Origin of the sequence: Rhizobium sophorae, from assembly GCF_013087515.1 — a bacterium.
Taxonomy (GTDB): domain Bacteria; phylum Pseudomonadota; class Alphaproteobacteria; order Rhizobiales; family Rhizobiaceae; genus Rhizobium; species Rhizobium sophorae.
The window spans coordinates 53,941-166,084 of record NZ_JABFCN010000045.1; the positions used below are offsets into that span (position 1 = coordinate 53,941).

112 protein-coding genes and 1 pseudogene (2 of these 113 running past the window's edge) are annotated in these 112,144 nt (G+C 61.7%); 67 read left to right on the forward strand and 46 right to left on the reverse strand.

Translation table 11 applies throughout. The features are described from left to right. The 3 genes in view from mutY to G9X64_RS23090 are tightly spaced (at most 5 nt apart) and all read left to right on the forward strand, a layout consistent with a single transcriptional unit that may run on beyond the window. Positions 1-951 carry the 3' portion of an A/G-specific adenine glycosylase gene (gene mutY / locus G9X64_RS23080; protein WP_168310954.1) on the forward strand. It extends 153 nt beyond the left edge of the window, so 951 of the gene's 1,104 nt are visible here — the last part of the coding sequence; its start codon lies off the left edge, out of view; it ends in the stop codon at positions 949-951. 2 nt (positions 952-953) lie between these two features. Further along, a complete protein-coding gene (locus tag G9X64_RS23085) occupies positions 954-1,568 on the forward strand; it encodes an HAD family hydrolase (protein ID WP_168270430.1) in 615 nt (204 codons plus the stop codon). A 5-nt stretch (positions 1,569-1,573) separates the two neighbouring features. Then, a complete protein-coding gene (locus tag G9X64_RS23090) occupies positions 1,574-1,939 on the forward strand; it encodes a nuclear transport factor 2 family protein (RefSeq protein ID WP_171377442.1) in 366 nt (121 codons plus the stop codon). 168 nt (positions 1,940-2,107) lie between these two features. Here the strand turns inward: G9X64_RS23090 and G9X64_RS23095 are convergent, their stop codons facing one another. From G9X64_RS23095 to G9X64_RS23105, 3 genes are all read right to left on the reverse strand, one after another. Continuing rightward, the gene (locus tag G9X64_RS23095) at positions 2,108-3,274 is read right to left on the reverse strand and encodes a site-specific DNA-methyltransferase (RefSeq protein WP_168310956.1); all 1,167 of its coding nucleotides are present in this window, start codon (positions 3,272-3,274) and stop codon (positions 2,108-2,110) included. Between the two features lie 142 nt (positions 3,275-3,416). Continuing rightward, positions 3,417-3,767, reverse strand: coding sequence for an antibiotic biosynthesis monooxygenase family protein (locus G9X64_RS23100; RefSeq protein ID WP_163875602.1), 351 nt, complete (start codon positions 3,765-3,767; stop codon positions 3,417-3,419). Then, positions 3,764-4,093, reverse strand: a complete 330-nt coding sequence (locus G9X64_RS23105; RefSeq protein ID WP_168310957.1) for an NIPSNAP family protein — start codon at positions 4,091-4,093, stop codon at positions 3,764-3,766. Before G9X64_RS23105 ends, G9X64_RS23100 begins: the two co-directional genes overlap by 4 nt. A gap of 71 nt (positions 4,094-4,164) precedes the next feature. On the opposite strand from G9X64_RS23105, the gene G9X64_RS23110 reads away from it, so the two are divergent. Further along, complete coding sequence (locus G9X64_RS23110) at positions 4,165-4,851, forward strand: ArsR/SmtB family transcription factor (protein ID WP_168310958.1); 687 nt, start codon at positions 4,165-4,167, stop codon at positions 4,849-4,851. A 45-nt stretch (positions 4,852-4,896) separates the two neighbouring features. On the opposite strand, the gene G9X64_RS23115 is transcribed toward G9X64_RS23110, so the two are convergent. Further along, entirely contained in the window at positions 4,897-5,328 is a 432-nt protein-coding gene (locus G9X64_RS23115; protein ID WP_246271011.1) for a hypothetical protein, read from the reverse strand. A gap of 425 nt (positions 5,329-5,753) precedes the next feature. Between G9X64_RS23115 and G9X64_RS23120 the strand changes: the two genes are divergently transcribed. The 7 genes from G9X64_RS23120 to G9X64_RS23150 all read left to right on the forward strand — a co-directional run bounded on the left by G9X64_RS23120 (position 5,754) and on the right by G9X64_RS23150 (position 11,925). Next, positions 5,754-6,323, forward strand: a complete 570-nt coding sequence (locus tag G9X64_RS23120) for a hypothetical protein (protein ID WP_151343363.1) — start codon at positions 5,754-5,756, stop codon at positions 6,321-6,323. A 52-nt stretch (positions 6,324-6,375) separates the two neighbouring features. Continuing rightward, positions 6,376-6,726, forward strand: a complete 351-nt coding sequence (locus G9X64_RS23125) for a hypothetical protein (protein ID WP_168310961.1) — start codon at positions 6,376-6,378, stop codon at positions 6,724-6,726. Between the two features lie 9 nt (positions 6,727-6,735). Next, positions 6,736-7,179: a hypothetical protein gene (locus tag G9X64_RS23130; RefSeq protein WP_168310962.1), complete on the forward strand. Its 444-nt coding sequence runs from the start codon at positions 6,736-6,738 to the stop codon at positions 7,177-7,179. 233 nt (positions 7,180-7,412) lie between these two features. Next, entirely contained in the window at positions 7,413-9,245 is a 1,833-nt protein-coding gene (locus G9X64_RS23135; RefSeq protein WP_171377443.1) for a methyl-accepting chemotaxis protein, read from the forward strand. Between the two features lie 200 nt (positions 9,246-9,445). After that, positions 9,446-10,135 carry an HAD family hydrolase gene (locus tag G9X64_RS23140; protein WP_168310964.1) on the forward strand — a complete coding sequence of 230 codons (690 nt, stop codon included), beginning with the start codon at positions 9,446-9,448 and terminating at the stop codon, positions 10,133-10,135. Positions 10,136-10,387: 252 nt separating this feature from the next. Continuing rightward, positions 10,388-10,687: a helix-turn-helix domain-containing protein gene (locus tag G9X64_RS23145; RefSeq protein ID WP_246271012.1), complete on the forward strand. Its 300-nt coding sequence runs from the start codon at positions 10,388-10,390 to the stop codon at positions 10,685-10,687. Continuing rightward, on the forward strand, positions 10,684-11,925 hold the full coding sequence (locus G9X64_RS23150) for a type II toxin-antitoxin system HipA family toxin (protein WP_171377444.1): 1,242 nt from the start codon (positions 10,684-10,686) through the stop codon (positions 11,923-11,925). The genes G9X64_RS23145 and G9X64_RS23150 overlap by 4 nt, the downstream gene beginning before the upstream one ends. Before the next feature lie 33 nt (positions 11,926-11,958). On the opposite strand, the gene G9X64_RS23155 is transcribed toward G9X64_RS23150, so the two are convergent. Further along, the gene (locus G9X64_RS23155; protein ID WP_171377445.1) at positions 11,959-12,606 is read right to left on the reverse strand and encodes a hypothetical protein; all 648 of its coding nucleotides are present in this window, start codon (positions 12,604-12,606) and stop codon (positions 11,959-11,961) included. A 288-nt stretch (positions 12,607-12,894) separates the two neighbouring features. Here G9X64_RS23155 and thrC point away from each other — a divergent pair, with 288 nt between their 5' ends. The 4 genes from thrC to G9X64_RS23175 are packed head-to-tail and all read left to right on the forward strand — an operon-like array spanning position 12,895 to position 19,173. Beyond that, entirely contained in the window at positions 12,895-14,319 is a 1,425-nt protein-coding gene (gene thrC, locus G9X64_RS23160) for a threonine synthase (protein ID WP_168310966.1), read from the forward strand. A gap of 3 nt (positions 14,320-14,322) precedes the next feature. After that, positions 14,323-15,621, forward strand: a complete 1,299-nt coding sequence (locus G9X64_RS23165; RefSeq protein ID WP_027666710.1) for a M16 family metallopeptidase — start codon at positions 14,323-14,325, stop codon at positions 15,619-15,621. Between the two features lie 28 nt (positions 15,622-15,649). After that, entirely contained in the window at positions 15,650-16,264 is a 615-nt protein-coding gene (locus G9X64_RS23170; RefSeq protein ID WP_027666709.1) for a GNAT family N-acetyltransferase, read from the forward strand. After that, positions 16,261-19,173: a sensor domain-containing phosphodiesterase gene (locus G9X64_RS23175; RefSeq protein ID WP_168310968.1), complete on the forward strand. Its 2,913-nt coding sequence runs from the start codon at positions 16,261-16,263 to the stop codon at positions 19,171-19,173. The genes G9X64_RS23170 and G9X64_RS23175 overlap by 4 nt, the downstream gene beginning before the upstream one ends. Before the next feature lie 108 nt (positions 19,174-19,281). Here G9X64_RS23175 and G9X64_RS23180 read toward each other — a convergent pair whose 3' ends face one another. Next, on the reverse strand, positions 19,282-19,908 hold the full coding sequence (locus G9X64_RS23180) for a class I SAM-dependent methyltransferase (protein ID WP_168310969.1): 627 nt from the start codon (positions 19,906-19,908) through the stop codon (positions 19,282-19,284). A 523-nt stretch (positions 19,909-20,431) separates the two neighbouring features. Here G9X64_RS23180 and G9X64_RS23185 point away from each other — a divergent pair. From G9X64_RS23185 to G9X64_RS23210, 6 genes and pseudogenes are all read left to right on the forward strand, one after another. Beyond that, positions 20,432-21,562, forward strand: a complete 1,131-nt coding sequence (locus G9X64_RS23185; RefSeq protein ID WP_168310970.1) for a TRAP transporter substrate-binding protein — start codon at positions 20,432-20,434, stop codon at positions 21,560-21,562. Between the two features lie 58 nt (positions 21,563-21,620). Continuing rightward, positions 21,621-22,268 carry a TRAP transporter small permease subunit gene (locus tag G9X64_RS23190; RefSeq protein ID WP_011649261.1) on the forward strand — a complete coding sequence of 216 codons (648 nt, stop codon included), beginning with the start codon at positions 21,621-21,623 and terminating at the stop codon, positions 22,266-22,268. Continuing rightward, positions 22,265-23,692 (forward strand): TRAP transporter large permease, encoded by a 1,428-nt coding sequence (locus G9X64_RS23195; RefSeq protein ID WP_168310971.1) that lies wholly within the window; start codon positions 22,265-22,267, stop codon positions 23,690-23,692. Before G9X64_RS23190 ends, G9X64_RS23195 begins: the two co-directional genes overlap by 4 nt. Positions 23,693-23,922: 230 nt before the next feature. Beyond that, positions 23,923-24,054, forward strand: a pseudogene (locus G9X64_RS23200) (RidA family protein); the annotation flags it as partial. 135 nt (positions 24,055-24,189) lie between these two features. Then, positions 24,190-24,615 (forward strand): hypothetical protein, encoded by a 426-nt coding sequence (locus G9X64_RS23205; protein WP_168310972.1) that lies wholly within the window; start codon positions 24,190-24,192, stop codon positions 24,613-24,615. A 137-nt stretch (positions 24,616-24,752) separates the two neighbouring features. Continuing rightward, positions 24,753-25,061 carry a Dabb family protein gene (locus G9X64_RS23210; protein WP_168310973.1) on the forward strand — a complete coding sequence of 103 codons (309 nt, stop codon included), beginning with the start codon at positions 24,753-24,755 and terminating at the stop codon, positions 25,059-25,061. A 36-nt stretch (positions 25,062-25,097) separates the two neighbouring features. On the opposite strand, the gene G9X64_RS23215 is transcribed toward G9X64_RS23210, so the two are convergent. The 6 genes from G9X64_RS23215 to G9X64_RS23235 form a co-directional block, all read right to left on the reverse strand. Then, on the reverse strand, positions 25,098-25,997 hold the full coding sequence (locus tag G9X64_RS23215) for a metal ABC transporter solute-binding protein, Zn/Mn family (RefSeq protein ID WP_168310974.1): 900 nt from the start codon (positions 25,995-25,997) through the stop codon (positions 25,098-25,100). A gap of 16 nt (positions 25,998-26,013) precedes the next feature. Next, a complete protein-coding gene (locus tag G9X64_RS23220; RefSeq protein WP_168310975.1) occupies positions 26,014-26,886 on the reverse strand; it encodes a metal ABC transporter permease in 873 nt (290 codons plus the stop codon). Beyond that, complete coding sequence (locus G9X64_RS23225) at positions 26,883-27,632, reverse strand: metal ABC transporter ATP-binding protein (protein ID WP_168310976.1); 750 nt, start codon at positions 27,630-27,632, stop codon at positions 26,883-26,885. Before G9X64_RS23225 ends, G9X64_RS23220 begins: the two co-directional genes overlap by 4 nt. Then, a complete protein-coding gene (locus G9X64_RS37030) occupies positions 27,629-27,757 on the reverse strand; it encodes a hypothetical protein (RefSeq protein ID WP_281360262.1) in 129 nt (42 codons plus the stop codon). Before G9X64_RS37030 ends, G9X64_RS23225 begins: the two co-directional genes overlap by 4 nt. A 208-nt stretch (positions 27,758-27,965) precedes the next feature. After that, a complete protein-coding gene (locus G9X64_RS23230; protein WP_168310977.1) occupies positions 27,966-28,451 on the reverse strand; it encodes a peroxiredoxin in 486 nt (161 codons plus the stop codon). Between the two features lie 96 nt (positions 28,452-28,547). Then, on the reverse strand, positions 28,548-29,387 hold the full coding sequence (locus G9X64_RS23235; protein ID WP_168310978.1) for a protein-disulfide reductase DsbD domain-containing protein: 840 nt from the start codon (positions 29,385-29,387) through the stop codon (positions 28,548-28,550). A 141-nt stretch (positions 29,388-29,528) separates the two neighbouring features. Between G9X64_RS23235 and G9X64_RS23240 the strand changes: the two genes are divergently transcribed. The 3 genes from G9X64_RS23240 (at position 29,529) to G9X64_RS23250 (ending at position 31,607) form a co-directional block, all read left to right on the forward strand. Beyond that, a complete protein-coding gene (locus G9X64_RS23240; RefSeq protein WP_017959273.1) occupies positions 29,529-30,134 on the forward strand; it encodes a YqgE/AlgH family protein in 606 nt (201 codons plus the stop codon). Positions 30,135-30,249: 115 nt separating this feature from the next. Beyond that, on the forward strand, positions 30,250-30,441 hold the full coding sequence (locus tag G9X64_RS23245; RefSeq protein ID WP_138328803.1) for a CsbD family protein: 192 nt from the start codon (positions 30,250-30,252) through the stop codon (positions 30,439-30,441). A 95-nt stretch (positions 30,442-30,536) separates the two neighbouring features. Then, positions 30,537-31,607 (forward strand): zinc-binding metallopeptidase family protein, encoded by a 1,071-nt coding sequence (locus tag G9X64_RS23250; RefSeq protein ID WP_168310979.1) that lies wholly within the window; start codon positions 30,537-30,539, stop codon positions 31,605-31,607. A 35-nt stretch (positions 31,608-31,642) separates the two neighbouring features. On the opposite strand, the gene rnhA is transcribed toward G9X64_RS23250, so the two are convergent. From rnhA to G9X64_RS23275, 5 genes are all read right to left on the reverse strand, one after another. Next, on the reverse strand, positions 31,643-32,098 hold the full coding sequence (gene rnhA, locus G9X64_RS23255; protein ID WP_168310980.1) for a ribonuclease HI: 456 nt from the start codon (positions 32,096-32,098) through the stop codon (positions 31,643-31,645). Then, the gene (locus G9X64_RS23260) at positions 32,095-33,060 is read right to left on the reverse strand and encodes a homoserine kinase (protein WP_168310981.1); all 966 of its coding nucleotides are present in this window, start codon (positions 33,058-33,060) and stop codon (positions 32,095-32,097) included. The genes rnhA and G9X64_RS23260 overlap by 4 nt, the downstream gene beginning before the upstream one ends. 57 nt (positions 33,061-33,117) lie before the next feature. Beyond that, positions 33,118-34,119: a 4-hydroxy-3-methylbut-2-enyl diphosphate reductase gene (gene ispH, locus G9X64_RS23265; RefSeq protein WP_011650764.1), complete on the reverse strand. Its 1,002-nt coding sequence runs from the start codon at positions 34,117-34,119 to the stop codon at positions 33,118-33,120. Between the two features lie 63 nt (positions 34,120-34,182). Then, entirely contained in the window at positions 34,183-34,938 is a 756-nt protein-coding gene (locus G9X64_RS23270) for an SURF1 family protein (RefSeq protein WP_168310983.1), read from the reverse strand. Further along, positions 34,931-35,311, reverse strand: a complete 381-nt coding sequence (locus G9X64_RS23275; protein WP_168310984.1) for a DUF983 domain-containing protein — start codon at positions 35,309-35,311, stop codon at positions 34,931-34,933. The genes G9X64_RS23270 and G9X64_RS23275 overlap by 8 nt, the downstream gene beginning before the upstream one ends. 236 nt (positions 35,312-35,547) lie before the next feature. Here G9X64_RS23275 and G9X64_RS23280 point away from each other — a divergent pair, with 236 nt between their 5' ends. Then, positions 35,548-36,189 (forward strand): chloramphenicol phosphotransferase CPT family protein, encoded by a 642-nt coding sequence (locus tag G9X64_RS23280; protein ID WP_168310985.1) that lies wholly within the window; start codon positions 35,548-35,550, stop codon positions 36,187-36,189. Between the two features lie 213 nt (positions 36,190-36,402). Here G9X64_RS23280 and G9X64_RS23285 read toward each other — a convergent pair whose 3' ends face one another. The 6 genes from G9X64_RS23285 to coxB all read right to left on the reverse strand — a co-directional run bounded on the left by G9X64_RS23285 (position 36,403) and on the right by coxB (position 41,702). Further along, a complete protein-coding gene (locus G9X64_RS23285) occupies positions 36,403-37,278 on the reverse strand; it encodes a cytochrome c oxidase subunit 3 (protein ID WP_163875439.1) in 876 nt (291 codons plus the stop codon). Positions 37,279-37,339: 61 nt separating this feature from the next. Continuing rightward, on the reverse strand, positions 37,340-37,948 hold the full coding sequence (locus tag G9X64_RS23290; protein WP_168310986.1) for a cytochrome c oxidase assembly protein: 609 nt from the start codon (positions 37,946-37,948) through the stop codon (positions 37,340-37,342). After that, positions 37,945-38,085, reverse strand: a complete 141-nt coding sequence (locus tag G9X64_RS23295; RefSeq protein WP_020048779.1) for a cytochrome c oxidase system small membrane protein — start codon at positions 38,083-38,085, stop codon at positions 37,945-37,947. The genes G9X64_RS23290 and G9X64_RS23295 overlap by 4 nt, the downstream gene beginning before the upstream one ends. Then, positions 38,085-39,035 carry a heme o synthase gene (locus G9X64_RS23300; RefSeq protein ID WP_168311055.1) on the reverse strand — a complete coding sequence of 317 codons (951 nt, stop codon included), beginning with the start codon at positions 39,033-39,035 and terminating at the stop codon, positions 38,085-38,087. The genes G9X64_RS23295 and G9X64_RS23300 overlap by 1 nt, the downstream gene beginning before the upstream one ends. A 67-nt stretch (positions 39,036-39,102) precedes the next feature. Next, positions 39,103-40,800, reverse strand: a complete 1,698-nt coding sequence (gene ctaD, locus G9X64_RS23305) for a cytochrome c oxidase subunit I (protein WP_168310987.1) — start codon at positions 40,798-40,800, stop codon at positions 39,103-39,105. 17 nt (positions 40,801-40,817) lie between these two features. Beyond that, complete coding sequence (coxB, locus tag G9X64_RS23310; RefSeq protein WP_168311056.1) at positions 40,818-41,702, reverse strand: cytochrome c oxidase subunit II; 885 nt, start codon at positions 41,700-41,702, stop codon at positions 40,818-40,820. Between the two features lie 316 nt (positions 41,703-42,018). On the opposite strand from coxB, the gene G9X64_RS23315 reads away from it, so the two are divergent. The 4 genes from G9X64_RS23315 (at position 42,019) to maiA (ending at position 45,596) form a co-directional block, all read left to right on the forward strand. Then, positions 42,019-42,687 carry an invasion associated locus B family protein gene (locus G9X64_RS23315; protein ID WP_171377447.1) on the forward strand — a complete coding sequence of 223 codons (669 nt, stop codon included), beginning with the start codon at positions 42,019-42,021 and terminating at the stop codon, positions 42,685-42,687. Positions 42,688-42,986: 299 nt separating this feature from the next. Next, the gene (gene tldD / locus G9X64_RS23320; RefSeq protein WP_168310989.1) at positions 42,987-44,402 is read left to right on the forward strand and encodes a metalloprotease TldD; all 1,416 of its coding nucleotides are present in this window, start codon (positions 42,987-42,989) and stop codon (positions 44,400-44,402) included. 18 nt (positions 44,403-44,420) lie between these two features. Then, positions 44,421-44,912, forward strand: a complete 492-nt coding sequence (locus tag G9X64_RS23325; RefSeq protein WP_168310990.1) for a GNAT family N-acetyltransferase — start codon at positions 44,421-44,423, stop codon at positions 44,910-44,912. An 18-nt stretch (positions 44,913-44,930) separates the two neighbouring features. Further along, complete coding sequence (gene maiA / locus G9X64_RS23330; RefSeq protein ID WP_246271013.1) at positions 44,931-45,596, forward strand: maleylacetoacetate isomerase; 666 nt, start codon at positions 44,931-44,933, stop codon at positions 45,594-45,596. A gap of 44 nt (positions 45,597-45,640) precedes the next feature. On the opposite strand, the gene G9X64_RS23335 is transcribed toward maiA, so the two are convergent. After that, positions 45,641-45,958 carry a nucleoside triphosphate pyrophosphohydrolase family protein gene (locus tag G9X64_RS23335; RefSeq protein ID WP_168310991.1) on the reverse strand — a complete coding sequence of 106 codons (318 nt, stop codon included), beginning with the start codon at positions 45,956-45,958 and terminating at the stop codon, positions 45,641-45,643. Positions 45,959-46,040: 82 nt separating this feature from the next. Then, on the reverse strand, positions 46,041-47,324 hold the full coding sequence (locus G9X64_RS23340) for a D-alanyl-D-alanine carboxypeptidase family protein (protein WP_168310992.1): 1,284 nt from the start codon (positions 47,322-47,324) through the stop codon (positions 46,041-46,043). A gap of 262 nt (positions 47,325-47,586) precedes the next feature. Here G9X64_RS23340 and G9X64_RS23345 point away from each other — a divergent pair, with 262 nt between their 5' ends. Next, complete coding sequence (locus G9X64_RS23345) at positions 47,587-48,624, forward strand: polysaccharide deacetylase family protein (protein ID WP_168310993.1); 1,038 nt, start codon at positions 47,587-47,589, stop codon at positions 48,622-48,624. Between the two features lie 4 nt (positions 48,625-48,628). Here the strand turns inward: G9X64_RS23345 and pdxH are convergent, their stop codons facing one another. After that, positions 48,629-49,249, reverse strand: coding sequence for a pyridoxamine 5'-phosphate oxidase (gene pdxH / locus G9X64_RS23350; protein ID WP_028742776.1), 621 nt, complete (start codon positions 49,247-49,249; stop codon positions 48,629-48,631). 65 nt (positions 49,250-49,314) lie between these two features. Here pdxH and G9X64_RS23355 point away from each other — a divergent pair, with 65 nt between their 5' ends. The 4 genes from G9X64_RS23355 to G9X64_RS23370 all read left to right on the forward strand — a co-directional run bounded on the left by G9X64_RS23355 (position 49,315) and on the right by G9X64_RS23370 (position 52,840). Further along, entirely contained in the window at positions 49,315-49,773 is a 459-nt protein-coding gene (locus tag G9X64_RS23355) for an RT0821/Lpp0805 family surface protein (protein ID WP_062943894.1), read from the forward strand. A 295-nt stretch (positions 49,774-50,068) separates the two neighbouring features. Further along, the gene (locus G9X64_RS23360; RefSeq protein WP_171377448.1) at positions 50,069-51,286 is read left to right on the forward strand and encodes a J domain-containing protein; all 1,218 of its coding nucleotides are present in this window, start codon (positions 50,069-50,071) and stop codon (positions 51,284-51,286) included. Positions 51,287-51,407: 121 nt separating this feature from the next. After that, positions 51,408-52,226, forward strand: coding sequence for an enoyl-ACP reductase FabI (gene fabI, locus G9X64_RS23365; protein WP_168310995.1), 819 nt, complete (start codon positions 51,408-51,410; stop codon positions 52,224-52,226). Positions 52,227-52,249: 23 nt separating this feature from the next. After that, positions 52,250-52,840: a histidine phosphatase family protein gene (locus G9X64_RS23370; RefSeq protein WP_168310996.1), complete on the forward strand. Its 591-nt coding sequence runs from the start codon at positions 52,250-52,252 to the stop codon at positions 52,838-52,840. Between the two features lie 30 nt (positions 52,841-52,870). Here G9X64_RS23370 and G9X64_RS23375 read toward each other — a convergent pair whose 3' ends face one another. Next, complete coding sequence (locus tag G9X64_RS23375; protein WP_003569889.1) at positions 52,871-53,131, reverse strand: DUF1344 domain-containing protein; 261 nt, start codon at positions 53,129-53,131, stop codon at positions 52,871-52,873. Positions 53,132-53,375: 244 nt separating this feature from the next. Between G9X64_RS23375 and G9X64_RS23380 the strand changes: the two genes are divergently transcribed. The 3 genes from G9X64_RS23380 to ribB all read left to right on the forward strand — a co-directional run bounded on the left by G9X64_RS23380 (position 53,376) and on the right by ribB (position 59,002). Continuing rightward, positions 53,376-56,555, forward strand: coding sequence for a bifunctional diguanylate cyclase/phosphodiesterase (locus tag G9X64_RS23380; RefSeq protein WP_168310997.1), 3,180 nt, complete (start codon positions 53,376-53,378; stop codon positions 56,553-56,555). A 233-nt stretch (positions 56,556-56,788) separates the two neighbouring features. Next, positions 56,789-57,886 (forward strand): chorismate synthase, encoded by a 1,098-nt coding sequence (gene aroC, locus G9X64_RS23385; RefSeq protein ID WP_168310998.1) that lies wholly within the window; start codon positions 56,789-56,791, stop codon positions 57,884-57,886. Between the two features lie 12 nt (positions 57,887-57,898). Then, positions 57,899-59,002, forward strand: coding sequence for a 3,4-dihydroxy-2-butanone-4-phosphate synthase (gene ribB, locus G9X64_RS23390; protein WP_171377449.1), 1,104 nt, complete (start codon positions 57,899-57,901; stop codon positions 59,000-59,002). Between the two features lie 239 nt (positions 59,003-59,241). Here ribB and G9X64_RS23395 read toward each other — a convergent pair whose 3' ends face one another. After that, positions 59,242-60,432: a winged helix-turn-helix domain-containing protein gene (locus tag G9X64_RS23395; RefSeq protein ID WP_168311000.1), complete on the reverse strand. Its 1,191-nt coding sequence runs from the start codon at positions 60,430-60,432 to the stop codon at positions 59,242-59,244. A 129-nt stretch (positions 60,433-60,561) separates the two neighbouring features. Between G9X64_RS23395 and G9X64_RS23400 the strand changes: the two genes are divergently transcribed. From G9X64_RS23400 to G9X64_RS23425, 6 genes are all read left to right on the forward strand, one after another. Continuing rightward, positions 60,562-61,236: an energy-coupling factor ABC transporter ATP-binding protein gene (locus G9X64_RS23400; protein ID WP_168311001.1), complete on the forward strand. Its 675-nt coding sequence runs from the start codon at positions 60,562-60,564 to the stop codon at positions 61,234-61,236. Then, positions 61,236-61,844, forward strand: coding sequence for an energy-coupling factor transporter transmembrane component T family protein (locus G9X64_RS23405; protein WP_168311002.1), 609 nt, complete (start codon positions 61,236-61,238; stop codon positions 61,842-61,844). Before G9X64_RS23400 ends, G9X64_RS23405 begins: the two co-directional genes overlap by 1 nt. 27 nt (positions 61,845-61,871) lie before the next feature. Beyond that, entirely contained in the window at positions 61,872-62,435 is a 564-nt protein-coding gene (locus tag G9X64_RS23410) for a biotin transporter BioY (RefSeq protein ID WP_168311058.1), read from the forward strand. Between the two features lie 139 nt (positions 62,436-62,574). Next, positions 62,575-63,111, forward strand: coding sequence for a GXWXG domain-containing protein (locus tag G9X64_RS23415; RefSeq protein WP_168311003.1), 537 nt, complete (start codon positions 62,575-62,577; stop codon positions 63,109-63,111). Between the two features lie 132 nt (positions 63,112-63,243). Beyond that, a complete protein-coding gene (locus tag G9X64_RS23420; protein WP_168311004.1) occupies positions 63,244-64,032 on the forward strand; it encodes an alpha/beta fold hydrolase in 789 nt (262 codons plus the stop codon). Beyond that, positions 64,032-65,171, forward strand: coding sequence for a PAS domain-containing sensor histidine kinase (locus G9X64_RS23425; protein WP_168311005.1), 1,140 nt, complete (start codon positions 64,032-64,034; stop codon positions 65,169-65,171). The genes G9X64_RS23420 and G9X64_RS23425 overlap by 1 nt, the downstream gene beginning before the upstream one ends. Before the next feature lie 130 nt (positions 65,172-65,301). On the opposite strand, the gene G9X64_RS23430 is transcribed toward G9X64_RS23425, so the two are convergent. The 4 genes from G9X64_RS23430 to G9X64_RS23445 form a co-directional block, all read right to left on the reverse strand. Next, positions 65,302-65,517, reverse strand: a complete 216-nt coding sequence (locus G9X64_RS23430; RefSeq protein ID WP_168310947.1) for a hypothetical protein — start codon at positions 65,515-65,517, stop codon at positions 65,302-65,304. Positions 65,518-65,742: 225 nt separating this feature from the next. After that, entirely contained in the window at positions 65,743-66,957 is a 1,215-nt protein-coding gene (locus G9X64_RS23435) for an MFS transporter (protein ID WP_168311006.1), read from the reverse strand. 87 nt (positions 66,958-67,044) lie between these two features. After that, positions 67,045-67,536, reverse strand: coding sequence for a cupin domain-containing protein (locus G9X64_RS23440; protein WP_171377450.1), 492 nt, complete (start codon positions 67,534-67,536; stop codon positions 67,045-67,047). Positions 67,537-67,729: 193 nt separating this feature from the next. Beyond that, positions 67,730-68,626: a LysR family transcriptional regulator gene (locus G9X64_RS23445; protein WP_168311008.1), complete on the reverse strand. Its 897-nt coding sequence runs from the start codon at positions 68,624-68,626 to the stop codon at positions 67,730-67,732. A 177-nt stretch (positions 68,627-68,803) separates the two neighbouring features. Here G9X64_RS23445 and G9X64_RS23450 point away from each other — a divergent pair, with 177 nt between their 5' ends. The 9 genes from G9X64_RS23450 (at position 68,804) to G9X64_RS23490 (ending at position 77,151) form a co-directional block, all read left to right on the forward strand. Then, on the forward strand, positions 68,804-69,634 hold the full coding sequence (locus tag G9X64_RS23450; protein ID WP_168311009.1) for a 3-hydroxybutyrate dehydrogenase: 831 nt from the start codon (positions 68,804-68,806) through the stop codon (positions 69,632-69,634). A 35-nt stretch (positions 69,635-69,669) separates the two neighbouring features. Continuing rightward, positions 69,670-70,749 (forward strand): patatin-like phospholipase family protein, encoded by a 1,080-nt coding sequence (locus tag G9X64_RS23455; RefSeq protein WP_168311010.1) that lies wholly within the window; start codon positions 69,670-69,672, stop codon positions 70,747-70,749. A 242-nt stretch (positions 70,750-70,991) separates the two neighbouring features. Next, positions 70,992-71,261: a BufA1 family periplasmic bufferin-type metallophore gene (locus G9X64_RS23460; RefSeq protein WP_003545955.1), complete on the forward strand. Its 270-nt coding sequence runs from the start codon at positions 70,992-70,994 to the stop codon at positions 71,259-71,261. Positions 71,262-71,302: 41 nt separating this feature from the next. Then, a complete protein-coding gene (gene bufB, locus G9X64_RS23465; RefSeq protein ID WP_168311011.1) occupies positions 71,303-72,328 on the forward strand; it encodes an MNIO family bufferin maturase in 1,026 nt (341 codons plus the stop codon). Further along, positions 72,318-73,103: an HvfC/BufC family peptide modification chaperone gene (locus G9X64_RS23470; protein WP_168311012.1), complete on the forward strand. Its 786-nt coding sequence runs from the start codon at positions 72,318-72,320 to the stop codon at positions 73,101-73,103. The genes bufB and G9X64_RS23470 overlap by 11 nt, the downstream gene beginning before the upstream one ends. A gap of 14 nt (positions 73,104-73,117) precedes the next feature. Beyond that, the gene (locus G9X64_RS23475; RefSeq protein WP_168311013.1) at positions 73,118-73,591 is read left to right on the forward strand and encodes a DoxX family protein; all 474 of its coding nucleotides are present in this window, start codon (positions 73,118-73,120) and stop codon (positions 73,589-73,591) included. A 3-nt stretch (positions 73,592-73,594) separates the two neighbouring features. Beyond that, the gene (locus G9X64_RS23480; protein ID WP_168311014.1) at positions 73,595-74,911 is read left to right on the forward strand and encodes an NAD(P)/FAD-dependent oxidoreductase; all 1,317 of its coding nucleotides are present in this window, start codon (positions 73,595-73,597) and stop codon (positions 74,909-74,911) included. Continuing rightward, positions 74,901-76,763, forward strand: coding sequence for an adenylate/guanylate cyclase domain-containing protein (locus tag G9X64_RS23485; RefSeq protein WP_168311015.1), 1,863 nt, complete (start codon positions 74,901-74,903; stop codon positions 76,761-76,763). The genes G9X64_RS23480 and G9X64_RS23485 overlap by 11 nt, the downstream gene beginning before the upstream one ends. 13 nt (positions 76,764-76,776) lie before the next feature. Beyond that, positions 76,777-77,151, forward strand: a complete 375-nt coding sequence (locus G9X64_RS23490; protein WP_168311016.1) for a DUF3307 domain-containing protein — start codon at positions 76,777-76,779, stop codon at positions 77,149-77,151. A gap of 142 nt (positions 77,152-77,293) precedes the next feature. Here G9X64_RS23490 and G9X64_RS23495 read toward each other — a convergent pair whose 3' ends face one another. From G9X64_RS23495 to G9X64_RS23510, 4 genes are all read right to left on the reverse strand, one after another. After that, complete coding sequence (locus tag G9X64_RS23495) at positions 77,294-78,838, reverse strand: methionine--tRNA ligase (protein WP_168311017.1); 1,545 nt, start codon at positions 78,836-78,838, stop codon at positions 77,294-77,296. Positions 78,839-79,052: 214 nt separating this feature from the next. After that, positions 79,053-80,399, reverse strand: coding sequence for an SLC13 family permease (locus G9X64_RS23500; protein WP_171377451.1), 1,347 nt, complete (start codon positions 80,397-80,399; stop codon positions 79,053-79,055). 96 nt (positions 80,400-80,495) lie between these two features. Continuing rightward, positions 80,496-82,010 carry a malonate--CoA ligase gene (locus tag G9X64_RS23505; protein WP_168311019.1) on the reverse strand — a complete coding sequence of 505 codons (1,515 nt, stop codon included), beginning with the start codon at positions 82,008-82,010 and terminating at the stop codon, positions 80,496-80,498. Beyond that, positions 82,007-83,431: a malonyl-CoA decarboxylase gene (locus tag G9X64_RS23510; RefSeq protein WP_168311020.1), complete on the reverse strand. Its 1,425-nt coding sequence runs from the start codon at positions 83,429-83,431 to the stop codon at positions 82,007-82,009. The genes G9X64_RS23505 and G9X64_RS23510 overlap by 4 nt, the downstream gene beginning before the upstream one ends. A gap of 164 nt (positions 83,432-83,595) precedes the next feature. Here G9X64_RS23510 and G9X64_RS23515 point away from each other — a divergent pair, with 164 nt between their 5' ends. Continuing rightward, positions 83,596-84,246 carry a GntR family transcriptional regulator gene (locus G9X64_RS23515; RefSeq protein WP_168311021.1) on the forward strand — a complete coding sequence of 217 codons (651 nt, stop codon included), beginning with the start codon at positions 83,596-83,598 and terminating at the stop codon, positions 84,244-84,246. Between the two features lie 146 nt (positions 84,247-84,392). On the opposite strand, the gene G9X64_RS23520 is transcribed toward G9X64_RS23515, so the two are convergent. Both G9X64_RS23520 and G9X64_RS23525 read right to left on the reverse strand, forming a co-directional pair. After that, positions 84,393-84,815 (reverse strand): hypothetical protein, encoded by a 423-nt coding sequence (locus G9X64_RS23520; protein WP_168311022.1) that lies wholly within the window; start codon positions 84,813-84,815, stop codon positions 84,393-84,395. A 22-nt stretch (positions 84,816-84,837) separates the two neighbouring features. Further along, positions 84,838-85,239, reverse strand: a complete 402-nt coding sequence (locus G9X64_RS23525; RefSeq protein WP_168311023.1) for an acyl-CoA thioesterase — start codon at positions 85,237-85,239, stop codon at positions 84,838-84,840. A gap of 288 nt (positions 85,240-85,527) precedes the next feature. On the opposite strand from G9X64_RS23525, the gene G9X64_RS23530 reads away from it, so the two are divergent. The 5 genes from G9X64_RS23530 to dxs all read left to right on the forward strand — a co-directional run bounded on the left by G9X64_RS23530 (position 85,528) and on the right by dxs (position 90,745). Then, positions 85,528-86,463: a histone deacetylase family protein gene (locus G9X64_RS23530; protein ID WP_168311024.1), complete on the forward strand. Its 936-nt coding sequence runs from the start codon at positions 85,528-85,530 to the stop codon at positions 86,461-86,463. 2 nt (positions 86,464-86,465) lie between these two features. Then, positions 86,466-86,717 (forward strand): exodeoxyribonuclease VII small subunit, encoded by a 252-nt coding sequence (locus G9X64_RS23535; protein WP_003545921.1) that lies wholly within the window; start codon positions 86,466-86,468, stop codon positions 86,715-86,717. A gap of 86 nt (positions 86,718-86,803) precedes the next feature. Next, positions 86,804-87,571, forward strand: a complete 768-nt coding sequence (locus G9X64_RS23540) for an SDR family NAD(P)-dependent oxidoreductase (RefSeq protein WP_168311026.1) — start codon at positions 86,804-86,806, stop codon at positions 87,569-87,571. A 167-nt stretch (positions 87,572-87,738) separates the two neighbouring features. Further along, positions 87,739-88,662: a pirin family protein gene (locus tag G9X64_RS23545; protein WP_017959229.1), complete on the forward strand. Its 924-nt coding sequence runs from the start codon at positions 87,739-87,741 to the stop codon at positions 88,660-88,662. Between the two features lie 166 nt (positions 88,663-88,828). Then, positions 88,829-90,745, forward strand: coding sequence for a 1-deoxy-D-xylulose-5-phosphate synthase (gene dxs / locus G9X64_RS23550; protein ID WP_168311027.1), 1,917 nt, complete (start codon positions 88,829-88,831; stop codon positions 90,743-90,745). Between the two features lie 428 nt (positions 90,746-91,173). Here dxs and G9X64_RS23555 read toward each other — a convergent pair whose 3' ends face one another. Both G9X64_RS23555 and G9X64_RS23560 read right to left on the reverse strand, forming a co-directional pair. Continuing rightward, complete coding sequence (locus tag G9X64_RS23555) at positions 91,174-93,111, reverse strand: methyl-accepting chemotaxis protein (protein WP_168311028.1); 1,938 nt, start codon at positions 93,109-93,111, stop codon at positions 91,174-91,176. Positions 93,112-93,330: 219 nt separating this feature from the next. Next, positions 93,331-94,341: a DUF4424 domain-containing protein gene (locus tag G9X64_RS23560; protein WP_168311029.1), complete on the reverse strand. Its 1,011-nt coding sequence runs from the start codon at positions 94,339-94,341 to the stop codon at positions 93,331-93,333. 93 nt (positions 94,342-94,434) lie between these two features. Between G9X64_RS23560 and G9X64_RS23565 the strand changes: the two genes are divergently transcribed. The 3 genes from G9X64_RS23565 to G9X64_RS23575 are packed head-to-tail and all read left to right on the forward strand — an operon-like array spanning position 94,435 to position 97,480. Next, positions 94,435-95,220, forward strand: a complete 786-nt coding sequence (locus G9X64_RS23565; RefSeq protein WP_171377452.1) for a TlyA family RNA methyltransferase — start codon at positions 94,435-94,437, stop codon at positions 95,218-95,220. Continuing rightward, a complete protein-coding gene (locus tag G9X64_RS23570; protein ID WP_168311031.1) occupies positions 95,217-96,467 on the forward strand; it encodes a class I SAM-dependent RNA methyltransferase in 1,251 nt (416 codons plus the stop codon). The genes G9X64_RS23565 and G9X64_RS23570 overlap by 4 nt, the downstream gene beginning before the upstream one ends. A gap of 2 nt (positions 96,468-96,469) precedes the next feature. Next, positions 96,470-97,480, forward strand: coding sequence for an MBL fold metallo-hydrolase (locus G9X64_RS23575; protein ID WP_168311032.1), 1,011 nt, complete (start codon positions 96,470-96,472; stop codon positions 97,478-97,480). A gap of 60 nt (positions 97,481-97,540) precedes the next feature. Here G9X64_RS23575 and G9X64_RS23580 read toward each other — a convergent pair whose 3' ends face one another. Beyond that, positions 97,541-98,296: a crotonase/enoyl-CoA hydratase family protein gene (locus G9X64_RS23580; protein WP_168311033.1), complete on the reverse strand. Its 756-nt coding sequence runs from the start codon at positions 98,294-98,296 to the stop codon at positions 97,541-97,543. A gap of 9 nt (positions 98,297-98,305) precedes the next feature. After that, positions 98,306-100,084, reverse strand: coding sequence for an acyl-CoA dehydrogenase family protein (locus tag G9X64_RS23585; RefSeq protein WP_168311034.1), 1,779 nt, complete (start codon positions 100,082-100,084; stop codon positions 98,306-98,308). A 209-nt stretch (positions 100,085-100,293) separates the two neighbouring features. Between G9X64_RS23585 and G9X64_RS23590 the strand changes: the two genes are divergently transcribed. After that, positions 100,294-101,289, forward strand: coding sequence for a transporter (locus G9X64_RS23590; RefSeq protein ID WP_168311035.1), 996 nt, complete (start codon positions 100,294-100,296; stop codon positions 101,287-101,289). Between the two features lie 294 nt (positions 101,290-101,583). On the opposite strand, the gene G9X64_RS23595 is transcribed toward G9X64_RS23590, so the two are convergent. Continuing rightward, positions 101,584-102,051, reverse strand: coding sequence for a BA14K family protein (locus G9X64_RS23595; protein WP_168315490.1), 468 nt, complete (start codon positions 102,049-102,051; stop codon positions 101,584-101,586). Positions 102,052-102,200: 149 nt separating this feature from the next. Beyond that, on the reverse strand, positions 102,201-103,445 hold the full coding sequence (locus G9X64_RS23600; RefSeq protein WP_168311037.1) for an aromatic ring-hydroxylating oxygenase subunit alpha: 1,245 nt from the start codon (positions 103,443-103,445) through the stop codon (positions 102,201-102,203). A gap of 419 nt (positions 103,446-103,864) precedes the next feature. On the opposite strand from G9X64_RS23600, the gene G9X64_RS23605 reads away from it, so the two are divergent. The 3 genes from G9X64_RS23605 (at position 103,865) to G9X64_RS23615 (ending at position 107,100) form a co-directional block, all read left to right on the forward strand. Beyond that, positions 103,865-104,473: a DUF6656 family protein gene (locus G9X64_RS23605; protein ID WP_168311038.1), complete on the forward strand. Its 609-nt coding sequence runs from the start codon at positions 103,865-103,867 to the stop codon at positions 104,471-104,473. Positions 104,474-104,662: 189 nt separating this feature from the next. Then, positions 104,663-105,637, forward strand: a complete 975-nt coding sequence (locus G9X64_RS23610; protein WP_168311039.1) for an L-threonylcarbamoyladenylate synthase — start codon at positions 104,663-104,665, stop codon at positions 105,635-105,637. A gap of 32 nt (positions 105,638-105,669) precedes the next feature. Continuing rightward, entirely contained in the window at positions 105,670-107,100 is a 1,431-nt protein-coding gene (locus G9X64_RS23615; RefSeq protein ID WP_168311040.1) for an FAD-binding oxidoreductase, read from the forward strand. An 18-nt stretch (positions 107,101-107,118) separates the two neighbouring features. Here the strand turns inward: G9X64_RS23615 and G9X64_RS23620 are convergent, their stop codons facing one another. After that, positions 107,119-110,448 carry a DUF1217 domain-containing protein gene (locus G9X64_RS23620; RefSeq protein ID WP_168311041.1) on the reverse strand — a complete coding sequence of 1,110 codons (3,330 nt, stop codon included), beginning with the start codon at positions 110,446-110,448 and terminating at the stop codon, positions 107,119-107,121. Positions 110,449-110,748: 300 nt separating this feature from the next. On the opposite strand from G9X64_RS23620, the gene G9X64_RS23625 reads away from it, so the two are divergent. Continuing rightward, positions 110,749-111,315 carry a DUF6101 family protein gene (locus G9X64_RS23625; protein WP_003556960.1) on the forward strand — a complete coding sequence of 189 codons (567 nt, stop codon included), beginning with the start codon at positions 110,749-110,751 and terminating at the stop codon, positions 111,313-111,315. 136 nt (positions 111,316-111,451) lie between these two features. Here the strand turns inward: G9X64_RS23625 and G9X64_RS23630 are convergent, their stop codons facing one another. Next, a complete protein-coding gene (locus G9X64_RS23630; protein ID WP_168311059.1) occupies positions 111,452-111,931 on the reverse strand; it encodes an Lrp/AsnC family transcriptional regulator in 480 nt (159 codons plus the stop codon). 85 nt (positions 111,932-112,016) lie between these two features. On the opposite strand from G9X64_RS23630, the gene G9X64_RS23635 reads away from it, so the two are divergent. Further along, on the forward strand, positions 112,017-112,144 hold the 5' portion of the coding sequence (locus G9X64_RS23635; RefSeq protein ID WP_168311042.1) for a DMT family transporter. Its footprint extends 820 nt past the window's final position; only the first 128 of its 948 coding nucleotides appear in the window; the start codon lies at positions 112,017-112,019; the stop codon falls past the right edge of the window.

Here is a 112,144-nt window from a genome sequence, read left to right on the forward strand (position 1 = left end):
CTGCAGCAGACGACGGTGCAGGCGGTCAAACCCTATTTCGAAAAGTTTCTGCAGCGTTGGCCCGAGGTGACCGACCTTGCCGCGGCGGAGACCGATGCGGTGATGGCCGCCTGGGCTGGGCTTGGTTATTATGCGCGGGCCCGCAACCTGAAAAAATGCGCCGAAGCGGTGGCGACAGAGCATGGCGGCATCTTTCCCGATACTGAAGAGGGCCTCAAATCCCTGCCCGGCATCGGCGACTATACCGCAGCCGCCGTCGCGGCCATCGCCTTCAACCGGCAGGCGGCTGTCATGGACGGCAATGTTGAGCGGGTGATCTCCAGGCTCTATGCCATCGAAACACCGCTTCCGGCCGCAAAGCCGGCGATGAGGGAGAAGGTGGCGCTACTGACGCCGGCGACACGGCCCGGCGATTTCGCCCAGGCGATGATGGATCTCGGGGCGACGATCTGCACGCCGAAGCGGCCGGCCTGTTCGCTCTGTCCGTTCCGAGGTGCCTGCGAGGCGCTGAAACTCTCCGATCCGGAGCTCTTTCCGGTCAAGGCGGCGAAGAAGGAGAAGCCGGTCCGATACGGCGCGGCCTTCATCGCGGTCACGGGTGATGGCGAGATCCTGCTCAGGCGGCGCATCGACAGCGGCCTGCTCGGCGGCATGACCGAGGTGCCGACGACAGCGTGGACGGCGCGCATCGATGGCGAGACCTCGGCTGCCGCCGCGCCCTTCGAAGCGGCATGGCAGGCCTCCGGCACCGTCACCCATGTCTTCACCCATTTCGAGCTCAGGCTTTCGATCTGGCGTGCGGCCATCGCAACCAAAGTCACCATGGATGACGGGCCGAATGACGGATGGTGGGAGCCGGTTACAAATCTTGAAGCCCAGGCCTTACCAACAATCATGAAAAAAGCGATCGCAGCGGCTATTCCTCTCGCGTTTAAAACATCCAAGGTATGACCATGACCACCGACATAAGACATATCGTTTTCGACATCGGCAAAGTCCTTATTCATTATGATCCGCATCTTCCTTTCAGCCGCCTCATTCCCGATGAGACCGAGCGCAACTGGTTCTTCGCCAATATCTGCACCCATGACTGGAACATCGAGCAGGACCGCGGCCGCACCTGGGCGGAGGCCGAAGCGCTGCTGATAAAACAGCACCCAGCCCGCGAGGAGCATATCCGCGCCTTCCGCAAATATTGGCATGAGATGGTGCCGCACGCCTATGACGACAGCGTCGCGATCATGGAAGGGCTGATCGCCGAGGGGCGCGACGTGACGATGCTCACCAACTTCGCCTCCGATACCTTCCGCGAGGCGCAGGCGCGCTTCCCCTTCCTGACCAAACCGCGCGGCGTCACCGTTTCCGGCGATGTCGGCCTGATCAAGCCTGATATCGCGATCTACGAGACGCACACGAAAAGTTTCGGCCTCGATCCCGCTGCGACGATCTTCATCGACGACGCGCCGGTCAATGTCGAAGGCGCCAAGGCGTTCGGCTGGAATGCGGTGCTGTTTTCGGGCGCCGACAAATTGCGCAGCGATCTCGCCGGCTATGGGGTGAAGGTCTGAGACCCATGGCTTTCGACCCGGCAAAGCAAATCGAACTCTTCCACGCCGCCATCAACGCCCTCGATTTTCCGGCGATCGAAGCCTATTTCGCCGAGGATGCGACCTATGTCTCGAACGGCGTCGGCGATCTCACCGGCCGGACTGAGATCATGGCCGCCTTCCGGCGTTATTTCGACGACTATCCCGACCAGACGGCAGAAAATTCGCTGGTGGAAACATTGACGCCGCTCTCAGGCCGATCGGTCTGGTCGGTGCGCGCCACCCACAGCAAGACGGGCAAGCCGCTGGTCCGCGAGGGCGAGGAGACAATCACCTTCAACGCGGAAGGCCGCGTCACACGGGTCGATGTCACCGATTACCAGGAGTTCTGATCAGGAGTTCTGACTGGAGCAATTCCAGCAAAAGTGTAGAGCGTTTTGCGTCCGGATTGCGCAAAAACAAAAAGAGGACGCCCGGGGGGTAGACCCCGGGCGCCTTGGTCTTCTTCCGCAACTGGAGGGAAATCGGAAGAAGGTCGTTTCGATCCGTAGAGGCGCTGCTCACTCCGCCTTTGCCAGATCACTGCGGATGACGGACCTGAGATCGTCGATCGGGCGCAGGGACTGCCCGTCTTCGAAATGCCAGAAGGTCCATCCGTTGCATGCATCGAGACCCTGCACCTTGGCGCCGAGACGATGAATGGAGCCGGCCTCGCCGCCTGAAGCCACGGTGCCGTCGGCGCGGACAATCGCGCTATAGCGGCGCTTGGCGTCGGTCAGCACTTGGCCGGGCTTGATCAGGCGGCTTTCGACCAGCACGTTGAAGGCGACGCGGACTTCGGCCTTCTTGCCGGTCATAACAGTCAGTTCCGCCTTGCCGAGCGGCTCGACGGCGGCGATGCGGGCCGAGGCCGCATCGATATAATCCTGTTCGCGCTCGATGCCGACGAAGTGGCGGCCGAGGCGCTTGGCGACCGCACCCGTCGTTCCCGACCCGAAGAAGGGATCGAGGACGATATCGCCGGGCTTGGTCGAGGCCATGATGACACGGGCGAGCAGCGCTTCCGGCTTCTGCGTCGGATGCGCCTTCTTGCCGTCCTCGCCCTTCAGCCGCTCGGCTCCGTTGCAGATCGGGAACAGCCAGTCGGAGCGCATCTGCACGTCGTCATTGGCGGCCTTCAGCGCATCGTAATTGAAGGTATAGCCCTTGGCCTTGGCGCTGGGGCTTGCCCAGATCATCGTCTCATGGGCGTTCTGAAAACGGCGGCCCTTGAAATTCGGCATCGGGTTGGTCTTGCGCCAGATGATGTCGTTGAGGATCCAGAAATTCAGATCCTGCAGCGTGGCGCCGACACGGAAGATATTGTGGTAGGAGCCGATCACCCAGATCGAACCAGTTGGCTTCAGCACCCGCCTGCAGGCGAGCAGCCAGGCGCGGGTGAAGGCGTCATAGGCCTCGAAGGAGGCGAACTGGTCCCATTCGTCGTCGACCGCATCGACCAGCGATTGGTCAGGACGATGCAGCGTTCCGCCGAGCTGGAGATTATACGGCGGGTCGGCAAAGATGATGTCGACGGAGTGGCTGGGCAAAGCTTCAAGGGCGCTGACGCAATCGCCCTTGATGATCGTGTCGACCCAAGAAGCCGGCGAAGAATCCGACCGGGATCCGGGCCGGGAATCCGGCTTGACGGAAGCCTTGAGGTCGGCAAGCGGAAAAACTGATGCCATTTAAATACTCACTCATACGCTCTACGCTTAACTGTCCGTTATGGTTACGCAACTTAGTTACCAAAGCCTGAAGCGGTGGCCGATTTCGGGAATTTATTCGGCCGACCGATGAGTGAGCGGCAGACTTTGCCGACGCCGGCGATCAGGCGGCGTCGTGAACCCTGCGGCTGTCGGCCGGCGCCTCGTCGCGTTCGAACATGCCGTAATCGCGGACGACACTGGCGATCCGCAGGCGGTAATCGGCGAAGATGCCGCCGCGGCCGGCTTGCTGGGCGGCCCGGTGCGCTTCGAGATTGCGCCATTCCTTCACCGCCGCCTCGTCGCGGAAGAAGGAGAGCGACAGCAGCTTGCCGCGGTTCGTCAGGCTCTCGAAACGCTCGATCGAAATGAAGCCGTCGATCGTTTCGAGCTCAGTGCGCAGCTCGCCGGCGAGATCCAGATATTTGTGGCGTTCGCCCATATAGGGCACGACTTCGAAGATGACGGCGATCATGGCAATACCAGCTTGGCGTGAGGGGCGGAGACATTTTTGAGGAAGATGCGATCTTCCTTCAGGATGAAGCCTTCGCGTCTGGCAAATTCATAATTCTCACGGCCGAGCGGGTCGGCGGCCAGCCTGGCGCGATAGGCTTCGTAGGCGGCGAGGCTTTCGATATTGTAGACGCCGTAGGCCGTCGTTGCCGATCCCTCATGCGGACCGAAATAGCCGATCAGATCGGCGCCATTCTTCGGAATCGCCCGACCCCAGTTGCGGGCATATTCGGCAAACGCCTCCTTCTTGAAGGGGTCGATCTCGTAACGGATGAAGCAGGTGATCATGGGTTTCTCCTTTAACTCTTCACCCGTTTTCGCACATTGCCTGACGGCGATGCTTCGGTTACGATCGAACTATGAAAGAAGGTCCTGACATTGCGCAGATCGGCGCGCTCATCGGCGATCCCGCCCGCGCCAACATGCTGGCGGCGCTGACCGGCGGCCGGGCGCTGACGGCGACCGAGCTTGCCGGCGTCGGCGGCATCACCGTGCAGACGGCGAGCACGCATCTCGCCAAGCTCGAAGCCGGCGGGCTGCTTGCCCAGCGCAAGCAAGGGCGCCACCGCTATTTCACGCTGGCTGACGAGGCCGTCGCCCGGTTGATCGAAAGCATGATGGGCTTTGCCGCCGGGCGCGGCCATCTGCGCCACCAGCCGGGACCGAAGGAGCCGGCGCTGCGCAAGGCGCGCATCTGCTACGATCATCTTGCCGGCGATTACGGCGTGCGCATGCTCGACAGCCTGATTGCCTCCGGCTCGATCGATGCGGTCGGAGACGGCCTGGCGCTGACGGAAAAGGGCGAAAGCGACCTCAAACGCATCGGCATTAATGTCGGCGACCTCAGATCCTCGCGCCGCCCGCTCTGCCGCTCCTGCCTCGACTGGAGCGAAAGACGCGCCCACCTCGCCGGCAGCCTCGGCAAGGCCCTGCTTTCAAGCTTCCTCGACAAGGGCTGGGCGCGGCGCACGGCCGAAAGCCGCTCGATCAACTTCTCTCCGGAAGGCGACCGGCAGTTTCTGAAGCTTTTTCCGGTCGATCCGTAGGTTATTGCCGATCCGCAAGAGGTTCCAAGACAGTATCCGGGTGCTTCATGCCCCTGCCCTCTTTTCATCTTCCTGCCGCACATGCGCCCGCAGCGCCGCAAGCGTAAGGGCCAGCGCCGCGTGATTGCTCTCGGCCTCGCCAAGCACGCTTTCGCTCTCCCTGACCTCGCGCAACTGCGCACCGTAAAGCGAGTCATCCGCTGTCTGGCGACCGCGGGCAAGGTGCCAAACCGCATCCGGCCGGACTTCCCGGCACAGATCGATGGCGTGATTGACGTCGTGTGTGAAGGGCCGCGCCATCAGGAAGCCGTGCTCTGACTTGATACTGCTCGGCAGGTAATCGTGAGGACCGTCGAAATCGTTGGGCTCGGCCGGCCGGAGTTGCTTCAACAGAAAGGCACAGGTGATGAAGGCGTCGATCCGGCTGTCGGGCATGTCAGTCTTTTCCAGGGTTTCGATAATGTCCTCGATCGTCATGCAGTCTTCCTCTTCATTCATTCTTTGGCATGCCGCTTCTCTTCCCAATAGCGGCGGTGGCGTTCTCCTCCCGATCGCCATCTAGTGCATGAGATTGCCAAAGGTAGGCCTGCGGCTGCGGTTCTCCCCACATGACGCGGAATTGATGGGCGTCGCTCCACCGGCCAGCGATGACGTCGCCTGCCGCCAGGCCTTCTTCGGCGCCTTCGGAGCCGCCGAGATTGAGGTTTTCCGACCCGTCGGCCGGCTCATGAAACCCTCCCAGAACGCTCGAACGTCAACCATGACGGAGGTCGGACCAAGGTCCGAGGGATATCCGACTGAGTACCTAAGGCAGGAACAGTGGGTCGAAACCGAAGTTTGTCAGGCAGCTATCCATCCATTCCGGATGCGACGGCATGTAGAAACAAACGGAGGAATACACCATGATGAAGGCAACACATCTGGCCTTGGCGGCCGCCCTTTTGGCAGGCACGGCTGTTTCCGGCTTCGCGCAATCGTCTAGCACCGTGGGCACAGGCGGTTCGTCGGCCGGCGGCGGAACTGCGAGCAGCACGATCGGTACTGGTGGCAGCTCTGCCGGGGGCGACTGCCCGGCTGGTTCGACCAACTGCAAATCCGGCACGTCCTCGACGGTCGGCACGGGCGGCTCATCGGCCGGTGGCGGCACTTCGAGCAGCACGGTCGGCACCGGCGGCTCTGCTGCGGGCTCGGGCTCCGGCTCGGGGTCTGCTTCGACGCTTGGCACCGGCGGTTCGTCGGCCGGCGGCGGCACGTCCAGCAGCTCGGTCGGTACCGGCGGCTCCGCTGCAGGTTCGGGCGACGCGAACTCGGCCTCCAGCGTCGGGACTGGTGCTTCGTCTGCGGACGGAGACAAGACCGGCAGCACTGTCGGCACCGGCGGCAGCGCCGCAGGAAGCTCTGACAACAAGGGCAAGAAGGGCTGTGCACCCGGACAGGTCAAGAAGGACGCCGCCGGCACAGAAGGCTGCTGACGATGTCGGCCGGCGCCTTGATGGCGTCGGCCAAGCCCCCGGAGATAAACCAATGGCAAACTTTTCCACAATCGCACTGGGCGCTTCACTCGCCCTGATCGCCGGACAGGCAATGTCCGAGGAGATCAAGCTCGACGACGGAACGACATGCACCGTTGTCGAGTCGCGGTCGTCGCAGGGGGACATGTCCACCACGGTGACGGCCGGCAACGGCCAGGTTTCGTCAACGACCACGACCGGCGGCGGGTCGGCCGGCACCTCTTCGTCGTCCGCCTCTGCCGGATCATCGGCCGGATCGGGAAGCGTCGACAGTTTTTCGACGGCAAGCATCACCCGACCTGACGGGACCGTGATCACCAAACGGTCCGACGGAACCTGCTCGATAACGAAACCCAAGAAGTAGGAGATGGCAATGAAACCTATCAACCTTATCGCGGCCGCCTCGATCGCACTGCTCGCCTCGAGCTCTGCCGTTCTTGCAGAGGAGTGCAATGCGGCCGGAACGGTTGGAACAGGCGGAAGCGCTTCGGCAGGAGGCACATCCGCAAGCTCGCTCGGAACGGCGGGCACCTGCCGGACCGATGACGGCACGACCTCTTCGATCGGATCGGGGGGAAGTGCAGCCACCACCGATGGAAAGGCGCAAAGCAAGACCCACGTCAACGACAGTGGCGACAAGCTGAAGGCGCAGACGAAGGCTCAGGCTGTTGACAAGGGGACGTTCAGCAAATCTCGCACAAAGACCAGCACCGACGGCAGCACGCTGGATAGCACGACCCGCACGATGTCTCATGTCCCTGGCGAGAAGCCGGTCAAGAATACCACAAATCAGAAGATCATCCTGCCGGAGCAATAGTTGGATGGGGCTCGCCCTTGGCACAAGGGAGAGCCCCACCGTTGTTGCATTTTCCGGCGCTCGATGTGCCGCACCGGTCATCCGCTCTACGCTCGAAGTGGCTCAACCTTTCATCGAAATTGAAATATACGCTGCAACCTATTGTTTTTGCGGCGCTAACCGACATGGCGCTAAGAAAATAATTAAGCATATTCGGCTACTCTCACCTTCTGAATTAACGAGAGAGCCCTGTCATGGCGTCGATCCAGCATAAGATCATCATTGCGAGCATCGCGATTTTTGCACTGGCGGGTGGCGCCACGGGTGTCGGCATCTGGTCCGCGTCGATCCTTTCGGAAAACAACGCCGAGGTTGCCCGGTCGGCCCAAATTCTGCGCAACCACATGCAGGCCGACATGATGCATGACGCGCTGCGCTCGGATGCGCTCGCATCATTGCTGGCGTCCAATCCGGCAGCAGCCATAGACGCTGCCGCGGTGAAGGCCGATCTGGCGGAGCATGAGGCGTCGTTCCGCGAGATGCTTGACGCCAACAAGGCTCTTGCCGCCGACGACAAAACGAAAACGATCCTTGCCAGCGTCGAACGTCCCCTGCTTGCCTATATCGCAAGCGCAACTGAGATCGTCGAACTTGCTGGGAAGGACCCCACGGCAGCTTTGAAGGCATTGCCGGAGTTCATGGCGCAGTTCTCGACGCTGGAAGCGGCGATGGAACAGGCCGGCGATCAGATCACCGCTGCATCCGAGGAAATTTCCAATCGCAGCTCTGATATAAAGGCGTCGGTCGATATTGTTCTGGAAGCCCTTTTGGCTTCGGCCGCGCTCTTCGCCTTTGGTCTCTATTTCCTCACCCGCAAGACCGTCACCAAGCCGATCCTTTCGCTTTCCGGCGATATGCAAAGGCTCGCCGGCGGTGACACGGCGATTGCCTGCACCGGGATTGGCCGCACCGATGAAATCGGGACGATGGCATCGGCCGTCGAAGTCTTCCGCCAGGCGGCGATTGCCAACAAGCAACTCGAAAAAGATGCCGAGGCCGCCCGATTGCAGGGTGAAACCGAGCGGGTCACGGCCCGAAAGCAGGCTGACGAAGATGCAGCCGAACGGCTGCGGGTGGCGACATCAGGCCTCGCCGCAGGCCTGAAGAGGCTTGCGTCCGGCGATCTCGCCTTCCAGATCGACGAACCCTTCGCCCCCGACTTTGAGAGCCTCCGGCATGATTTCAACATGTCGATCCGGCAGCTCGATCAGACGCTCAGCGCCATCGCGGCCGCCATTGCCGCGATCGACGAAGGCACCAGGGAAATCGCATCCGGGGCCGGCGATCTGTCGAAACGAACCGAACAGCAGGCGGCCTCTCTCGAAGAAACGGCCGCAGCGCTCGATCAGATCACCGCCAATGTCTCGAATTCGAGCAAGCGGACCGACGAGGCGCGCACTGAAGCAACCGATGCAAACCGCAATGCCGCCAAGTCCTCCGAGGTCGTCTCGCATGCCGAAGAGGCCATGCGCCGCATCGAGGCCTCGTCGCAGCAGATCTCCAGCATTATCGGCGTGATCGACGAGATCGCCTTCCAGACCAATCTGCTGGCGCTGAACGCCGGCGTCGAAGCGGCGCGCGCCGGCGACGCGGGCAAGGGTTTCGCCGTCGTCGCTCAGGAAGTCCGCGAGCTTGCCCAGCGGTCGGCTCAGGCGGCCAAGGAAATCAAGGGCCACATCCAGAAATCCTCGGTGGAAGTGGAAAGCGGCGTCAAGCTGGTTCTCGACACCAGCCAGGTTCTGAAGGCGATCAGCGAACAGATTGCCCGCATCAACCAGCACATGGATGCAATCGCCGTATCGGCAAAAGAGCAGTCGACCGGCCTTGCCGAAGTCAATACTGCAGTCAATTCCATGGATCAGGTGACCCAGCAGAACGCGGCAATGGTGGAGCAATCGACAGCGGCATCCGGTCATCTCGCCGAGGAAGCTGCCAAGCTGCGTGAACTCGTTTCCCGGTTCAGGCTTCGTGCGACCGCTTCGACGCCATCTGCAGCTGGACGCCGGGGTGGGCAGCTGGCGGCCTGACGGCTGCTATCTCATCGCCATGCTTCATTCCCAAGCCAAGCCGACACGACCGGTCCGGCAGCGACGCCGGAGCCGGTCGCTTGCCGCATCGCAGCCATGCTTGAGATCAGGTTGAGCTTTGGCCGGGCATCGTGTAAAGCCGCAGCATTCCCGGACAAGACCCAGACTTCCAGCCCAGACTTTCAGCAAGGCGTGAACATATGGACGGCTTCGAGCTCATCATCTTCGACTGCGACGGCGTTCTCGTCGATTCGGAAATCATCGCGGCTGAGGTCGAATCCGGACTTCTGACCGAAGCCGGATATCCGATCAGCGCCGAGGAAATGGGCGAACGCTTCGCCGGCATGACGTGGCGCAACATCCTGCTGCAGATCGAGCGCGAGGCAAGCATCCCGTTTTCGGCCTCCCTGCTCGACAAGTCGGAGCATCTGCTCGACCTCAGATTGGCGCAGGACGTCCAAGCCATTCCGGGCGTCGAATTCGCCGTCTCCAGGCTGGCAATGAAGCGCTGCATCTGCTCGAATTCGAGCACCAAGCGGCTCGACATGATGCTGAGCAAGGTGGGGCTGAAGCCGCAGTTTGCGCCGAACATCTTTTCCGCCAAAGATCTTGGCCCCGACCGCGTCAAGCCGAAGCCCGACATCTTCCTGCATGGCGCAAGCCAGATGGGCGTTTCGCCTGACAAGGTCGTCGTGGTCGAGGATTCCGTCCACGGCGTCCATGCGGCCCGCGCCGCCGGCATGCGCGTCATCGGTTTTACCGGCGCCTCGCACAGCTATCCCGCCCATGCCGACAAATTGACGGATGCCGGCGCCGAAACGGCAATCTCCCGCATGAACGACCTGCCAGGCGTGGTCGCCGCATTGGCGGCATGGGACAACGTTCTCTGAGGCGCACTATTCCCGTGGATTATGCATAAGCATTTCCCTCTTTCTCCCGAGTGACGGGGCCAAACCGCTGGGCAGTTTTGCGTTGCGCATTAACTGCCAGCTGCCGAGCCCATAAGTCATCGCGAGCACATGACCTATGGCCGATGGTATGGCAGGTATCGATCGGGAAGCCATGCTGATCGATTTTGCGTATTGCCGAGGTAATTGCTATTATATTGGCACTTATATCCATTATTTGATATAAGTGCTATTATGTTCACATTTAATATGACCTCTCCCGCCGAGGTGATTGTCGGCCTATCCGAACGAATGAAGCGTCGACGTATTGATGCCGCCCTCACTCAAAGGGAGTTAGCCGCAAGAGCCGGCGTTTCCTACGGATCGCTAAGACTGTTCGAAGAGACGGGAAAGGTTTCACTTGAAGCCCTTGTGAAGATTGCCTTTGTTCTGGAAGCCGAAGCGGAGTTCGAGCACTTGTTTCCGCCTCGACCACCCAAGACAATTGACGATGTCATTGGCCGTCCTGTCAGGCAGAGGGTGCGCAAGAGATGAAATTCAAGCCGATCCGAAAAATGAGCGTCGTTCTCGATCTCGAGGGGAGCGAGAGAAATCTAGGAACGCTTGCATGGAGCAGCGACGAACGCAGGGCCTATTTTGAATATTCGGCGGCATTCCTCGCTGCGCCTTTGCCGGTGTCCCCCTTCAATTTAAAAGAAAATCCGGGTCTGATCGCGGCGGCGCGCGATCCGTTCGACGGACTCCACGGTCTGTTTAACGACAGTCTACCCGACGGATGGGGCCGCCTCCTGCTTGATCGCCGTCTTCAAAAGGCTGGTGTCGACTATCACCTGCTCACCCCGCTGGATCGCCTTTCCGCGGTTGGAAAGACGGGGATGGGTGCGCTCTCATACATCCCCGAACTGGCTAACGACGAAAGAAAACCCGCCGATGACATCGATTGGGATTGGTTCGTCGAGCAGGTCGACCTCGTCCAAGCCGAGATGGACATAGCCGACATCGACACTCTGCAGGGCGCGCAGGGCGGCTCTGCGGGGGCACGTCCAAAAATCATGATAGGATTTAACAAGGCCCAAAATACATTCAATCTGGACTACGGCCGGGACATGGAGCCCGGTTTTGATCGATGGATGGTAAAGGCGCGCGGCGTTGGCGACCCCATCGATATCGGGGTCGAGGAGCAGGCCTATGCTTTGATGGCACGCGCCGCAGGGCTGGAGATGGCCGAGACGCGGACATTCGACACCAGGAAAGGGAGCCGTCTTTTCGCCACCAAGCGATTTGATCGGACACCGGCCGGCCGGCTGCACATGCACACCGCCAGCGGCATCTTGAACGCCAGCCATCGACAGGCGTCGCTGAACTACGGACAGCTCCACAAGCTGACACTCATGATGACACGCGACAATTCCGAAGTCCTACGGATGTTTCGGCGCATGGTCTTCAACGTGTACGCCAGGAATCGAGACGACCACGCCAAGAACCACGCCTTCCTTATGAACGCAGACGGGCGATGGACCCTCTCTCCTGCTTACGATCTGACCTTCTCTTCGGGACCAGGAGGAGAACACAGCGTGGATATTGCAGGCGAAGGAAGAAACCCTGATATGAAGCACCTGCTGACTGTCTCCAGGCAAGCTTCGATCTCTGATCAAGACGCGAGGGATGTCGTCGATCAGGTTCGCACCGCTATCGAAGGCTGGCAACAATTCGCAGAAAAAGCTGGCCTATCCAAATCCCGTACAACCGAGCTTGACCGGATTCTGAACTAGAACGCCCGCTTCCCACGTTTCACGAAAATTGCTCTAGCTGCTCTTCTTAGTCTTTGCCGGCTGGGTGTCGAAGCCGATATTGACGCGCACCAGGGCGCCGGAGCCGACCGGCATCTTGATGCCGTCCTTGCGGAAGATGACCTGGGTGCCCGGCGCGCCCGGCGGGATCTCGGTCGGGAATTTGGTGACCTCGGAATAGAGCACGGTCTCGCCATCGACGACGGAAATGCGGATCGGCAGCGTCAGCGGGCCTGGCGTACCGGCCGGGCCGGTGATGAGGCGCAGCTGGGCAACGACGGTCATCGTCAGGTTCGTCTCGTTCAGCGTGCACTGGCGAGTGTAATCGCCGAAGGAGGCCTGGTAGACGATCTGCTGCGGATCGTCCTTCTTGCCCTTGGCATAGGTGCGGAAGATCGCATCCTGGTCACGCATGAAGATCTGCGGGCAGGCGCCCTGGACAACGGGGGCAACCGTGCCCTGCGCCGTCGTTGCGGTGCCGATCGAAGGATTGTTCGAGGAGGGGTTGGCCGGCGCCAGCGGCATGATCTGGGCGGTGCCGTTCGGCTGGGTCGCCGGCGTCGCCGGCTTGCTGTCGCCGCCGATACCGAGCGAATTGCAACCAGCGAGCAGGGCAAGAATAGATGCGGAGACGATGAGACGCGAGACCTTGCCGAGCACCATATTCCATCCCTTGTATAAGCGCTTCTTGGGGACCCCATGTCTTTTCCGCGGGGCCTTTCACGACGGTTTGCGATGGTCTATATCAGCGGCGCAAACAAAAATCGATTGGGTAAGCGCCGTTTTGATGCACTTTTCGACGCCGGATGCGGGCAACTTCAAAAGCATACGAGCAAAGCCCTGCCCGCAGAGCGGCGTCCTTTTGATTTCCGGCCCGATGTCCAGCCAAGACTTCCGGCAGAGCGGGCGATCGCCGCGCCCGGCCGGATTTCCTCCAGCGATAGATCAAGGATGATGAACGTGGATTATATCTCGACCCGCGGCGAGGCCCCTTCCCTCGGCTTTTGCGACGCCCTTTTGACGGGGCTGGCGCGCGACGGCGGGCTCTATGTTCCGCGCAAATGGCCGAGCTTTTCCAAGAAGGAGATCCGGGCGCTCAGGGGCAAGACCTATCAGGAGATCGCCTTCACCATCCTGTCGCCCTTCACCAATGGCGAGATCCCCGACGAGACTTTCCGGGCGATGATCGACGAGGCCTATGGCACCTTCCGTCACCCGGCGATTGCGCCGCTCGTCCAGACCGGGCCGAACAGCTTCGTCATGGAGCTCTTCCACGGCACGACGCTCGCCTTCAAGGACGTGGCGATGCAACTGCTCGCCCGGCTGATGGACTATGCGCTGGAAAAGCGCGGCGAGCGGGCGACGATCGTCGGCGCCACCTCGGGCGACACTGGCGGGGCTGCGATCGACGCCTTCGCCGGCCGTGAGCGCACCGACATCTTCATCCTTTTCCCGCATGGCAAGGTCTCGCCGGTGCAGCAGCGGCAGATGACGACCTCGTCGTCAGCCAATGTGCATGCGCTTGCCGTCGAGGGCAATTTCGACGATTGCCAGAATCTCGTGAAAGCGATGTTCAACGATGTGGCCTTTCGCGACAAGGTTCGTCTGTCAGGGGTCAACTCGATCAACTGGGCGCGCATCATGGCCCAGATCGTCTATTATTTCACGGCGGCGGTGGCACTCGGCGGACCGGACCGGAAGATCTCGTTCACGGTACCGACCGGCAATTTCGGCGATATCTTCGCCGGCTACTGCGCCAAGCGCATGGGCCTGCCGATCGACCGGCTGGTGATCGCCACCAACGAGAACGACATCCTGGCGCGGACGCTCAAGACCGGCCGCTACGACATGAAGGCGGTCAAGGCGACGAGTTCGCCGTCGATGGATATCCAGATCTCCTCGAACTTCGAACGGCTGCTGTTCGAAGCCTATGACCGCGACGCTTCGAAGGTGCGTGCGGCGATGGAAAGCCTCAAGCAATCCAACGGTTTCGAGATCGGCGAGCAGGCGCTGAAGGCGATCCGCCGCGACTTCCGCGCCGGGCGCGCCAGCGAGAAGCAGGTCGCCGAGACGATCCGCAAGACCCATGCCGAAACCGGCTATCTGCTGGATCCGCATTCGGCGATCGGCGTCTTCGTCGCTGCCAAGAAAGAAAAGCCGAATACGCCGATGGTGACGCTTTCGACCGCGCATCCGGCGAAATTCCCCGTTGCCGTAAAATCCGCCTGCGGTATTGACCCGGCGCTTCCGACGTGGCTTGCTGATCTGATGCAAAGGGAGGAGCGTTTCCAGATCATCAAACCGGAGCTGAAAGCCGTTGAAACCTTTATCGGCAAGCACGCCCGCGGCGAGACGACAGCAGGCGCAGAAAGATAGCCAATGACAGTTGAGTGCACCCGGCTGAAATCCGGGCTGACAGTAGTCACAGAGACCATGCCGCATCTTGAAAGCGTTGCGCTCGGAGTCTGGATCAAATCGGGATCGCGTAACGAGACGGACAACGAGCACGGCATCGCTCACCTGCTCGAACACATGGCCTTCAAGGGCACGGCGCGCCGCACGGCCCGCCAGATTGCCGAAGAAATCGAGGATGTCGGCGGTGAAGTCAATGCCGCTACCTCGACCGAGACGACCTCCTATTACGCCCGCGTGCTCAAGGACTACGTGCCGCTCGCCGTCGATATCCTCGCCGACATCCTGACGGAATCGGCCTTCGAGGAGGAGGAACTGGAGCGCGAAAAGCAGGTGATCCTGCAGGAGATCAACGCCGCCAACGACACGCCCGACGACGTGGTGTTCGACCGGTTCTCCGAGGTCGCCTATCGCGACCAGACGCTCGGCCGGGCGATCCTCGGCACGCCGGAGACCGTCGTCTCCTTCACGCCGCAGCAGATCCGCGGCTATCTCGGCCGCAACTACACGACCGACCGCATGTTCGTGGTCGCCACCGGCGCCGTCGAGCATGAAGCGTTCCTACGCTTGGTCGAGGACCGTTTCGCCAGCCTGCCGACTGCACCTTCCGCCCCGCCGGTCATGGACGCGGCGCGTTACATCGGCGGCAGCGTGCGTGAACCGCGCGACCTGATGGATGCGCAGATCCTGCTCGGCTTCGAGGGCAAGCCTTACCACGCCCGCGATTTCTATTGCTCGCAGATCCTCGCCAATATCCTCGGCGGCGGCATGTCGTCCAGGCTGTTCCAGGAGGTGCGCGAGTTCCGCGGCCTCTGTTATTCCGTCTATGCCTTCCACTGGGGCTTCTCCGACACCGGCATCTTCGGCATTCATGCCGCAACCGGCGGCGAAAACCTGCCGGAGCTGGTGCCCGTCATCATCGACGAGCTGCACAAATCCGCCGATGCGATCCACCAGAACGAGATCGAGCGCGCCCGCGCCCAGATCCGCGCCCAGCTCTTGATGGGTGCGGAAAGCCCGGCCGCCCGGGCCGGCCAGATCGCCAGGCAGATGATGCTCTACGGCCGGCCGATCTCCAATCCGGAGATGATGGAGCGGCTGGAAGGCATCACCATCGAGCGGCTGACCGACCTTGCCGGACGCCTGTTCTATGACACGGTGCCGACGCTTTCGGCGATCGGTCCACTGGAGCAGCTCGCGCCGATGGAAGACATCACTGCCTCGCTTTCGGTCCCGGCGTCGAAGACGCTGCAGGCAAGCCGCTGAGCGACGTCCGTCCTGCCGGGAGTGATCGATGCCAAAATCGGTTTTTCGGTTCCTGCAGCGGCAGCCGGAAGCGGTGCAGCTGGAGAACGACAGATATCTCCTGCGCCTGCCGCGCTACCAGGATTTCAACCAGTGGCACCGGCTGCGCGCCGACAGCCGCAAGTTCCTGGAACCCTGGGAGCCGACCTGGCGACGCGACGAGCTGACGGAGGGCGCCTACCGCGCCCGCGTCGTCCGCGGCAAGCAGGAATATGCCTCGGGCCAGGCGGTGCCGCTGTTCATTTTCCTGAAAGACGACATGACGCTCGTCGGCGGCGTCACCATCGGCTACATCAGAAGAGGTGCGGCACAAAGCTGCATGATCGGCTACTGGATGGGCGAACGCCATGCCGGCCAGGGGCATATGTTCGCCGCCCTTCAATTGGTTATTCCTTACATCTTCGCCGGGCTTGAGTTGCACCGTATCGAAGCAGCCTGTATTCCAGATAACGCGCGCAGCATCCGTCTGCTTGAAAAAGCCGGGTTTCAACAGGAAGGCTATCTGCGCGGATATCTGAAGATCAACGGTCAGTGGCATGACCATGTGATGTTTTCACGTCTCGCCACCGATACGGATAAAGGCAGGAAAACCGACAGCCGATGACAAGAGACCGCATGCTGCCCAAGTCACCGTCCGGACGAGTTATCGCGGTGATCGCAGCCCTTTTTCTGGCGGCCTTCGCCTTCATGGCGGGCGTTGCCCAGGCGGCCGAACCGGTAAAAATTTCCCGTGACGATACCGCGCTCGATCTGACGGCAACGACCGAGATCTACGCCAACCAGGGCGAAGCCTTCCAGGTTTCGACGGCAGCAGGCGCCGACGGCATCCGCCGCCGCATCGAGGTCAGGGCAAGCTCGGAGAACCATCAGGGCGACTGGGCGGTGTTTGCGCTCGCCAACGTCTCGGAAGAACAGCTCGAACGCGTCATTGTCGCGCCGCATTTCCGTCTGGTCAATTCCAAGCTGTTCTGGCCGGATCTCGGCTCGCAGCGCATCAGCGCGATTACGCCGAGCGAAGGCTTCGCGCTCGATCGGCAGCCAAGCGACGAGGCCGATGTCTTCCGCATCACGCTGAACCCCGGCGCCGTCATCACCTTCGTCGCCGAACTGTCGACGCCGGAGCTGCCGCAGATCTATCTCTGGGAACCGAACGCCTACAAGGACACGATCAACGCCTTCACGCTCTATCGCGGCATCGTGCTCGGCATTGCCGGCCTGCTCGCCGTGTTCCTGACCATCCTCTTCGTCGTCAAGGGCACCTCGATGCTGCCGGCGACGGCAGCCCTTGCCTGGGCGGTGCTCGGCTATATCTGCGTCGATTTCGGTTTTCTCGGCAAGCTCATCAGCGTCGCCTCGGCCGACCAGCGAATATGGCGCGCCTGCGCCGAGGTGGCGCTGGCGTCGAGTTTCGTCATCTTCCTCTTCACCTATCTCAACCTCAACCGCTGGCATGCGCATCTCGGCTACGCCACGCTTGCCTGGGTGCTCGGCCTTGCCCTGCTCTTCGGCGTGGCGATCTACGATCCGTCGATCGCCGCCGGCATCGCCAGGCTTTCCTTCGCGCTGACGGCGACGATGGGGCTGCTTTTGATCATCTATCTCGGCTTCAACCGCTACGACCGCGCCATCCTGCTAGTGCCGGCCTGGGCGCTGATCCTGGTCTGGCTGTTCGGGGCGTGGCTGACGGTCACCGGGCGGCTCGACAACGACATCATCCAGCCGGCGCTCGGCGGCGGCCTCGTGCTCATCGTGCTTCTGATCGGCTTCACCGTCATGCAGCACGCTTTTGCCGGCGGCGCCTACCAGCAGGGGCTGTTTTCCGATCTCGAGCGGCAATCGCTGGCGCTGACCGGCTCCGGCGACATGGTCTGGGACTGGGACGTGGCGCGCGACCGCGTCGTCACCATTCCCGACGTCTCGATCAAGCTCGGCCTGTCGCCAGGCGCCATGCATGGCGCGGCGCGCAACTGGTTGCCACGGCTGCATCCCGACGACCGCGACCGCTTCCGCGCCACGCTCGACGTGCTGCTCGAACACCGCCGCGGGCGGCTGAACCATGAGTTCCGCATCCGCGCCGAGGACGGGCATTTCCACTGGCTGCTGATCCGCGCCCGGCCGGTGCTCGGCTCGAACGGCGAGATCATCCGCTGCGTCGGCACGATCGTCGACGTGACCGAGCAGAAGAATTCCGTCGAACGGCTGCTGCACGATGCGCTGCACGACAATCTGACCGGCCTGCCGAACCGCCAGGTCTTCCTCGATCGGCTGCAATCGGTGCTCGCACTGGCGCCGGGCGGCGATACGCTGCGGCCGACGGTGATGGTAATCGACATCGACCGCTACAAGCTGGTCAATGATTCGCTCGGCGTTGCCGCCGGCGACAACATCCTCATCGCGCTGACGCGGCGGCTGCGCCGGCTCTTGAAACCGCAGGACACGCTGGCGCGGCTTGCCGGCGACCAGTTCGGCCTCATCCTGGTGTCCGAGCACAATCCGGCCAAGGTCGCCGATTTTGCCGATGCGATCAGCAAGGCGATCATGGTGCCGATCAACTTCGCCAATCGCGAGATCATCCTGACGGCCTCGGTCGGGCTTGCCTCCTGGGTCGACCGGCAGGAGAGCGCCACCGGCCTGCTCAGCGATGCCGAGCTCGCGATGTACCGGGCAAAACGGGCCGGCGGCAACCGCGTCGAGCCGTTCCAGCCGGCCTTCCGCGACTTCGGCACCGACAGGCTGCAGCTCGAAACGGATCTGCGCCGCGCCATCGAGCGCAAGGAATTGTCGATGGTCTACCAGCCGATCGCAAGGCTGGAGGATGTCGAGGTCGCCGGTTTCGAGGCATTGATGCGCTGGGAACATCCAAAACGCGGCAATATCCCGCCATCCGAATTCATTCCGATCGCCGAGGCCTCCGATATCATCGGCGCGCTCGGCATGTTCGCGCTGGAACAGGCGACCAACGATCTGATGAGCTGGCAGCACCAGACCGGCGAACTGCCGATCTTCGTCTCGATCAACCTGTCGAGTGTGCAGTTGCTCAACAACGAACTCTATGACGATGTGCGTTCGGTTCTCGCCAAGACGCATTGCCAACCCTCGCGCCTCAAGCTCGAACTGACGGAATCCATGGTGATGGAAAATCCGGAACAGGCCAGGCTCGTCTTACAGAAGCTGAAGGAAGCCGGCATCGGCCTGGCGCTCGACGATTTCGGCACCGGATATTCGTCGCTCGCCTATCTCACCCGCTTCCCCTTCGACACGATCAAGCTCGACAAGGCCCTGGTGCGCGACAGCAGCGACAAGAAGGCGACCGTGCTCCGGTCGGTGATCGCGATGGCGCGCGAGCTTGACATGAAGGTGGTGGCGGAGGGGATCGAATCCAACGAGGATGCGATCGAACTCGCCAAGATGGGCTGCAACTACGGCCAGAGCTACCTTTTCGGTCCGCCGATCCCTTCGGAATCGGTGCTGCGCCTGCTGCGCGACCGCTTTCCGCTGACCAAACGGGCGTGATCGGAGCGGCGGTCGATTTCCGACTTCGGCCCGGAAGCCGACATTGCGGTGACCACCTGGAGTTCATAGTCGCGCCACAACCGGCCATTCCCGCAAGTTCTATGTGCGTCACGCCCGACTCGCCCGAACGCTCAGCCACCGATCATGGGGCTTTCCGACGCACCGACGTATCTCGCTGACGATCCAGCCGGCGTCTGTGAGTGCGGACCGCAAGGCAGACTCGCGCCAGTATGTCTCGACGTAGCGCCGGGGCGCTGCAGCACTGCCGTGTGTGGACACATCCTCGCCTTCGCCCTCTCTTACCGAGGCGTGCAATCGGCCACCGGTCCGGGTCGCCTCGGCAAGCCGTCCAAGCACCGTGCCGAAATCCTCGCGCGCGACATGAATGAGGCAGGCACAGGCCCAGATCCCGTCGTATGGCGTGCCGGGACGCTGCGGGTCGGCCAAGTCATCGATCAGCGGGTCCAACAGGTCGGCTTCGAAGCCACTTTCGCGAAGCAGTTCGACGAAACCCTTTGCAATGTCGGTGCGCCGGACGCTCATTCCCCGCTTCTCAAGCTCAAGTGCATCTCGCCCGCCACCGCTTCCGATCTCCAGCACCCTGCCCGAGCCGCCCAGTTCGGTCACGAACGCATCGATCTCTGTCGCGACCCATTCGGGCATCGCCGCGGCCTCGGCAGCGTACTCCGCCGCGACCGTATCATAGGACCGCACGGTATCCAGGTCGGTGCTCATCCTAGCGCTCCTCCTTCAAGACCAGAGGCCTGATGAGCAAGAGACCCATCAGCCCGTTGCGCCCTTCACACTTCGGCAGTTGGTGACATCGCGGGCGATTTGCTTCCCAGCTTTAGCAGAAATGCGGTCGGAGACACCACCGACCGAACCAATGCTGCCGGACGGCAATGCGCCGTCTTGTCGGTCATAGAGGCAATTGTTGCCGCTCCCCGAAAGCGGCCATAGCATTGGTTTGACGAGACGACATCTGTGCGCCATGTGTGGACGTCGGCTCTCGTCGGCTTAATCGACTTGGGACGAGGTAGTCCGGTGGTACTGTGCCTTGGCCGTTGGACCACGGCCCCAAGCTGCCATCAACAACACTTGAACGTCTGTCAGAATTGCAAAAAGTGTGCATAATTGACAAATGAGAACAATCAGTTGTTGATACTGATCGCGAAGAGGTTGGGAGCCCTCTTCTTCAACTGAGCAGACTACCAGGAAATGCAGGGAGAATTCGACAACAATCCAGGGAGGAAGAACAATGAACAAAAAGGCAGTATCGCGTCGAGAGTTGCTGGGGGCATCTACGCTCGTTGGAGTAACCGCAGTTGGGGCTCTTGCCGCCCCGGCCGTGCTGGCCCAGGCACCCACCGTCATTAAAATGCAAACATCCTGGCCCGCGTCGGACATCTGGATGGATTTTGCCCGCCAGTACGTCCAACGGGTCGAACGAATGTCCGGCGGACGCCTGAAGTTCGAACTAATGCCTGCCGGTACGGTCGTCGGCGCGTTTCAGGTGCTCGACGGCGTCAACGATGGCGTGATCGACGCAGCCCACACCGTTCCCGTCTATTGGTACGGAAAGCACAAGGCAGCTTCCCTCTTCGGTACCGGGCCGGTATTTGGCGGCAGCGCAACCACCATGCTCGGATGGTTCCATCAAGGTGGCGGCAAGGATCTCTACCGAGAACTCACCCAGGACATCATGGGGCTGAACCTTTACGGCTTCTATGGCTTCCCGATGCCCGCGCAGCCGTTCGGCTGGTTCAAGAACCAGGTCGCGACCGTGAACGACGTTAACGGCCTCAAATATCGTACGGTCGGGCTCGCCGCCGATCTCATGCAGAATATGGGCATGAGCGTCGCTCAACTTCCGGGCGGCGAGATCGTGCCGGCAATGGAGCGAGGTGTCATCGACGCCTTCGAGTTCAACAATCCCTCCTCTGACCTACGGTTTGGTTCGCAGGATGTCGCCAAGAACTACATGCTGTCGTCCTACCATCAAGCGAGCGAATCTTTCGAGTTCCTCTTCAACAAGGATGTGTTTGACGACCTTCCCGACGATCTGCAGGCGATCCTGGAATATGGCGTGGAGGCAGCAAGCACGGCGAATACAGCGTCCGCGATGGACAACTATTCAAGCGACCTTCGAAAACTCCAGACCGAACATGGCGTGACCGTGCACCGCACTCCAAAGGAAATTCTGGATGCGCAACTGAAGGCCTGGGATGAGATCATCCCGACGCTTGAAGCGGATGCGTTCATGAAGAAGGTGCTCGACAGTCAGCGGCAGTGGGTGGAGAGGGTCGTGTACTACGAATTGATGAACTCCGCCGATCTCGCACTCGCCTATGAGCACTATTTCCCCGGAAAATTGAACCTCGGAAAATAGATGGTGAAGGCCCGGTATTTCCGGGCCTCGTCCCTCATCGAGGTAGGGAGGCGCTTGCATGCTCCGTTACATTGCATTCGCCGACGATTTGTCGGCGTGGTTCGGCAAGGTGTTCGCGTGGGGGATACTCATCATGGCCTTCGGCGTCGGCTATGAGGTTGTTGCACGCTACCTCTTTCGCGCGCCGACCCCCTGGGCCTTCGATCTGAGCTACATGCTCTATGGAACGATCTTCATGATGGCGGGAGCGTATACCCTCTCGCGTGATGGCCATGTGCGCGGCGACTTCATCTACCGGCTCTGGAAACCGCGCACGCAGGCCAGGCTGGAACTGGTGTTGTACTTCATCTTTTTCTTTCCCGGTATAACCGCGCTGGTGTTCTCGGGCTGGAAATATGCCGCACGCAGTTGGGGCTACCTGGAGGTCAGTTCCAACAGTCCCGCCGGTGTGCCGATCTTCCAGTTCAAGGCCGTGATCGTCGCCGCCGGCATTCTCCTGTTCCTGCAGGGCGTGGCGCAGGTCTTCCGCTGCATTCTCTGCATAAGGACGGGCGAATGGCCGAAGCAGGCCGAAGATGTCGAAGAACTGGAAAAGGTACTACTGGAAACAAAAAGCCTGGACGTGCTCAAGTCCGAGGACGAGGGTTTCCTTCCGTCGCGGGAACTTGACGCTGGACGTGAACCACGGGATCGGGACGCTCAATGACGGATGCACATATCGCCGTCGGGATGCTCCTCATCCTGATCCTCACCATCTTCCTCGGCTTCCCGGTGGCGTTCACCTTGATGGCTCTGGGTGTCGGCTTCGGATACTATGCCTATTTCGATGCCGGCCGCATGTGGCGCGGCTATGACCGCGCGCTCGAATCCGGCGGCGATGCCTTTACCCTGGCGCAGACCTGGATCGGCGGTTTCTTCAACAACCGGATCTTCGATCTGTTCGTCAACCAGACCTACTCGGTCATCCAGAACGACGTGCTGACGGCTATCCCGCTGTTCCTGTTCATGGGCTACATCGTCGAGCGAGCCAACATCGTCGATCGGCTGTTCTCGACGCTATTCAGCGTCACGCGCCGGGTGCCCGGCTCGATGGCGGTCGCCGCCCTGGCCACCTGCACACTCTTTGCCACGGCAACCGGCATCGTCGGGGCCGTGGTGACGTTGATGGGACTGCTCGCCCTACCAGCGATGCTGAAGGCAAAGTATGACGTGCGCTACGCGACGGGCGTGATCTGCGCGGGCGGCACGCTCGGGATCCTGATCCCGCCTTCCATCCTGCTGATCGTGTATGCGGCCACCTCCGGGATCTCGGTTGTCCGAATGTATGCGGCGGCGCTCCTGCCCGGCCTCGCCCTGGCCGGGTTTTATCTCATCTATGTCGTGGTGCGAGCAATCCTGCAGCCGCAACTGGCGCCGCGGCCAACGAAAGAAGATGTGGGCGAGCACACGCCGGTCCAACTCGCCTGGATGATGCTTACATCCTTCGCGCCGCTCGCCTTTCTGATTCTTGCCGTGCTGGGTGCCATTCTCTTTGGCCTGGCAACGCCGTCGGAAGCCGCCGCAATCGGCGCATTGGGGGGACTGGCGCTTGCTGCGGCCTATCGGGCGCTGACCTGGCAGCGACTGAAGGAGTCGGTGTATCTGACGGCGCGAACGACCGCGATGGTCTGCTGGTTGTTCGTCGGTTCGGCGACCTTCGCATCGGTATTCGCCTATCTCGGCGGCCAACAGTTCATCAGTGACTTCGTGACCGGCCTGGACATGTCGCCGCTGATGTTCCTGATCCTGGCCCAGATCATCATCTTCATTCTCGGCTGGCCTCTGGAATGGACTGAAATCATCGTCATCTTCATCCCGATCTTCATTCCGCTGCTGCCGCATTTCGGGATCGATCCGCTGTTCTTCGGTATCCTCGTGGCAATCAACCTGCAGACGGCCTTCCTATCACCACCCATGGCGATGTCGGCATACTACTTGAAGGGCGTCTCGCCTCCGCATGTCAAACTGACCGACATCTTCCGCGGCATGATGCCGTATATGTTGATCGTCATTCTCTGCATGGTGGTCATCTATATGTTCCCGAGCATCGTCTACATGCTGCCGAATCTACTCTATGGAGTACAGAGATGACGCAGTGTCTGGCCAATTCCGAAAGGATAGACCGATGAACAGAAGCCGGTTTTTTGCAATATTTGCATTCGTGACGCTTGTCGCGTTCTGCGCAGTCATCCTGGCGTTTGTTCCACGGTTCGATTTGGCCGCTGCACTGCTGATCGGGATTGTCCCTGCGGGGTACGACATCTGGGATCAGCTCTTTCGGCGACGCCCGTCGAAATCGTCTGGATAGACTGCAATCGTTCACCGCCGTGCTGACCAGGAACGTCAAGGACATGTTCGGCGAAGCATTGCCGGCGCAGACGCTGATTCCCGTTCCCAAGCTTGCCATCGACCCGATGCTGTTCGAGGTCGAGGCCGTGGTCGTCCTGGAATAGCGGCGGATCAACACAAATCGGATTTTCAGGGGTGGTGCGTAAACCTTTGTTAGGCGCGCCACCTTCCCTTTATCGATGGCCATTGACCAACGGCCTGCGATGTGCGCCTCTCATTGCTTGCACAAGGAAAATCCCATGCTCAAGTTTCTGCTCGCCCTGTCGATGGGTGTTTTTTGCGTCTCGCCGCTTCAGGCCGGCGACGTCACGCCCGTTACCAAGAGCTGCCAGCCGGGGGCAAAACAGGCGCAATGCGAGCGACGGGTCACGGATATTAAGAAAGCCGTCGAGCTGGCCTATAAAGGCGACCACGGGGCGCAGAGGACCATTGCCTTCTGCCTGTCCACCGGTTGCCATGGTGCTGTCGCCATTGACAAGGTCGCCTCCTGCAGCTGGCATCTCGTCATCGCCAATTCCGGTTCGACGACAGTGCTCGACAGTTCAAACACCAGGAACACCTGCCGGCCGATGACGGCGGCTGAGAAGGACGAAGCCCGCGCGCTGGCGAGCGATCTCGTCCAGAAGATCTACAAGCGGCCTCTGGTTAAGACCGACCAGATGTGATCTGCCGGCTCACGGCTTGCGGCGCAACGCCTGCGTGAAAATAAATCTCGTTGCTCTCCCGGCTTTCGCCGCTATTCTCCACCCAAAGAAAATCGGGCCAAAGAAAATCGGCCCAAAGAAAATCGGGAGGACCACTGATGATCCTGCACTGCGTATTCCTGCGGCTGAAGACCGCGATGACGGCCGAAGACAAGCAGTCGCTGTTTGCGGCGATCGTCGCCCTGAAACAGGTCATTCCCGGCATATTGGATATCAAATACGGGCCGAATGTTTCGCCCGAAGGGCTGCATGGCGGCTTCGTCGACGGGTTTGCCGTGACCTTTGAAAGCGCCGAAGCCCGGGATGCCTATCTCATCCATCCCGAGCACGTGACCGTGGGCGAGCGCATCGTCTCGTCGACCGATGGAGGCCTTGCCGGCATCCTGGTCTTCGACCTCAATTTGTGAAGACTGCGGGGTCAAACCCCGCAGCCCCCTCGATCCTCAGCTCGATTTCGCCATGGCGGCGGCGAGCTGGTCGACATTGTACTTGAACATCTTTTCATAGGTCGGCGCCGGCCCCTTGGCGTCGGAGAGCGATTCGACATAGAGCTCGCCGCCGGGCTCGGCCCCGGTTGCCTTGGCGACCTGCTTGACGAGGCGCGGATCGTTGGAATTTTCGAAGAAATAGGCCTTCACGCGCTCGCTCTTGATCTGTTCGATCAGCTTGGCGACATCGGCGGCCGAGGCTTCGCTTTCCGTGGACAGACCAAGCGGGGCAAGGAAACTGACATTATATTCGCGGCCGAAATAGCCGAAGGCATCATGGCTGGTCAGCACCTTGCGGCGATCGTCGGCCACCTTGTCGAATTTCGCATGGGCATAGGCGTTCAATTCGTCCAGCGTCTTTGTGTATTTCTCGGCATTGGCCTTGAAGGCGGCGGCGTCAGCGGGATCGGCCGATGACAGCGCCTTTTCGATATTGGCGACCCAGACCTTGACGTTAACGGGGCTGTTCCAGACATGCGGATCGGTGATTTTTTCGCCGTCCTCTTCCATGGTGCGGGTGCTGATGCCTTCGGAGACGGTAACCGGCTTGCCCTTATAGCCCGAGGCGGTGATCAGCCGGTCCATCCAGCCTTCCAGCCCCTCGCCGCTGACGAAGGTGACTTGAGCGGCGTTCAAATTCTTCGCGTCGGCCGGCGACGGCTCGAATTCATGGGGGTCGCCGTTCGGCCCGACGAGGCTCGTCACCTTGACGTGGTCGCCGCCGACCTGCTTGACGACATCGGCAAGCACGGTGAAGGACGCCACAACCTTCAGCGTTTCGGCGGAGGCGGGCATGGCGGAGAACGCCATCAGAGCGGGGATTGCTGCGGAGAGAAGCAGTCTGTGCGGGTTCATCGAAGTCTCCTTGGGATCAGCCCTTCAAATGCGGGCGGGGGAAGAAGCGCCGGGCCAGGCCGGAGGGCGCGAAAAGAATAGAAAAGCCGTAGAGCAACGCCGCCGTCATGATGATCGTCGGGCCGGAGGCGAGTTCGAGATGGTAGGAGGCGATCAGGCCGAGATAACCGGAGGCGGCGGCACTGGCGGCCGCAATCGCCATCATCACGGCGAGGCTGCGCGACCAGAGCTGGGCGATGGCGGCCGGCAGCATCATCAGGCCGACCGCCATCAGCGTGCCGAGCGCCTGGAAGCTGGCGACGAGGTTCAGCACCACGAGCAGCAGGAAGAGGACGTGATAGACCGGCCCGCGCCCGCCGACGGCGCGCAGAAAACCCGGATCGAAACATTCGGCCACCAGCGGCCGGTAGATGAAGGCGAGGATGACGAGGGTAAGCGAGGTGATCGCGCCGATCAGATAAAGCGCCGGCGCATCGATCGCCAGGATGGTGCCGAAGAGCACATGCAGGAGATCGATATTCGAGCCGCGCAGCGAGACGATCAGCACGCCAAGCGCCAGCGAGGCGAGATAGAAGCTGGCAAAGCTCGCATCCTCCTGCAGCACGGTCATCCGGCTGACGGCGCCTGATAGTAGCGCCACCGACAGACCGGCGATCAGGCCGCCGAGCCCCATCGCCGTCAGTGACAGGGAGCCGGCGACGAGGTAACCGATCGCCGCACCCGGCAGCACGGCATGGCTCATCGCATCACCCATCAGGCTCATGCGCCGCAGCATCAGGAAAACGCCGATCGGTCCGGAGCCGAGCGCAAGGCAAAGGCAGGCGACGAGCGCGCGGCGCATGAAACCATAATCGGCAAAGGGCGCCAGGAAGAGATCGTAAGCCGTCATGCCGCCGGCGCCTCTCCGGGTGCGCAGGCATTCGCATCCTCATCCCAGCGCTCGGCCATGGCGCGGGCCTTCAGGAGATTGACGGAGGACATGACCTCTGCGGTCGCACCCCAGCCGACCAGTTCGCGGGCAAGCAGCAGGGTTTGCGGGAAATGGGCGCGGACGAGCTCGAAATCGTGCAGCACGGCGATCACCGTGCGGCCCTCGCCGTGCCAGCGGGTGACGATATCGACTAGGTCCCTGGTCGTGCGGGCATCGATTGCCGTAAACGGCTCGTCGAGCAGGATGATGCCGGCATCCTGCAGCAGCAGCCGGGCAAAGAGCACACGCTGGAACTGGCCGGCCGAGAGCGACCCGACATGGCGCCGGCCGAAGCCTTCGAGGCCGACGGCGGAGAGCGCCTCGCCTGCCCTTTTCACCTCGCCGGGCGCGATGCGGCCGAAGGCTCCCGTCTTTTTCCAGGCGCCGAGCATGACGGTATCGAGGACCGAGATCGGAAAGCGCCGGTCGATCTCGGCCGCCTGCGGGAGGTAACCGAACTCCGCCCGCCCCAGCCGATGCTCGACCTTGCCCTCGGCCGGGCGAAGCTCCCCCATGATCGCCTTCAGCAGCGTCGACTTGCCCGCCCCATTCGGCCCGGCAATCGCCGTCAGGCTGCCTGAGGCGAAGGCGCCGGAGACATGATGCACGGCGGGATGCCTGTTATAGGCGACGGTCAAATTCTCCAGACGGATCAGCGGCGTCATGGCAAGAGAACCGCCCAGTGGATTGCCAGCCAGAGCACGGCAATGACCAGCGTCATGTCGATCACCCTGGACAATGCCGACTGTCCCAGCAGGCTGACGGAGGGGCGGTCGGGACTCGGGGGCATGGCGCATCCTACAGTGTAATAACATTACGGTTATGTTATAACGATTGCGGCGAGATTGAGGCGGGGAGCTCGGCCGTTGCTCACACAATTGAAAAGGGCGACCGAAATGGCCGCCCTTCATGTGTCGGGATGTCTGTTATAGTGTTTTGCGAGACGAGTGGCTCGACCCGGGCAAGGTTAGGCTGAGGGGGCAGATCTCGTTCGAAGCTCAGAGCTGTTCCAGCATTGCGGCGGCACCTGATATGGTTGCCTGGCCGGGGCTTTCCTCGACGTTGAGGGCTTTCACCACCCCGTCTTCCACCAGCATCGAATAACGCTTGGAGCGCAGGCCGAGGCCGCCGGCGGAGAGGTCGGCGTCGAGACCGACGGCCTTGGTGAAACCGGCATCCCAATCGGCGAGGAAGTGGATCTTGCCCATGCCGCCGGAGGATTGCGCCCAGGCGCCCATCACGTGCCAGTCGTTGACGGCGACGACGGCGATGTCATCGACGCCCTTGCCAAGGATGGTGTCGCGGTTTTCGAGATAACCCGGCAGGTGGTTGAGCGAGCAGGTCGGCGTAAACGCGCCCGGCACGGCAAAGAGCACGACGCGCTTGCCGGCAAAGAGCTGATCGGTGGTGATTTCGACCGGGCCGTCGGCCGTCTTTTCCTTGAAGGTGGCAGCAGGAAGCTTGTCGCCGATCGCGATGGTCATGGTCTTCTCCTTGGTTCCGGCTTGGGGGTTTCCGGCTTTGGGGGTTCTGCCTGGCGGCGGGCGCCGCAGGGGATCGGAGGCGACTATAGGAGCCCATCATTGAAAGGCAAGTGTGGTCTCCATCGCCCTTTCACCGTCGATGACCAGCACGCTCCAGTGCTTGCCTGATATGTCGTAATCCTTTGGCAGCTTGCCGATTGCTATATCGACCTTGAAGGTGGCGCCGTCGCGTTTGCCGCCGATCTGCTTGGTGAAGGCATAGCCGCTCGGGCCGGTGACGATGATATCGGGCGCGGCCTTCCCCTCACCCGGCAAGACGAGATCAAGCGACAGCGTCTTCCTGTCAGGCGACATCGCATGCGCCGTCACGTCGAAATCCTGCGATGGCGGCTTCGGCAGCCTCGCATCGGCGGCCTGAAGGATCGCCTCCTCCTGCGGGTGCGACTGGATGGCGGGGCCAAGCTTCAGCTGCAAATTCGCCTGGAAGGGAATGCAGATATCCTTGCAGATGCCGATGAAGGCGGCGGCGTCGATCGTAACCGGGCCTTTGCCGGCCGCCGTCAGCGACAGCGGCAGCGTCACCGGCGCGTCATAGGCGATATCCTCGATCGCGCCGTTGAAGAAATGCTTCGGAACGGGATAGGCGATGGCATCGAGCGTGACGCCGCTTTCCGCCGCGATGGTGATCTGGGGCGGAATGCCGCTGTTGCCGGGCTCTTTCCAATAGGTGATCCAGCCGGGCTTCGGCTCGATCTGAAGGGCGGCGCGGATTTTGCCGCCGGCATCGGGCGCGAGCGCCACGAGGCGCATGCGGCCGCCTTCGTTTTCCGCCCAGGCGCTCATTTCCGCATGGGCGGAATAAAACGGCACAAGGGCTGCGACCGCTGACACAATCGCGATTAAAAGCCTACCCGGGACTGAGGAAATAATCATCATGGAACAAAGGTTTACCGAATGTGGTGTTTGGCCGCCAGAAGTCGCGGCGATTTAAATCTTCATTTTCAGTTGATTGATGTGGGACATTGGCCCATGTTTCTTTTGTCGAGGCCTTGGTGCGGTCTAGCAGCAGGAGGAACGATGTCCTTATTGACGCTGAAGAACAGACGGGAACGTGGCTTCTTCGATGGCCAGTTCCTCATCGCCATGCCGGGCATGGAAGACCGCAATTTTGCGCGCACGGTAATCTATATCTGCGCGCATTCGGATGCCGGCGCCATGGGCTTCGTCATCAACCGGCCGCAGAGCCTCACCTTCACCGATGTGCTGCTGCATCTCGACATGATCAAGCAGGAAGATTCGATCGTGCTGCCGAAACGGGCGCGCGACTTCCCGATCCAGACCGGCGGCCCGGTGGAAAGCGGCCGCGGCTTCGTGCTGCATTCGGACGATTATTCCAGCGACTCCAGCATTCCCGTCAGCGACGACATCTGCCTGACGGCGACGCTCGATATCGTGCGCGCCATCTCCAAGGGCGATGGGCCGACGCGGGCGACCATGCTGCTCGGCTATTCCTCCTGGTCGGCCGGCCAGCTCGAAAGCGAGGTCGTCAACAATGGCTGGCTCACCTGCCCGGCCAATGAGGAGTTGATCTTCGACCGCAGCCTCGACGACAAATACGAGCGGGCGCTCGCCGGCATGGGCGTGACCGCTGCCATGCTTTCGGCCGAAGCCGGCCATGCCTGAGGGGCTGGCCTGACAGCAGCTGACCTGACGGCAGCGGGAACGAATAGCTGCGAGTGACGTTTCATTTCGGCAAGCATGGACAAAAGGCCCATGCTGACCAAGGAGACATCACATAATGGGTAGCACCAGCGACAAGATTTCCGGTAAGGCAAACGAAATTGCCGGCAAGACCAAGCAGTCCGTCGGTAAGGCGACGGACGATCGCGAAATGCAGGCCAAGGGCGCCGTCCAGGAAGCCAAGGGCAAGGGACAGGTCGCAACTGGCAAGGTCAAGGACAAGCTCAAGGGCGCCGTCGACCGGCTCTGAGCCATAAGCGCATCCTTTAAGAACCATGCCTGCTGCGCCCTCGCGCGGCAGGCATTTTTAATCCCCCACCCTCATGCTTTGCAGAGATTGACCCAATGAAGCTTTTTGCCTGCGACAATTGCGATCAGGTCGTCCACTTCGACAACCGGCGATGCGTGCGCTGCAACCATCGCCTCGGCTTCCTGCCCGGCGATCTCGCCATGCATGCGCTGGAGCCGCGCGACGAGACGCTCTGGCAGCTCGTATCCAATCCCGATCGCGACGTCCGCTTCTGTGCCAATGCCGGCCTCGATATCTGTAACTGGCTGGTGGACCATGATGGCGAGAGTGAATTCTGCGTTGCCTGCCGCCATAACCGGCTGGTTCCGAACACCGACACCCAGGACGGCATCGATCGCTGGCGGCGCATCAGCCAGGCCCAGCGTCATCTGTTTTATTCGCTGCTGCGTTGGAAGCTGCCGCATCCGGATCGGGCGCAGGACCCGCAAGGTGGCCTGGTCTTCGATTTCCTCGAGGATTCGATAGAGAGCAACGGTTATATCGTGCCGGCCATGACCGGCCACGAGGAAGGCCTGATCACCATCCGCGCCGCCGAGGCCGACGATGCGACGCGCGAACAGGCGCGCAGCTCGATGAACGAACCCTATCGCACGCTGCTCGGCCATTTCCGCCACGAGGCCGGCCATTTCATCTGGAACAAGCTGGTGCGCGATCGGGGCGGCCTTGCCGATTTCCGCGCCGTCTTCGGCGACGAACGGCAGGATTATGCGGCAGCCCTCCAGACCCATTATGCCGGCGGGGCGCCCTTGGGATGGCCAGACAATTTCATCAGTGCCTATGCGGCGTCGCACCCCTGGGAGGATTTCGCCGAATGCTTCGCGCATTACCTCCATATCGTCGATACGCTCGAAACCGCACGCGCCTTCGGCATCGCCATCGATCCGCGCGGCCATGAGGAAATTGCCGGCGAGGTGGATTTCATCCCTTACAGGGCAAGAAGCGCCGAACAGCTGGTCAGCGCCTGGGTGCCGCTCAGCCTGGCGATCAACGCCATCCAGCGTAGCATGGGGCAGCCGGACTCCTATCCCTTCGTGCTCTCCTCACCCGTCGTGGCAAAGCTCGAATATCTGCACCGGCTGATCCAGGGTGCGGGGGCGGCGCAATAGCAGCGGGCGGCTTGAACGAGGTTCGGGCGCGCTGATTAAAACGAAACGACCTTACCCTTCTTGAAGGGCTCCATGCCCCGGCGGGCGAGTTCGTCGGCGCGTTCGTTTTCCGGGTGGCCGGCATGGCCCTTCACCCAGTGCAGCGTCACCTTGTGGCGGTCGCGGGCCGCCTCCAGCGCCTGCCACAGTTCGGCATTCTTCACCGGCTTCTTGTCGGCGGTCTTCCAGCCGTTTTTCTTCCAGCCGAAAATCCACTTGGAAATGCCGTCCTTGACATAGGCGCTGTCGGTATAGAGATCGACCTCGCAAGGGCTCTTCAGCGCCTGCAGCGCCGAGATTGCCGCCAGCAGCTCCATGCGATTATTGGTCGTATCCGCCTCGCCGCCGCAAAGCTCCTTTTCGACATCGCCATAACGCAGCACCGCGCCCCAGCCGCCTGGGCCGGGATTGCCGGAGCATGCGCCGTCGGTGAAGATATCGACGTGTTTCATAGGCTCAATCCATATTCGGCGGGCGTTTTGATCTGGCGGTGGAACCGCAACTTGCGGAGATATTCGAGCGGGTCCTTCTTGGTGACCATGGCACCTTCCGGCGTCGTCAGCCAGTCATAGAGCCGGGTCAGGAAGAACCGCAGCGCCGACCCACGCGACAGCACCGGCAAGGCTGCGATTTCGGCATCGCTCAACGGCCGGACGCTCTGGTAACCCGCAAGCATCGCCGTGCCCTTGGTGATGTTATAGGCGCCATCCTTCTCGAAGCACCAGGCATTCAAGCAGATCGAGACGTCATAGGCGAGCAGGTCGTTGCAGGCGAAATAGAAATCGATCAGGCCGGAGAGCTCGTCGCCGAGGAAGAAGACGTTGTCGGGAAAGAGGTCGGCATGGATGACGCCGGCCGGCAGGCCACTCGGCCAGGCGGCGGAGAGGAAATCGAGTTCGTTGCGGATCTCGGACTGCAGGCCGGGTTCGACCTCGCCGGCGCGCGCCTCGGATTTCTCCCAGAGCCCCCGCCAGCCGTCGATCGACAGCGCATTCGCTCGCTTGAGCTCAAAACCATCGCCGGCCACATGCATTTCGGCCAGCGCCCTGCCGACCTCGCGGCAGTGCTTGGCCTCCGGCTTTCTCAGCCACATGCCTTCGAGGAAGGAGATCAGCGCCGCCGGACGGCCGGACAGAGAGCCGAGCAGCGAACCATCCCGGCGCGGCAGCGGCAGCGGGCAGGATAGGCCGCGGGCGGAAAGATGTTGCATCAGGCCGAGGAAGAAAGGCAGGTCGCTCTTTTCCACCCGCTTCTCATAGAGCGTCAGGATCAGCGGATCCTTGGAGGTGTGAAGCAGGAAGTTGGAGTTTTCGACGCCTTCGGCAATGCCCTTGTAGGAGAGCAGCGTGCCTGCGTCATATTCCGTCAGGAACCATTTCAGATCGTCTTCGGCGATATCGGTATAGACTGCCAAGTGAGGTCTCGCCCTTCATGCCTTGTTGATATTGGATTTGCCGGAGGAAAGGCCGATCTAGCCGTTGACGAAAGCCATGTCGGCCGCCGTCAGCTCGATATTGCGCAGTTCGCGGTTGACGAGGAAGTTTTCGGTTTCCTGCACCGTTTCGGCCAGTTCGACGCGAGCGTCGAAGCGGGCGCGGAAAGCCTCGATGATCTCGTTGACGATGACCTCGGGGGCGGAGGCGCCGGCGGAAAGGCCAAGCGTCGAAATCGCGCCGATCTCGTCCCAGTCGAGCTCGGCGGCGCGCTGCACGAGGATCGATTTCTTCGCCCCTGCCCTCAGCGCCACTTCGACGAGGCGCTTGGAGTTGGACGAATTCGGCGCGCCGACGATGATGAAGAGATCGCAGCCGGGGGCTGCCTGCTTCACCACTTCCTGGCGGTTGGTCGTCGCATAACAGATCGAGTCCGCTGCCGGCGCCGTCAGGTTGGGGAAGCGCTCGTGCAGGCGGGTGATGACGCCGGCCGTATCGTCGACCGACAGCGTCGTCTGGGTGACATACCCAAGATTGTCGGGATCAACCGGGACATAGGCATCGGCATCCTCGATCGTCTCGATCAGCGAGACCGACCCCTCCGGCAGCTGACCCATCGTGCCGATCACCTCGGGATGGCCGGCATGGCCGATGAGGACGACATGGCGGCCGAGGCGATTGTGGCGCATCGCCTGCTTGTGGACCTTGGACACCAGTGGGCAGGTGGCGTCGAGATAAAAGAGGTTGCGGCTCGCCGCATCCTCCGGCACGGATTTCGGCACGCCGTGGGCGGAAAAAACCACCGGCTGGGCGCGATGTTCGGCGGGGATCTCGTCCAGCTCCTCGACGAAGACGGCGCCCTTGGCCTCCAGCCCTTCGACGACATAGCGATTGTGGACGATCTCGTGGCGCACATAAACCGGCGCGCCATAGGATTTCAGCGCCAGCACGACGATCTGGATGGCGCGGTCGACGCCGGCACAAAAGCCGCGCGGGCCACAGAGCCTGATCGTCAAAGGAGGTTTCGCCGCAATATTCATGTCTGTTCCGGGTTGAGAGATTTAGGGACCTCTAGCCCAATATGGTCGAGAATTGAAGTGATACTATTGCTGAGGTGTCTTGGCACCCTTGCGGAACCAGGAGATCGCCACCACGACGACAAGCACGGCGGCCAGCCCGTACCAGGTGAAAGCATATTGCAGATGGTCGTTCGGAAGATCCACCTGGGTGACGCCGCCGATCGGCAGGCCGGCCGGATTGGGGGTGGAATCGGCATCGACGAAAAAGGGAATGACGCTCGCTTTCTCCAGCCCGACGCTCTCGGCCATGACGTCGAGATCCTTCCAGTAGAAGATGTTCTTGGCGACGTCGTTGTCGGGCACCACCCAGGAAGGCTTGCCGGGAAGCTTTTCGCGCGCCAGGCCGGTGACGGTCTGCTGATCCGTCAGCTGGCCCTGCATGCGCATTTCCGGCTCCTTATTGTCATAGGGAACGAAGCCGCGATTGACGAAGAGAATGCGCCCGTCGGCAAGCTCCAGCGGGGTATAGATGTAATAGCCGGTCTGGCCGCGCCAGGTGGCGAAGAAGTGCCGCTCCTTGTTGTTGATATAGCGGCCGGTGGCGGTGACCTTGCGGTATTCGATGTCGCCGCCTGCAGCCGCCATCGCCTCGATGTCGGCGAGCGGCACGGGGCTTGCTGCCTGCCGAGCGGCGATATCGGCGATCAGGCCCTCTTTCCAGTGCAGGCGCTCCACCTGCCAGGTACCGAGCGAAATCAGGATGGCAAGGGCGATCAGCACCAGGATGCCGGTGAAAACCGGCAGCCGGCGGCGCGGCGCGGCATGGTCGATATCAGTCACTCAGGCGTCCTTCGCGGGCATTATGGCGGTATTGCATGGCGATCAGGATGCCCTTGAACCAGCGCAGCGTCGTGAGCGACAGGATGATGGTCAGCGGAGCGAAGAGCAGGATATGCACCCAGATCGGCGGCCCGTAATTCACCTGCAGCCACAGCACCATGCCGATGACGATGAAGCCGACGATGAGGATGACGAAGACGGCCGGGCCGTCACCGGAATCGGCAAAGGAATAATCGAGGCCACAGGCCGCACAGCGCGGCTTTACGCCGAGCAGACCGTCGAACAGCTTGCCCTGGCCGCAGCGAGGGCAGCAGCCCTTGATGCCTGTTTTCACCGGATCGACGGGCGGAAAATGGGCGCTGTCCTCGTTCATTCCATTCCTTTGCGTAACCTTGGCGGCCGCGGCTTTTTCGATGCTGCCTTAACTCTCCCATAAGTTATTCGCAGGACGAAGGGAAATGCCTGCGCGATTTCGTCCCACTGATAGTTCCTCACATCGGAATCGATGTGAGGAACTATACAGCAATTCAAAGTGTTACAGCGTCCTTACCACGTCTGAAAAGTCGCGCGGCGCTGGTGTGATTCGCGCCAAACAGAAGAAGAAGACTGATGACCAACGATAGCCATTCCGTGCAGATCATTATCCTGAACGGCGCGCCGCGGAGCGGCAAATCAAGCGTCGCGCGCGCAGTACAGGAACAGTTCGAGGGGCCGTGGCTCAACCTCGGCGTCGACAGCTACAACGCCATGACACCGAAGCGCTACCTTCCGGGCATCGGACTGCGGCCGGGCGGCGAACGGCCGGACCTGGAGGAACTGGTGCCGTTCTTTTATGCGGCGCTCTACGAATCGATCGCCATCCATGCCAGCCTGGGGCTCAATGTCATCGCCGATCTCGGCCACCATGACAGCTATTCGCAGCCACTCGGCATCCTCAGCGATTGCGCCCGGCGACTGGAGGACTTTCCCGTGCTGTTCGTCGGCGTGCGCTGTCCGATCGAGACGATCATGCAGCGGCGCGACATTGCCCAGGAAGGGCGCGAGACGCTTTATCTGCGTGCCACGGAGGACGTGCCCATTCCAGAACCGGTGCAACGCTGGCAGGACGCAGTGCATCGTCCCGGCATCTACGATATGGAGGTCGATACGTCCGTGCTGACACCGCTCGAATGCGCCGAAGCGATCCGCCACCAGTTGGATCTCGGTATTCCCGAGCCTTCGGCTTTCGAACGGATCGCCGGGGCGCGCTGAGGCGATGAAAAGCGGGCACGGGGCCTGCCTTAGATTGCTGACAAAGCCGGCCAACTCCTCTTTCGTCATGCTCGGGCTTGTCCCGGGCATCTGCGACCGGTTGATATGTAGCAGATCCTCGGCACAAGGCCGAGGATGACGCCGAGTAAAGACGAGATTTGCCAACAAAAAAGGCGGGCACGAGGCCCGCCTTTTGCTTGACTATGGTTCCGGTCAACCGGCTACCGGAGCGCCCCAGCCGCCCCAGACGTAGATGCAGAAGAACAGGAACAGCCAGACGACGTCGACGAAATGCCAGTACCAGGCCGCTGCCTCGAAGCCGAAATGCTGTTTCGGGGTGAAGTCGCCGCGCAGCGCACGGATCAGGCAGACGCCCAAGAAGATCGTGCCGACGAGGACGTGGAAACCGTGGAAGCCGGTCGCCATGAAGAAGGTCGCGCCGTAGATCGAGCTCTTGAAGGCGAACGGGGCGTGAGCATATTCGTAGGCCTGAACGGCAGAGAAGAACATGCCAAGCAGCACCGTCAGCGTCAGGCCCTGGATCAGGCCCTTGCGGTCGTTGTGCAGCAGCGCATGGTGCGCCCAGGTGACCGTCGTGCCCGACAGGAGCAGGATGACGGTGTTGTATATCGGCAGGTGCCAGGGGTCGAGGACCTCAATGCCCTTCGGCGGCCAGGTGCCGCCGGTATAGAGCAGGCGCGAGGCCTGGATCGCTTCATTCGGATAGAGGCTGGCGTCGAAATAGGCCCAGAACCAGGCGACGAAGAACATCACTTCCGAAGCGATGAACATGATCATGCCGTAGCGCAGGTGCAGCGAAACGACGCGGGTATGGGCGCCCTCATGGGCTTCCTTCACCGTATCGGCCCACCAGCCATACATGACGTAGAGCACCAGCGCGAAGCCGATATAGAAAACCCAGGGATTGGCAAGCTCGAAGCCGGCGACCTTGAACGAACCGCCGTTCAGGTAGCGCATGTAGGAGACGCCGCCGAGCGCCATGATAAAGGCGCCGAGCGAGGCTAGAATCGGCCACGGGCTCGGATCGATGATGTGATAGTCGTGATTCTTCTGATGAGCATCGGCCATGTCGCTATCCCCGGATGTCTTCCTTCACTGCGCTCCCGGCATAACCGGAAACGAGCCTTGATCAAAGTTTCTTTTCAATCTTCTCCGCTCCACCCTCATTCGAAGCCACCGGCTTCGGACCCTCTTTCGGGTAGAACGTATATGACAGCGTAACCGTATGGATATTCTTGGATTCCACCGCCTTGACGATGTCAGGATCGATGTAGAACACCACCGGCATGTCGAGCTTCTCGCCCGGCTTCAGGTCCGTTTCCGTAAAGCAGAAACATTGCACCTTGTTGAAATAGACGCCGGCTTCGCCCGGCGTAACGTTGAAAACCGCCTGGCCGCGCTGGGTCTCGTTCGAACGATTCTCGGCGGTGAAATTGACCTGGATGGTCTCGCCGATCTTCGGATTGACCTCGCGCTCGACCGGCTTGAAGTCCCATTGCAGGCCGGGGGCGACATTGGCGTCGAAGGTGACGCGCATGGTGCGATCTAGCACGACGCTCGACACCTGATCGACGCGCTGCGTCGTGCCGTTATAGCCGGTCACCTGGCAGAAGATGCGGTAAAGCGGCACGGCGGCATAGCTCATCGCGCCCATGCCGAAAACGAAGCTCAGGCACATCATGACGACGGCGCCGTTGTTGCGGCCCGGCTTTTTCGGTGCGGCGGGGCTATCGCTCATCCGGCCGTTCCTCCGCCGATCTTCACGATTGCCATCACGTAGAAGAGAACGACGAGGCCGGCAAGCACCAGCCCCAGCGCGATGTTGCGGTTGCGGCGCGACTTGAGCTGCTTTTCCGTGAGCTTGACCAATTCCATCAGAACCAACCTCCCGTATGCGAGACCAGCACCGACGCCAGCCGGTCGATCATCAAGGCGGAGAACACGGCGAAGAGATAGAAGATCGAGAAGCCGAAGAGCTTCTTCGCCGGGAGCATCTTCAGATCGCCGTCGGGCATGCGCCAGACGGCGATGGAACAGTATATGAAGATCGCGCCGAGGGCGGCGGCCACCAGGCCATAGCCGAGGCTGGCGAAGCCGAGGAAAGAAGGCAATACCGCGCAGACGGCGGTCAACACCGCATAGGCAACGATCTGATGTTTGGTCACCCGCTCGCCGGCGACGTTCGGCAGCATCGGCACGCCGACGGCCTCGTAGTCGCGCATCTTGAAGAGGGCAAGCGCCCAGAAATGCGCCGGCGTCCACAGGAAGATGATCATGAAGAGAACGGTGCTCTCGATCGTCACGCTGTTGGTCACGCAGGCCCAGCCGATCATCGGCGGGAAGGCGCCGGCGGCTCCGCCGATGACGATGTTCTGCGGCGTCGAGCGCTTCAGCCACATGGTGTAGACGACGGCATAGAAGAAGATGGTGAAGGCGAGGATGCCGGCCGAGAGCCAGTTGACGGCCAGGCCGAGGATCACCACCGAAAAGCCTGACAGCACCAGGCCGAAGGCGAGTGCCTCGGAAGGCGCGATGCGGCCGGCCGGGATCGGACGGTTTGCCGTGCGGCTCATGATGGCGTCGATATCGGCATCATACCACATATTCAAAGCGCCGGAGGCGCCGGCGCCGACGGCGATGCAGAGGATGGCGATCAGGCCGAGAACGGGATGGATGTGGCCCGGCGCCAGCACGAGACCGGCAAAAGCAGTGAAGACCACGAGCGACATCACCCGCGGCTTCAGCAATTCGAAATAATCGCGTGCACTCGCTTCCGACAATTCGCCGTCCTTTGCAAGCGCCCCGTGATTGTCGATGACCGTCATCATTCCGTCCTGAATGTCTCACGATCAGGACGCCGTATCGAATGCGGCGTCCTGATATCAGCGCAAATTACTTGATGCGCGGAAGCTGTTCCCACTGGTGATAGGGCGGCGGCGAAGGCAGCTGCCATTCGAGCGTCGTTGCGCCCTCACCCCACGGATTGTCGCCGGCGACACGCTTCCTGGCGAAGGCTTCGAAGACGCCGTAGAGGAAGATCAGCACGCCGAAGGCCGAGATGTAGGAGCCGATGGAGGAAACATAGTTCCAGCCGGCAAAGGCATCCGGATAATCGATGTAGCGGCGCGGCATGCCGGCGAGGCCGAGGAAGTGCTGCGGGAAGAACACCAGGTTGACGCCGATGAACATGATCCAGAAATGCAGCTTGCCGACCAGCTCGTTGTACATGTAGCCGGTCATCTTCGGGAACCAGTAGTACCAACCGGCGAAGATCGCAAAGACGGCGCCGAGCGACAGAACGTAGTGGAAGTGAGCCACAACGTAATAGGTGTCATGCAGCGAGCGGTCGAGACCGGCATTGGCCAGCTGGACGCCGGTGACGCCGCCGACCGTGAACAGGAAGATGAAGCCGATCGCCCAGAGCATCGGCGTGCGGAACGAGATCGAGCCGCCCCACATCGTCGCAATCCAGGAGAAGATCTTCACGCCTGTCGGAACGGCGATGACCATCGTCGCGAAGACGAAGTAGCGCTGCGCGTCGAGCGACAGGCCGACCGTGTACATGTGGTGAGCCCAGACGACGAAGCCGACGGCGCCGATTGCCACCATGGCGTAGGCCATGCCGAGGTAGCCGAAGATCGGCTTCTTCGAGAAGGTCGAGATGATGTGGCTGACCATGCCGAAGCCCGGCAGGATGAGGATGTAGACCTCGGGGTGACCGAAGAACCAGAACAGGTGCTGGTAAAGGATCGGATCGCCGCCGCCTTCCGGAGAGAAGAAAGCCGTGCCGAAATTGCGGTCGGTGAGCAGCATGGTGATGCCGCCTGCCAGAACCGGCAGCGACAGCAGAAGCAGGAAGGCGGTGATCAGCACGGACCATGCAAACAGCGGCATCTTGTGCAGCGTCATGCCGGGAGCGCGCATGTTGAGGATCGTGGTGATGAAGTTGATCGCACCGAGGATCGACGAGGCGCCGGCAATGTGGAGCGCGAAGATCGCAAGATCGACCGCCGGTCCCGGCGTGCCGCTTGTCGCCAGCGGCGGATACATCGTCCAGCCGCCACCCGTGCCATAGGCGCCTGTCGGGCCTTCGACGAACATCGACAGCAGCAGCAGCGCGAAGGCCGGAACGATCAGCCAGAAGGAGATGTTGTTGAGGCGCGGGAAGGCCATGTCGGGCGCGCCGATCATGATCGGCACCATCCAGTTGGCGAAACCGCCGATCATCGCCGGCATGACCATGAAGAAGATCATGATCAGCGCGTGCGCTGTCGTGAACATGTTGAACATCTGCTTGGCGCCGTCGATCGCGGCATCGCCCTCATAGCCGTAGACCATCGAGGCCAGGCCGTGGAAGATCTGGATGCCCGGCTCCTGCAGCTCCATGCGCATGGCGACGGAGAGCGCGCCGCCGATGATGCCGGCAATGATCGCGAAGATCAGGTAGAGCGTGCCGATGTCCTTGTGATTGGTCGAGAACAGCCAGCGATTGGCAAAGCCCGGCTTGTGCCCGTGATCGTGATCGTCATGCGCGTGGTCATGGGCGGCGTGATCATGAGAATGATCGTCGTGAGCGGAAGGTCCAGCCATTGTCCCGATCCCCTTTATTACTGTGCTTCGGCGACGTTGACGGTCTTTGCGGGACCATCGGTTGCGGCCATGAGTGACTTGTAGGCGCCGGGCAGGTCGCTGGCGGCTGCGGTCAGCCACTGCTTGTACTTGTCCTCGGAGACGACGCGGATGGCGATCGGCATGAACGCATGGTCCTTGCCGCAGAGCTCGGAACACTGGCCGTAGAACAGGCCTTCGCGCTCGGCCTTGAACCAGGTCTCGTTCAGGCGGCCCGGCACGGCATCGATCTTGACGCCGAAGGACGGCATGGCGAAGGCGTGGATGACGTCGGTGGGTGCTGCGGTCACGAGAACGCGGACCGTCTTGTTGACCGGCAGGACCAGTTCGTTATCGACGGCGAGAAGACGCGGATAGATCGACTTGTCTTCCTTGCCGGCGGCCGCGCGGTCCTGATCTTTCAGGAGGAAGGAATCGAAAGCCAGCGGGCTTTCGCCCGAACCTTCATATTCGTAATTCCACTGCCACTGGGTGGCGGTCGCCTTGATCGTCACGTCGGGGTTTTCGGGCAGCGTCAGCTGCGCCGTCAGCAGGTTGAACGAAGGAATGGCGAGAAGAAGAAGCACCAGGACCGGCCCCACGGTCCAGGCAATCTCGATCAGCGTGTTGTGGCTCGTCTTCGAGGGAACCGGGTTCGCGCTGGCGCGGAACTTGACACAGACGACGATGAGCAGGACCAGAACGAAGAGCGTGATCGGAACGATAAACCACAGGGTATATTGTTCGAACCAGTGGATTTCCCGCATGATCGGCGTTGCCGCCGGCTGCAGCGTCGCCTGCCACGGCGTGGGCTGGTCGGCATATGTGCCGGAAGCAAAAAGCAGACAGACCAGCGTGGTCAGGGCTGCATAAGCCTTCTTCATCACCTTATTATCTCCCTCGAGCGCTTGACCTGCAAAATAGAACGCAGAATCCTTGCCATCTTCAGCGCTTCAAACCACAGTTTGGCATTTGCCGCAACAGGTCAGAGCAATTGTCTATGCGGCATTTTTGCTCAAAGCATAGGCAGGCTCGAACGGCAAAACATCCCAAGTTTTTCATCAGCATATGAAAAATCGGCTTTCCGGCCAATCCGCGCGCGACACATTATTTCGCAAAGGTCCAATTTCCGCCGCAGTCCCCCGGTTTTCACGGGGTGGGGCTTTTCATTTTTGGTGGGCAGCTTCAACAATAGCCGCAATGATTCGATATCCAGAGGTTTCCATGGGCTTCCGTTCCCTCGCGCAGTCGCTTCTCCTGACTGCCAGCATCGCGGCCGCAGCGACGACGCCCGTTTTCGCACAGCAGCAACCCGCCCCCTCGCAGGCCAAGCCTCCGGCTACCGCACCGGCACCTGCTCCCGCCCCGGCGCCGCAACAGCCGAGTGCCGCCAAACCGAATGTCGAACCGGTGACACCTGGCCAGACGCAGCCGCCGGCGCCGGGCACGGTGAAGTCCAATCATGGCGCATGGTCCGTCGTCTGCGACAAGCCGGCCGGTGCTTCGACCGAACAATGCGCGCTGATGCAGAATGTCATCGCCGAGGATCGGCCGGAGGTCGGGCTTTCCGTCGTCGTGCTGAAGACGGCCGACCGCAAGTCGAAGATCCTGCGCGTGCTGGCACCACTTGGCGTGCTGCTGCCGAACGGCCTCGGGCTCAATGTCGACGGCAAGGATATCGGCCGCGCCTATTTCGTCCGCTGCTTCGCCGACGGCTGCTACGCCGAAGTCGTGCTTGAGGACGAACTGCTCAAGACCTTCCGCAGCGGTGCGCAGGCAACCTTCATCGTCTTCCAGACCCCGGAAGAAGGCATCGGCATCCCCGTCGACCTCAAGGGCTTCGCCGAAGGTTTCGACGCTCTGCCCTGAGGGCGGGCTGCGACGGCTTCGAGCGTAGAGTGCAACGCTCGTATTCCGTCACCCATCGCTGTCCTTGCTCCAGAAGCCCACCCCCATACTCCGTCATGCTCGGGCCTGTCCCGAGCATCTGCAGCCGGCTGATATGTAGCAGATCCTCGGCACAAGGCCGAGGATGACGGAGGGCGCGGTTTGCCGCTCACATCCCATTAAAAAAGAATAATTCGACGGCGGGGCTTCACTCCTTGTTATATGGAGCCCTATCTAGGGTGTAAGCGCACTCCTGAACGCATGCCCATTGGAGCCATACCATGACCACCGATCTCCTGACGCTTTTCGATGCCGACGAAGCCACGATGCGCAAGCATGTGGCCGAGGCTCTGTCCGGCGCCGATGACGGCGAGCTCTTTATTGAGCATGCGCAGGCGGAAGCACTAACCTTCGACAATGGCCGGCTCAAAGGCGGCAGCTTCAACACCGAACAGGGTTTCGGCCTGCGCGCCGTTGCCGGCGAAGCGGTCGGTTATGCCCATGCCGGCGATCTCTCGGTAGCGGCGCTGAAGCGGGCGGCCGATGCGGTCGGCGCGGTGACGCGCGGCTATTCCGGCTCCTATGCGGCCGCTCCCCAGGGCACCAACAAGAAATTCTACAGCGACGAGAACCCGATCGGCCAGCCGAGCTTCGAGGAGAAGGTCAAGGTCCTGCAGGACATCGACGCCTATCTCAGGGGCAAGGATGACAAGGTTCGGCAGGTAACGGCCTCGGTCGCCGCAAGCTGGCAGGTCGTCGATATCCTGCGCGCCGACGGACATCGTGTGCGCGACATCAGGCCGATGACGCGCATCAACATTTCCGTCATGGTCGGCGAAGGCGAGCGGCAGGAGAGCGGCTCCTACGGCAGCGGCGGGCGCATCGGCTTCGGCGACTTCATCGCCGAGGGCAGCTGGCAATACGGCGCCGACGAGGCGCTGCGCCAGGCGCTCGTCAATCTCGAGGCGATCGATGCGCCGGCGGGGACGATGGACGTCGTGCTCGGCTCCGGCTGGCCTGGCGTGATGCTGCATGAGGCTGTCGGTCACGGTCTGGAAGGCGATTTCAACCGCAAGAAGACCTCGGCCTTTGCCGGCCTTCTCGGCCAGATGGTCGCCGCTCCCGGCGTCACCGTCGTCGACGACGGCACGATCGACAATCGCCGCGGCTCGATCACCATCGACGACGAGGGCACGCCGTCTGCCTACAACGTGCTGATCGAGAACGGCAAGCTCGTCGGCTATATGCAGGATCGGCAGAATGCCCGGCTGATGGGCATGGCGCCCACCGGCAACGGCCGCCGCCAGGGCTATTCCCATGTGCCGATGCCGCGCATGACCAACACCTATATGCTCGGCGGCGACAAGACGCCTGAGGAAATCATCGCCTCGGTGAAGAAGGGCATCTATGCCGTCTCCTTCGGCGGCGGCCAGGTGGACATCACCTCCGGCAAGTTCGTCTTCGGCTGCACCGAGGCCTATCTGATCGAGAACGGCAAGGTCGGTGCAGCGATCAAGGGCGCGATGCTGATCGGCAACGGTCCGGATGCGATGAAGCGGGTGTCGATGATCGGCAACGACATGAAGCTCGATACCGGCATCGGCAATTGCGGCAAGGCCGGCCAATGGGTTCCCGTCGGCGTCGGCCAGCCGCATCTGCGCATGGATCAGGTGACGGTCGGCGGCACGCAGACCTGAGGTAGGAGGAATCGGCTGATGACGGACATCGAAATCAGAACCTTCACAGCCGATGACGCCGATGCCGTGCTTTCGGTGATCCTGCCGATCCAGCGCGAGGAATTCGGCATCTACATCACCGCCGATGAGCAGCCGGATCTCAGGGTCATCCCGGATTTCTATCAGTCCGGCAAGGGGCAGTTCTGGGTCGCCGTCAAAGACGGCGCCATCGTCGGCACGGTCGGGCTGAAGGATATCGGCAACAACCAGGCGGCGCTCCGCAAGATGTTCGTCTCAGCCGCGGTTCGCGGCCGCGAACATGGTGTGGCGGCCCTGCTCCTCGATCGGCTGCTTGCCCATGCCAGGGATGCCGGCCTCACCGATATCTTCCTCGGCACGACGGACAAGTTCGTCGCCGCGCATCGCTTCTACGAGAAGAACGGCTTTAGCGAGATCGCCAAAAGCGCCCTGCCCCGCTCCTTCCCGCTGATGGCGGTGGACAGCAAATTCTACCGTTATAAGGTCGGCTGACTTCACTTCGGGAAGATCATGATGCGGCTGATTTCGCGATGGCAGAATTCGGCGGGGGAACGGGTGCGGATCGCCCTCAACCTCAAGGGCATTGCCTACCGCTATGTGCCTGTGAGCTCGCTGGAGCCCGGCGAGTATCGCCGGCTCAATCCGCAGGGGCTGCTGCCAGCGCTCGATATTGGCGGCGGCCATGTCGTGCCGCAGTCGTCAGCGATCCTCTCCTATGTCGAGGAGACCTATCCCGATCCGAGCCTCCTGCCCGAGGATCCCGCACTGCGCGCCGAAGCGAGAGGTTTTGCCGCCCATATCGCTTCGGAAATGCACGCTCTGACAGTTCAGCGCGTCCGGCATTTCCTGCGCGATGACCTCGGCGCTGGCGAAGCGGAGGTGAAACGCTGGCTGGTGCACTGGCTGAGCCGTGGCTTTACCGCGCTCGAAGAGACGCTCGCGCAGCGTCAGAGCCCGTCACCCTTCTGTTTCGGCGATCGTCCGGGCTGGGCCGACCTGCATCTCATTCCGCAGATGAGCAATGCCCGCCGTCTCGGCCATGATCTGACGCCCTACCCTCTGCTGCTTGCGGTCGAGCAGCAGTGTGTGACGCTCGAAGCCTTCCGGACGGCAAGGCCGGAGGCGCAACCGGATTTTCCGGAGACGGACGGCCAAGCCGAAACTGCGTCATATTGAATATGCCATTCGCAAAAATCGCCCGCACTTTCGGCCGACATGCATCAGCTCTTCGGCACCTCCGCCGGCCGAAACAGCCACTTCCGTTCGATCGCGGCGGCAAGATCGAGATCGTTGTGACGGGCAAACAGCAGAAGATGGCCGAGAACGTCGGCGGTCTCGTCGGCGAGCTCACGCTGCATGTCTTCAGGAGAGCGGCCCTTCGCACGGCCGCGGCCGGTCAGCCGGTTCCATGCCTGGGTCAGTTCACCCATTTCCTCCTGCAGCTTCAGCAAGAACCAGTCGGCATCACGCTCGATGTTGTTGGCAGCGACGTGAACAGAGGATGAGATTTCGAACTGGTCGGCAAGACGACGCAACATGGGCGTTCTCCTTTTGTTTATGGAGGAGACGCTGATTCCCGATGCTTGTCCAGAGTGAATTGCCGCAGTGCCGGGGCGGCGATCAGCCGTGGTCCGGCAGCAGCATGCAGTCATAGGAGCGCTGCTTCAGCGCATCGCAGGCCGAGACGGCGGCATCCTTGCTGGCAAAACCGATGAAGCGGGCGCGATAGATCTTGTTGGCCCCCTGCCCAACCGCTTCGGTATAGGGCGAAGCGGAAACGAGCGGCGCGCCGCCTTCAGACTGGGCCTGGGCGAGAAGCGCACGCGCCGCATCGGCGCTGGGAGCGGCCGAGATCTGGATCTGCCAGTCGCCATCGGCCTTTTTCGCCGCGGTTTTCGATGTCTTGCCGGCGTTGAGGATCTCGTCCATCGCGACGGGACGCTCCAGCGGCACGACGGCGTCATCGGCATAGGCAAGGCTCTTTGCTGCGAGATCGTCGACTTGCCGTGGTGCAGTGAACGGCACCGGGACATCGGAAGCCTCGGCGGCGGACGCGACTTCGACGGGCTCTCTGGCGCCGACACTCGCCACCAGCTTTGCGCCGCCGGAAGACGAGGCGCGGCCGAGATAACGGTCGAGCAAACCAGCCATCTTGGCGTCGCGGCTGCGGGCGGTGCGGCCGCCGAGCACGACGCCGACCACGCGGCGGTTGCCGTCCCTGACGGCGCTGACGAGATTGAAGCCGGAGGCGTTGGTGTAACCGGTCTTGATGCCGTCCATGCCCTGGTAGCGGTACATGAGATTGTTGTGGCCGCGCACGGTGCGGCCGCGGAAATTGAAACTTGCCGCCGAAAACAGCCGGTATTCGTTCGGATAATTCTTCATCAGCGCGACGGCGAGCGTCGACATGTCCCGCGCCGTCGTGACCTGACGGCCATCCGGCAGGCCTGATGCGTTGACGAAGACGGTGCGGCTCATGCCGAGCTGGCGGGCTTTGGCCGTCATCACTCGGGCAAAGCCGCTTTCCGAGCCGGCGAGCTTCTCGCCCATGGCGGCGGCGGCATCATTGGCGGATTTGACGATCATGCCATAGACCGCCTCGCGCACGGTGATCGTGCCGCCGGCCTTGACGCCAAGCTTGGTCGGCGGGCGTGCGGCGGCGTATTTCGACATCTTGATCGGCGTATCCCAGGTGATCTTGCCGCGCTTCAGCGCCTCGAAGGTGAGATAGAGCGTCATCATCTTCGTCAGCGAGGCCGGATGGTTCAGCGTATCGGCGTTTTCGGAGGCGAGAACCTTACCGGTCCGGGCATCGAGGATCAGCGAAGCGCTGCCGGCAAGGGCCGCAAGCGGCGCCGAAACGGCAAGCGTTACGGTCAAAACAGCCGCCAAAAGCTTTCTCATGCACTTTCCCCTCATATGCTGGCCCCTCATACGCTGGCCCCTGATGCGCAGCCCGTGATGCGGGCTCTCGGTCAGACCGGCATTTGTGCCGTAATGTGACAGAAGCCGCAAGTTTGGCGCGACTTTGAGGCAACGCCTATCATTTTTCTAGTCTTTTCATCGTCTTGGTAAACAGGAAATGAAAGACCCGTGCCGGATCGGGATTCAGCAAGGCTTAAGTCGCACTTGCTAGTTTCCGGAAAAGGCAAGGGACGGGCGCCGCATGACGGGACAATTCAAGCGATTGGGCAAGCGACTGGCGATCGGCGCCGGGCTCGAGTTTTCCTGGCTGCTCGCGTCAGTCGGGCTGATGCGGCAAGCACGCGGGCGCGGCGTCGTCTTCACGCTGCATCATGTCCGCCCGCACCTGCCCCGGGCCTTCGAGCCGAATGCGCACCTTGAAATCACCCCCCGTTTTCTCGACGCGGCGCTGCGGCGGCTGCGGCGGGAGGGCTACCGCTTCGTGCCGCTCGATCAGGTGCCGGCGCTGCTGGCGGAGCCGGAAGGCGCAAAGCCCTTCGCGGCCTTCACGCTCGATGACGGGTACAGCAACAATATGGAACATGCGCTGCCGGTGTTCGAGCGGCATCAGGCGCCGTTCACGGTGTTCGTCGCCAAGGGTTTTGCCGAAGGCTCTCACAGCATCTGGTGGGAAACGCTCGCTGTCCTCCTGCGCCAGCCAAGCGAAATCTACTTCGATTTCGGCCGCGGCAGAGAGCGCCTGGCGCTCGACAGCCCGCAGCAGCAATGGCAAGCCTTCGACCGCTTTGCCGCCTACATCCACGGCTCCGACGAGGCGCGCGCCGTTGCCGCCATCGATCTGCTGGCGCGCGAAAACGGCATCGAGCCAACGGATATCGTCCGCGAACTGGTGATGGGGCCTGGCGAATTGCAATGGCTGGCGACACATCCGCTCGCGACGCTCGGCGCCCATACGATCAGCCATCGGGCGCTCGCCCGGCTGCCGGAAGCCGAAGCGCGAATCGAAATGCAGGTTTCGGCGGACTACGTCGAGGCGGCGACCGGCATCCGTCCCGGGACGATCGCCTATCCCTATGGCACGCCGGAGGCTGCGACCGCCCGCGAGGCACGCATCGCTCGCAATCTCGGTTTTACCCTCGCCGTCACCACGCAGCCCGGGCTGCCGTCAGCGCAATTGACCGGCTATCTCCCACGCATTTCGCTCAACGGCTTCTATCAGAAGCGACGCTACGTCTCGGCGCTCGCCTCCGGCATACCGCTGAAGCTGATGGGCAGGTAAGCCGCTACGGATACATCCGCACCTTGTCCCATTCGCCTTCCGGTGACGGGCGGCGGAATTCGACCCGGTCGTGCAAGCGAAATTTCTGGTCCTTCCAGAATTCGATCGAGGTCGGCCGGATGCGAAAGCCCGACCAGTGGGCCGGGCGCGGAATCTCGCCGATGGCATAGCGAGCGGTATATTCGGCCACCGCCTTTTCCAGCGCGAAACGGCTTTCGAGCGGACGGGATTGTTTAGAGGCCCAGGCGCCGATCCGGCTGCCGCGCGCCCGCGTCTTGAAATAGGCGTCCGCTTCGGCATCGGTGACGATCTCGACGGGGCCGCGCAGCCTTACCTGACGACGCAGGCTTTTCCAGTGAAAGCACATGGCCGCCTTTTTCTGGCCGAGAATTTCGCGGCCTTTCTGGCTCTCGAAATTGGTGTAAAAGACGAAACCGTCGTCGTCGAATCCCTTCAGGAGAACCATGCGGACATTGGGAAGACCATCCTCATCGACCGTTGCCAGCGCCACTGCATTGGGGTCATTAGGTTCGGAAGCCTCGGCTTCTTTCAGCCATTCGGCAAAGAGCTTGAAGGGCTCGCCACTTTCGGTAAAGTCACCGCTTGTTAACTCGTTTGCCGACATATTGGTTCAAATGCCCCGGATTATTCAAAACTCGCCCAGCTTTTGATAACTGGACAGGATGCAGGGTGGAAGTCATAGCAAAGTCATCTCGCCATACAAAGGGCCTGCGGCGACGCAGCCGCGCGTTCTTCGTCATCGGCGTCGCGATGTTGTCGCTGTCCGGCTGCGTCGGCGGCGGCATGGATTTCCTGAGTGAAGCCAAGGTCGACCGGTCGGTGGCAACCGGCACCGTGCCGCAGACGCCGCCGAGTACCGACACGCTTTCCGACGAAATGACCGTGCGCAACGCCGTGACCTCGGCCGATGTGCAAAGGCTCGAGGGCCAGCCGCTTCCCTGGGCGAACGCATCGACCGGCAGTGCCGGCGTCATCGATACGATCGTCGAGAATAACGAGTCCGGCCAGGTCTGCCGCCAGTTCCGCACGACCCGGCATTCCTATGTCGGCATCGCCAAATTCTACGGCAAGACCTGCCTGGTCGGCGGCGGCAACTGGCAGCTGTTAAGCTTCCAGCCGGAAAGTTGATCCGGCGGGAAAGCTGATCCGGCTCCTGCACAATTCCTAAAATGTCGCAGCGTCCCCTTCGCGTCCGAAAGGACGCGCAGCGCTGTCGCCAACAGGTTAACGCGCGACCGCTTTCTGCCGAATGCTTAGCAAAGAGCTAACCATTTACCGCGAAACACGCCACATCTCTGCGCAGAAATAACAGGTGATTAGCAACTCCGCCGCAGGATCGGCGTTGAGAGTGGCTGTTCCTGCCTTTGCGGCGGGTGGCGCCACACAGGTTTTATTGGACGGGGATGCCGGGCAAGGACGAGGCTTGCCGCATCGCAACACCGGCGGTTTTGATATGCGCGATCCTTACAAAATTCTGGGCGTCAGGCGCGACGCGGCAGCAGACGAGATCAAGGCGGCCTGGCGCAACATGGCCAAGGCGGCCCATCCCGACCACAATCAGGACGATCCGACGGCGACGGCCCGGTTCGCCGAGATCGGCCGCGCCTATGAAACCCTGAAGGACCCGCGCAAACGCAGCCTGTTCGACAATGCCGTGCGGATGGCCGAAGCCAAGAAGCACGAACAGACGATCATGCAGCAGCGCCAAGCCGCCCGCGAGGCGGCCGTGCGCGCCAAGGCGGCGCAGGCCAATGCCGAGCGCGTGATGGAAGAGCTGGCGCGCGCCGCCCAGAAGGCTGCCGCCGACGGCTCCAGGCAACAGGCAGGCTCCGCCGAGGCCGCCGACGAGATGGTGGATCGCATTTTCGGCGCCCAGGCCCGCGCGGCCGCCGGCGGCCAGGCGCAGGGTCGCGCCCAGCAGACGCAGTATCAGCAGGCCCAAAATCAGCAGACGCAAAACGCCCAGGGCGATGCCGGCAAGCGCATGGATGGCGATGCCGCCGAGGCCGACACCAAGGGCGACGAGGAAGCGAGCGAAGCTGGGGCAAATGCCGCCGCCAACCTGTCGCTGCCGCTCAGCATCCTGACAAACCTGGTGCGCCGTTTCACCGGCGCCAAGGATACCGGCCTCGAAAAAGCACCGGATGAGGTGACGACGGCGACGGTCACGATCGACGACGTGTTGAAGAGCGGCTGGATCACCGCGTCGCTGCCGGAGGGCCGCGAAATCGGCTTCGCCTTGCCGGCAGGCACGACCGATGGTCACGAGATCAGGCTCAAGGGACAGGGCTTCAAGCTGCCTGGCATGCAGCGCGGCGACGCCGTCATCAATATTCGCATCGCACCCGATCCGCGCTTTACGGTCGACGGCTTCGATCTGCACGCCGTGCTGCCGCTCAGCATCGAAAATGCCGTGCTCGGCACCGAGGCGCGTATCGAGGGACCGAGCGGGCCGCTGAACGTGACGATCCCCGCATGGTCCGGCTCGGACAAGACGATTAGAATTCCCGGCCAGGGATTGCCCCGCGAAGAGGGCGGCAGAGGCGATCTGGTCGTCGAATTGCGCATTATCCTGTGGGAAAAACCCGACGATAAAATCACCGATCTCATGCGGAGCATGCGCGAAGGCCTGTTCCTATGAAATTTTTATGACATTCGCACCCTTTATTACGATGCCTAACAGTTGATGATCCCGGCCAAGCTTGAACCGATTAACGGCCTATGCCATAGGCAGGATCGATCAGAATCCTAGGGAGCGAAATATGGCTCAAGCATCCGGCCTCATGGCAGGCAAACGCGGCGTCATCATGGGTGTCGCCAACAATCGTTCGATTGCGTGGGGTATTGCCAAGGCCATTCATGCGCAGGGTGGAGAAGTCGCGTTCACCTATCAGGGCGATGCGCTGAAGAAGCGCGTCGAGCCGCTCGCCGCCGAAATCGGCGCGACGCTCGTCGGCCACTGTGACGTCGCCGACGAAGCCACCATCGACGAGGTTTTCGAAAACGTCGAAAAGCTCTGGGGCAAGATCGATTTCCTCGTGCATGCGATCGGCTTTTCCGACAAGGACGAGCTGACCGGCCGCTACGTCGACACCTCGGCCGACAATTTCACCAAGACGATGCAGATCTCCGTCTATTCCTTCACCTCGGTCGCACGCCGCGCCGAGAAGCTGATGACGGATGGCGGTGCCATGCTGACGCTGACCTATTACGGCGCCGAAAAGGTGATGCCGAACTATAACGTCATGGGTGTCGCCAAGGCCGCGCTCGAAGCGAGCGTCAAGTACCTCGCCGTCGACCTTGGACCGCAGAACATCCGCGTCAACGCCATCTCGGCCGGACCGATCAAGACGCTTGCCGCCTCCGGCATCGGCGATTTCCGCTATATTCTGAAGTGGAACGAATATAACGCGCCGCTGCGCCGCACCGTCACCATCGAGGAAGTCGGCGATGTCGGCCTCTACCTCCTGTCGGACCTGTCGCGCTCCGTCACCGGCGAAGTGCACCATGCCGACAGCGGTTATCATGTCATCGGCATGAAGGCGGTCGACGCGCCCGACATTTCCGTTGTCAAGGACTGATTTCTCCATAGGGATGCGAGACCGTGCTTATCTACGTGATCAGACACGGCCAGACCGACTGGAATGCGGAGCGCCGTCTGCAGGGTCAGAAGGATATTCCGATGAATGCCACGGGCCTGGAACAGGCCCGGCAGAACGGCATCGCACTGGCGGAGATTCTCGGCGATAGAACCGACGAATTCGATTTCGTCGCAAGCCCGCTCGGGCGCACGCGCGCGACGATGGAAATCATGCGCGCTGCCATGGGCCTGCCGCCGCTTGCCTATCGCACTGATCCGAGATTGGTGGAAATTTCCTTCGGCGACTGGGAAGGCTCGACGATCAAGGAGCTGAAGGCGACGCAGCGCGAGCGGGTGGCGGAACGCAACGCCTCGAAATGGGATTTCATCCCGCCCGGCGATGACGCGGAAAGCTACGAAATCCTCTCCTGGCGCACCGGCTCATGGCTGAACTCTGTCGATCGTCCGACGGTCTGCGTGACCCATGGTGGCGTCATCCGCACGCTTTTCCAGACGATTGCCGACCTGCCGAAGAGCAGTGCCGCGGAAGGCGCGATCCCGCAGGACCGAATAGCCAGGATCGATACCGCAGAGCGGACGATTGCCTGGCTGTAGGCATTGCCAAGCCCGCCCCTTCTCCGCTGCCTATTTAACGATATCGAGATCGTTGATGACACGCTTGCCGTCGACCTCGGTATAGAAGACGATCACCTTCACGCCGGCTTCGAGGCCGTCGAAATTGAATTCCTCGGGCGCCTGATAGGTTTTGCCGTCATCGAGCGTCAGCACGAGGTTGGCCGTGTCGACCTTCTTGATCGTCGCCTCGACATCGGCACTCTCGGCAAATCCGCTCATCGGTGACAGGAAGCTGGCTGTTGCCAAAAGCGTGGCGACGACGAAACGCATGGCGACAATCCTTCTAAGACGCTGCACGAGAAAATGACAGGCCACAGATAAGCTCCTGAATATGGCGAAAATTGCCCGTAAGAATGGCTTTTCCCGCCCAATTGATGAATAGGATTTTAAATATATTCAAGATGGTGCGTTAGTCCGCGGTTTTTCCCGTCCCGCGATCTTTCGGCATCGCCGGCGGGCAATCGTAAATTAACCCGCGCGCCCTACAGTTGCTCGTCAACATGGGGGTTTCATTTTGTTATCCAGGCTCAGCGACAGCAAGCAGTTGCGGCGCGTGTTGAAGAATAGCCGCGTCTCGTTTCTGGTTTCGTCGCTTGTCGCCCTCGTCGTCATCATGGTCGGCCTCGGGCTCGACCAGGCCAATACTGCGTCTTATGTGCGCGAACTTCATATCCGCACCGAAAACGAGACGAACCTCATCCGCGCCCGGGTCATGGCCGAGATCAATATGGACCTCAGCGTCGTGCGCGACCTGACGAACCTGATCTCCGTCAGCGCGGCAAATGGAGAGGAAATGGAGCGCCAGATCAACTGGCTGCTGATCCAGAACCCGTCTTTCATTCATATCGCCGTCGCGCCTGATTTCATCATCCGCGACATCCACCCACCGCAATCCGGCAATGAGCGGATCGGCCGCGACGTGCGCGAGGCTCTCTTCTTTCGCAAGGCGATGACCGGCGCGACCAGCAACCAGTCAGCGCGCTTCTACGGCCCGATCAGCACCGACGGCCGGGACGCCTTTGCCATCTTCTTCCCGGTTTACGTCAAGGAGAATGGCCAGCGGCGGATCTGGGGGGCGGTCGAAGTCGCCATCGATCAGACCATGTTCTACCAGGCGACCGGGCTGATGCCGGCACGCGACCGGGAAAATCAGGAGCGTTATCCGCATCTCGGCCATCTTTCGATCGCCATTCGCGATATCGGCTCGCCGACCGCCGCCAAAGCTCCTCCCCCCGCACCGTTCTTCGGGTCCTCCGATATCGATGGCAAGGATCCGATGCGCCAGAAGATCGGTTTTGCCGGCGGCCAGTGGGAGCTTTCCGCTGTCCCGAACAGCGGCTGGAACGCGATACCCGAAAACCGCACCGAGCTGCGCCTGATCATCGTTGCCGCCGGCTTCATCATCATCGTGCCGATCTTCTTCGCCACCCTTCTGCTCGGCGAGCGCAATCGCAATATTACCGCGCTGGAGACGCGCGAGGCAAAATTGCTGGAACTGTCGCAGCGGCTCAACCTGGCGCTGGAATCCTCCAATATCGGCATCTGGGAGCTGGAGGATGATTCGAGCAGCCTGCTCTGGGACGCGCGCGCTGCAGCCCTGCACGGCAAAGCGGCGGCAGAAGGAAGCCGGGCGCTCGACGAATGGCTGGCGGCGGTCCTGCCCGAGGATCGTGAAACCGCCGAAGTGCATTTCTTCAGCTGCAGCATTGCCGGTGCCGCCTGCACGGCGCAGTACCGCATCCTGCTTGGCGACGGCGGCATCCGGCACCTGCGCTCGGTCGGCGCCTTCTATACGGATGCCGGCGGCGTCGGCAAGACGATCGGCATCGTCTGGGACGTGACCGCCGATGCGGTGACCACCGACACGCTGCGCAAGGCCAAGGATATGAGCGAGGTCAAGAATGCCGAACTGGAGCTGGCGCTTGAAGAGCTGTCGAGCCGCGAGGGGCAGCTCGCCGAGCTTTCCAGCCGGCTCGACCTGGCGCTCGATTCCTATCAGTGCGGCATATGGGAGGCTCGGCCGGGCCTCGGCGGCTCGATCTGGAACGAGCGGATGCACGAGCTCTATGGCCTTGCGCCGCGCAACGGCTTCATGACCGAAGAGACCTGGCTAAGCTGCATCCACCCCGAGGACCGGAGCCTGGCGCTCGAAAGCGCGCGCCACTTCAAGCGCAACGGCGACACGCACACTCTCGTATGCCGGGTGATCGTCGACGACGGCTCGGTGCGCTATGTGCGCTCGGTCGGCAAGGTCCACCAGACGGGGACCGGCGAGATGAAGATCATGGGCATCGCCTTCGACGCCACCGAAGACGTGCTGATGACGATCCGGCTGAAGGCGGCCAAGGACGAGGCGGTCGCCAAGAATATCGAACTCGAGCTTGTCAAGAACAGGATCGAGCACAATTCGCTGCACGACCCGCTGACCGCACTCGCCAATCGCCGCAAGCTCGACATTGCGCTCGAAAATCTCACCCAGGACGGCCGTCAGCAGCGGCAGAAATTCTCGATCCTGCATATCGATCTCGACCGCTTCAAGGATATCAACGACACGCTCGGCCATGCCGCCGGCGATGCGATGCTGGTGCACGCCTCGAAAGTGCTCGCCAAGAACGTCCGCGGCAGCGACATCGTCGCGCGCATCGGCGGCGACGAATTCGTCATCCTCGCCCTCGACGTCGGCGACAAGGAGATGGCGCAGCTTTCGACGCGGATCATCGAGGAGATGCGCCAGCCGATCGATTTCCAGGGTTTTTCCTGCCGCTGCGGCGTGTCGATCGGTATCGCGCTCGCCAACGGCATCCATGTCGATGCGCGCAAGGTACTGATCAATGCCGACATCGCGCTCTATCGCGCGAAAAGCATGGGCCGCAACCGCTTCGAATTTTTCAATCACAATCTTCAGGCTGATATCATCAATACCAAGCGCACGGCCGACGAGATCCTCGCCGGCATCGACAATGGCGAATTCACCGCCTGGTATCAGCCGCAATTCTGCGCCCGGACGATGGAGCTCACCGGTGTCGAGGCGCTGGTCCGCTGGAAGCATCCGTCCAAAGGGCTGCTGACACCCGACAAATTCCTGCGCATCGCCGACGAGATCAATGTCGTGCAGATGCTCGACCGGATCGTGCTGGAAACGGCGCTGCGCGACAAGATGCGCTGGACCGCTCGCGGCATTGCCGTGCCCAAGGTCTCGGTGAATGTTTCGGCGCGGCGACTGCATGACGGCAGCCTGTTGGAATCGCTCGCCGATCTGCATATCCGTCCCGGCGAAATCTCCTTCGAACTGGTGGAATCGATCTTCCTCGACGAGAGCGAGGACGTCGTCTCGCAGAATCTCGAGCGCATCAAGGCGCTCGGCATCGATATCGAGATCGACGATTTCGGCACCGGCCACACCTCGATCGTCAGCCTGTTGAAGCTGAAGCCGAAGCGGCTGAAGATCGATCGCCAGCTGGTGCAGCCGATCGTCAATGCCTCGCAGGAGCGGGCGCTCGTCCGCTCGATCATCGAAATCGCCCGCTCGCTCGGCGTCGAGACGGTGGCCGAAGGGGTGGAGACGGCGGCGCATGCCGCACTGCTGCGCGATCTCGGCTGCGACATCCTGCAGGGCTACGCCTTCTCGCGGCCGCTCTCCTTCGACGATTTCACCAACGAGGCGACCGGGACGGGGTGGCGGCTGGCGTCCTGATCGCCGCCTGCCGATCGGCCTCGCCCTCACCTCTCCCCGCCTGCGCAGAGAGAATGGCGGCAAGATGCGTCGCCCGTCCCTGGCAACGAACGGAAACAGCATTTCCTGAGCTGCCGGTTTGGCGCAAAGAAAGGCTTTTGCCTCGGCGGTTTTTTGGCCTATGAGTGTCGCGCCTTTTCAAGCAATGGCGCGGCCGGCAGCGATCGGCTTCGGCGCGCCACCGGTCGGAACACATGTCGCACAATACATTCGGTCACCTTTTCCGCGTAACAACCTGGGGCGAAAGCCATGGTCCGGCGCTCGGCTGCGTCGTCGACGGTTGCCCTCCGGGGCTCAGCTTCAAGCTCGAGGAACTGCAGGTCTGGCTCGACAAGCGCAAGCCCGGACAATCCCGCTTCGTGACGCAGCGGCGCGAGGACGATCTGGTGAAGGTGCTGTCCGGCGTCATGCTGGACACCGACGGCGAGACGATGACGACCACCGGCACGCCGATCTCGATGCTGATCGAAAACACCGACCAGCGCTCCAAGGATTACGGCGAGATCGCCCGGCAATATCGCCCCGGCCATGCCGATTACACCTATGACCTCAAATACGGCATTCGCGACTATCGCGGCGGCGGCCGTTCCTCGGCGCGCGAGACCGCCGCACGCGTTGCCGCCGGCGGCATCGCCCGCCTTGTCGTGCCTGGCGTCACCGTACGCGGCGCGCTGGTGCAGATCGGCAAACACAAGATCGACCGCCGCAACTGGGACTGGGACCAGGTCGGGCAGAACCCGTTCTTCTCGCCCGATGCCGCAATCGTCCCGGTCTGGGAGGAATATCTCGACGGCATCCGCAAGAACGGCTCCTCGATCGGCGCGGTCATCGAAGTGATCGCCGAAGGTGTGCCGGCCGGCCTCGGCGCGCCGATCTATGCCAAGCTCGACCAGGATATCGCCTCGCTGCTGATGTCGATCAACGCCGTCAAGGGCGTCGAAATCGGCAATGGTTTTGCCGCCGCCGAAACCTCAGGCGAAGACAATGCCGACGAGATGCGCATGGGCAATGACGGCACGCCGATCTTCCTTTCCAACAATGCTGGCGGTATTCTCGGCGGCATCTCCACCGGGCAGCCGGTGGTGGCGCGTTTTGCCGTCAAGCCGACCTCGTCGATCCTGACCGAACGCCAGTCGATCGATGCGGAGGGCAAGAATGTCGATATCCGCACCAAGGGCCGGCACGATCCCTGCGTCGGCATCCGCGCCGTGCCGATCGGCGAGGCGATGGTCGCCTGCGCCATCGCTGACCATTATCTTCGCGACCGCGGCCAGACCGGCCGTCTGAAATAGGAGCGCTCTCCCATGTCTTATGATCAGAAGCGCGTCGTCGACGCCATAAGGGCCTTCGAGGCCGGCGAGATCGTCGTCGTCATGGACGACAATGACCGCGAGAACGAAGGCGACCTGATCGTCGCCGCCGTGCATTGCACGCCGGAGAAGATGGCCTTCATCGTGCGCCACACCTCCGGCATCGTCTGCGCGCCGATGCCGAAGGAAGAGGCCAAACGCCTCAACCTCAACGCCATGGTGGCGGAAAACGATTCGGCCCACACCACGGCCTTCACCGTCTCGGTCGATTTCAAGCACGGCACGACGACCGGCATCTCCGCCGACGACCGGACGCTGACGGTGCGCAACCTCGCCAATCCGAATGTCGGCGCTTCCGATTTCGTCCGTCCCGGCCACATCTTCCCGCTGGTTTCCCGCGAAGGCGGCGTGCTGATGCGCTCGGGCCATACCGAAGCGGCCGTCGACCTCTGCAAGCTCGCCGGCCTGCCGCTGATCGGCGTCATCTCAGAACTGGTCAACGACGACGGCACGGTGACGCGCGGCCCGCAGGTGGTGGACTTTGCCGAACAGCACGGGCTGAAGCTCGTCTCCGTCGCCGACCTCATCGCCTATCGCCAGCGCAAGGAAACGCTGATCGAACTCGGCACCAGTTTCGACATCGAGACGCCTTTCGGCAATGCCAAGGCCCATACCTATTCTCTGCCCTGGGACCCGATGCAGCATCTCGCCGTCGTCTTCGGCGACATCCGCGACGGCGTCGACATCCCGGTGCGCCTGCATCCGGAGAATGTCGCCGAGGATCTCTTCGGCAAGAACAGCCCGGTCGATTTCTACATGAAGAAGATTGCCGAGCAAGGCCGCGGCGTCATCGTCTATCTGCGCGAAGGCTCGGTCGGCGTCGGCCACCACGACAACGGCCGCAAGGCCCGCAACCAGGGCCGAGAAGCCCATGCCGAAGCCCAGACGCGCGACAGCGAATGGCTGGAAATCGGCCTCGGCGCCCAGATCCTCAAAGACCTCGGCGTCAGCTCGATCAAGCTGCTCACCAGCCGCGAGCGCCACTATGTCGGCCTCGAAGGTTTCGGCATCAAGATCAGCACGACGGAGATCTGCTGAGGGCTCCTACCCTTCTTTCCAGCGGGGTCCGAAGGACGGGTTGAGACCCGTGGCTCAACCGCGGTCAATGTCCGAAGGACAGATGAGGGGTGAGCGACGTTAGGAGCGAGTGCACTGAGCGGAAGCGAAGGGCAATATTGAGCGGCGTGCATGCAGCCCCCTCTTCCGGCTGCCGCCACCGACCGGGGTCGAGCCACGGGTCTCGACCCGTCCTTCGGACCCCCGCAGGGGAGAAGGGATTACCCCCTCCACCCCTCCAAAAACACCACCTTCTCCACACCCGCAAACCGCGCAACCCGCTCCAACTCCGCTTCCAACCTTTCCAATCGCCCGGCCGAAGGTTTCACGCCCGGTTCCAGCCAGAGCCGCTTGACGTCGAGGGTCGATTTCTTCCGATCCGCCTTCATGTCGATGCGGCCGATCAGCCGGTCGCCTTCGAGGAGCGGGAAGACGTAATAGCCGTATTCGCGCTTCGGCTCGGGCACGAAGACTTCGATGCGGTAGAAGAAGCCGAACAGGCGTTCGGTGCGGTTGCGGTCGCGAATCATCGGGTCGAAAGGGCTGAGCACGCGGATGCGGGGCGGCGCGCCGGGGTAAGTGTCGAGGGTCGAGAGGAAATCGGCAAAAGCCCAGGATGGGCGCGCCTTGCCGCCGAGCGCCGGTTCGATCAGCACTTCGGTCAGCTCGTCGCGATGGGCAGCCACCCAGGCCTTGGCCTCATCGGGCGAGACCAGGTTCCAGAAGGCCGATATCTCGCCATGGGTGGCGAAGCCGAGGCGGGCAAGCGCGCTGCGGCAGGCCCAGTCGACGAATTCCTCGCGGCTCACCTCCGGCTCGCGGAATTCGGCCGGGATGACCCGTTCCGCCAGATCATAGATCTTCTGGAAGTTCGAACGGCCGGCGATCGCAAACTTGCCGGTGTGCCAGAAATATTCGAGCGCCGTCTTGTTCGGATGCCAGTTCCACCAGCCGCCGGAAACGTGTCCATCGGCCTTGATGTCGCGGGCGAGGATCGCGCCATCGCGCTCAACGCGCTCATAGGTCTCTGCGAAAGCCGCCTCGAAGCCCTCGCCGCGCCATTTGCGCCAGCGCTCGACGATCACCTTTTCCTGATGGCGGAACTTATGCTTCCAATAGACGAAAAAGGCGCTCGGCAAGATCGAGGCGTCATGTGTCCAGTGCTCGAACAGCGCGCCATCCTTTTCGAGCAGCGCGGTCAGATGCTCGCGCCTATAGGTCTGGTTGCGGGAAAACAGGATCTGATGATGCGCCCGCTCCACCGTCTGGATGCTGTCCACCTGGACGAAACCCAGTTCATGGATGAGCTGCAGCAGGCCGGCCTTGGTCAAGGCGCGGTTCGGCGGAGCGCTGAGGCCCTGCTTGGCAAGAAAGACACGGCGGGCGTCGGAATTGGAAAGCAGATTCGTCATGGCCACATCATAATCCGGAAAATCTTCCTAGCCACCCGATATCGACCCAAAATCGACAGCGAGATTTACTCTTTCATCACCGGGGATTCCCCGTATAGAAGCGGGATCGCGTGGATGCGAGGGATTGGTTTGGATATTCGTTTCGAAGGCGCCGGGGTCAGTTTCGGGGCACGGGTGGCGCTGCAGCCGCTGACGCTTGGCATCGGTGGAAAACGTATCGGCGTCATCGGGCTGAACGGCTCGGGCAAGACGACTTTCGCGCGTTTGATCAACGGGTTGACCAAACCGTCGGTCGGCCGCGTCACCGTCAACGGCCGCGACACGAGCGACGAGAAGACTGCGGTGGCCGATGTCGGCTTCATCTTCCAGTCGCCGCAGAACCAGATCATCCTGCCGATCGTCAAAGACGACATCGCCTTCGGGCTGAAGCGGCGCGGTTTCACCAAGGCGGAGATCGAGGCAAAGGTCGAGGGCGTGCTGGCCCGCTTCGGCGCTGAGGCGCTGGCCGATCGGCGCGCGCACGAGCTTTCCGGCGGCGAGTTGCAGGTGGCCGCCCTCTGCTCGGTGCTGGCAACGGGGCCTGGCATTCTGATCCTCGATGAGCCGACCAACCAGCTCGATCTCAAGAACCGGGCGCTGGTCGAAGGGATTATCGCCGGGCTGCCGGAAAGCGCCATCATCATCACGCATGATCTGGAGCTGATCGCCGATTTCGAGCGGGTGCTGCTGTTTCATGAAGGGCAGCTTGCCGCCGATGCGCCGGCTGCGGAAGCAATCGCCCGCTACAAGGAGATCGCCGCCTGATGCAGTCGCTCTATGTCGAAGGCAACAGCGTAATGCACCGGCTCTCGCCGCGCCTAAAACTGTTGTCGCTGACGGCCTTCGGCATCCTCCTGTTCATCAGCGATAACCTCTTGCTGCTTTCGAGCGCCGTGCTGCTGACGGCGGTTCTCTATGGCCTGGTCGGCCTGCCGCTTGCCGATGCGCTCAGGCGGTTGCGGCCGATCTTCCTGACGATTGCGGTCGTCGCGCTCTTCAACCTGATCTTCAATCCCTGGCAGGAGGCGCTGGTACCCCTGCTGCGGCTGACGGCGCTGATGCTGCTCGCCGCGACCGTGACGGCGACGACCTCGATCACCGAGTTCATCGACGAGGTAACGTCGCTTGCCCGCCCGCTCGAACGCATAGGCTGGGTGCAGGCCGACGATATCGGCCTGGCGCTTGGGCTGGTGCTGCGTTTCGTACCTGAGATCGTCGGCCGTTATCAGGCGATTCGCGAGGCGCACAGGGCGCGCGGGCTGAAGGTCCGGCCGATAACGCTGCTTGCGCCGCTGATCATCCTGACCCTTAAGGATGCGGATAATATCGCCGCGGCGATTGACGCGCGCGGCATTCGGCGGCATGTGAGTTAACGATTGATAAATACGGAATTCATGATGATGAGCACCCGCGACCTCGTTCTTACCGCCCTCTTTGCCGCGATCATCGTGGCGCTCGGCCTGCTGCCGCCGATCTCGCTCGGCTTCATTCCGGTGCCGATCACCGCCCAATCCCTCGGCGTCATGATGGCCGGCGTCGTGCTCGGCGCCCGGCGCGGCGCGATTGCCGTGCTGATCGTGCTGGTGCTGGTGGCGATCGGCCTGCCGGTGCTTTCCGGCGGCCGCGGCGGGCTTGCGATCTTCGCGTCGCCAACGGCCGGCTTCCTGATCGGCTGGATCTTTGCCGCCTTCGTCACCGGCTACCTCAGCGAACGGCTGGTCAACCATCAGCAATCCGCGCTGGTGCAGACGGTGAGCTTCTTCCTCGCCGCCATGGCCGGCGGCATCGTCGTGCTCTACGCCTTCGGCATCGCCTATCTCGCCACCGTCGCCGGCCTCGGCTTCACAAAAGCCTTTGTCGGCTCTATGGCCTTCATTCCCGGCGATGTGATCAAGGCTTTCGTCGCAGCCCTGCTCGGCCGCGCCGTCATGGTCGGCTATCCCCTGCTGCCGGCGCGCGCCTAGGGCATAGATGGGTCCTGTCTGTTGAATGCCCCAATGGCCCTTTCGGGGGCCGTTGGGCTTAAAGACGTAGAGCCCTCCCAGAAGTCGCTTCCGGTCGACATGAACGGGAACTTCCAAACCTTCTTTTCATTTTTCCGCAATGAACATCCGTGAAGGAGAAACCATGCGAGGCGACCGGCAGGAGGAGATGGCCGCCTGGTTCCGGTCGCTGGAGCCCGTCCAGCCAAAGGACATGGTCGGTCTTTGGAGGGGCGTCGGGATTCCGTCGGGTCATCCACTGGACGGCGTGCTCGAGAATCTCAACTGGTTTGGCAAGCGTTTCCATTCCGACATGCGGGCGGACGCCCTGCTCTTCACGTGGAGACCGGGCCGGCTCGTGGCGCTCGAGCCAAGTTTCTTACCCATTGGGCTGGCGATCAAGATAGCGCCCTTTGGCCGGACATTCGTCGCCCGCAGTTGGTTCTCCTACCTGCAGAAACTGCTTCGCGCGAGAGGCACGACCGCTTCGTTGCGGCTTCAGGCGCTCGACGACATCGAAACGGCGGCGATGATCTACGACAAACAGCCGATCGTGGACTACTTCCGGAGGATTGACGATGACGAGATTGCCGGAATGATGTGCGTGCGGGACGACTCTCGGCGATTCTTCTTCAAGCTGCGGAAAGTGATGGACTGAGGCATGCAGCAAACGGCCGGACGGCCGCCTTCTGGAATATCATGTCACACGACCATCGAACCCTTTGCCTCCCCGATCCTTCCTCAATCCAAGACAGGCGGAACATGCTATGAAAGCAGGGAAGAGGACGAGATGACCGTCATCGATCGCAATCATGTTCAAGTCCGGGGCGATGGCCAGCGTGCGATGGTCTTTTCGCATGGATTCGGGTGCGATCAGAATATGTGGCGCTTCGTGGCGCCGGCCTTCGAAGGCGATTTCAAGACAGTGCTGTTCGATCATGTCGGCGCGGGACGATCCGATCTTACGGCTTATGACGCCCGAAAATATTCTTCATTGGCAGGTTATGCGGACGACCTCGTGGAAATTTGCCGGGCACTCGGCCTGAGGCAAACGGTCTTCGTCGGGCACTCGGTCAGCGCGATGATCGGCGTCATCGCGTCGCTGCAGGCACCGGAACTGTTTGAAAGCCTGGTCCTTGTCGGGCCGTCGCCGCGCTATATCAACGACGGTGATTATATCGGCGGCTTCAGAGCGGCGGATATAGACGACCTGCTGACGTCGCTGGATGACAACCATATGGGGTGGTCTGCCGCCATGGCGCCCGCCATCATGGGCAATCCCGATCGACCGGAACTCAGCGAAGAGCTGACAAATAGCTTCTGCCGCACCGATCCGGACATCGCCAAGGCGTTCGCACGGGTGACATTTACGTCGGACAATCGCAGCGACCTTCCTGAGGTCACCGCCAGAACGCTGATCCTTCAATGCCGCGATGATATCATCGCCTCCGAAGAGGTCGGTGAATTCGTCCATCGGCAGGTCCCAAACAGTCAATTGGTCGTGCTGAACGCGAGTGGCCACTGCCCTAACCTCAGCGCCCCCGACGAGGTCATCTCTGCAATCCGGCGGTTCGTCTGATGAACGGTCCCCACACGCAGGTCGCCATGCCGGCGGAAGACCTGGAGGACCTGTACGAAAACGCGCCATGCGGTTATCTTTCGCTGCAGCCCGACGGGCGCATCGTCAAGGTGAATAGAACGCTGTCGACCTGGATCGGCATCCCTGCCGATCAGCTCCTCGGCAAACGACTTCACGACCTGCTCAACACGTCGGGCCGTATATTCTACGAGACCCATTTTGCGCCTTTGCTGCGCATGCAAGGGTTTTTCAACGAGGTTGCCCTTGATCTTGTCACAGTGGACGGCAGAAAGCTGCCTGTGCTCGCCAATGCCATGGAAAGACGTGCCGAAGACGGCGCCCTGCTTTTCACCCGCGTGACGATGTTCCAGGCTGCCGAGCGTCGCCGTTATGAACGGGAGTTGGTCGACGCGCGCGCAGCCGCGGATGCTGCCGGCGCCACGATCAAAGCCAAACTCGCCTTTGAACAGCAAACCGCCGAGTTGCGGGAGCAGTTCATCGCCATCCTTGGCCATGACCTGCGCAATCCGCTTGCCTCGATTGCCGCTGCGGCGCGTATGTTGCGAAAGGAAGAGCAGAGCGATCGCTCGACTAAAGTTCTCGATTTGATGCAGGGCAGCGTCGTTCGCATGTCTGGCCTGATCGACAACGTCCTCGACTTCGCGCGTGCACGATTGGGTGGCGGCATCGTGCTCGACAGGCGAGCGGAGGAGCTCGAGCCGCTCCTGCGGCAGGTCATCGAAGAACTCCACTATAGTCACCTCGACCGCAGGATTGAGGTGAGCATCGAATTAGTCGGCCCTATAAATTGCGACAGCAGCCGGATTGGCCAGTTGGTGTCCAATCTCTTGGGAAATGCCCTGACCCATGGGACGCCGGACGAACCGGTGCGGCTATCTGCGGCAACCCTCGACGGAAGACTGGAGCTTTGGATCGCCAATGGCGGCGCTCCGATTTCCAGCGATGCGATGACACGGCTTTTTCAACCTTTCTTCAAAGGCGAAGCCGGGACAAGTCCAAGAGGATTGGGGCTCGGTCTGCACATCGCCTCGGAAATCGCCCGCGCCCATGGCGGGACGATCACGGTCAGTTCCGATGACAAGGAGACGCGCTTCACCTTTGTGATGCCCCTGGATTGACCGCGGCGCTCAAGCCGCGCCGGTATGGACCGACGATCCGGTTGACGCGTCTCGGCAGCCGGGCAGCCGGAATCCGGGCAACAAAAAACCGCCTTGAGGCGGTCGGGCATTCTATCGAGTTCAGTTTGATTTAGTCTCCTCCTCCACCATCTCCGCCACCGCCATCACAGCCGCCTGAGGCATCGAACCAGCCTCCACCTCCATCGCCCGAGCCTCCCGAATTGCCCCATCTGCGTTTGGTGTTTGCGGCGGTCTGGGTGGTGGCGCCTCTTTCTGCCCTTGCGATCAGCGCAAAGATCAGTGCGACGCATCCAACGAGCCCGGTTACCACAAGAAATATATTCAATCATTCTCCTTCATTCGTTTCAGGAAATCTAATTTCCTACTAAAATAGTGGATTAATTTCTTGATCCGGGCAATAGTCCGAATATGAAACTTTTATGACATTTTAGGGCACGTAAAGCGCGGGCCGTTGCATCAGCAGCCAAGGACCGCATTCACCGGTTCGTCCTTCGCCTGATGGATGCGAACATGGAGAAGGCCGTTCGATGTTCGTTTCAATGACCCCGGATTATCGCCGGGATGGACCGGGCATTGAGCCGATGGGAACGGCGATGACGATGGCTGCTAGCAGCGCTGCGACGAGCACGCCGACACAGGCCGGCCAGCCCACGTGGTCATAGATCTGGCCGAGTACTAGGCTGCCTGCGAGACCCCCGGTGTAATAGGAGGCGAGGTAGATTCCGCTGGCGCCCGCCTTGTCCGTGACTGCGCGTCGGCCAACCAATCCGGTGGCGATCGCTTGGGCGAGAAATGTCCCTATTGCCACAAGCGCCAGTCCCGCCAACACCAGAGGCAAGCTGACACTCAGAAGTGCCGCGAGGCCGGCAATGGCGAGCCCAAGCGTCGAGATAATCCCGAGTTTTGCCCTTATTCGTACCGCGAGCTTGCCAGCCATCGGCGTGGTCAGCATCGACGGCAGGAATACCAGATAAACGAGGCCGAGCGTCATCGGCGACAGGCCGAGAGCCACGAGTTGGAAATTCACATAGGTGAAGGTTCCGATGAAGGCGAAAAGGATGAGGAAGCCGATCGCGAAGACACGGCGCAGCTCACCATCGGCGAAATGATAGGTCCAGCGGCGCATGTTGAATGATCCGTCTTCGCTGGTCTGCATCATGGCCGAGGTCTTTTTGAGGGTGAGCCGCACAAGCAGCGCGCCGGCGATGTTGAGGGCCGCGAAGGTGAGGAAGTTGATTTCAAGCCCACCGAACCCGGCCACTACTGCGGAGAGGATGCGACCGAAGAAGTTGCTCGCGACGTTGCCGGTCACATAGGCCGCCAACGCGCCTGTCGCCTGGGTTGGCGAGAAGTGTTCCGACAGATAGGCAATGGTCAGTGTGAAGGCTGCCGACATGCAGAGGCCCTGGACGATACGGAGAGCGGCAAAGACTTTCAGATCGTGGGTAAAGGCGAGAGCTGTCGTGGGAAGGGAAAGCAGCGCAAGGCTGATCCAGATGCCGCTGCGGTGATCGATCCTGCGACCGAAGTAGGCAATGCCAAGGCCGGCGACGGCCATGCCGAAAGTGCTTGCATTGACGGCAAAGCCCATGGCGGCGCGACTGACCTGGAATTTCTCGACAAGTGCGGGCAGGATTGCCTGGGCCGCGAAGAGATCGACCAGCGTCAGGAAGGCGATCAGCGCGATGACGGCAAAGCGCCAACGATCGGTGTCGGCTCCGAGATTTGCGCGCGGCGGATTGAGGACGTGCTCGATGCCGGTCATAGCGATCGCTCCAACAGTTGGATGAGGTGGTGCGGCATCTCCGATCTGGCGGGACCGGAGACGCCTTTCAGCGAGCCTGGGAGCAGCTCACATGGATTCGTGCTTTTGCGCTTCCGAGGTCAGGATGTCGGCGGAATAGAGGACAGCCGGCTCGCTGCCATTGTTCTTCCACCAATGCGACAGCATGCCGAATTCGGCAGTCACGTCGCCGGCCTTGTGCTCGATCGGCACTTTGCAAGTGCTGCGGTATTCGGTGATCGCACCCGAAACGATCAGGATATTGGCCGGGCGAGCCTCATGCGAATGCCACGGCACGACGCCACCGGGCTGCACGACGAGCTTGCGCATGCGTAGGGCACTGTTCTTCCAGGCATCGCCCTTGGAGGCGAGATCGATCGAAGAAATGACCTCGTCGGTCACGTTCTTCGGCATCATTTCGCCGGGCTGCATGCCGTTTTCGGCGACCTGATCAACCGGGCATTCGCCGGCATGGGCATAGCCGGTCGGGATGGCGGTGAAGGATGCGAGAGTGAGGACGGTGGCGAGTGTCACGCGCTTGGCATTGAGGTCGAATTTCATCAGAGTTCTCCTTGTTGAGCCCGGATGAAGCGTTCGCGCCGGGCATGACAAGGAGCATGGAGAGCTCGATGGCGAATGAGAAATGCCACCTTATTCTCAATTCCATAGCCTGAAGCTATCGTGAAACGCAGGACGTGCGGACGCCCCCACATCGCCAGGACACGGAGCACAAATCATTGCATTCGTTATGCTTTCAATGCGAGCGGCTTGGCAGCGTGGCCCAACCGTAAGATTTGACCGCGCTGACGAAAGTCGAGACGGCGGGGGAGAAGCGGCGGCCAGTTACGGTGACAAGGCAGACTTCGCGGGTCACCTCCGGTTCGGCGACGGGCCGGACTTGCAGGCCAGGCACGACCGCGCTGTATTCCGGAATGAAACAGATACCGAGCCCTCCGGCGACAAGATTCTGAATCCAATCCTCCCGTTCGCTCGAATAGGAGACGATAGTGCTCACGCCTTGGGCGTCGCAGAGATCTGTCAGGTAGTCCCAGTACTCGCAATTGACACGGCGAAGATAGATCTCGCCATCAATCGCGGCGATCGGAATGGCATCGTATTGACTGAGCCGGTGCCCCGACGGAAAGGCCAGCATGAACCGTTCCCGAAACAGCGGCGTCACATCGAAGCGTTCCGGAAAATTGTCGGCGCTCGACATGATCGCGATATCGAGATCGCCCTGTTCCAGCAAGCCCGACAACTTGGCCGGAATGCCCTCGACGAGTTGGAGCTGGATGCCCTTGTGGCGCATGTTGAAGTCGGTGAGCAGGCCAGTAAAGCGCCGCGGTCCGATCGTGCACATGATGCCGACCTTGAGGTGCGCATCGTTGAGGCAGAGAAATTTCGACGCCTCGGTTTTGACGCCTAAAAGCTCGTCCTGCACTTGCTGGAAACGCGGACGCAATAGGTTGCCGAGATCGGTGATGTGGGTGAGGTTCCGTTCGCGACGGAAAAGCAGCCCGCCCACCTCGTCCTCGAGCTGCTGAATGGCGCGGCTCAGCGCGGGCTGGGTGACATTGCAGTTCTGCGCCGCGCGCGTGAAGTTGCGTGTTTCGCAAACGGCCAGAAAATACCGGATGTGATGAATATCCATATCCGCTCCCCAATAACCAAAATGTATGCCAGTGCATCTATTCTGGTCCCGAGCGCTATCTTCCGCCAATGCCACTGAATTATCAATTCCATTAGCGAGCGGCATTTCTCTTATGACTGCAGCCGCGCCATTTTGAACGGGAAGCTACACGTCGTGGCGCCTAAAATGGAGAATGCGATGCTCAATCTGCTTGCTACAGAAACCGAATCCCTGGCTGGCCGGAAGATGCTCGAGGGTCGTACGGCGATCGTGACGGGCTCGACCAGCGGCATCGGCCTTGGCATTGCCCATGCGCTGGCAAGGTCGGGCGCCTCGATCATGCTCAATGGTTTCGGCGATCCGGCCGAGATAGAAACGTTGCGAGCCGAGATGGCCGAAGGCAACGATGTCGATGTCGCCTATGACAGCGCCGATATGTCGAAGCGCGACGCTATCCTGATGATGGTGGAGCGCGCACAGGCCCGGTTCGGCCAGGTCGATATCATCGTCAACAATGCCGGCATCCAGCATGTCTCTCCCATAGGCGAATTTCCACCCGAGAAGTGGGATGCGATTATGGCGATCAACTTGTCGGCCGCCTTTCATCTTGTCCAGGCCACTTTCGACGGCATGTGCGAGCGCGGTTATGGCCGCATCATCAATGTCGCCTCAGCTCACGGCCTTGTCGCCTCGCCCTTCAAGTCGGCTTATGTCGCAGCAAAGCACGGCATGGTGGGGTTCACCAAGTCGATTGCACTTGAGGGTGCCGAGTTCGGCGTGACGTCGAATGCAATCTGCCCGGGCTATGTCTGGACACCGCTTGTCGAGCAGCAGATCGACGCGCAGGCGAAGTCGCATAACATCGCACGCGACGCAGTGATCCGCGACGTTTTTCTCAAGAACCAGCCGACCAAGCGTTTCGCAACCGTCGAGGAAATGGGCGCGCTCAGCGTCTTTCTCTGCTGCGACCTGGCAAGTTCCATCACCGGCACGGCCATTCCGGTCGATGGCGGGTGGACGGCGCATTGAACATGTCAACCAGTGCAAATCAGGGAGTGACGAGCATGAACAAGCACGCAGACGTGAAGAAAATGAGCGCCGACGGTGCAGGTGTCGCCTCCCCTAAGCGAGGGCCGCGGACGCTCAATCTGGCGCTCCAGGGCGGAGGCGCGCATGGCGCCTTCACCTGGGGTGTGCTCGACCGGCTGCTCGACGAGCCGAACCTGTCCTTCGAAGGCATTGTCGCAACCAGCGCCGGCGCGATGAATGCCGCGGTGCTGGCCTATGGCCTGGCCGAAGGCGGGCGGAGTGGGGCGCAGACCGCACTCGCCAATTTCTGGCGGCGCGTCAGCCATGCATCGGCATCCGGGCCTCTGCAGCCGACGATCTTCGACAGGGTGACCGGATCTCGGGCGCTGGAATTCTCGCCGGCCTTCATGATCTTCGACATGGTGACGCGGCTGATGTCGCCCTACCAATTCAACCCATTCAATTTCAATCCGCTCCGGCAGATCTTGGAGCAATCGGTCGACATGGATGCTATCCGGATGGCGCGCTGCCCGGTGAAGCTCAGCATCTGCGCCACCAATGTCCGGACCGGCAAGGTCAAGGTGTTCGGCAATGACGAGCTCTCGATCGATGCCATCATGGCTTCGGCCTGTCTGCCTTTCCTGTTTCAGGCTGTCGAAATCGACGGCGAGTCCTACTGGGATGGCGGCTATATGGGCAATCCGGCGATCTTTCCGCTGATCTATGGCTGCGACACGCCGGATGTGCTGGTCGTCCATATCAATCCGATCGAGCGTGCCGAGGTGCCACACACCGCCTCCGAGATACTCAATCGCATCAACGAGATCAGTTTCAATTCGTCGCTGCTGCGGGAAATGCGGGCGGTGGCTTTCGTCACCGATTTGATTGATGCATCCCCGGAAAGTACCGGCAATCTCAAGCGCATCTTCGTGCACGGCATCTCCGATGACGAGACGATGAAGAGCCTTTCCGTGTCGAGCAAGCTCAATGCCGATTGGGGGGCGTTGGTCGATCTGCGCGACCGCGGCCGGGAATGCGCCGACATGTGGCTGCTGGCCAACTACCAGGACATCGGCAGGCGCTCGACAGTCGACATTCGCGAACGATATCTCTGATTTTCCAAGGAGTTCCTTCCGCGTCGCCGGTTCGGTCCGCTCGGTCCCTCGCTGCATGCCACTTCCTCCCCCCCCGGTCGCCCCGGGGGTATTTTTTGGCTTCTCGGCAGCCGCCGCCGCGCATAGCGCCAGTCTATGAAAACCATGCCGCAACAGCATTTCAAACATCACCGGCAATGCGGGAAAGTAATTCAGTCAAGCCGGAAACCGGTTTGATCCAAACTCAACCAGGAGACATTTCCATGAACTCGACCCGCATCCTCATCGGCTCCGCTCTTGCGGCCATCACCTCCATGGCTGCCTCCAGCGCCTTTGCCGGCCCTGCTGCACAGCCTGAATTCTCGTTCGAGAAATGCTACGGCGTCGTCAAGGCCGGCCTTAACGATTGCCAGACGGCCACCCACTCCTGCGCCGGCACCTCGACGGCCGACAACCAGGGTGATGCCTGGGTCTATGTGCCGGCCGGCACCTGCGCCAAGATTTCCGGCGGCGCGATCGAACCAAAGGCCTGAGGCCTCCCGAGCTTCATTCAACCCATATGAAGGAGTGACCAATGTCCAAGATATTTCCCAATCTTCCAGTGCCGGATGCCGCGGGCATTGGTCTGCGCTCCCCGCATATTTCCGATATGATCTCCCGCCGGCCTTCGGCGGGATGGCTGGAGGTCCATGCTGAAAACTACATGGGCGATTCCGCCGCTGTCGATGCTTTGGAAAATTTGCGCGAGACCTATCCGCTGTCGGTGCATGGCGTCGGTCTCTCGCTGGGCAGCGCTTCGGGCCTTGATCGGGACCATCTGGAACGGTTGCGGAGCGTGTGCATCCGGTTTCAGCCAGCATTGGTCTCGGAACATCTGGCCTGGAGCGTTGCCGACGGCGCCTATCTCAACGATCTCCTGCCGCTCCGCTACGACGAAGATGCGCTCGATATCGTTGCGGCCAATGTCGACCAGTTGCAGGACAGGCTGCAGCGCCGCGTCTTCATCGAGAACCTGTCGGCCTATATCGCGTTTGCTAACTCCACCATGACCGAGGCGCAATTCCTCGCCGAGCTCGTCAAGCGTACCGGTTGCGGCCTCCTGCTCGACGTCAACAATGTCTATGTCTCGGCCTGCAATCTCGATTTCGACGCCAGGGCCTTCATCGACGACCTGCCCGCCGATGCCATCGGCGAAATCCATCTCGCCGGCCATGCAGTCAACGAGGTCGAGGGCGACATCGTGCTGATCGACGATCACGGCTCCCGCGTGCCGCCGGCCGTCTGGTCGCTCTATGCGCATGTGCTGCGCAAGATCGGCCCACGCCCGACGCTGATTGAATGGGACACCGAGGTTCCGGCGCTCGATGTGCTGCTCGGCGAAGCAATGTGGGCCGATATGATGGCCGCCTCGATCGGTTTCGAGAAGCGTGGTGCGCCGCAGATCGCCCAGCAGCGGGACCGCGAGTTCCGCGGTATCGAGCTGCCCTCCACGAGCAATCTCACACGCGGCGCCATGCCTGCGATCTCGGCCTTGACGACGATCACCCCATCGGTTTTCGCAAGCAACTCCGTCACTCGGAGGGCGCGTCATGCTGTCTGAACTCGAACTGCAGCGCGCCGTCGCGGATGCTATTCTTAACCGTCGAGGGCCGGATCTCGCCCCCTCGTTCGATAAAGGCGGCCGCTTCGATCCGATGCGCCGCTTCAACATCTACCGCAACAACACATTCGCATCGCTGAGTGCCACGCTCGTGTCCGTCTTTCCTGTCGCCGTCAGCCTGATTGGAGAGCGTTATTTCCGCCATATTGCGGCAAGCTTCATTCGTGTGAGCCCGCCGTCCGAAGCGCGGCTGGTATGCTATGGCAGCGACTTCGCCGATTTCCTCGGCCGACTCGAAGACCTCAAGCCTATGCCCTTCATCGCCGATACGGCGCGGCTTGAATGGCTGATCGCCGAGGCGCTCGATGCGCCGGCGCTGCCGCCTGCGAATATGGCGGAACTCTCCCGGGGTGGCAAAGACACCATACCCGACCTGATCCTCCAACGGTCTTTGCGACTGCTCTTTTGCCGCTGGCCGGCGCTCGACATCTGGTCGGCACACCAGGCAAGCGGCGATCTGGATCAGCTTAGCGACATCAGAAGGCAACCGCAGCGGATCGCGCTGTGGCGGAACCAAGACAGCGTTCGCTTTCTCCGCCTCAACGGCGCCCATTACGCCTTTCTGCAGGCGCTGAAGAGCGGCCGTGGACTTGAACATGCCGTCAAAAAAGCCGCCGCGCGCGATCAGAATTTCGACCTCGTCGCCTCGCTCGGCGGTCTGTTTGCCGACGGACTTGTCACGCGCGTCCGTCACCAACCTGCAAATATCAACTGACAAGGAATGGATCGATGACCATGATGACCCCGACATCCGTGCCCGAACGAGGCGGCTTCGCCAGCCTTTATTCGCAGGCACTCCGGCTGGCCTCATCCGTGCCGCTTTCGGCGGTGCAGCTCGTCTCGCGGCTCACTGTTGCGAACGTGTTCTGGCAATCGTCGCAGAGCAAGCTCGCCTCCTGGCCCGTCACGCTCCAGCTCTTCGCGTTCGAATACCGTCTGCCGGTGCTCGATCCCGGTGTCGCAGCCCTGCTCGCCACGGCCGCCGAACTGTCGGGTGCAATCCTGATCTTCTTCGGCCTCTTCTCGCGTCTCGCAGCGCTTATGCTGCTTGGGGTCGTGGCGACGATCCAGATCTTCGTCTATCCCGCGCATTGGGGCGAACATCTGACCTGGGCGGCTCCGCTGCTGCTGATTTTCGCGCGAGGCGCGGGCGCCATCTCGCTCGACCATCTCGCCGGCCGCTTTTTCTCGCGGGAGCGCTGATCCATGCGGATCGAAGCCGAGGGCGCGATGACGGGCGGTGCGCCTAACATGATCCGCCCAATGCCCGGGAATGGCAGCCCGCGCGTGGTCATTCTCGGTGCCGGCTTCGGCGGTCTTGCCGCAGCCATGACGCTCAAGAATATCCAGGTCGATATCACCGTCGTCGACCGTCGCAATTATCACCTCTTCCAGCCGCTGCTCTACCAGGTGGCGACTGCAGGCCTATCCCCCGCGCAAGTCGCGATGCCGATCCGCCGCATCCTGTCGCGCCAGAAGAATGTGACGGTATTGATGCAAAGGGTCGAGCGGATCGAGACAGCCATGCAGCTTGTTCACACCGTAGAGCGCGCCATCCCCTACGACTATCTTGTAGTCGCCACCGGCGCCCGTCATGCCTATTTCGGACACGAGGAGTGGGCCGAAAGCGCGCCGGGCCTCAAGACGATAGGCGATGCGACTGAGATCCGGGCCCGGATTCTCTCCGCTTTCGAACGCGCCGAAGTCACCGAGGATGATCAGCGGCGCGCGGCGTTACTGACCTTCGTTGTGGTCGGCGGCGGCCCGACAGGCGTCGAAATGGCCGGCGCGATTGCCGAACTTGCCCACAAGGTCGTGGTTCGCGACTTCCGTCACATCAATGCCGCTTCGGCGCGTGTCGTACTGGTCGAAGCCGGCAACCGTATCCTGCCCACCATGCCGGCCTGCCTGTCGGCAAAGGCGCAGCGCCAGCTCGAAAGCCTGGGCGTCGAAGTGTTGCCCACCGCTGCCGTCACCCATTGCGATGGCGAAGGCGTCATGCTCGCCGACGGCCGCCACATCCGTTCGGCATGCGTGCTTTGGGCCGCAGGTGTCACGGCATCCAAAGCGGCCAAATGGCTCGGCGCAGGGGCGGACCGCGCCGGCCGCACGGTGGTCGACGAACGGCTGAATGTCCCCAGCCACAACAACATCTTCGTCATCGGCGATACCGCCGCGGCGAAGAGCGAGGATGGCCGCCCCGTGCCAGGCACAGCGCCGGCCGCCAAGCAGATGGGCGAGCATGCCGCGCATGCCATCCAGGCGCTCATCGCGGGCAATCCGGTCGAGCCGTTCCGCTATCGGCATTTCGGCAATCTCGCCACGATCGGCCGCAAGGCGGCGGTCGCCGATTTCGGGCGGATCAGGTTGTCGGGGTTTTCGGCCTGGCTGGTCTGGAACCTCGCCCATCTCTGGTTCCTCGTCGGTTTCCGCAATCGCCTCGTGGTTTTCATGGATTGGGGCCTGGCCTATCTTCGCTACGAGCGGAGCGCCCGCCTCATCACCGACCGCCATGAGCGCTGATTTTCTTCCACGCGTGAAGATGGGCCGCGCAGTCACTATGCTGCTGCTGCTCGCCGTCATCTCGACGGCGGTCCTCGTACATCTGATCTGGCAACGCACCGCGAGTGCCAATGTCGATAATGTCGTGGCGGCCCTCGATGCGCAGAGCACTGGGGCTGTCCGCAACGAACTCGCCTCGCAACTCGCACTCGTATCGAGCACCGCGGAAATAATCCGCTCCATCTTCTTCCAGGGCGCCATCAAGCCCGATGACGAGGTCAAGCGCGAGTTCCTATTTCTCTCGCTGCTGCGCGAGCAGCCGGCGATCGCCTGGATTGGGTTCAGTTTCACCGATGGGCGCTTCTTCGGCTCACATGCCGCCCCCGATGGCCGGATCGAGATGATCGAAATCGGCAAAGCCGCGCCCGGCGAACCTCGCACGCTGCGCCGTGACCGATACAAGCCGATCCCCGGCGACATATTCTTCGAAGAGCGCGTCAAGACCGAGAGCGCTTATGTGACGGAGGGCTCGTCCTGGTATCGCAAGGGCAAGGAGAGCAGGGATCCGGCCTGGACCGTCGTGGACATATTGCCAAGCGGTTTCGAGCCGTCGATCGTTCTTTCAAAACAGGTCGAAGCCTTCGGGCGGCTCGAAGGTGTCGTCATGGTAGCGGTCAGCCTGCGACAACTGTCGCTGACGTTGCAGGGTCTCAACATTCCCCCGGAGAGCAAAGTCTATGTGCTCGCGAAGGACGATGTGGTCCTCGCTACATCCGAACCGTCGGACGGGGTCATGGCCGCCCATCTCGCGGATTTTCCAAAGACCGACGTGCTTTCTGCCGCCGTCGCAGCCGCGCGCCGAACCAATCCTCAAAGCGTCTTCCGCACGCTGCAGGAGAGTGCCGCTCTCGGGCCGGTCTTTATTTCATCCAGCGCGCTGCCGTTTGAAGACTGGCGGCTGCTGACGGCCATTCCGCGCTCCACCTTTGCCGGCGATATCGATGAGAACACCAAGCGCGTGTTGTTCATCGTCGCTGGCATCGCGCTCCTCGCCGCTGTCACCGCGATTGTCTTCGCCCGCATGCTTTTCGCCCGGCCGCTTGCCCGCCTTGCCCAACAGCTGCATGCGGTCGAACGTTTCGAACTCGATGCCGTCAGCCACACGCCCACCTTGCTGGTTGAACTCAATGACTTCTCCGTCGCGCTGAAACGGATGTCTTCGGGGCTATCGGCCTTCGCCCGCTTCATGCCGCTCGATGTCGTCAGGCCGCTTGTCAACGGCGGCATCGAGCCGAGGCCTGGCGGCAAGCTCACCGACATCACGGTTCTCTTCGCCGACTTGCCAGGCTTTACGGAGATGACCGAGGAACTCGGCGCCGGTATCGAACCGCATCTCACCCGCTTCCTCACGCTTTCCATCGCCGCGATCCATGCCGAGGGCGGCACGGTCGACAAATTCATCGGCGACGCTGTGATGGCGATCTGGAATGCCCCGAACGACGAGCCCGAGCACGCGTCGCGTGCCTGCCGTGCGGCGGCCGCGATCCGCGACGCGATGCATGCCATCCCGCCGCTCGCGCCCCAGCACGACGCAGTGCGGGTCAGGATCGGCATCAACAGCGGGACGGCACTCGTCGGCAATATCGGCTCGGCCGAACGCCTGAGCTACACGGCGATTGGCGATGTCGTAAACCTCGCAAGCCGCCTGGTCGGCGTCGCCAAAGACAAAGGCGTTGAAATCGTGTTGAGTGGCGAGACGTGGGAACGGGCAGACGGGCGGCTCGATGCCCGCTCGCTCGGAGAGACGGTGGTGCGCGGCAAATCGCAACCGGTGCCGATCTTTACCCTGGACCGGAAATCGCCCCCCATTTGAGGGAGGAAGGATCATGGAAAGTGCATCTTCCCTTATTGGCCTACTCGCCTGGCTGCAGGTCAAGCATTTCGCCGCCGACTATCTCTTGCAGCCGATCTGGATTCTGCAGGGCAAGGGCGACATCCGCCATCCGGGCGGCTATATCCATGCAGCGATCCACGTCGCAGGCAGCCTTCCGGGATTGTTTTTCTTCGGGTTGGATGGCGTGACGCTCGCGATCTTGGCGCTAGCCGAATTTCTAATTCACTTCACCATTGATCATTTAAAGGCGGTTCACTCACGCCGCCATCCGGCTGCCGTGACAACCCGTCCTTACTGGGCCGCGCACGGAGCCGATCAGTTGTTGCATCATTTGACCTACACTGGGATTTTGGCTGCTGCGATGTGACACAGAGTTTTGATCGATCCTCCAGATGTCTGCTGTCAGTGCGATCTGCACGAGGATGACTACCCTCTCTTACCGCCGTTAGGCTCGAACCCTGCGCTGCCTTGGTTGCAGCGCAGGGTCGCTGGTCTCGAGCTGCCTCCCTTCAAGCCGCCGCTCTTTGCGGAAAGAGGACAGCTTGCGGAGCGGCTTGGGTCCCGCCGACGATCAGGGGTTCCCGGTAGAGGAGAGGCGATGGAATTCCCAGCCTCGAATGCAGCTTTGCGGCCGAGCTTGGCAGGAATGGCAGGAGGCAGCGGGCAACGACCGCAAGGCCGTAGACCTGCTCGGCCAGGCAAGCGCCGAGACGCGCGGCGGTCGCCTTCCGATCTTCGAGCGTGAGATCGGCAAGCAGGGCTTTTGCATCCGCCCACGGCGCGCGTTGTGTAAACCGCCTGTTCGCCTCGCCGATAAACGCGAAAATATCGGCAAGGCCGACATGGAGCTCGTAGGCATCGAAGGCTTTAGCCACCTTCCCCGGAAGGCGGGCAGCCTCGTCCACGAACGCGCTGTCCGGCACGGGCGGAACGATGCCGTCGAATGACGTGGACAGAAGCGCAAGCACCCGGTTGGCGAGATTCCCGAGCTGCCCCGCGAGTTCGCCCGACCACGCGGCGTCGAGACGTTCGGCGGAGAAGTCGCCATCATCTCCCGAGCGTATATGCCGGAGCAGGTAATATCGCAGCGCGTCCGGCGTTTCGTAAGATTGGATGATGCGTTCCGAATCGATGCCGTTGCCGGCCGACTTGCCGATCTTCCTGCCGTCCACCGTGACGTAGCCGTGCACGAGGATCGACGATGGCGGCGGCAGCCCTGCGGACAAGAGGATGGCCGGCCAGTAGATGGCGTGAAACTTGGAGATGCCCTTGCCGACGACGTGGATGCGCTGGCCGCCGTTCCAATAGTGCTGCAGCAGGGTTGGATCGGAGCCGTGCCCGAGACCTGTGAGATAGTTCGCCAGGGCATCGAACCAGACATAGACGACCTCATCTCCATCGGGGACGGGAACGCCCCAGCCTCGCGCCCGCTCCGAACTGCGCGACACGCTGATGTCGCTCAGGCCACGCCGCAGCAGGGCAAGAACCTCGTTGCGCCGATGGGCTGGAACGATCCGAAGCTCGCCGGTCTCGACGAGCGCAAGCAGCCGGTCGCCGTATCGCGAGAGACGGAAGAACCAGTTCTCCTCGCGGATGGTCTCAAGGGCAAGCCCATGTTCCGGGCAGCGCCCATCATCGAGTTCCGACGGCTCGTAGAATTGCTCGCAGCCGACGCAGTAGAGACCCTCATATGCCTTGCGATAGAGGTCGCCATTTCCAGCGCATGCCTTCCACAAGGCGTGGACGCAGGCGATATGCCTTTGATCGCGGGACGTGCGGACGAATTCCTCGTTGGAGATATCGAGCAGCCCGCCAAGGCGCTCGAACCTGTCGGCGTTCGCGTTCACGAAGTCCTTGACCGGCACCCCGGCGGCTTCCGCCGAACGCACATTCTTCAGGCTGTTGTCGTCGGTTCCGCACTGGAACCTGATGTCGTGGCCGAGAAGCCGGAAATGGCGGGCATAAGCGTCGGCCTGGACGAGTTCGAGGGCGAAGCCCACATGCGGCGCGGCGTTCACATAGGGGATCGAGGTGGTGATGTAGATCTTGTTCATCGGTGTTTCCTTTCGAAGGCTGTTATTGCCCGCGAGACGGATCGACCCATGAAAAGACCGCCTCGAGGGCGGTCTCTGGTGCATTATGGACGCACGAAACCCGCCACGCTATGAGCGCGGCATCATCATCACGAAAGTGCTGATCACGGTGTTGTCCATGCGATTTTCCTAGCATCAAGAGCCGTTTCGAACAAGCGCGCTCGTTGCCAGCCCGTCACACCAGCCCGGGCACGACGAACACCAACCAGGCGACGATCGGGCCGATGATCGCGATCAGGGCGCTGTAGATCAGCAACTGTCGCAGCACCTGCTCACGGCTGTCATCCGGTGCATTGGCGACGACAAGCGCGCCATTGGTGGAGAATGGGCTAGTATCGACGATCGTCGTCGAGATCGCGATCGCCGCGACCACACCGATGGCGCTGACGTGTCCTTGCAGGAGGAACGGAACGGCGAGCGGGATGATCGCGCCGAGCAGCGCGGTCGAGGAGGCAAAGGCCGAGACGATGGCGCCGGTGAAGCAAAGCAGGAGCGCCACCAGCAGCGGCATGCCGAGACTGGATATGCCGTTCGCCACGTAATCGACCGTCCCGGCCTTCTCCATGACGCCGACATAGGTGATGATGCCGGCAATCAGCAGCACGGTCGACCAGCTGACCTTGTCTATAGCCGCCTTCTGGGTCTTCGGTGACAGCAGCGCCAGGGCGACAGCCACGGTCATGGCGACGAGGCCGACATTGAACTTGAAAACCAGGGCGCCGATGCCGAGCGCCGTCAGGCCGATCAGGGTGGTAATTCTCTCACTGTTCAGGCGCAACGTCGTCGCTGTATCGGCCGCCGTACCATAGGCATGCTTTCTGATCGGTTTTGCCGGCGTGCCGCCGTGACCTCTAATCGACTCCGATACGCCCTCGGGATGGAGTTCGGGCAAGGGGCCAAGCGATGCGGCGTCCTGCTTCATCACTTTTGCGCCGCCGAAAATGAAGAAGACCAGCACCGCGATCGCCAGGTTGAAGAAGAAACTGGAGAGAAACAGGGAGGTCGGAGCGAAAGGCAGACCGGCCTTCGCAACGATCTGGTTCGTGATTCCGCCATAGACGCTGATCGGCGAAAAGCCACCTGCCTGCGCGCCGTGGATGACCATCAGGCCCATCATGACAGGGTGAATGCGGTATTGCACGGCAAAGCTCAACGCGACGGGTGCGAGAATGGCGACCGCAGCAGGCCCAAGAGCACCGAAACCGGTAATGATGGCGGCGACCAGGAACATCACCCAGGGAATCAAGCCGATCCGCCCGCGCACCAGGCGGACGGCACATTCGACGAGCCAGTCGATCGTGCCGTTGATCTGCGCTATGGCGAAGAGATAGGTGACGGCGACGAGCGTCAGGAACAGATCACTCGGAAAGCCGGCAAAAATATCGCTGGTTTTCATCCCGATGATCATCGAGCCGAGCACGAAGGCGCCGGCAAAGGCGAGCGCACCCATGTTGATTGGCTGGATCGTCGCAATGATGAACATGGCGACCAGCAGGCCTATGGCCAGTAATTCAATACCCATGATTCCCCTCCCTCCGACGCCTCCAGCGCCGTAGCTGTTGTGTTCAAGATTGATGCGGGATGTCGACGCACCCTCCTCCCAGAGGGCGCGGTCCTCTTACGTCCTTGTGTAAAGATCGGCGTATTGCTGCCGCAGGATATTTTTCTGAACCTTGCCCATCGTGTTGCGCGGCAGGTCCTCGGCAAAGATAATGCGCTTGGGTTGTTTGTAGCGGGCGAGACGTTGCTGGAGGGCGCTGACGATGGTCTTCTCATCGAGGACAGCGCCGGGTTTGCGCACGACGACAGCCGTTACGCCTTCTCCGAAATCGGGATGCGGCACGCCGATCACAGCGCTCTCAACCACACCCTCGATCTGGTCGATCTCGCCTTCGACCTCTTTCGGATAGATGTTGTATCCGCCGGAAATCACCAGGTCCTTGCCGCGGCCGACGATGTGGACATAGCCGTCCCGGTCAATCTTGCCGAGATCGCCGCTGATGAAGAATCCATCTGCCGTGAACTCGGCCGCCGTCTTTTCCGGCATGCGCCAATAGCCCTTGAAGACGTTCGGCCCTTTGATCTCGATCATGCCCGTTTCTTCAGGCGGCAGCTCGAGCCCGGTGGCGGGATCGGTGACACGCACCGTCACATCAGGCAGCGGGAAGCCGACCGTTCCGGCAATCCGTTTCCCCTCATAGGGGTTGGACGTGTTCATATTGGTTTCCGTCATGCCGTAGCGCTCGAGAATGGCGTGACCGGTACGGGCGTGGAACTCGGTATGTGTTTCTGCCAGCAGCGGCGCCGAACCGGAAATGAACAGGCGGATGTTGGCGACCGCCGCTCTGTCGAGGCGCGGGCTTTGCAGCAGGCGCACGTAGAAAGTCGGCACGCCCATCAGCATGGTTGCCTGCGGCATCAGCGAAACGACCTCGTCGGCGTCGAATTTCGACAGCAGGAACATCGAGGCGCCGGCGAGCAGCGTGACATTCGTGGCGACGAACAGCCCATGGGTGTGGAAGATCGGCAGGGCGTGGATCAGCCGATCACCTGATGTGACGCGCCAATAATCCCGCAAGGTCAGGGCGTTCGAGAGCAGGTTCCCATGGGTGAGCATCGCCCCCTTGGAGCGTCCCGTCGTTCCCGAGGTGTAGAGGATCGCAGCCAGATCATCGGCGGAACGCGAGGCATCGACAAAGTCGGCCGGCTCATCGCGGGCGAGATCCAGCAACGAGCCGCTACCGTCGGCATCGAGCGTTTCGACGATCGCACCGTGGGGCTTGGCGATCGTCTCAACGCCTTCCCGGGCGGCCGGCGCAACAATCACCAAACGCGGCTCCGCATCGCCGATAAAGTAATCGAGCTCGGCCAGCGTATAGGCGGTGTTGAGCGGCAGGTAGACGGCGCCGGTTCGAAGGCAGGCGAGATAGAGGATCAATGCCTCGGCGCTTTTCTCGACTTGCACCGCCACCCGGTCGCCGGGGCGAATGCCGAGCGCGTCCATCGCGCTGGCAATGCGGCCGGAAAGAGCGAAAGCGTCGTCATAGGTCCATATGCGGGTGTCATCGATCCGGATGAACGGTGCGTCACCGGGCGCAGCCGCCCGCATGGCGTCGAAAAGATGGTTGCTCACTTTCGCCCTCCTCCAAGCGTTGAGTTCACTATTTGTTGGAATGGCCGGGAGCCTTGCTGGCCATTGCCGCCGCGGCGGCTTTCGTCGTTCTGGCCGAGCAGGTTTTTGACGGCAGGCGAGGCAATCACTTCGCCGCGCTGCGCTAAGGCCTCGTGGTTGGCCACGATATCGTCGAGCTTGTAGAGGTAGTTGACCATCAGGCCGTGGGCCTGCTGCATCGCCTTGGCCGAGCGGTCGCCGAGAAAATTCAGTCTTTCCAGTCGAGCGCCGTTGCCGAGATGGAAGCGGGCGACAGGATCGACCGGGCGGCCCTCCGGTGTCCGTTCGGTCAGGAAATAGCGCGCCGCAAGAGGCAGCAATACGCGCTCCACTTCCGTCGCCGTCTTCTCGTCGTCGGGCCAGTTCGGATCGTCCAGCGCCATCAGTGTTTCGCGGGCCGCTTCCGGCAGCAACCGATCGGCGGTCGAGGCACGCGCCTTGGCAAGCCAACGGGTAAAGCCCGGCACGGGCGACAGCGTGACGAAATTCTTCAGGCCAGGCAGGTCTCTGCGCAGGTCTTCCACGACCTGCTTGATCAGGAAGTTGCCGAACGAGATGCCGCGCAGGCCATCCTGGCAGTTGGAGATCGAATAGAAGACGGCCGTCGTCGCCTCGTCGGCGTTGATCTGCTCCCTGCCCTCGACCAGCACATCGCCGATCGCGCTCGGCACGGATCGTGTCAGCGCCACCTCGACGAACACCAGCGGCTCGTCAACCAGCCGGGGGTGGAAGAAGGCAAAGCATCGGCGGTCGGCCGGCGCCAAACGACGGCGCAACTCCTCCCAGCCGGCGATCTCGTGCACGGCTTCGTATTTGATGATCTTTTCAAGGATGTAAGCCGGCGTCGTCCAGTCGATGGGGCGCAGCGTCAGGAAGCCGCGGTTGAACCAGGAGCCGAACAGATGGGTGAAGTCGGCGTCGAGCGCGTGATAACCTTCGGATTGGTCTTTGGAAGCAAGCAGTTGCTCACGCATCCGGACAAGCTTGGCGGTGCCGTTCGGCGCGTGATTCAATCGGCGCAGAAGCTCCTGTCGCCGCGGCTCGGCTGCCTGGTGGAGCGCGATGACCGCGGCAGAGCTTTTATCGGTGCGGTAGTTTTCGATCGCCTGGTCGAGCTTGGTCGTGTCAGGGCCGAACTTTTCATGCAGCATATGGAGGAATGCCTGCGCGCCCTCGCTGTCGAGCGCGCCCCATCGATCCAGTATCTCGGCCGCAAGCGCCATGCCCGAGGCTTCGCCCCGGCTCGATAGCAGCATTTCACAGAGTGTCTGGAGATCGGCCTTGGCTGCGACCTGCGTGGCGCGCGAGCCGGAAAACAGAAGCTGGCGTCCACGATCCGTGATGCTCTGCAGCATGTCGGTGAAGAAGGAAGCCTCAGACATGCCATCTCTCCTCTCTTCTGCCGCCCGGCTTCGGGGCGGACCGTTTTTACGGCTGCTTCCCATCGTCGGGTTTCATCGGTAGTATGTAGAATGCCACTCTTCGTACACGAGGTCAATGATCGTGTATACAAGAATTGCGTTTGTGTATGATGGAAGTGAGACAGATGTCCGAGAATGTCGGCCGATGGCTTCGGGATGAGATTGAAAATTCAATTCTTTCCAACGAGTTCTCCCCCGGTGAGCGGCTCGACGAAACGGTGCTTGCGACGCGTTTCGGGGTCTCCCGCACACCGGTGCGCGAGGCGCTGATGCAGCTCGATGCGATCGGCCTCATCGAAATCCGACCGCGCAGAGGCGCCATCGTCATCGATCCGGGGCCGCACCGCGTCTATGAGATGTTCGAGGTGATGGCCGAGCTGGAGGGCCTGGCCGGGTCGCTCGCCGCCCGACGACTGGACAAGGCTTCCCGGGAAGCGATCACCGCTACCCACAGCCGCTGCGAGCAATCGGCCGCCGCCGGTGACAGCGATGCCTATTATTACGACAATGAGGAATTCCATAAGGCCATCTACGCAGCCGGCCGCAGCGAATTCTTGGAGGAGCAATGTCTGCAATTGCACCGCCGCCTGCGGCCCTATCGCCGCCTCCAGCTGCGCGTACGCAACCGCCTGTCGACCTCCTTCTCAGAACATTGCGCCATCGTCGACGCGATCTTTGCCGGAGACGGCGACGAAGCCCGCCGCCTGCTGCGGGCGCATGTTGGCATTCAGGGAGAGAGGTTCAGCGATCTGGTCGCCAGCATGGCGGCCAGATGAGGCGACAGCGTGACATAAGCAGGATCGCGTTGGTTTGCTGTCCGTGACGGAGATTAAAGCCGCTGCACGATCTCTTAGCTTTGCGCGGATCTCTAGCTCATCCAGTCGCTTTCAGAGATCAGAGCTGGGGCAACTCCAGAATCGGCTTACTTGCTTTCGACTTTCTCGAGGAAGGCTGGAAACGTCCGAGAAACCTCGTTTCCGTCCGGAAAGCGTTCGGTCACAACCGTAAATCTGATCCAGCCCTTCCATCCTATAAGACCGGTGCGCTTCGGCGCGATCACCACTACCACGATGTCTTCATTCGGAACGACATGAACGGCACGAACTCCTGGACCAGGCTCTGAGTGCAGCACTGCGAGTACCTTTCCGCCCCCCGGCTTGGCACCCGCATAGACGGGAGAACCGTCACCTAGCGGTGCGATTGCGCTTATAAAGCGCGTGCTGACGTAACCCTCGCCGTTGAAGAAAAGAGGACCTTGATAGGGACGGGGAGCCTCATCATCACTCCAAGCGGTGCTGACGGACACAAGCAACAGGCCAGTAGCGAGCATTGAAAGTCGCTTCACCGAACGGCTCCTCTCCCAGACCCTAATCCAAAAACCGATAAAGCCAGTCGCGCGTCTCCTCCGGCAGCGAGGCCGGCGACTGGTCCTCGCGGGTGCGGGCCTGCCAGATGATCTCGACCTCGGCGGCGCGCTCCTCCCCGGCGTCGATCGAAATGAGGAAGCCGATGGAATGCATGCCGATCTTGTCGATGGTGGCGGTGAAGGTTGCCGGCTCGTCATAGTGCAGCGGACGGTGAAGCATGCAGGAAACCTTGCTGGGGCTATAGACGGGTTCGTCATCGACATCGGGCCGTGACGACCAGAAGCCTGCCAGGACGGATTCGGCATAGGAAATATAGGAGGCCAGAAACATCTGGCCGTTCATATCGACATCGCGAAACGGCACGCGTATTTCCGCCACATCCGGGCGTTTCGACTGACTCATCAACAGATCTGCCCTACTCAGTTCCCCATGGTAACACTACTGCATAATTGCTTATACCGGAACTGGCTTAAGGATAGAATGACGCAATAGTTCAAAGTGTTACAGTGTCCTCCACGCGCCTGAAAGGATGCGGTGCAGTAGCCACGGACCTGATTGACGGAAACGGCGCGAACGAGACAGTTGTGATAGGCGAAGGGTCGGACGGCGCGGCAAGAGCGCTTGTTGAAATCGTCAGGCGATGCCCCATCTGCTGTGGCACATGACATAAGCGACCGATAGAGTGTCTTCATGAGCACCCGTCTTTATGAACACCCGATCTTCCTGGAACATGTGACGCCCGCCGGCCATCCGGAGCGATCGGACAGGATTCGCGCCATCAATGTCGCGCTGGAACATCCGAATTTCGAGCGGCTGGAGCGCCGGCAGGCGCCGCAGGCGAACGAGGATGCGGTGCTGCTTGCCCATCCAGAGGAGCATCTAACCGCCGTCATGCGGGAAATCCCCGAGGAAGAGGGGGAGATCAACCAGATCGAAGCCGATACCTATGCCAGCAGCAAGAGCCTGCAGGCGGCGCTGACCGGCATTGGCGGGGCGATGGCTGCGGTCGACGACGTCTTTACCGGCCGGGCCGACAATGTCTTCGTCGCTGCCCGCCCGCCGGGGCACCATGCCGAGAAGATGACGGCGATGGGCTTCTGCTTCTTCAACAATGCGGCGATCGCCGCCCGGCATGCGCAGAAGGCGCATGGCGCCGAGCGCATCGCCATCGTCGACTGGGACGTGCATCACGGCAACGGCACGCAGGATATCTTCTGGGACGATCCTTCGGTGCTGTTCTGCTCGACGCATCAGATGCCGCTCTACCCCGGCACCGGCGCCAAGGACGAGAAGGGCAAGCACAACACCATCGTCAACGCACCGCTGTCGCCGAATGTCGGAAGCGACCATTTTCGCGAGGCGTTCAAATCGCGCGTACTGCCCGCGCTTGACGATTTCCGGCCGGATCTCATCATCATCTCCGCCGGCTTCGACGCGCATCACCGCGATCCCTTAGCGCAGATCAATCTGACCGGCGAGGATTTCGACTGGGCGACCGGACGTGTACTCGAACTGGCGGACCGGCACGCGAAGAACCGGGTCGTCAGCCTGCTCGAAGGCGGTTATGATCTCGAGGGACTCGCCGAATCGGCGGGCATGCATATTCTGAGAATGATGAAGGGTTGAGAATGACTGACAGCGCCAAGCCGGAGGTGTCCGGCCTTTCCTTCGAAAAGGCGGTTGCCGAACTCGAAAGCATCGTCGCCCGGCTGGAACGCGGCGACGTGGCGCTGGATGAATCGATCGAGATCTATGAGCGCGGCGAAGCGCTGAAGAAACATTGCGAGACGCTGCTTTCGGCCGCCGAAAACCGCATCGAGAAGATCCGGCTCGACCGCGCCGGCAAGCCGCAGGGCGTCGAGCCGCTGGACGGCGCCTGAGGCGGCAAACTCCCTTTCGAAGGTGCTTGGCTATCGGCTTCCGGCCGATCTATGATCCCCTTGCAAAACGATGAGGGGACGTAATAATGACGGACAGGTTGAAGGGTAAGGTCGCCATTATCTCGGGGGGCGCGACCGGCATGGGCGGTGCCGCCTCGAAGCTTTTTGCAGCGGAAGGCGCGCGTGTTGCGATCATCGACCGCAATGGCCAGGCGGCGGCCGAGACCGTCCAAGCGATCCGTGACGCCGGCGGCGAGGCCGATTGCTGGACGGCCGATGTCTCGGACGAAGCCGCCGTCAATGCCGCCGTCGCCGGTGTCGAGGAGCGTTACGGCGCGGTGACCGTGCTCTTCAATCATGCCGGCACGATCGTCATCAAACCTTTTCTGGAAACGACCGTTGAGGAATGGGATTGGCTGCACGCCGTCAACGTGCGCTCGATGTTCCTGATGACCAAGGCCGTGCTGCCGAAGATGATTGCCAGCGGCGGCGGATCGATCGTCTGCACCTCGTCGATCTCGGCGGTTGCCGCCACGCCGATGGAAGTGCTTTACGACACGACCAAGGGTGCCGTGCATATGTTTGCCCGCGCCATCGCGGTGGAATTCCGCGACCGCAACATCCGCTGCAACGCCGTCTGCCCCGGCTTCATCCGCACGCCGCATGGTCTGCGCGAGGTGGCCGATCTGCAGGCGCTCGGCGTCGACGTTTCGGATGCCGCCATTGCCGCGCAGCAGGGGCGGATCGGCGAACCTGAAGATGTGGCCCGGGCCGCCCTCTATCTCGCCAGCGACGAGTCGAGCTTCGTCAATGGCGCCCATCTCTTCGTCGACAACGGTTTTACCGCGATCTGAGCCAATTGCCGCGCTTTCCAATGCCGGAGCGTCCTTTACGCGTCCGATTGGACGGGCGGCGCGCTTTCCAGTGTTGGAGCGTCTTTGCGCATCCGATTGGACGCGCGGCGCTCCAGGCGCTATCTGTGGGCGATGACGCGCGGCCCTGTAGCGATCGGAGATCCCTCATGTCCTTTTTTCCCGGTAAAGATCCCCTGCCCGGCGATGCCTTCGCCTGCGACGCGATCGAGAACCTGATCATCCCACGCACCAGCGATATCGGCGGTTTCCAGGTGCGCCGCGCGCTGCCCAGCCGGCAGCGGCGGTTGGTCGGGCCGTTCATCTTCTTCGACCGCATGGGACCGGCGATCCTGAAGCCGGACGAGGCCCTCGACGTCAAGCCGCATCCGCATATCGGACTGTCAACGGTCACCTATCTGTTCGACGGCGAGATCCGCCATCGCGACAGCCTCGGCACCGAAAAGGTCATCCGTCCCGGCGATATCAACCTGATGACGGCCGGCCGCGGCATCGTCCATTCCGAACGCACGCCCGACAATCTGCGCGGTCATCCGCTGCTGATGTCGGGGCTGCAGACCTGGCTGGCGCTGCCCGATGACAAGGAGGAGATCGATCCCGCCTTCGCCCATACGGAAAAATCCGCCATGCCGCTGATCGAAACGGCAGGCGTGCGTGGGCGCGTGGTCATCGGCTCGTTCGAAGGCATGACATCGCCGGTCGGCGTTTTCTCCGACACGCTCTATGTCGATCTCGACCTGCAGCCGGGCGCCAAATTTCCCTTCGGCGCGGGCCACGAAGAGCGCGCCGTCTATGTGCTCTCGGGCGAGGTCGTCATATCAGGCGACCGTTTTGCCGCCGACCAGCTGCTGGTCTTCCGGCCGGGCGATGCGATCACGCTGGAAGCCGGCCGCGATGGCTGCCACCTGATGCTCTTCGGGGGTGCGGCGCTCAATTCGAAACGTTATATCTGGTGGAATTTCGTCTCTTCCTCGAAGGAGCGGATCGAACAGGCCAAGGAGGAATGGCGCACCGGCCGCTTCGATATCGTGCCGGGGGATGAAGAGGAATTCGTGCCTTTGCCGGAGGGCTGAGCGACACGAAATGAGAGAAATAGACCAGGATATCCGCCGAAAACCGTTCACACTTTCCGTCATCATGCTCTAAGGTGAAAAGCTTCGGTTCCTGAAATGCACTTGTTTTGCCGCAATCTAATCGAATAAAAGCGGAGCAAGGAAAAGCAAGAAAGAGCGCCCGCCCGTGACACAACTGCCGAAGACCCCCCTGCTCGACCAGGTCATCTACCCCGCCGACCTGCGCAAGCTCGAGGATCGCGACCTGCCGCAGCTCGCCCGCGAAGTCCGGGATGAAATGATCGATGCGGTGTCGCGCACCGGCGGCCATCTCGGCGCCGGTCTCGGCGTCGTCGAATTGACGATCGCCATTCACAGCGTCTTCGACACACCTGATGATCGGCTGATCTTCGATGTCGGCCATCAATGTTATCCGCACAAAATCCTCACCGGCCGGCGTGACCGCATCCGGACGCTGCGCCAGGAAGACGGGCTCTCCGGCTTCACCCGCCGGGCCGAAAGCGAATATGATCCCTTCGGCGCGGCGCATTCTTCGACTTCGATCTCGGCCGGCCTCGGCATGGCGATTGCCGCCGACCTCGACAAATCAGACCGCCGCGTCATCGCCGTCATCGGCGACGGGGCGATGTCGGCCGGCATGGCCTATGAGGCGTTGAACAATGCGGGTGCCCTCGATGCGCGGCTCATCGTCATCCTCAACGACAACGACATGTCGATCGCGCCACCGACGGGCGCCATGAGCGCCTATCTCGCGCGCCTTGCCTCCGGTCGCACCTATATGGGCTTCCGTGACTTCGGCAAGAAGCTGACGGCCTATCTCGGCAAGAACATCGACCGGGCGATCACCCGCGCCGTCGAGCATGCGCGCGGCTATGTCACCGGCGGAACGATGTTCGAGGAGATGGGCTTTTACCATATCGGGCCGATCGACGGGCATTCCTTCGACCACCTGCTGCCTGTGTTGCGCAACGTGCGCGACAATGGGCGCGGGCCGGTGCTGATCCATGTCGTCACCCAGAAGGGCAAGGGCTATCCGCCGGCGGAAGCTGCGGCCGACAAATATCACGGCGTCAACAAGTTCGACGTCATCACCGGCGCCCAGGCAAGGGTCAAGCCGAATGCGCCGAGCTATACCAGCGTCTTTGCCGAAGCGCTGGTGCAGGAAGCCGCCCTCGACGACAAGATCGTCGGCATCACCGCCGCTATGCCCAACGGTACCGGTCTCGACAAGCTCGCCGAGGCCTTTCCGTCGCGTTGTTTCGACGTCGGCATTGCCGAGCAGCATGCCGTGACCTTCGCCGCCGGCTTGGCAGCGGAAGGCTACAAGCCCTTCGCCGCCCTCTATTCCACCTTCCTGCAGCGCGCCTACGACCAGGTCGTGCACGACGTGGCGATCCAGGGACTACCGGTGCGTTTTCCGATCGACCGTGCCGGCTTCGTCGGCGCCGACGGGCCGACCCATGCCGGTTCCTTCGACACCGCCTTCCTCACCACCCTGCCCGGCTTCGTGGTCATGGCGGCGGCCGACGAGGCCGAACTCAAGCATATGGTGCGCACGGCTGTCGCCTATGATGGCGGGCCGATCTCGTTCCGCTATCCGCGCGGCGAAGGTGTCGGCGTCGACATGCCGGCACGCGGCGAAATCCTGCAGATCGGCAAGGGCCGCATCGTCAAGGAAGGCACCAAGGTTGCGCTGCTCTCCTTCGGCACAAGGCTTGCCGATTGTCTGCTCGCCGCCGAGGATCTCGATGCCGCGGGGCTTTCGACGACAGTCGCCGATGCGCGTTTCGCCAAGCCGCTCGACCGCGACCTAATCCGCCAGCTTGCCCGCCACCACGAGATTGTCATCACCGTCGAGGAAGGCTCGATCGGCGGCTTCGGCAGCCATGTGATGCATTTCCTCGCCACCGAGGGCCTGCTCGACAACGGCCTGAAGCTGCGCTCGCTCGTCATGCCCGACATCTGGATGGAGCAGGCCAAGCCCGAAGCCATGAACGCTCACGCCGGCCTCGACCGCGCCGGCATCGTCTCGACGGTGTTCAGGGCGCTGGGGCGCGGTGTTGCGGTTGGGGTTGCGGGATAATGCTTTGGTGAGGGCGTGCCGTGTGATGGCCTCTTTGAGGGTATGCCGTGTCAAGGCCCCTCATTCACCCTACGGGCACCGATAGGACTCGAGTCCTGAAGGAGATTGAGGAGCACGACCGGCGGGAGGCGCAATGCCTCCTTCTACTCCGCCCATCGCTATACTTGCTCCAGGAGCCACCCCATCCTCCGTCATCCTCGGGCTTGACCCGAGGATCTACGCTGACCTCCACACCAGCAGCGGGCATGGATCCTCGGCTCAAGGCCGAGGATGACGGAGAGTGAGGAGATGTCCCAGCCAAACTCGCCGTCGAAACAGCGGATAACGTTGCGTTTCTCGTGCTTATCATAGCGGTCCATCCAATAAAAAGGCGGCGCATCACTGCGCCGCCCTCTTGATTTGACATCCCTTCCTAAGAAGGCTGCCTCTCAGAACTCCGTCCACTCCTCCTGAACGGTCGCCGCAGCACTCGCCTGTCTTCCGCCGAAGGCCTTGGCGACGGTGCGGGTCAGGGCGTGGGCGGGAGAGGCGACCGGGCGGGAGCTCGTGCCGGCGGCGGCAGCGCGCGGCGTCGGGGCCACCTGGCCTAGCTTGAACTGGCGCAGCAATTCTTCGAGGGCGTTTGCCTCCTGGGCGAGCGCATGGCTTGCTGCGGTCTGCTCTTCGACCATAGCGGCGTTCTGTTGCGTGCCCTGGTCCATGTTGTTGACGGCGGTGTTGATCTCCTGCAGGCCGATCGACTGTTCGCGCGTGGCGGTGACGATGGCGCTGACGTGGTGGTTGATCTCCTGCACCTCGGAGACGATGACCTCCAGCGCCTTGCCGGTCTCGCCGACCAAGCCGACGCCGGCGACGACTTGTTCGCCCGAGGTGGTGATCAGCGCTTTGATCTCCTTGGCGGCCTTCGCCGAGCGCTGGGCGAGCTCGCGCACTTCCTGGGCGACGACCGCAAAGCCCTTGCCGGCATCGCCGGCGCGGGCCGCTTCGACGCCTGCATTCAAGGCCAAAAGATTGGTCTGGAAAGCGATGTCGTCGATGACGCCGATGATATTGGAGATTTCGCCCGAGGACTTCTCGATCTGCTGCATGGCAGAGACGGCCTTGCGGACGACTTCGCCTGATTTCTCGGCGCCGAGGCGGGCGCGCTCGACGAGATTGCCGACATCCTCAGCGCGCTTGGCGCTGTCGCGGACGGTCGTGGTCACTTCCTCGAGCGCTGCGGCGGTCTGTTCGACGGCGGCAGCCTGCTGCTCGGTGCGGTGGGCGAGATCGTCGGCGGCGGAGCGGATTTCGCCGGCGCCGGCATTGATCGCCGAAGCGTTGCGGCCGACCGATTGCAGTGCCGCCTGCAGCTTTTCGACGGCGTGGTTGAAGTCGTTGCGCAGGCTGTCATATTGCGAGGCGAACGGCGTCTGGATACGACCGGCCATATCGCCATTGGCAAGTTCGGCAAGGCCGCCCGCCAAAGCGTCGATGGCATGGCGGAGCTCGCCTTCCTCGCGCGCCTTCTGCTCGTCGCCTGCCCGGCGCTGGCGCTCGGCGTCGTCGCGCATGCGGTCGGTCTCGCCGGCAAGACGCAGCTTCTCGATCGCCGCCTGCTTGAAGACCAGGACGGATTGAGCCATGCGGCCGATTTCGTCGCCGCGCTCGACAGCCGGAACCTCGATGTCGTTCTGACCGCCGGCGAGACGATCCATGGCCGCAGTCATGCCGACGACCGGGCGGACGATCGTGCGCGACATCAGCCAGGCGAGCACGGCGGCGGCAAGCGAGGCGAGGATGCCGCCGGCAAGCAGCGTCGTCTTCAGATGGCTGTTGGCATCGGCGCGGATCGCGGCCAGCGCTTCCGACTTTTCCCGCGCGGTGGCCTTGATCTTGGCCGAAGCCTGGCGGAAGCCGTCGAGCTGGCCCTTGGTGGCGTTGACGCCGATCTTGACGACCTCTTCGATCGGCATGTCGGTTTCCTTGCGCGCCTTGGTCTGCGGCTCGGCAAGTTCATGGAAATAGAGATCGGCGGCCTTCTGCATGCCGTCGATCATCTCGACCAGCTGCGGCTCGCCGGCCGCCGTCTGCTTGGCGGCGGCAATCGCCTTCAGCATGCGCTCGCGGTTGGTGAAGACATCGCCATAGGTGCTGTCGCTGCGGAAGAGGATGAAGCCACGCAGGTTGACGGCCTGTTCGAGCATCGCCTGCAGCGCATCGTCGATCTGGTTGACGAGCAGCTCGGACTTTTCCTGCTCGGCAGACGCGGCAGCGGACGCCGTCGCCTTGGAATAAACGAAGGCGGAAACGGCGACGAAAATGAGAATGAGGGCTGCGAACGTGGCCGCAAGCTTACCGTTCAAGGATATGTTTTTGGCGGACATCGGTGATTTCTCCTGACGACAGTCGGCGCGGCGAGAGGCAGGTCGCGCGAGACGCAACCGCCGGGATATTTGAAGCTGAGAACATGATCGATGTGCAAACACTTGCGCCGTCATGGCGCCGAGCGGCTTGGATGAACCGCTACAATCACGCCGAACCTATCCGGGCAGGCTTTAAATTTGTTTAAATTTGTGCATCGCAGCAGCGGCCAGGGCTGATGATTATTGCGCCGCCGCCGGCGGATTGAGGATCAGAATGTCGAAATCCTTCTCGGGATCGAAATCCTCTGCCGTCATCCGGAAGGTCGTCGGGCCGATCTTCTGAACATTGCTGCCGCAGAAGCTGATGAGGCTGCCGGGTTTGCCCTTGTCGATCGTCAGCTGAAAGCGCTTGATCGGCCCCGCCCAGTTGGCGCCGGTCGACAGCACATAGGAGATCCAGCTTTCGGTATAGTTGGCGCCTCCGGCCTCGGCTTCCCGCGCGCGCTGCTGGGCAACCCGGACGAAATCTTCGTCGAGGCAGTATTTGCGGGAATATTCCTCGAAGCGCTCACCCTTCGGCTCGCCACTTTCGAGAAAGCTGATGGTGACGGTGCCGCCGACGGCCGGCTTGTAACGGTGCGCTACGCTGACCTTCTTCTTCGCCGGAAAGGTGGTGCGCCACCAATAGGTCGAGCGCAGCGTCCAGAGCGGTACGAGATCGGCCTTGGCATCGCCGGCGCCCATGGGATAAACGAGGCCGCGGGCGATCCAGTCCTTGCGGACGGTTTCGGGAAGCTTGGCGAGCGCCTCGGTCGTCTTCTGGCTGTAGGGCAAGACGGGGATGCCCTGCTTGGCAAACTCGTCGGTCACGTCGATGCCGAGCGAGACGACGCGCTGCTGCAGCTTGGCGGTGATCGGACTGCCATCCTGCACAGTCGAGAAATGCAGGAAATTATCGCTGTCATAATCGGAGATGGCGGAATTGTTGTCGACCTGACCTGTTAAGTCAGGCATTGGAAAGGCGACCAGGCTTTCGACATCCTTGTCGGAGCTGTTCTCGAAGACGTAGTCGACACGCACTTCCGAAGCGGAGATGAAGAGATCCTCTTCCGCCATGCTGACATCGTCGGATTGGGCAAAGATCAGCCCGCCGGTCTTGATCTCTGCCAGAGTATCGTTCGCGAGCGCGGACGATACGATCCCCGCCGCGACAAGCCCCACCGAGACAGGTAGAGTGAAGAGCTTCAGCATGGAACACCCCCGTGTCTGCGGCACGCCCCGCGATCGCCGCGGTGGGATTATCGCCGAAAGCTTTTGAGGGTCAATGACGGTCTTGGGAACAAAATGCTTGCAACCGGCGGCTTTGCCGGTCATGCACAGCCGATGTCAGATCAAAACACCCAACGTCTCGACCAGCTTCTCGTCTCCCTCGGCCTCTTTGCCAGCCGCTCGCGCGCCCGCGACGCCGTGCAGCGCGGCACTGTCAGGATCGGCGGCCAGGTGGTCACGAAGGCGGGCGCGCTGTTTAGCGCAGACGCCGCAATCGAGATCGACGATCCGGCGCAGGATTATGTCTCGCGCGCCGCGCTGAAGCTTGCCGCGGCCCTCGACCATTTCCGGCTCGATCCTGCCGGCCATCACTGTCTCGATGTCGGTGCCTCCACCGGCGGCTTCACCGAGGTGCTGCTGCAGCGCGGTGCCGCGCATGTCACCGCGATCGATGTCGGCCATGGGCAGATGCATCCACGCATATCAGGCGATCCGCGGGTGACGAACAGGGAGGGCCTCAACGCCCGTAACCTGACGGCAGACGATATCGACCATCCCGCCACCTTCATCGTTTCCGACGTCTCCTTCATCACGCTGAAGCTGGCGCTCGCGCCGGCCCTTGAGATCGCCGAACCCGGCGCTGTCGCCGTGCTGCTGGTCAAGCCGCAGTTCGAGGCCGGGCGCGAGGCGATCGGCAAGGGCGGGATGCTGAAGGACCCCTCGTCCGCTCCCGCCGTCGCTGCAGAATTGGAGCGCTGGTTCACCGAGGATATGGGCTGGAAAAGCCTTGGCCTCATCCCCTCCCCGATTTCCGGCGGCGACGGCAATCAGGAATTCCTTCTGGCAGGATTGAAACCGTGAGCACCGAAACCGTCACGATCGAGAAGCTCGGCGCCCAGGGCGACGGCATCGCCAGCAGCGCCGGCGGGTCTGTCTATGTACCCTTTTCCCTGCCCGGCGAAACCGTAGCGATCGCCCGCGTCAAGAGCCAGGGCACGATCATGTCGATCACGACGCCCTCGCCCGACCGGCAGGAGCCGCCCTGCCGCCATTTCGGCCCGGATGGCGTCAACGGCACCTGCGGCGGCTGCACGCTGCAGCATATGGCAGATGCGTCCTACCGCGCCTTCAAGCGCCAACTGGTCATCGACGCGTTGAAATCCAAGGGGCTGACGCCGGAGGTCGGCGAGATCGTTCCGGCCCGGCCGGGCGAACGGCGGCGCGTGGTGTTTGCGGCGCGCAAGACCGAGAAGGACATGCTTGTTGGATTCAACCAGGCCGAAAGCCACCATATCGTCGCCATCGAGGAATGTCCGATCTCGTCGGCAGGGATCATCGCCCGGCTGCCGGCGATCAGGGCGATTGCTGCATCGCTGGCGACCAGTGCCGAACCCTTCCGCGTCGCCGTGCTCGAAACGCTTTCCGGCCTCGACATCTCCGTCGACGACGTGAAGAAACTCTCCGATCCGCAGCGGCGCAAGGCGATCGAGACCGCGCTCAGCCTGCGCGGCATCGCCCGTGTTTCGCTGAACGGCGAAATCCTCGTCGAGCCGTCGAAACCGATGGTCGAATTCGGCGGCGTCCAGGTTTCACCACCGCCGGGCGGCTTCACCCAGGCGACGAAGCCGGCGGAAGAGGCGATGGCCGAGCTGGTCATTGCTCATGCCGGCAAGGCGAAGCGGATCGCCGATCTCTTTGCCGGCTCCGGCACATTTTCACTGCGGCTGGCGCGGATCGGCCGCGTGCACGCCGTCGAAGCCGAAGCTAAGGCGCTCGCAGCACTCGACCATGCGGCCCGCAACACGCAAGGGCTGAAACCGGTCACCGTCGAAAAGCGCGATCTCTTCCGCCGTCCTTTGATGACGCAGGAATTCAAGCCCTATGACGCCGTCGTCTTCGATCCGCCACGCGCCGGTGCCGAGTTCCAGTGCCAGGAGCTTGCCCGCTCAGGCGTGAAGAGGATCGTCGCCGTCAGCTGCAATCCGCTGACGCTGGCGCGGGATCTCGCGATCCTCGTCGAGGGAGGCTACCGGATCACGCAAGTGACGCCGATCGACCAGTTCCTCTGGACCTCGCATGTCGAGGTGGTGGCGACGCTGGAGAAATAGGCGTGGCTGTCGGAAAGACCAAAACACGCAACCCCTACTATAATGGTCCAGTGTCCGATCACTTCGACGGCACGCATTTCTTCAATCCCGAAGGTATTGAGCCCCTTGGTTTCCGCGATCTGCTGCGGTGGCAATTCGGCGGTGGCCGTGAGCGTTGGCCGCGGTCGGTCCCAAGTCCGTACGCGGCGGCCAAGCCGGATCCACGCGTCGACGGCGAGGATCTAAGGGTGACCATGGTTGGCCATGCAACAATGCTCGTGCAGGTCGCTGGGCTCAATATCCTCACCGACCCGGTATGGTCAGAGCGCGCGAGTCCCTTCGCTTTTGCGGGACCCAAGCGCGTCGTTCCACCGGGCATCGCGTTCGATGATTTACCGCCAATTGATCTCGTGCTGGTGTCGCACAATCATTATGATCATCTCGATATCGCAACGCTCAGACGGTTGCGTGCGAAGCATCGGCCGCGTGTCGTGACGCCACTCGGCAATGACACGATCATTCGCCGTGCCGTGCCCGATATGCAGACGACATCGATGGACTGGGGCGAGCGCATTTCGCACGCCGGAATAAGCATTGATGCGGAGCCTGCACACCATTGGTCCGCTCGCGGAACCGCCGATCGCCGGATGGCACTCTGGGCGTCGTTCGTTTTGTCGACGCCAGCCGGAAAAATTTATCACGTCGGAGATACGGGCTTTCACGACGGCATCAATTACAAAGCGGCACAGCAGAAGCATGGCGGCTTTCGCTTGGCCATTTTACCCTTCGGCGCATATGAGCCGCGCTGGTTCATGAAAGGGCAGCACCAGAATCCGCAGGAGGCGGTGATCGGGATGAAACTGGCCAATGCGGCCTATGTGGCCGGACATCACTTCGCCACGTTCCAACTGACAAATGAAGCGGTCGACGCGCCGGCAAAAGCGTTGCAAGACGCAATGAGCGAGCATGAAATTTCCCCGGAACGGTTCCGGCCGCTCAGGGCCGGCGAAGTATTCAATGTGCCGGCGGTCTAATCGGTATCGGCTTGCTCCCGGTGTTGGTGTCGATCGCCGCAAAGCGATGCCAGGCGATGCTCAGCGGCGCATGAAGGCTTCGAAGGCCGCCCGGGCCTCGGCACTTTTCAGCCGCGCGGAGAAATAGCGGGCCTCCTCGTCGATGCGGGCGATGATCTCGCCGCGATCGCCACGAATGAGGTCGCGGGCGATGCGCAACGCCTCCGGCGGCTTGGCGGCGAGCTTTGCAGCCGTGGCCAAAGTCAGAGAATCGACCTCGCCTGACTCAACGACCTTCCAGACGAGGCCGGCTTCCTTCGCTTCCTCTGCCGAGAATGCTTCGCCGGCGGCAAGCAGGGCGAAGGCGCGCTGATGGCCCATCAGCCGCGGCGCGACGAGGCTGGAACCGGCCTCCGGCACCAGCGCCAGATCGACGAAGGGTGTGCGAAACTGGCTGCGGCTGGAGGCGATGGTCAGGTCGCAATGGAGATGGATCGTCGTGCCGATGCCGATCGCAAGGCCGTCGACGCCCGAGACGACGGGTTTTTCGGCATTCACCAGCGCATAGAGGAAATCGAGAATTTCCTGCTCCAGGCCGCGGCCGCCCATTGCGGCACCCAGAAAATCGTTCATGTCGTTGCCGGCCGAAAAGCAGCCTTCGGTGCCAAGGAAGGCGGTGGCGCGGATGCCGGGATTTGTGTTGGCCGCATTCAGCGCATCGGCCATGGTGCGGTACATGGCGCGGGTGATGGCGTTCTTCTTCTCCGGCCGGTTGAAGCGGATCAGCTGCACGCCTGGATGGGCTGCAGGCTGCTCGACGATGATGTGATCGGTCATAAGGTCTCCTCAGGCAAGCAGGATGCGGGCGGCGGCAAGGCTTGCCGCGCCATTGACGACCCGGTCCCGAAGGGCTGCGGTCTCGGCAAGCAGGTTTTCGGCAGCGAAGCGGCAGAGCGCGATGCGGTTGTCGCCTGCCCCATCGGCTCCCTCGGCGAGAGCGCCCTTGGCAAGATAACAGCCGGTCAGCACCAGCCCGAACAGGCGCTGATAGGGGGTGGCACCCGAGAGCGCCTCGGCGGCCTTGTCATCGGCAAGCGTTTTGATCAGCCAGGCGGTCGCCTGTTCGAAATCGGCGATGGCCGTATCGAGCCTCACAGCGGTCTCGCCGAAACCGTTGAGATTGGAGCGGCGGACGCCATCGGCGATCTGCTTAAGCTCGGCGATGAAGCCCTTCACCTGATCGCCGCCGGAGAGCGGCAGCTTGCGGGTGACGAGGTCGATCGCCTGGATGCCGTTGGTACCCTCGTAGATCGGGGCGATGCGGGCATCGCGGAGATAACGCGCCGCGCCGGTCTCCTCGATGAAGCCCATGCCGCCATGCACCTGGATGCCGAGCGAGGCGACATCGACGCCGGCATCGGTCGAAAAGGATTTGGCGATCGGCGTCAACAGGGCGGCGCGCTCCTGCCAGTGGCGACGGTCATCGCTTGCCCGGTGGGACATGTCGATCGCATGGGCGCAGGCATAGGAAATGGCGCGCGCCCCTTGCGTCAGCGCCTTCATGGTCAGCAGCATGCGGGCGACATCGGGATGTTCGACGATCGGGCTCATGCCGGCGCCCGTCCAGCCGGGCGCCCTGCCCTGGGTGCGTTCCCTGGCATAGGCGACAGCCTTCTGCGTGGCGGCCTCCGCGATCGCCACGCCCTGCATGCCGACGGCAAGGCGGGCATTGTTCATCATCGTGAACATGCAGGCCAGTCCTTTGTTCTCCTCGCCGACCAGCCATCCCACAGCGCCCTTTTCATCGCCGAATTTTCCGTCGCCGTAGATCATCGTGCAGGTCGGCGAGCCATGGATGCCAAGCTTGTGCTCCAGCGAATGGCAGAAGAGATCATTGCGGGGCCCAAGCGAGCCGTCGTCGTTCACCAGGAATTTCGGCACCAGGAAGAGCGAAATGCCGCGTGTGCCGGCCGGCGCATCCGGCAGGCGGGCCAGCACCAGATGGATGATATTGTCGGCCGCGTCATGCTCGCCCCAGGTGATGAAGATCTTCTGGCCGAAGAGGCGGTAGCTGCCGTCGTCGCTGCGCTCGGCGCGGACTTTCAGCACGCCGAGATCGGAACCGGCATGGGGCTCCGTCAGGTTCATGGTGCCGGTCCATTCGCCTGAGACCATCTTCTCCAGATATTTCTCTTTCAGCGCAGCGCTGCCATGCGTGCTAACCGCCTCGATGGCGCCCATCGTCAGCGTCGGGGCAAGTGCGAAGGCCATGGAACCGGAATTCCACATTTCGAGGGCCGCGACGTTCAGCATATGCGGCAAGGCCTGACCGCCGAAAGCCTCGGGTGCCGTCAGGCCGTTCCAGCCGCCGGCAATCCAGTTGCGATAGAGATCGCGCCAGCCGTCCGGCAGCCTGACCTCGCCATCCACCAGACGGGCGCCCTGGCGGTCGCCGATGTCGGCGAGAGGCGCCACTTCCTCTGTGGCAAAACGTCCCGCTTCGGCCAAGATCGCATCGACGAGATCCTCGCCGAGATCGCCGAGCAACCCTTTTGAAATCGCCTCGTCCATGCCCGCTACGTGCTTCAACGTGAACGCGATTTCCTCGACGGGCGCCTTGTACATGGTTTTTCCTCCGCAGACCGGCCTCGCGCGCGGCAAAGCCCCTCCGAGGCAAGGGCTAATTGATTTTTACGTAAACGTCAATTTCGATTTCTTCAATGGTCATGCGATAGTTTGGCTGAGATGTCGCTTTACTCTTGCACCGTTGCATAAATAGACGTCATGGAGACACTTCAAGGAATGATATCGCCCTCGCAAAGGACCGGCGACCAATGGATACATTGCCCGTCAACATACCCGGTTTCGTCTGGGCCTATCGCTTCTCGCCGGATGAAAAGACCGCAGTGCGGTTGAACAACAGTGCGACGGTGGCCGAACTGACCGCCGATAACTGTTTCTACTGGTTGCACCTCAACCTTGTCGACGCCCGCGTACCGGCCTTGCTCGATACGCTGGACGGGCTGACGGAGGACGCGAAATCGGCGCTGACGACGCGGGATACGCATGCGGCCATCACCGTCGACGAGCAGATGCTCTATGGTACCCTCGTCGACTGTCAGCGCGATTTCGCTCAGGATACCAACAATCTCGGCTGGCTGCATTTCGCCATGTCCGACCGCTTCATCATCACCACAAGGCTGCAGCCGCTGCGCAGCGTCGAACGCGCGCGGGCGCTGATCGACAAGAATCCGGGCAAATTTTCCCGGCCGGTCGATCTCTTCGAACTGCTGGTGATCGAATTCCAGCGCACGCTGATTGCGATCGTCATCGAACTCACCGAAGAGTTGAACCAGATCGAGGATATCGTCTACGACAGCGCGCAGCGCGATGAACGCCGGCGCCTGGCGCCGGTGCGGCGCACCGTGGTCAGGCTGCATCGGCATCTGCGCACGGTGCTGGCGCTGATGCGCCGGGCGGCGGCGGCCGACGAGGACGAGATGCCCTTCGGCTTCGACGACGTAGCGCGGCGGCTGACCAGCCGACTGGAAACGGTCGACCACGATATCTATGCGCTGCAGGATCGGGCACGCCTGCTGCACGAAGAAATCGATTCGAAACAGTCCTCCGAAACCAACCGTCACCTCTATCTGCTGTCGATCATGACGGCCTTCCTGCTGCCGCCGACACTGGTGACGGGCTTCTTCGGCATGAACACGGCTAACCTGCCTTTCGCCGTTGGCGACTACGGCACGGAATACGCCGTCGTGCTCATCGTCGCCTCCATTGCATTTGCCTGGTGGCTGCTGAGGCGGGTGGATATTCTTTGAGGGTAGATGTGCGGGCGTGACCGGGGGCGCGCGGGTCCGCTCCTAATCCATCAAACGTCGTGGTATTTGCCACAAAGCTCACCCCACTCTCCGTCATCCTCGGGCCTGCCCCGAGGATCCACGCAGGCCTCCTCCATCAGCAGCGGGCATGGATCCTCGGCTCAAGGCCGAGGATGACGGAGGGTGGGGTAACGTTCCTGCCGAACTCGCCGCCGATGCAGCGGCGTTGCGGCTATCGCATCACGTTACATCGCATTGACACAGACCAATCGGAAGCGCGGCGCGCTTCCTGCCTCAATACGGCGAATAGCACTGCTGACGCGGGCCGTTGTAGGGTTGGAACGTGTTGTCGTAGGCGCGGTATGACCGGTAGCGGTTGGCGCACCAGGCGACGTGGCTCGAACCCATGCGGGGCGCAGGTGCAACGTAACGCGGCTGCGCGGCAATGGCGCCGCCGATGACCGCGCCGGCGCCGAAGGCGGCGAGCGGATACCAGTAGCCGTTATAGCTGCGATAGCCCGGGCGGTAATAGGAATAGCCGCGATAGCCGCCGTAGTAGCCGGGCCGGTAATAGGCGCCGGGGCGATAGCCCGGACGGTAACCGGGGCGATAGTAACGGCGGTACTGGACGTTCTCGACGTCGGAGGATTTTTCCACCTGCGGGGCGGTGGGCATCTGGATTGCCTGCGACGGTACAAAACCCGTCAGAACCACGGCGGCAGCCAGAACTGCAGTCGCGATCTTGTTTCTCAGCCCGATCATGCTTCAACTCCCATTCAACAGCGATCACCGCCTGCCCAGCAACGCGTTCGCGCCCGAACGGTTCCAAAAGCCGCCGGGGCCGGCTGCCTTTCCTTTTAGAGAGTCCGAACTGAACCGGAGATTAACCGCCCGGCTCAGGCAGTGTGCGATCAGGCAACGGCCGAGATTTTCGCCTGGTCGCCCTGCAGACGGTTCACCATGAAGTTCGAATACCATTCGAGGAACTGCATGACGCCGCCCTCGTGCAGGGAAGAATAGGGGCCGGGCTCATAGGCGGGCGAGTGGATGCCGAAGGCATTCTCCTCGACGATGCGGCGATCCTGATCGTTGGTCTCGGTCCAGACGTGGGTCAGTTCCTCGAGATTGTAATCCACGCCTTCGACGGCGTCCTTGTGGACGAGCCACTTGGTCGTCACCGCCGTCTCGTTGGCGCTGAGCGGCAGAACCCGGAAGGAGATGGCGTGGTCGCCGAGCAGGTGGTTCCACGTCGTCGGGTAATGGAAGAGCAGCATGGTGCCGATATGGCCGATCGAGATATCATCGGAGAGCGGACGCTTGACGGCGCGCTTACCCGACATGGTGTAGCTCTCGGCATCCTCGATCAGCGGCATGCGGGCGGTGCGGAACTGACCGTCCGGCGAAATCTGGAACTTGCTCGGCAGGCCGGCCGCCTCGCAACGCGCCCAATGGCCGGCGATCTCGGGATCGTCGGCGCCGCCATCCGTGCCGGTGACACTAGGGGCTTCGGGATAGGTGCGGCAGAGTTCGGGGTGATTGGCGGCGCAGTGATAGCACTCGCGGTTGTTTTCCCAGACGAGCTTCCAGTTGCCCTTCTCGATGATCGTGCTCTGGAAGGCGACCTTGCTCTGGCTGATCCGGTGCGGCGCGACATAGGGTTCGATCTTGTCGCGCACCGGCTGGAAATCCGGGGCGGTGTTGGCAAGGCAGATGAAGACATAGCCAGCGACGATTTCGCAATGGACAGGCTTCAGGTTGAAGCCTGATTTGTCGAAGTCATCACCCATGTGGCGGGCGAAGGCGAGCTTGCCGTCGAGATCATAGGTCCACTGATGATAGGGACAGACGAGGCGCACGGAGGAGCCGTGCTCCTTGGTGCAGACGCGCGAACCGCGATGGCGGCAGCTGTTGTGGAAGGCACGGATGACATTGTCGCGGCCGCGGACGATGACGACAGGATAGCTGCCGATCTGAACGGTGAAATAGGCGCCCGGCTTCGGCAACTCGCAATCATGGCCGATGAACAGCCAGTCGCGATAATAGATCATCTCCATGTCGAGCTGGAAATAATCCTCGTCGATGTAGAACGGCTGTTCGAGGCTGAAGCCCTCACGGCGGCTCTTGAGCTGACGCAAAACGTTGCTGCGAATATCCATCTTCATGTCCTCGTGCACCCGGCTGCCGGCTGCCGGCAAGAAGGCCGGCGGAAGCGCGCCCGCTTCCTTCTCCTTCGGGAGAAGTGTTCATGGCGTCATTTAATCACCGAGCTTGCCTGCCGCTTGGTTGTAATGCGACATCGGCTTCGAAATTGACGACAGGATGCGGCAAGCCGCAAGCTGCCGATCCCGGTCGATGACATTGCCCGACTCTCCGGGCAATTATCCTCAATTGCGACATGGCGTAAAGACCCGCTCCGCAAAGAGGCCGGCTGCCTGATATCGATCGCCGTCGCGTTTGCGACATCTGCCGGCATTTGCCCTTCAGCCGGCCGGCCCCGGGGGCCATTTTTTAACATCGCCTTAAGCATACGGTCCTATCCTCCTGATGATCACCGACCGACCGAAGAACGCGAACCATGGCCAGACTCCGTTATTTCGACGCGAAAGATGCGAGCAGATCGCAAGAACCGCAGCTGATTGCCGCCCATTCCGAATTCTTGCGAACCGGTCGCATCCCCCGCGAGCGGCGGCATTGGCTGGCGGAGGAAAAGCGGTATTTCACCCATGACGAGGTCGCAGCGAAGACCGGACGAAAGCTGCAGGTGGCCGGCGAGAAGACGCATCAGCACATCAACGGCTTTCACCACTCGATCCAGTTTCCGAAGATGATCTTCCACCGGACGCTGGAGGACAGCCCGCATCTCGGCTATTGCCACGTCACCGCCGCGCGGACGAAATTCGCCCATTACGAAGAGGTAAGCTGGGCCTTCTACATCTCCAATTTCTATTCCGAGATCGGCGAGAACGACAATTTCTTCGAGCGCATCGATGTCGGTTATTCCCGCATGTATTTCGCCGTCGCGATCAAACCCGGCGAGAACTCCGCGGAAAAGATGACTATCGACCGGTCGGTGCGCGGCAACGGCCTGCTCTTCCGCACGCATGACCCGCAGGCGGCGATCCGCAACATCCTGCTGCTCGGCGCCCGTAACGAACAGCTGCGCGAAATCATCCGGCAGCTCTAAAGCGCGACGCCTTAGGTCCTTGCTTGATGCATGCCGTGGCCCCAAAACCGCTGCACACTTTTGGGCGACATGCATAGATGAACAACACGATTGATCGCGGGCGGCGGAAAGCCTAATGACTGCCGGGATTACAGCGCCGCGCGTCTTTTCAGACGCGCAAGGGGCGCAGTCGCAAGTACCGGGCAGAACATGGCACGCACGATCGATATCACGGCAGACAGGCAGGCAGCGCTCGAGGCGGCCTCAGCCGCTCTAGCCGACGGCTTTGCCATCGCCATCCCGACGGAGACTGTCTACGGCCTTGCAGCCGACGCTACCAATCCTTTGGCCATCGCCCGCATCTACGAGACAAAGGGACGGCCGCGCTTCAACCCGCTGATCTGCCATATGGCCGATCTCGCGATGGCGGAAGAACATGCCGAATTCGACCCGGTCTCACGGGCGCTCGCTGCAGCCTTCTGGCCGGGTCCGCTGACCCTCGTGCTGCCGCTGAAGCGGGAAAGTCCGATCCATTCGCTGGCGACCGCCGGGCTCGACAGCGTCGGCATCCGCGTGCCGAAGGGGTTTGCAGGCGCTTTGATCGGCGCCTTCGGACGGCCGCTCGCAGCCCCCAGCGCCAATACCTCAGGCGGGGTCAGCGCCACGAGTGCCGCCCATGTCGAAGCCGATCTCGGGGCGAAAATCCCGTTGATCCTCGATGCGGGCCCAAGCGCTGTCGGTGTCGAATCGACGATCGTCAAGGCAGAGGGCGGCCAACTCAGGCTGCTTCGGCCGGGTGGACTGGCGGCGCGCGAGATCGAACGCATTGCAGGCCAACCGCTGCTGCGTGCGAAGGCGGCATCGGCGGCCATCGAGGCGCCGGGCATGCTCGCCTCGCATTACGCGCCGGGTGCTTCCGTGCGCCTCAATGCAACGGCAGTCGAACCCGGCGAAGCGCTGATCGCCTTCGGCAGCGCTGCGGTCTCCGGCGCGGACTGTGCACGGATCGTCCTCGATCTCAGCCCGCGCGGCGACCTGGCGGAGGCAGCCGCCAATCTTTTCGACTATATCAAGCGGGCAGATGCCAGCGGCGCCCGGAGCATTGCCTTTTCGCCGATTCCCGAGGAGGGGCTGGGCGAGGCAATCAACGACCGCCTGCAGCGGGCAGCCGCGCCCCGCGACTGAAGGACCAGGAACAGGATGGAGAATCGAGCCCGATGAGCAGCATTTCCAGCGAGGATCTCGACCGCTTTATTGCGATCGTCGGCGACAAGTACGCGCTTCGCAGCGAGGCCGATCTTGCGCCGCATCTGATCGAAAACCGCGGGCTCTATCACGGCTCTTCCCCTCTCCTCTTGAAACCCGGTTCGGTCGAAGAAGTCTCTGATATCATGAAGCTTGCGACCGAGACCGGAACGGCGATCGTGCCGCAGACCGGCAATACCGGCCTCGTCGGCGGCCAGACGCCGCGTCAGGGCAGGTCCGATATCATCCTGTCGCTAGAGCGCATGAACAGGATCCGCGATGTCGATCCGGTGGCGAACGTGCTGGTGGCAGACGGCGGCGCCATCCTTGCCGAGGTGCAGAAGGCGGCCGAGGCGCATGGGCGGCTGTTTCCGCTGTCGCTCGGCTCGGAGGGCTCCTGCCGCATCGGTGGCAACCTTTCCACCAATGCCGGCGGCACGGCCGTGCTTGCCTATGGCAATATACGTCAGCTCTGCCTCGGCCTCGAAGTGGTGCTGCCGACCGGCGAGATCTGGGACGGCTTACGCCGCCTGAAGAAGGACAATACCGGCTACGACCTGCGCGACCTCTTCATCGGCGCCGAGGGCACGCTCGGCATCATCACCGGCGCGGTGCTGAAGCTCTTTCCCCAGCCGCTCGGCCATCAGGTGGGCTTCGCAGGCCTGAATTCGGTGACGGACGCGCTTGGCCTCTTCAATCTCGCCTCCAGCCTCTGCGGCGCCTCGCTCACCGGTTTCGAGCTGATGCCGCGTTTCGGCGTCGAGATCACCACGCGCCATATCGACGGCGTGCGCGATCCGCTGGAAACGGCCTATCCCTGGTACGTGCTGATCGATATTTCGACGTCGGATTCGGCCGAGACGGCGGAGCGGATGATGAATGGCGTGCTCGAACAGGGTTTTGAGGCCGGGCTGGTGCTGGATGCTGCAATCGCCTCATCCGTGGCGCAGCAGAAGGCGCTCTGGCACATGCGCGAGAGCATGTCGGATGCGCAGAAGCCGGAAGGCGGGTCGATCAAGCACGATGTTTCCGTACCCGTGTCGAAGATCCCGCATTTCATGGCCGAGGCCGAAGAAGCGGTGATGGCGGCCATGCCTGGCGCCCGCATCTGCGCCTTCGGCCATATGGGCGACGGCAATATCCATTACAATATTTCTCAGCCGGTCGGTGCCGACAAGGACGCCTTCATCGCCCGCTGGCATGAGATGAACCATATCGTGCATGGACTGGTGCTTGCCCATGGCGGCTCGATCTCGGCCGAGCACGGCATCGGCCAGCTGAAGCGCGACGAACTGGCGGCGATCCGCCCGGCGATCGAAATCGAGCTGATGCGCCGCATCAAGCGCGCCTTCGACCCCGCCAATATCATGAACCCGGAAAAGGTTGTCAGCCTCGATCCGTGAGACGGCACGCCATCAGGCCTACTGCGTACCGCCGCCGGTCAGGAGCATCAGCGCCGGCGACTGCTGGGTGGCGTTCTGGACGTCGTACATCGCGGTGAACCGGCGCAGCAGCTTGTCGACCTTCTTCGGATCCTGGAGATCCTCGAGCTTGACGAAGCGGTTGATGAGATCTGCCTGCTTGGCGACATCCATGCCGGAGATCTGCGACGGCAGGCTGTAGGCTGTGGTGATGACCTGGTAAAGCGCCCTGTCGCCGAGGATCCCATAGATCGAGGTGATGCTCGAGGCCTTGCGGCTGAAATAGAGCGCCAGACGGACGCCGTCGTTGCTTTCGCCCTCCTGGGCTTCCATCGTCTGCTGAACATAGAGCTCCTGCGTATGCTCCTCGGCCGCCTTGTTCTGGATGGTGCCGATCTTGGCGCGGGTCAGGTTGCCATCCTTGTCGAAATTGAAGGCGGCGACGATATCCTTGAATCGCGCATCGGCGGTGGCGTTGAGATAGCTCTTCTTGTCGTCGGGATCGGATGTGAAGATCTTCTTCAGCGTCGCCTTGTCGTAATCCTTGGGGTCAAGGTTGTTCGCCTTCAGCACCAGGTCGGTCAGCCGGCTGTCGTCCAGGAAGTCGTCGAGCGACTTTACCTTGGCCATGCCCTTGGCGAAATAATCGACTTCGGCCGTCGCATCCTTCGCTGCCTTGTCCTTTACCGGACCGTCCTTCATCAGCATGGTCATATGCGATCTATAGTCGGTGGCGTATTTGGCCATTGTCGCGTCGGGCAGCGCCTGGAAGGGTGATGCCGCCTTGCCGTCGGGGCCGAAGTTGAAGGCGCGGGCAAGGTTGGTGATGCGTTCATCCTTGAGCGAAGCGACATAGCCGTTCGGATCATAGGCATCGCTGGTCAGGATCTTGCGCATCATCGAACGCGATACGTCCTGGTCGGTCAGGCCGAAAGCCTGCAGCGCCACATGGAAGAGATCCGGTAAATTGTCGTTGCTCTTGGTGAAATCCGCTGACGAGTTGCTGCGCAGGAAGTCATTGACGCTGTCGACGTCGGAGAAATTCAGCAGGCTGCTGCTGTCGGCCATAAGCTTCTGGTAGTTGGATGCGACCTCGTCGATCGCCTCGTCGCGCTCGTCGTCATAACGCGCCGCGTAATTGTCGTTGGTGGTCTGCGCCTGGTCGGCCGTCTGGACCGAGCTGACGACAGGAAGCGATCCATCGGCGGCGAAGTTGAAGTCGGCGTTGAGATCGGCGTGACCTGCTGCTGCGGCCGCCGTCGCATCGGTCAGGATGCTCTTCAGATCGGCGTCCGAGATATCGAACGGCAGATTGTAAGTGCTCTTCAGGAAATTGGTGATGCCGTCATCGGCAATAAGATCATCGACATTGGCGATTGCCCTCATCCGCGCGGAATAGTCGTTGGTCCGCGCTGTGGCACTAATTTTCGTATTGCTGATCTGGGCGGCCGTCTGCGCCTGCATACCATCTTCAAGCGTGCCGTCCGCCTTGAAGTTGAAGGCAGCAGCAACGTCGGCATAAGTGCCGGTGCCGCTCTGGTCGGTCAGGATATTCCTGAGATCGAGATCGCTGACCGTCGACGGGATGCCGAAGGCGTTGCGGACGAAATTGTTGAGTTTCTGGTCCGCCAGCAACTGATCGACGTCCGAGATGCCGGCGATGGTCGCCTGATAGTAGACGGCCGCCTCATTGGCCTTGCTGGTGGTGCTCGCGCTCTGCGAGGCACTTTGCGAGGCGTAAAGGGTGGCGACAGAACCGTCCGCCTTGAAATTGAAAAGATCGTGGACGTCGCTATAGCCCTGGGCGCTGGCAGCCGCGGGATCGACCAGGAAGGTCCTCAACGTCGCATCAGAGACACTGTCTGCGATCTGCATGCTGTTTCTGATGTAGCTGACGGCAACGGCATCCGACATGATGTTATCGACATTGGTGACATTGCCGATCATGCCGTTGAAATGCGCGGCGTTCGCCGCCGACTTGTCAGTGGTCGACTTGCGCTGTGCTTCCGTCTGAATCACCGAACCGTTGATCGAGCCGTCCGCCTGGAAATTGAAGTCGGCATTAAGGTCGGCATGGCCCTGAGCCGCGGCATAGGCCGAATCCGTCAGGATGTTCTTGAGGTCGGCATTGCTGAAATTCGTGCCGAGACCATAGGCATCCTTGATGTAGCGCGCCAGCACATTGTCGGCGAGCAGGTCGTCGACATTGGTGATACTGCTCGATTGCGAGGTCAAGGTATAATAGTTGCCGGTGTTCGACGCTGCCGACTGCAGATTGTTCGCCTGGGCGATGGACTGGGCGCGCGCCGTGTTCGACGTCGAACCGTCCGCCTTGAAATTGAAAGCATTGTAGACATTGGTGAAGCCCATCAGCTGGGCATAGCCGGGGTCGGTCAGCACCGTGCGCAGCGCTGCAGCGGTAAAGTCGGCGCCCATGCTGTAGGCTGTCTTGATATAAGAGGTCAGCCGGCTGTCGGCGATCAGGTCATCGACATTGGTGATCGTGCCGATCTTGGCGGTGTAATAGGCCTTGTTGTATTCGGCCGCCGTCTTGCCGACGTAATAGACGTCGGAGCCAACCGAATTGTCGATGATGACCGATTGGGAATTCAGCGTGTAGGACTCGATGACCGAGGCCTTCTGCGCGGCGGTCTGGGCCGTGCCGGTGACGGTACCGTCGGCGTTGAAGCTGAACTGGGCGGCAAGCGCCTTATACTTGTCGCCGCCCTGCGTATTGACGAAGCTCGTGGGGTCGCTGAGATCGCTGGTCAGCACCTGCCGCAGAAAGTCCTTCGACGCATAGGTGGGATCGATCTTGAAGGTCTTCAGCACATAGGTGCGCAACCGGGTGTTGTTGACCAAGTCGTCGACGCTCTGCACGCTGTCGATATTGTTGCTGTAATAAGTGCTTTCGGCGCTCGCGGCCTTTTCGGCATCGGCGAATGATTGTTTGTAAAGGCCGATGAGCTCGTCCTCCTGCGCATCCGTCTGCACGTCCTTTTCCGGCGCATTGAAATTGAAGGCGGCGGCGAATTCGCGGTAGCGCGTATCGGAGAGCTTGTTGGCGTAGCTGTCGGGATCGGTGAGATCGCTTTCCAGCACCTTCTTCATGAAGGCCTTGGCGTAGGTCATGTCCTCGAGGCCATAGGCCTTCATCGCATAGCTGTAGAGCTTGTAGTCGCCGAGGAAGTCGTCGACGTTGGTGACCTTGTTGATATGGTCGGCGTAGTATTGGGCATCCTTCTTGACCGTCGTCTGCGACGCGACCTTGTTGAGGCTCGACGTCATGTCCCGCGACAGGATCGTGTAAGCGAGGGAAGCCGTGATCATGGAAAGCGCCCTTTTCGGCAAAATCTCTAAAAGAACGACGAAATGCTGGTGAGCATATTTTGCCATGTAAAGCTTACCTGAGACTTACCTGCGGATGCATCATTCCAGGACACCACATCGTTCACCTTCCGGAAACCCTGCCGGATTCGGTTTTGATAACCATCAGAGGAGGCAAAGTTTTCTTAACCGCAATTTTTAAGCTGTACGGAACGGCGGCTGCCTATTGTCGGCCATAGAGGACGAAAAGTCCCAAGGAGAAGACCGAAAATCGGCTCTCAGGTAAGACAAGGGTAGAATGAAATGAACAATCCCGTTATGAAGCCCGCCTGGGCTGGCACGACGTTACGCCTCGATCCGTCCCGCTTTCCCCAGCAGGTCAGCTACGCCATCCATGATTGTTCGGATGACGTCAATATCACCATAGACGAACGTGGCGCGGTCCTGCGCAAGGTCCTCCCCTCCAGCGGCCTGCCGCTCTCGATTGCGCTGCCGAAGCGCGTCTTCAAGGGTGTCGCCGCCCGCGCCATCGACCACGGCGACGGCGAAGTCACCGTCACTCTCGAGCTTCACCACACCGATCCGGAGCTCTGCATTCCGCTGCTCGTCGCCCATGATCTCAGCGACATTGCCGCCGACTGGCGCAGCTGGTCGGAAGCCTTCCGCATTCCGATGCTGATGGTCGAGGCCGACGGCGTCGCCCGGCCGCTCGAAGACCATATTGGTGCCCTGCGCACCAGCGATCTCAAGCCGCGCCGCCGTCATTCCTACTTCGCCAATCGCCGTCCGCGCTTCCTCGTGCGCCGCACCACCGGCCGGCTGGGCGTCGCCATGAAGATCGAAGGTAAGGAAATCATCGCCCGCAACTGACCGAAATCGCGACACCGGACACATCATTGCCGGGCATTCTGCGCACTCATCTGTCGCGGAATGCCCGTTTTGCGACGCTGTAGCGCTCGATCGCTGAAGGCGAATGTGTATGCTTGCCTCGGAAACCCTGACTTTGCTACAGCGGCGGCAAGCGCCGTTTGACCGAAGTTCCTTTGATGACGGCCGTGCTGGTGACAGCGTGCTCGGAAAGGACTTCAAGCACATCGTCCATTTGCTCGATCGAATGCACAACCAAGCGGGCAAGGAACGGATCGTCGCCGGTGATCTTGTCGCATTCGACAAATTCCGGCCGTTCCTGAATGAGCTTTTCGACCAGATGCAGCTTACCAGGCAGCGGCCTGATCCTGACCATCGCCCGTATCTGGTAGCCGATGGCGCGTGTGTCCACATCCACGGTGAACCCCCGAATGACACCCGCACTTCCCAGCCTGCGAACACGTTCTGATACACTCGGCGCGGACATGCCGACGAGGCGGGCTAGCTCGCTCATGGACAATCGCGCATCGGAATCGAGCGCCGCAACAATGCGCGCGTCCGCCTCGTCCAGCGTCGACTTTCCAGATTGAAGGTTTTTAGGTGTTTTTGCTTTCAACATCGCGAGAAATCTAGCCGAATAGCCCTTGCCTTTCCATATAAAATGGTCGGATCGCATTGCATGATTGCTCCAACAGGAGACAAACATGCTGCTTGGGATCATCGCCGGCCTTACGACATGCGCGTTGTGGGGGCTGACTTTCGTTGCGCCGCGCGCCGTAGCACCGTTCACGGCGTGGGATTTGACCATTGCCCGCTATGGCATCTTCGGCTT

What these genes read in the sequence shown, in the direction of transcription:
- G9X64_RS23085 (WP_168270430.1), top strand. Translation starts at nt 954, where the DNA reads ATGACCACCGACATAAGACATATCGTTTTCGACATCGGCAAAGTCCTT.
- G9X64_RS23090 (WP_171377442.1), top strand. Translation starts at nt 1,574, where the DNA reads ATGGCTTTCGACCCGGCAAAGCAAATCGAACTCTTCCACGCCGCCATC.
- G9X64_RS23095 (WP_168310956.1), bottom strand. Translation starts at nt 3,274, where the DNA reads ATGGCATCAGTTTTTCCGCTTGCCGACCTCAAGGCTTCCGTCAAGCCG.
- G9X64_RS23100 (WP_163875602.1), bottom strand. Translation starts at nt 3,767, where the DNA reads ATGATCGCCGTCATCTTCGAAGTCGTGCCCTATATGGGCGAACGCCAC.
- G9X64_RS23105 (WP_168310957.1), bottom strand. Translation starts at nt 4,093, where the DNA reads ATGATCACCTGCTTCATCCGTTACGAGATCGACCCCTTCAAGAAGGAG.
- G9X64_RS23110 (WP_168310958.1), top strand. Translation starts at nt 4,165, where the DNA reads ATGAAAGAAGGTCCTGACATTGCGCAGATCGGCGCGCTCATCGGCGAT.
- G9X64_RS23115 (WP_246271011.1), bottom strand. Translation starts at nt 5,328, where the DNA reads ATGACGATCGAGGACATTATCGAAACCCTGGAAAAGACTGACATGCCC.
- G9X64_RS23120 (WP_151343363.1), top strand. Translation starts at nt 5,754, where the DNA reads ATGATGAAGGCAACACATCTGGCCTTGGCGGCCGCCCTTTTGGCAGGC.
- G9X64_RS23125 (WP_168310961.1), top strand. Translation starts at nt 6,376, where the DNA reads ATGGCAAACTTTTCCACAATCGCACTGGGCGCTTCACTCGCCCTGATC.
- G9X64_RS23130 (WP_168310962.1), top strand. Translation starts at nt 6,736, where the DNA reads ATGAAACCTATCAACCTTATCGCGGCCGCCTCGATCGCACTGCTCGCC.
- G9X64_RS23135 (WP_171377443.1), top strand. Translation starts at nt 7,413, where the DNA reads ATGGCGTCGATCCAGCATAAGATCATCATTGCGAGCATCGCGATTTTT.
- G9X64_RS23140 (WP_168310964.1), top strand. Translation starts at nt 9,446, where the DNA reads ATGGACGGCTTCGAGCTCATCATCTTCGACTGCGACGGCGTTCTCGTC.
- G9X64_RS23145 (WP_246271012.1), top strand. Translation starts at nt 10,388, where the DNA reads ATGTTCACATTTAATATGACCTCTCCCGCCGAGGTGATTGTCGGCCTA.
- G9X64_RS23150 (WP_171377444.1), top strand. Translation starts at nt 10,684, where the DNA reads ATGAAATTCAAGCCGATCCGAAAAATGAGCGTCGTTCTCGATCTCGAG.
- G9X64_RS23155 (WP_171377445.1), bottom strand. Translation starts at nt 12,606, where the DNA reads ATGGTGCTCGGCAAGGTCTCGCGTCTCATCGTCTCCGCATCTATTCTT.
- thrC (WP_168310966.1), top strand. Translation starts at nt 12,895, where the DNA reads ATGATGAACGTGGATTATATCTCGACCCGCGGCGAGGCCCCTTCCCTC.
- G9X64_RS23165 (WP_027666710.1), top strand. Translation starts at nt 14,323, where the DNA reads ATGACAGTTGAGTGCACCCGGCTGAAATCCGGGCTGACAGTAGTCACA.
- G9X64_RS23170 (WP_027666709.1), top strand. Translation starts at nt 15,650, where the DNA reads ATGCCAAAATCGGTTTTTCGGTTCCTGCAGCGGCAGCCGGAAGCGGTG.
- G9X64_RS23175 (WP_168310968.1), top strand. Translation starts at nt 16,261, where the DNA reads ATGACAAGAGACCGCATGCTGCCCAAGTCACCGTCCGGACGAGTTATC.
- G9X64_RS23180 (WP_168310969.1), bottom strand. Translation starts at nt 19,908, where the DNA reads ATGAGCACCGACCTGGATACCGTGCGGTCCTATGATACGGTCGCGGCG.
- G9X64_RS23185 (WP_168310970.1), top strand. Translation starts at nt 20,432, where the DNA reads ATGAACAAAAAGGCAGTATCGCGTCGAGAGTTGCTGGGGGCATCTACG.
- G9X64_RS23190 (WP_011649261.1), top strand. Translation starts at nt 21,621, where the DNA reads ATGCTCCGTTACATTGCATTCGCCGACGATTTGTCGGCGTGGTTCGGC.
- G9X64_RS23195 (WP_168310971.1), top strand. Translation starts at nt 22,265, where the DNA reads ATGACGGATGCACATATCGCCGTCGGGATGCTCCTCATCCTGATCCTC.
- G9X64_RS23205 (WP_168310972.1), top strand. Translation starts at nt 24,190, where the DNA reads ATGCTCAAGTTTCTGCTCGCCCTGTCGATGGGTGTTTTTTGCGTCTCG.
- G9X64_RS23210 (WP_168310973.1), top strand. Translation starts at nt 24,753, where the DNA reads ATGATCCTGCACTGCGTATTCCTGCGGCTGAAGACCGCGATGACGGCC.
- G9X64_RS23215 (WP_168310974.1), bottom strand. Translation starts at nt 25,997, where the DNA reads ATGAACCCGCACAGACTGCTTCTCTCCGCAGCAATCCCCGCTCTGATG.
- G9X64_RS23220 (WP_168310975.1), bottom strand. Translation starts at nt 26,886, where the DNA reads ATGACGGCTTACGATCTCTTCCTGGCGCCCTTTGCCGATTATGGTTTC.
- G9X64_RS23225 (WP_168310976.1), bottom strand. Translation starts at nt 27,632, where the DNA reads ATGACGCCGCTGATCCGTCTGGAGAATTTGACCGTCGCCTATAACAGG.
- G9X64_RS37030 (WP_281360262.1), bottom strand. Translation starts at nt 27,757, where the DNA reads ATGCCCCCGAGTCCCGACCGCCCCTCCGTCAGCCTGCTGGGACAGTCG.
- G9X64_RS23230 (WP_168310977.1), bottom strand. Translation starts at nt 28,451, where the DNA reads ATGACCATCGCGATCGGCGACAAGCTTCCTGCTGCCACCTTCAAGGAA.
- G9X64_RS23235 (WP_168310978.1), bottom strand. Translation starts at nt 29,387, where the DNA reads ATGATGATTATTTCCTCAGTCCCGGGTAGGCTTTTAATCGCGATTGTG.
- G9X64_RS23240 (WP_017959273.1), top strand. Translation starts at nt 29,529, where the DNA reads ATGTCCTTATTGACGCTGAAGAACAGACGGGAACGTGGCTTCTTCGAT.
- G9X64_RS23245 (WP_138328803.1), top strand. Translation starts at nt 30,250, where the DNA reads ATGGGTAGCACCAGCGACAAGATTTCCGGTAAGGCAAACGAAATTGCC.
- G9X64_RS23250 (WP_168310979.1), top strand. Translation starts at nt 30,537, where the DNA reads ATGAAGCTTTTTGCCTGCGACAATTGCGATCAGGTCGTCCACTTCGAC.
- rnhA (WP_168310980.1), bottom strand. Translation starts at nt 32,098, where the DNA reads ATGAAACACGTCGATATCTTCACCGACGGCGCATGCTCCGGCAATCCC.
- ispH (WP_011650764.1), bottom strand. Translation starts at nt 34,119, where the DNA reads ATGAATATTGCGGCGAAACCTCCTTTGACGATCAGGCTCTGTGGCCCG.
- G9X64_RS23275 (WP_168310984.1), bottom strand. Translation starts at nt 35,311, where the DNA reads ATGAACGAGGACAGCGCCCATTTTCCGCCCGTCGATCCGGTGAAAACA.
- G9X64_RS23280 (WP_168310985.1), top strand. Translation starts at nt 35,548, where the DNA reads ATGACCAACGATAGCCATTCCGTGCAGATCATTATCCTGAACGGCGCG.
- G9X64_RS23285 (WP_163875439.1), bottom strand. Translation starts at nt 37,278, where the DNA reads ATGGCCGATGCTCATCAGAAGAATCACGACTATCACATCATCGATCCG.
- G9X64_RS23290 (WP_168310986.1), bottom strand. Translation starts at nt 37,948, where the DNA reads ATGAGCGATAGCCCCGCCGCACCGAAAAAGCCGGGCCGCAACAACGGC.
- G9X64_RS23295 (WP_020048779.1), bottom strand. Translation starts at nt 38,085, where the DNA reads ATGGAATTGGTCAAGCTCACGGAAAAGCAGCTCAAGTCGCGCCGCAAC.
- G9X64_RS23300 (WP_168311055.1), bottom strand. Translation starts at nt 39,035, where the DNA reads ATGACGGTCATCGACAATCACGGGGCGCTTGCAAAGGACGGCGAATTG.
- ctaD (WP_168310987.1), bottom strand. Translation starts at nt 40,800, where the DNA reads ATGGCTGGACCTTCCGCTCACGACGATCATTCTCATGATCACGCCGCC.
- coxB (WP_168311056.1), bottom strand. Translation starts at nt 41,702, where the DNA reads ATGAAGAAGGCTTATGCAGCCCTGACCACGCTGGTCTGTCTGCTTTTT.
- G9X64_RS23315 (WP_171377447.1), top strand. Translation starts at nt 42,019, where the DNA reads ATGATTCGATATCCAGAGGTTTCCATGGGCTTCCGTTCCCTCGCGCAG.
- tldD (WP_168310989.1), top strand. Translation starts at nt 42,987, where the DNA reads ATGACCACCGATCTCCTGACGCTTTTCGATGCCGACGAAGCCACGATG.
- G9X64_RS23325 (WP_168310990.1), top strand. Translation starts at nt 44,421, where the DNA reads ATGACGGACATCGAAATCAGAACCTTCACAGCCGATGACGCCGATGCC.
- maiA (WP_246271013.1), top strand. Translation starts at nt 44,931, where the DNA reads ATGATGCGGCTGATTTCGCGATGGCAGAATTCGGCGGGGGAACGGGTG.
- G9X64_RS23335 (WP_168310991.1), bottom strand. Translation starts at nt 45,958, where the DNA reads ATGTTGCGTCGTCTTGCCGACCAGTTCGAAATCTCATCCTCTGTTCAC.
- G9X64_RS23340 (WP_168310992.1), bottom strand. Translation starts at nt 47,324, where the DNA reads ATGAGAAAGCTTTTGGCGGCTGTTTTGACCGTAACGCTTGCCGTTTCG.
- G9X64_RS23345 (WP_168310993.1), top strand. Translation starts at nt 47,587, where the DNA reads ATGACGGGACAATTCAAGCGATTGGGCAAGCGACTGGCGATCGGCGCC.
- pdxH (WP_028742776.1), bottom strand. Translation starts at nt 49,249, where the DNA reads ATGTCGGCAAACGAGTTAACAAGCGGTGACTTTACCGAAAGTGGCGAG.
- fabI (WP_168310995.1), top strand. Translation starts at nt 51,408, where the DNA reads ATGGCTCAAGCATCCGGCCTCATGGCAGGCAAACGCGGCGTCATCATG.
- G9X64_RS23375 (WP_003569889.1), bottom strand. Translation starts at nt 53,131, where the DNA reads ATGCGTTTCGTCGTCGCCACGCTTTTGGCAACAGCCAGCTTCCTGTCA.
- aroC (WP_168310998.1), top strand. Translation starts at nt 56,789, where the DNA reads ATGTCGCACAATACATTCGGTCACCTTTTCCGCGTAACAACCTGGGGC.
- ribB (WP_171377449.1), top strand. Translation starts at nt 57,899, where the DNA reads ATGTCTTATGATCAGAAGCGCGTCGTCGACGCCATAAGGGCCTTCGAG.
- G9X64_RS23395 (WP_168311000.1), bottom strand. Translation starts at nt 60,432, where the DNA reads ATGACGAATCTGCTTTCCAATTCCGACGCCCGCCGTGTCTTTCTTGCC.
- G9X64_RS23405 (WP_168311002.1), top strand. Translation starts at nt 61,236, where the DNA reads ATGCAGTCGCTCTATGTCGAAGGCAACAGCGTAATGCACCGGCTCTCG.
- G9X64_RS23410 (WP_168311058.1), top strand. Translation starts at nt 61,872, where the DNA reads ATGAGCACCCGCGACCTCGTTCTTACCGCCCTCTTTGCCGCGATCATC.
- G9X64_RS23415 (WP_168311003.1), top strand. Translation starts at nt 62,575, where the DNA reads ATGAACATCCGTGAAGGAGAAACCATGCGAGGCGACCGGCAGGAGGAG.
- G9X64_RS23420 (WP_168311004.1), top strand. Translation starts at nt 63,244, where the DNA reads ATGACCGTCATCGATCGCAATCATGTTCAAGTCCGGGGCGATGGCCAG.
- G9X64_RS23425 (WP_168311005.1), top strand. Translation starts at nt 64,032, where the DNA reads ATGAACGGTCCCCACACGCAGGTCGCCATGCCGGCGGAAGACCTGGAG.
- G9X64_RS23435 (WP_168311006.1), bottom strand. Translation starts at nt 66,957, where the DNA reads ATGACCGGCATCGAGCACGTCCTCAATCCGCCGCGCGCAAATCTCGGA.
- G9X64_RS23440 (WP_171377450.1), bottom strand. Translation starts at nt 67,536, where the DNA reads ATGAAATTCGACCTCAATGCCAAGCGCGTGACACTCGCCACCGTCCTC.
- G9X64_RS23445 (WP_168311008.1), bottom strand. Translation starts at nt 68,626, where the DNA reads ATGGATATTCATCACATCCGGTATTTTCTGGCCGTTTGCGAAACACGC.
- G9X64_RS23450 (WP_168311009.1), top strand. Translation starts at nt 68,804, where the DNA reads ATGCTCAATCTGCTTGCTACAGAAACCGAATCCCTGGCTGGCCGGAAG.
- G9X64_RS23455 (WP_168311010.1), top strand. Translation starts at nt 69,670, where the DNA reads ATGAACAAGCACGCAGACGTGAAGAAAATGAGCGCCGACGGTGCAGGT.
- G9X64_RS23460 (WP_003545955.1), top strand. Translation starts at nt 70,992, where the DNA reads ATGAACTCGACCCGCATCCTCATCGGCTCCGCTCTTGCGGCCATCACC.
- bufB (WP_168311011.1), top strand. Translation starts at nt 71,303, where the DNA reads ATGTCCAAGATATTTCCCAATCTTCCAGTGCCGGATGCCGCGGGCATT.
- G9X64_RS23470 (WP_168311012.1), top strand. Translation starts at nt 72,318, where the DNA reads ATGCTGTCTGAACTCGAACTGCAGCGCGCCGTCGCGGATGCTATTCTT.
- G9X64_RS23475 (WP_168311013.1), top strand. Translation starts at nt 73,118, where the DNA reads ATGACCATGATGACCCCGACATCCGTGCCCGAACGAGGCGGCTTCGCC.
- G9X64_RS23480 (WP_168311014.1), top strand. Translation starts at nt 73,595, where the DNA reads ATGCGGATCGAAGCCGAGGGCGCGATGACGGGCGGTGCGCCTAACATG.
- G9X64_RS23485 (WP_168311015.1), top strand. Translation starts at nt 74,901, where the DNA reads ATGAGCGCTGATTTTCTTCCACGCGTGAAGATGGGCCGCGCAGTCACT.
- G9X64_RS23490 (WP_168311016.1), top strand. Translation starts at nt 76,777, where the DNA reads ATGGAAAGTGCATCTTCCCTTATTGGCCTACTCGCCTGGCTGCAGGTC.
- G9X64_RS23495 (WP_168311017.1), bottom strand. Translation starts at nt 78,838, where the DNA reads ATGAACAAGATCTACATCACCACCTCGATCCCCTATGTGAACGCCGCG.
- G9X64_RS23500 (WP_171377451.1), bottom strand. Translation starts at nt 80,399, where the DNA reads ATGGGTATTGAATTACTGGCCATAGGCCTGCTGGTCGCCATGTTCATC.
- G9X64_RS23510 (WP_168311020.1), bottom strand. Translation starts at nt 83,431, where the DNA reads ATGTCTGAGGCTTCCTTCTTCACCGACATGCTGCAGAGCATCACGGAT.
- G9X64_RS23515 (WP_168311021.1), top strand. Translation starts at nt 83,596, where the DNA reads ATGTCCGAGAATGTCGGCCGATGGCTTCGGGATGAGATTGAAAATTCA.
- G9X64_RS23525 (WP_168311023.1), bottom strand. Translation starts at nt 85,239, where the DNA reads ATGAGTCAGTCGAAACGCCCGGATGTGGCGGAAATACGCGTGCCGTTT.
- G9X64_RS23530 (WP_168311024.1), top strand. Translation starts at nt 85,528, where the DNA reads ATGAGCACCCGTCTTTATGAACACCCGATCTTCCTGGAACATGTGACG.
- G9X64_RS23535 (WP_003545921.1), top strand. Translation starts at nt 86,466, where the DNA reads ATGACTGACAGCGCCAAGCCGGAGGTGTCCGGCCTTTCCTTCGAAAAG.
- G9X64_RS23540 (WP_168311026.1), top strand. Translation starts at nt 86,804, where the DNA reads ATGACGGACAGGTTGAAGGGTAAGGTCGCCATTATCTCGGGGGGCGCG.
- G9X64_RS23545 (WP_017959229.1), top strand. Translation starts at nt 87,739, where the DNA reads ATGTCCTTTTTTCCCGGTAAAGATCCCCTGCCCGGCGATGCCTTCGCC.
- G9X64_RS23555 (WP_168311028.1), bottom strand. Translation starts at nt 93,111, where the DNA reads ATGTCCGCCAAAAACATATCCTTGAACGGTAAGCTTGCGGCCACGTTC.
- G9X64_RS23560 (WP_168311029.1), bottom strand. Translation starts at nt 94,341, where the DNA reads ATGCTGAAGCTCTTCACTCTACCTGTCTCGGTGGGGCTTGTCGCGGCG.
- G9X64_RS23565 (WP_171377452.1), top strand. Translation starts at nt 94,435, where the DNA reads ATGCTTGCAACCGGCGGCTTTGCCGGTCATGCACAGCCGATGTCAGAT.
- G9X64_RS23580 (WP_168311033.1), bottom strand. Translation starts at nt 98,296, where the DNA reads ATGACCGATCACATCATCGTCGAGCAGCCTGCAGCCCATCCAGGCGTG.
- G9X64_RS23585 (WP_168311034.1), bottom strand. Translation starts at nt 100,084, where the DNA reads ATGTACAAGGCGCCCGTCGAGGAAATCGCGTTCACGTTGAAGCACGTA.
- G9X64_RS23590 (WP_168311035.1), top strand. Translation starts at nt 100,294, where the DNA reads ATGGATACATTGCCCGTCAACATACCCGGTTTCGTCTGGGCCTATCGC.
- G9X64_RS23595 (WP_168315490.1), bottom strand. Translation starts at nt 102,051, where the DNA reads ATGATCGGGCTGAGAAACAAGATCGCGACTGCAGTTCTGGCTGCCGCC.
- G9X64_RS23600 (WP_168311037.1), bottom strand. Translation starts at nt 103,445, where the DNA reads ATGGATATTCGCAGCAACGTTTTGCGTCAGCTCAAGAGCCGCCGTGAG.
- G9X64_RS23605 (WP_168311038.1), top strand. Translation starts at nt 103,865, where the DNA reads ATGGCCAGACTCCGTTATTTCGACGCGAAAGATGCGAGCAGATCGCAA.
- G9X64_RS23610 (WP_168311039.1), top strand. Translation starts at nt 104,663, where the DNA reads ATGGCACGCACGATCGATATCACGGCAGACAGGCAGGCAGCGCTCGAG.
- G9X64_RS23615 (WP_168311040.1), top strand. Translation starts at nt 105,670, where the DNA reads ATGAGCAGCATTTCCAGCGAGGATCTCGACCGCTTTATTGCGATCGTC.
- G9X64_RS23620 (WP_168311041.1), bottom strand. Translation starts at nt 110,448, where the DNA reads ATGATCACGGCTTCCCTCGCTTACACGATCCTGTCGCGGGACATGACG.
- G9X64_RS23625 (WP_003556960.1), top strand. Translation starts at nt 110,749, where the DNA reads ATGAACAATCCCGTTATGAAGCCCGCCTGGGCTGGCACGACGTTACGC.
- G9X64_RS23630 (WP_168311059.1), bottom strand. Translation starts at nt 111,931, where the DNA reads ATGTTGAAAGCAAAAACACCTAAAAACCTTCAATCTGGAAAGTCGACG.